This is a genomic window from Halobellus salinus (genome assembly GCF_014646875.1).
GTDB classification, from domain to species: domain Archaea; phylum Halobacteriota; class Halobacteria; order Halobacteriales; family Haloferacaceae; genus Haloquadratum; species Haloquadratum salinum.
On sequence record NZ_BMOC01000005.1, the window covers coordinates 1 to 115,343 of the forward strand.

The window sequence follows — 115,343 nt, forward strand, 5'->3', positions numbered from 1 at the left end:
CGCCCACCCACTCATACTCAGACGCTCACGAGACACCGCGTCTCGTGGGCGATTTTCATTTCGAACGCGCGCACAGGCGGCAGCATCACCATCAACCCTGACGCCCTGCCGTCCGCTTCCCGGACGCAGCCGGCCCCGTCATTCCGGCTCAGGAGCCGGGTCGCCGTCGACCCGATATCGGGCCAGTCGCTCGGTCGAGAGCCCCGAGCGCGTGGCGGCGGTCACAGGGTCAACATCGAACCGTCGGCACGCGGCGGCGGCGCCGGCGGCGACCAGCTCCGCGCGCGGGCCGTCGTTGCGACTGCCCGGGGACCACGCACTGGGGTGGAGGTCGGTGGCTCTCGTCGTCGCAAGCGCCTCAACGGCAACGGTACTGAGCAGGGCCGCCCCGAGTGCGTCAGTAGGGCGTCCCGACGGCTCCGGGTCCCGCCGATTCGTATCGTCGCAGTCGTGGTATGAAGCCCCGACACCGTCAGATCCGTCGGTAGACCGGCTACGTTCTAGTGCGCCCGCAAGCGCGAAGTGCTGACGGGCGTCGTCCGCGAGAAGCGCCCGCTCAAGCACGGCGTCGATCACGAGATCGAGCGCGTCGGTCACGACGCCACGACATCCGTCCGAAACGTCGCCTCCCGAACAGTGCCGTCCGGTGTGAGCGTGATCCGCCCGAGCGTCACCGTCTCACCGACCGCCGCGTCGGCTTCGATCCCGCGGAGCGTGGCCGACCGGTCAAGCCGGTCCCACACCGCCCGCTCGACAAGGCGTTGGAACTCCTCGGGATCCGTCCACCCGGAGTCGATGTCGGCGGGCACGTGGACGACAAACTGGAGTTCGGCGTCGGTGACGTGGATTCCGACACCGAACGTGTCCCCCCTAGCTGCGCCGTCAACGTCGTCGCTTCGCACGGCGTCGTCGTCCGCTCCGTCTCGCGTCGGGCTCTCGGTCCCGTTCGGTGCGCTCATACGTGAGCGTGGGCGCGCGCGATCAAAATATTCTCCGGTCAGAACGCTCGCCAGAACCCTCTTTGAGCGGGCCGCCGAACCGCCGGCCGTGACCGACGACGACACGCCGATCGCCGAGTTCCTCGACGCGATCGCCTCCGAGCAGGTGGCACCGGCGGGCGGCACCGCGGCCGCGATCACCGGCGCTACCGGTGCGGCGCTGTGTGAGATGGTGTGTGTGCACACGATCGCTGCCTCGGACGACGGCGCGGCCGACGAACTCTCGGAACTCCGGTCGGGGTTGCGGCGGCGCCGGGAGACGCTCCTCGCATTGGGGGCGCAGGACGCAGGGCTCGTCGACGACCTGTTCGGTGACGATGAGGAGGCGTCGATACGGCTCCAGCGCAGAGCCGCCGGGATTCCACTCGCGGTTTCGGAGGCCGCTGCGAGCGTGTTGACCGACGCCGAGACGGCTCACCGTCGCGGCCGATCGGGTGTGGCTGCGGACGCAAAGACGGGCGCGTACCTCGCCGACGCCGCGGTCCGGGCGTCGCTGGAGACGGTCCGGATCAACGCGGCCGCGCTTCCGGACCGGTCGTTTGCAGCAGACCTCGAATCGCGCGCGAGGGCGGTCAAGGAGGCGGTGAGGGACGCCCGGCCGCGGTTGTTCGGTGGCGACGGGTGAGACACGGCGTCGTATCACTGTACCGGCCGCCACGGGAGGAGTGGTGCCGGACAGCGCTCACTCCCACAGTTCGGATTCGACCAGATCGACCGCGTTCCGAACCGCACCGACGGAACTCAGGTGTCCGGCGCCGACCGCCGCCTTCATGGCTCGGGCCGGGCTGCCGGTCACAACTTCGGGGCCGAGTTGTGCCACCGTGCCGTCGCCGACCGTCACGATCCACCCGGGTACGTCGAATCGATAGGGGTCGAGTCGTGGGCGGAACCCCTCGCCCGTACCGCGGTCGTGGTCAACGAGCCGGCGAATGTTCGCCGCGACCGTCCGGGCCTCACGGATCGCGGCTGACGCCGACGCCGGGACGGGCTCGCCGTCGGCGTCAACGGCTCTAGCGGCGTCACCCACCACGAACGCGTGGTCGTCGAGGCGGAGGTCGTCGTAGACCAGCGGTCGGTCGCCGCCCATCGCGCCGGTTCCGGTAATCCCACCGGTCCAGACGAACACGTCCGCGCCGAACGTCTCCCGGTTGGTCTCGACCGCGTCGGCGGTAGCGCGTTCGACCGTCGTGTCCGTCGAGACCGTTACACCGGTGGACTCAAGCTCCTTGCGGGCCGCCCGCCGGAAGTTCTCCGGGAAGTTTGGCGCGACGTGGGGCAGCTGTTCGAGCAGCGTCACGTCGGCGTCAACGCCCTCCTCGCGCGCCAGCGCCACAAGTTCGCCCGCGGTCTGGACGCCGGAGAGCCCCGCGCCGCCGACAACGACGTCGACCGACCCCGGAGGCCCGGCGTCTCCAGTGGCTTCGCTGCCGGCTTCGTCGCCGACGCCGGCCGCCGACAGGAACTCGTGTCGGATCCCGAGGGCGTCGTCGACGGACGTGAGCGGCTGTCCGTGCTCTGCGACACCCGGGATCCCGTAGTCGGCGGTAACCGACCCCAGACAGACCGCGACGTAGTCATACGACAGGTCGTCGCCCGCAGCCAGGTGGACCGCGCGACCGTCCGGATCGAGCCCGGTCACCCGGTCGATCCGGACGGTCGCGCGGTCGAACAGCGCCGAGAGCGGGACCCGGATGGCGTCGGCGACCGCGGGCCGGCGGATGACGCGGTGGACCTCGTGTTTGACAAGGTGGGTTTCGGACGCCTCAACCACGACGAGGTCGACGTCGCCGGGCAGTGTCGATTCCAGCCGGCGCGCGAGGGTCACGCCGGCGTACCCGGCGCCGAGGATGGCGATTCGCATACCTGGTGTTGGGGGCGAAAGAACAAATGGCGAACGGCCGCGGCGGGGGAGGCATCCGTTCCGTCTGTGAGCGTCAGTTCGTCGGCGTCAGAACAGCGATTCGGCCTCGGGACGGACCTCCGCCGGCCCGCCGACCTCCCAGACGTCGGTGTCGACACCGACCGCGGAGACGGCGTCTTCGACGGCATCAATGTGATCTACGGTGGTGTTCACGTAGACGCTCGCCCCCGTGTCAGTCGAGAAGTACGCCGGGACTCCGTCGTCGCGGAGTTCCCGCACCGTGTTGAACACCGAGATGGTGGCGGGCTGCCAGTAGACCCACCCCGACGGGCCGGTCATCGTCGTCGCCGCAAGCGAGAGAGAATCGTGCTCCGCCAGCTCGAACGCCCGGTCGAAGTCGGCGTCGTAGAGCGCGTCCCGCGCGGCGTCAATCTGGTGGTGGATGTGTGCGAGCCGGGCCTGGAACATGTGGCTCTCGGCGGCCTCGCGGTGGGCTTCCTCGGTCTCCTTGTACGCGGGCACGTGGGCGGCGACAACTCGGAGGTCATCTTCGAGATCGGTCTCGATCCGCTCCGACCGGCAGTCCGCGTCGTTCATGCCGGAGAAGAGGTGCGAAAACGCCCCGGTAACCGCCCGCGCGGCCGACGCGGAGCCACGGCGGGCAATCGTCGAAACGTCGGGGCGGGAGAGCTCAAGCCCCGCGGCGGTCGACAGCGCCATCGCGGCCGCCGCGAATCCCGACGCCGACGACCCGAACCCGATGTTCGGCGGGAAAGAGTTCTCCGACTCCAGCCGGACCGGGTGGGTAACCCCCGCTCGGTCGCGGACGTGGTTGACGACTGAGTCGATGCGCTCGGCTCCGCGGCCTTCAACGCGGTCGCCGCCGATGACATACACGTCTGCGGCGGCGTCGGGCTGGAACTCAACCGTCGTGGTGGTGTGACTCGGGGCGGTACAGATGCTGATGCTGTCGTGGTACGGGAGCCGGAGCTCTTCGTCGTGCATCCCGTGATACTTGATCAGGCCTTGGATCGGGTGGGCCGTCGCGGTCGCCTTCATACCTCCACCGGCGCGTGGCGGCCGATTAAACGTCCCGGTCGCGACACGGTCACCAGGGGCGGTGGCACTGGTCGCTCCCGTCGCTTGTCGCCGAGCGCCGCGCCCGGTCGGTCGCATTGCGGCTCTACAACCCGGTGCCGGACGCGTCGGGTCACGCACCCTCCGGCCGCGCGAGAAACGCGACCCCGACCGGTCCGGCGTCCGACTGCAGTACCGGCGTGGAGACGGGTGGTACTGTCCCGTTGCGTGATCACTGGAAGAGGACACGCCGGTTCCCGGACATCGGTCACACCCGGTACCGCCGGGATACTCGGCTACGAAGCGGCTTACAACTCTGTAGCCGTTTTGAGTCTCGGTGGGATATTGACGATCGTAGCGCCCTCAAGCGGTGTATTAGACCCGGCCTGTTCGGAACGCACCAAAGAAACATCCCGGTAGTTTGTCGCGGTTTACAATGGCTTATGTACGGCCCGTGATTGTACTAACCATCCACCGATCCACCCGGCGGCCACCGCTCTCCGGTTGCTGCCGCGCCTCTCACCAATGAAACGCACGTTACTCGTCGTCGCTGTTGTCGCATCGCTTCTCGTGACCGCGGTTCCCGCCGTCGCACTCACCTCGAACCCGGACCTCCGGACGGTCACGGAGACCCCGAACCTCCAGCCCGGCGGGATCAACGAGGTGTCGTTCCAACTCCTGAACGACCCCGACGGGCCGGACGACGACACGCGCGCGGCCACGAACGTCCGGGTCAAGCCCCGCGACACCGGGCGCATCGACGTCGAGACCGGCGAACTCTACGTCCCCTCCCTGCCGGACGGCGACCCCGCGGACCTCTCTCTACGGCTGAACGTGCCTGCGGACCTCGCGAGCGGCACCTACCGGATCCCGCTCGATCTCACCTACGAGTACGATAACGGTGCGGGGTCGGCCACCGAACGGAAGGTAACCCGCCACGTCACTGTCCGGGTTGAATCCGGCCCGCGGTTTTCAGTCGTCGGCACCAACTCAACGGCCACGGTGGACGGCCAGGGGATCCTTGAGGTCACGATGCGGAACGTGGGCGACACCGCCGCCCACGACTCGACGCTGACGCTGTCGACGTCCAGCACAGACATATCGCTGGGCGCAAGCGACTCGAGTACCCGGTTCGTCTCCGAGTGGGAACAGGGTGAAAACCGCACGTTCGCGTTCGACGCCGTCTTGGGCGGCACCGCCGTGGCGGGCAACTACTCGCTGGACGCACAGGTCGACTTCGAAAAGCCCAGCGGAACGGTCGGATCCACCCCGGAGCTCACCGTCCCGCTGGAGGCGCACCCCGAGATGACGTTCCGTGTCTCCGACCTCCGGAGCACTCTTAGTATCGGCGGGAGCGACACGCTGTCGGGGACCATCACGAACACCGGTCCGATGACCGCACACAACGCGGTGGTTCGGTTCAACGCCACGTCGACTGCACAAGCCGTCGGCGGCGGCTACGCTGTCGGGTCGCTCGCACCCGGGGAGTCCGCGGAGTTCTCGTTCCGAGTGAGCGTCGACGAGACCGCCGACGCCGGCCCGCGGCAGTTCGGGATCCGGACCGCGTTCCGCAACGCCAACGGTGACAAACTCCGGAGCGACGTCGTCGACATCCGCGTTCCGGTCGACGCGAACGATCCCGGCTTTGAGGTCCAAGACGTCGAGAGTACCCTCCGGGTCGGCGAGGAGGGGACACTGGACGGGACGATCGTGAACACGCGCGAGGACCGCGTGACCAACGCCGTCGTCACGTTCGAGGATCCCGGGCCGACGGTCACACCGATCGAGGACAGCGTCGCGATCGGCGACCTCGGCCCCGGCGAAGCCGCGAACTTCTCGTTCGACGTCGAGGTGACAAGCAGCTCCGACGCCGGCCCGCGGCAGTTCGACCTCGCGGTCTCCTACCGCGACGAGGACAACGCCGCCAGAGCGTCAGGGGACATCCCGACCCGGGTCGGTGTCGGAGCGGGGACCGCCGAGTTCGACGTCGAACCCGTCGACGGGAGTCTGAGCGCTGGCTCCGGCGGGGAGTTCCGGGTGACCGTTACAAACACCCGCGAGTACGTTGTCTCGGACCTCTCGGCGAAGATCTACACCGATTCGCCGCTGTCGACGTCCGACGACGAGGCGTTCGTCGACGAGCTCGGACCCGGCGAATCGACGACGATCACCTTCCAACTGAGCGCGGACGGCGGCGCCACCGAGAAGACCTACCCGGTCAAGATGGATTTCCAGTACGACGACGAGGACAGCGACACGATAATCTCCGACACCTACCAGGTGCCGGTGGACGTCGCCGGAAGCTCCGGCGGGCTCCCGGTCACGCTGATCCTCGTCGCGGTGGTCCTGCTCGGCGGTGCGGCCGGCGGCGTGCTCTACTACCGGCGACGGGAGTAAACGGTGCGGGTCGACTACCAGCAGTTCGTCGACTGGGCCGACGACAACATCGTCAACCGTCCCGGGACGGTGATCGGCGTCTTCATCGTGGTGACGCTTCTGTTCACCGCTGGGTTGGGTGGCGTCTCAACGGAGTCTGGGACCCAGCAGTTCGCCGAGGACATCCCCGCGGCGAACGCGTTAGAACGCATCGAAAACGAGTTCCTGCCGGTGTTCAGCGACGATCCCGGGAGCACGCAACTGGTCCAGCGCGGCCGCAACGTGCTCTCGAAGGACTCGCTGCTCGCGATGCTGCGGGCCCAGCGGGCGTTGGAGGACCGCGACGACATGTACGTCACGGGCACGTCGTCGGCGGCCGGCACCGTCGCCCGGAGCATCGATCCGGAGGCGACGACTCTAGAGCAGCAGATCACGACGCTCGAACGGTCGACGCCGTCGACGGTACGGAGTGCAGTCCGGGAGAACGCCGACAATCCCGGGTTCACCGGAAGCGTGAGCAACGATTTCAACAAGCGGGACGCGTCGGCGTCGGCGACGATCGGCGCCGTCCAACATGACCTCCCCGGCGGCGCTGGCGGCGGGACCGCCGGCCAGTCGGGCGACAGCCCGCTCACGCCGATCCAGACGCAGGCCCAGCGCGTGATCGGGACCGAGATCGACGCGGATATCACTGTTTTCGGGAGCGGGATCATCGCCGACGAGTTCGGGACGGTCATCTCCGACTCGCTTCTGATTGTGACGCCCGCAGCGGTGCTCCTCATTTTCGGGTTTCTGATCGTCGCCTACCGCGACCTCATCGACTTGGTGTTGGGCGTGGTCTCGCTCGGGATGGCGTCGATCTGGACGTTCGGGTTCCTAGGGCTGGCCGGCATCCCGTTCAACCAGATCATGATATCGGTCCCGCCGCTTTTGCTCGCGGTCGGGATCGACTTCGGGATTCACGCGGTCAATCGATACCGGGAGGACCGGGCGACCGACCGCGACGTGGGCGACGCCATGCGGGTCGCAACTGACCAGCTGCTCGTGGCCTTTTTTATCGTGACCGGCACCACCGTGATCGGGTTCCTCTCGAACCTCGCGTCGGAGCTTCCGCCGATCCGTGACTTCGGGATCGTCGCCGCGGTGGGGATCGTGTTCACGTTCCTGATCTTCGGGATCTTCCTGCCTGCCGCGAAGGTGTGGGTCGATCGCCGGCGGGACTCGTGGCCGATCCCGACGTTCAGTCAGCGGCCGCTCGGCGAGGAGGGGTCGGCGCTGGGCGGGGCCCTCTCGGTCGGGGTGACAATCGCCAACCGAGCGCCGGTCGTACTGCTCGTGCTCACGCTCGTGTTCAGCGCCGGGGCTGCGGGGTACGCCACCGGCGTCGACACCAACTTCTCACAGGAGGACTTCCTGCCCCCGGAGGAGGTATCGCCGCTTCTGAAGGCGTTGCCCGAGCCGTTCGCGCCGAGCGACTACGACGCGGTCGGCACGATCAACTTCCTTGACGACAAGTTCACGTCCTCACAGGGGGGATCCGTGACCATCTACTTGGAGGGGCGCATGGAGAACGACGCCGCCTTAGAACGCATCTACCGCGCGGGCGAGGATCCGCCCGAGGAGTTCGTGACCGACGGCAACCGCCGTGTGGAGTCGACGAGTATCGTGACGATCATCCAGGACCGCGCGGAGCAGGACCCCGAGTTCGACGCCTTGATCCAGCGGAACGATCGTAACGACAACGGCGTCCCCGACGACAACCTCCCGACGATCTACCGGGAGCTCGAAGCGTCGCCCGCGGGCGACCGCGCCTCGGAATACCTGGCCGACGACCGGCGGAGCGCCAGGGTCGTCTACACCGCCTCCGCCGACGCCTCCGATCAAGAGGTAACCGCGGCGGGCCACGAGGTCGCCGACCGGTTCCGGACCGATGCGACCTCGACGGGCAACACGGTGGTTTTCCAGGCGGTGTCGGACCTGATATTCGAGTCCGCGATCACCAGCCTCGCGATCGCACTGAGTGCAACAGTGGTGTTTCTGGTGTTCATCTACTGGGTGCTCGAAGGGTTGCCCTCCCTGGGGATCGCCAACCTCGCGCCCATCGTCGTGGCGGTGGCGTCGGTCGCGGGCACGATGCGGCTGTTGGACGTGCCGTTCAACGCGTTCACCGCGACAATTCTCTCGCTCACGATCGGGTTGGGGATCGACTACTCGGTCCACGTCGTCCACCGGTTCATCGACGAGCGCCGCGAGCGGGCGCTGGTTCCGTCGCTCCAACGGACCGTGATCGGGACCGGCGGCGCGCTCCTGGGGAGCATGGCCACGACGGCCTCCGGAATCGGCGTTCTGACCCTCGCGGTCCTCTCGGTGCTGGGTCAGTTCGGGATCCTGACGGCGATCTCGATCGTCTACTCGTTTTTGGCGTCGCTGCTCGTGCTTCCCTCGGCGCTTGTGGTCTGGGACCGGTTCGTGAACGACGACCCCGGGGTGCCGATGGGGCCGCGAGACGACACCGGGACGGACGGCGTTGAGCCGGCCGATGGCGTCGCGGACGACGCCGCGGCCTGAATTCGGCCCTCGCAGCTACCACCTGACTTGGAACCCGGACTGCCCGGTCGGGTCCTCGTAGCTCACGCCGACATCGTCGACTGATGCCATCCGGCTTCCGGTGTGACACCACTCGATCATCGCCTCGACCGGCCCCTTCGGTCCCTCGAAGACCGCCTCGACTCGGCCGTCGTCGAGGTTCCGTACCCATCCCGCGACGCCGTGCTCCCTCGCGGCGTCCCGGGTCGACGCGCGGTACCGGACGCCCTGGACGGTCCCGCTGACGAACACGTGCGCGCGGATTCGGTCCTCGGTCATACCGTCGGCTACGAGGAGGAGTCACAAATAGCGTGTGCCGTTCGGAGTCACACAGATCAGGGAGGGCGACTCGCGAGTCGCCCGAAAAGAAGCGAGACGGCTGCCGTCTCGCCCCCTCGTGAAAATCTGTCCCGCCGAGCGGTGCGAAGCGGGGCTCGTGAGGCGCTCTGCGCTTCACGGTGGATAAAAAGGGCCGACTCGCACGGTCTACGGTCGATTCGGCGGAACTCAGCTAACGACAACGAACAGGAACTGCTCATACTGTCGGCTATAGTCGCGTGACGTATTTCGACACCCCGGGGTGTCGAAAATCTTCACGTAGTTATAGCCGACAGTATCAGTACAGACTAGACACTGACGAAACTGTTCGCTCAAATGCCGAGGCTATCTTTGATTGCCGAGTCGATTTTCACTATGTCTGATGACGGGACAGAGCCAATGTTCTTTTTTACACGTTCGTCGATGTCGACAACCCGGATCTGACTGAGGTCTGCCACTGAATCGTGGTCGAGGGCAGTATCCGAAGCCCGTACTTCCACCTCGAACGGGTACGTGTCTCCAGCCGTGTACTGCTTCGTAAATGGAGCGATGATGGTTGTCGGTGAGTACTGATTCCCAACATCGTTCTGGATGACAACACAGGGCCGGCTCGTTCCTTGCTGCTCACTCCCTCTCGTGGGATTCAGTTCGACGACGACAATGTCGCCGCGGCGTACCTGCACAATTGACTCCAGAGTTCACTCGCTCCAACCGGGCGCGTCACCGAGATGCCCGGTTGCTTCTGAGGATGCTTCTTCCAGCTCTTCAGCCAACTCACGAGACCGCTCGGCTCTCTTTCGATATCCTTCAGCAAGCCGGTCCTCATCCGTCGGCGGTTTGAGTACGATCTCGTCGTTCACTTCGACGAATTCAATTTCGTCACCGCCTTCGATGCCACGGCGGTCCCGCAGCTCCTTCGGAATCGTCACCTGCCCCCGATCTCCGACTTTCCGCTTGTGTTCGGACACACCTATTCATACTTTTTTCATACTGATATAGATGTCGGAGTCATGGTTGTTCGATTCAAACGGTTGTTCTACAGCCCGCCTCGTCGAAATGAAACGTGAAAACACATAGTCAGATAGTACAGCCTGCTGCTGTGTCGCGAGCGACCGGAGGGAGCGCAGCAAAAGGTCGGTGGTGTTTATGTCTCCGGGGAGGGGCAGGTGGAGTATGGAGCTGTTCGGGACCGCGGGGATCCGCGGGTCAGTACAGGAGCGGGTGACGCCGGACCTCGCGCTGGCGGTGGGGCGTGCGGTCAGTGCCGGCGTCGTCGACGACGCGGCGGCCGACACCGGATCGGACCGCCCGGAAGTCGTTGTCGCCCGCGACGGCCGCCCCACCGGCGAGGCGCTCGCGGCCGCAGCAGAAGCGGGGATCAACTCCGCCGGTGTCGACGTACGGCGGGCGGGTATACTCCCCACGCCGGCGCTTGCGTACGCCTCGCAGGGCCGATACGGGGTGATGCTCACCGCGTCGCACAACCCCCCGACCGACAACGGGATCAAGCTCTTCGTCGACGGTCAGGAGTACGACCGCGAGCGCGAGTCGGCGGTGGAGTCCCGCGTCGCCGACGGGGCTCCGCCGGCGGCGTGGGACGAGTGGGGCGGCTCCGAGACCGTGGCGCCGCTCGCGGGCTACCGGCGGGCGGTCGTCGAGTACGCCCGCGGGTACGGCGACCCCGCCGACGGGCTCGACATCGCGGTCGACTGCGGCACCGGCACCGGCGCGCTCGGCACCCCGCAGGTGCTCCGGGAACTCGGCGCACGGGTCGTCACGCTCAACGGCCAGATCGACGGCCACTTTCCGGGTCGGGAGTCGAAGCCGACCCCCGAGACCCTGGGTGACCTCCGGCGGGTTCTGTCCGACAGCGATTTCCACTTCGGGATCGCCCACGACGGCGACGCCGACCGGATCGTCGTCCTCGACAGCGAGGGCGGAATCGTCCACGAGGACACCGTGGTGGCGATCGTAGCGGAGCAGTTCGTCCGGGCTGCGACCGCGCCGGACCCCGTCGTGGTCACCACGCCCAACGCCTCCGGTCGGATCGACGAGCGGGTTGCCGCGGCGGGCGGCCGGGTTGAGCGCGTCCGGCTCGGAGCCCTCCACGAGGGGATCGCCGCGGCGCGCGCCGACGGGGGTGACGTCGTCTTCGCCGCGGAACCGTGGAAACACATCCACCCCGACCACGGTGGGTGGATCGACGGCGCGGCCTCCGCGGCGGTGTTGACCCGTCTCATCGCGGCTGAGGGGCTCGACGGCCTCCGCGATCCGGTGGCCGAACGCCCCTACCGGAAAGTCAGCGTCGAGTGCCCCGACGACCGGAAGACCGACGCGATGGCGCGCCTCGAATCTGCGCTCCCCGCGGCGTTCCCCGACGCCGACGCCGACACCGAGTACGGGGTTCGCGTTGAGTTCCCCGACGGGTCGTGGACGCTAGTCCGACCCTCGGGAACCGAGCCGTACGTCCGGGTCTACGCCGAGGCCGACGACGTCGACGCGCTGGTTGAGGGCGTGACCGACGTTGTGACCGGCGCCGTCGCCGACGCCGGCGGGTAGGGGCCGGTGTCCGGGGGTGTGGGCCGCACAGACCGTCCGAGAGCCGGATGTCCGTCCAGTTCTTTCCCTCGGAACCCTCGGAGGGGGAACCGGAAGCGACGAATTTATGCACACCTCGCTACCCATTGTTCTATAGGTGTTCACAGCTATGGATAGACGTGCGTTCGTGAAGGCGACCGGTGTGGCGGGGATTGCGGGGCTGGCCGGGTGTAGCGGCGGTCCATCCGACGGCTCCGGCGACACGGCGACTGAGTCCCCGACCGAGTCGGATGACTCCGACGATGGCGGGGAGGAGACCACCGCGGCCGAAACCACCGAGAGCGGTCCGGCGGCCAACGTCGGGATGGTCTACGCGACCGGCGGCCTCGGCGACGGGTCGTTCAACGACCAGGCACAGAGCGGGGTGATCCAAGCCGAGGAAGACTTCGGGATCGAGTACAACGAGGCTCAGCCCGACGAGGTGGCGCAGTTCAGCACCTTCCAGCAGCAGTTCGCCCAGTCGAGTGATCCCAACTACGACTTGGTCTGTTGTATCGGGTTCCTCCAGCTCGACTCCCTCACGGAGAACGCCGAATCGTACCCCGACCAGGACTTCATGATCGTCGACGAGGTGGTCGACGCGCCGAACGTCGCGAGCTACACGTTCATGGAACACGAGGGGTCGTACCTCGCAGGGCTGATGGGCAGCCTGCTCACGACACAGGAGTTCTCCGCAGGCGCCGGGTCGACGGTGCCCGACTCCGCGGCGCTCGGGTTCGTCGGCGGCGTGGAGTCCGGTCTGATCCAGCGGTTCCAGGCCGGGTTCGAGGCGGGTGCCGCCGCCGGCAACGGGGATACCGAGGTCCTCACCAACTACACTGGGAGCTTCAACGACCCTGCCGCGGGTCGAGAGGCCGCCTCAGCCATGTACAACGACGGCGCAGACATCGTGTTCCACGCCGCAGGGAACACCGGCACGGGCGTGTTCCAGGCCGCACAGGAGGCCGGGCGGTTCGCGATCGGGGTCGACCGCGCACAGTCGATCACGCGCGATTCGTACGCCGACGTCATCCTCGGAAGTATGATCAAGCGGGTCGACACGCCGGTGTACGGCGCCATCGAGTCGAAGGTCAACGGCGAGTTCCCCGGCGGCGAGGCCCTCTCGCTGGGGCTCGACGAGGACGGTGTCGACCTCGTCTACGGCGACTCGATCGGCTCGGATGTGCCCGAAGCGGTTGCCGACGAGGTCGCGACCGCGCGCGAAGACATCGTCAACGGCGACATCTCGGTCCCGATGTCGCCGGAGTAACACTGGAACGGCGCCGGCGCCGCAACCCACACCCAAACCTATTCGTTTATGCCACCGACACAGAGTAACAGACGTATGTCCAAGGCCGTCCGCCTCGAGGGGATCACCAAACGGTTTCCCGGCGTCGTGGCGAACGACGATGTTCACTTCGAGGTCGAACGGGGAACCGTCCACGCGCTGTTAGGGGAAAACGGCGCCGGGAAGACGACGCTCATGAACGTCCTCTACGGGCTATACGAGCCCACCTCCGGACGGGTCGAAGTCGACGGCGAGAAGCGGCGGTTCGACTCCCCCCGGGACGCCATTGACGCCGGCATCGGCATGATCCACCAGCACTTCATGCTCGTCGACCCGATGACCGTCACCGAGAACATCACACTTGGGAACGAGCCGCGGAAGTGGGGGGGACTGGCGGTCGACCGGACGGCGGCACGGGAGGAAGTGACTGCCCTCGCGGACCGGTACGGGTTCGACATCGACCCCGACGCCCGGATCGAGGACGTCTCGGTCGGCGAACAACAGCGTGTGGAGATCCTGAAGGCGCTGTACCGCGGGGCCGACACCCTGATTCTCGACGAACCCACGGCGGTGTTGACCCCCCAGGAGATCGACGACCTGTTCGGCGTGCTGGGGGAGTTGACCGCCCAGGGGAAGACGATCATCTTCATCACCCACAAACTGGGGGAGGCGATGGCGGCCGCCGACGAGATATCCGTCCTCCGGGACGGCCGGAAAGTCGGGACGGTCGACGCCGGCGACACCACCCGGGAGGGGCTCGCGGAGCTGATGGTCGGCCGCGAGGTCCTCCTCGACGTGGACCGCCCGCCCGCCGAGACCGGCGACGTGGTGGCCTCGCTCTCCGACATAACTGTCGACGACGACCGCGGGGTGCGGGCGGTCGACGGCGTCGACTTCGAGCTCCGAGGCGGGGAGGTTCTCGGGATCGCGGGCGTCGACGGCAACGGCCAGTCCGAACTCGTTGAGGCCCTCACCGGGCTCCGGACGCCCGATGCCGGCACGGTCGAGTTCTTGGGTGCGGACGTGACCGACGACTCCCGGCGCCGGCGGACCGAAGCCGGTATGGCGTACATCCCGGAGGACAGACAGGAGCGCGGGGTGGTGATGAACTTCGACCTCGTTGAGAACGCGCTCTTGGGCAGCCAACACTCCACGGAGTTCGGCCCGAACGGTCGGATCGACTGGCCGGAGACCAGAGCGCACGCCGAGACGGTGATCGACGAGTACGACGTGCGGACGCCCGGCGCCGACACCGCCGCGAAGTCGCTGTCGGGCGGGAACCAGCAGAAGTTCATCGTGGGTCGGGAGTTCGAGCGCGACCCCGAACTCGTGGTGGCGTCGCACCCGACCCGCGGGGTCGACGTGGGATCGATCGAGTTCATCCACGAGCGGCTGCTGGAGCTGCGTGAAGCGGGGGTTGCGGTTCTGTTGATCTCCTCGAAGCTCGAAGAGGTCCAGGGGCTCTCCGACCGGCTGGCGGTGATGTACGAGGGGGAGTTCGTCGACGTTGTCGACCCCACCACGACGACCGAGTCCGAACTCGGGTTGCTGATGGCCGGCCAGGATCCCGCAGAGAGCGACGACCCCGGGACCGCGGAGTCGACCGACCGCGACGATCCGGTCGATGCGCCTGCGGGCGGTGAGCGGGCGTGACCTCGGCCGACCGCGCCCGTCGGGTGCTGAAGCGGTTGGTGGCGGCGTCGGCGGCCGAGCGCATCCTGATCAGCTCCGCCGCGCTCGGGCTGTCGATTCTGCTCGGCGCGGTCCTGGTGTTGATCGCGGGACGGATGACCACGTGTACGGCGAGCGACGCGGTCTACTACTTCGGGACCGGATTCTGCTACGATCCAGTGTTGGTGTTCGACCGGCTGTTCCTCGGCGCGCTCGGCGAGCCGTTCAGCGGCGGGTGGTCGCCGGAGGGCCAGTTCTCGGTCACGCTGCGGGAGACCACGCTTCTGATGTTCACCGGGCTGTCGGTCGCGTTGGCGTTTCGAGCGGGGATCTTCAACATCGGGACCCAGGGCCAGATGGTGGTCGGCGGGCTCGCGACCGCGGTGTTGGTGCTGCGGGCCGCAGACCTGGTCTCGGGCGTGGTGGGCGCGGTCCTGCTGATCCCGTTCGGGGTCGTCGTCGGCGCGGTCTTCGGCGGGCTCTACGGGTCGATCCCAGGGTTTCTGAAGGCGTACGCCGACGCCAACGAGGTCATCACGACGATTATGCTCAATTTCATCGCGACCGGCGTGACGTTGTATCTCGTCAGCGGCGCGTTCAAAGACCCCGAGAGCGCGGCGAACCAGACGGTCCCGCTGCCGGAGTACGCCCAGTTCCCGACGGTACTGTTCGGCGGGCGGCAGGACTTCTCGCTGGTCGCGCTGGCGTTCGGCGTCCTGGCGATCGGCGGGCTCTACTACCTGCTGGAACACACGGCGTTCGGCTACGACATCCGAACAAGCGGGCTGCAGCCCGACGCCGCGGAGTACGGTGGCGTCGACGCCAAACGGACCATCGTCGCGAGCCTCACGCTGTCGGGTGCGTTCGGCGGCGTCGCCGGCGCGATGTACGTGATGATGGTGCTCGGAACGTTCCAGTCGGGGCTGCCCTCCTACGGGTTCGACGGCATCACCGTCTCGATCCTCGCGGGTAACAACCCGATCGGGGTCGGGTTCGCGGCGCTGCTGTTCGGCGTACTCAAAAGCGGCACCACGGTCGTGCAGTTCGCGACCGACGTTCCGCCGCAACTCGTCGGGGTCCTCCGCGGGCTGATCATCCTGTTCGTGGCGATGCCGGAGTTCTTCCGCATGGTGGGGCGGCGCGTGGTCGACCCCGGGTCGAAGCCAGTCGCGACCGACGGTGGACCGGCGAAGGGGTCGGCGGATGAGTGACGCGCCCGCGGAAGCCCCGGGAACGGACGCGGAGGCGGGGTCCGATCCCGACCCGGACTCGACTCCGAATGCCGGCCCCCTCGGGTCGCGGTCGAACCGCGAACTGATAGCGTGGGCGGCGATCGGCACCCTCGCGGCGCTGCTTCTCGGCGGGGCGGCGTTCCCGAACACGATCCTGGGCGTGCTCGCCGACGTCATCACGGATAAGGACACGCTGTCGGCGGCGCTCCGGCTATCGGTCCCGATCGCCTTCGCCGCCCTGGGCGGGATCTTCTCGGAGAAGTCGGGCGTGATCAACATCGGGCTCGAAGGGTTGCTCATCATTTCGGCGTTCACCGCGATCTACGTTACCGACGTCACCGGCGGGATCTGGATCGGGTTCGGCGGCGGCGTGGTTGCGAGCACGCTGCTCGCGTTGCTGTTTGCGGTTGTCACAATCGAGTTCCGCGCCGACCAGATCATCGCGGGGCTGGCGGTGTGGCTGATCGCTCTCGGGCTGGCACCGTTCGCCTCACAGGTCATCTACAACGGGCCGAATACCCCCACAGTGGGGACGACAGGCAGCATCTACGTTCCGGTGCTCGCGGAGATCCCGTTCTTCGGCGCGCTGTTTTCGGCGTCGCCGTCGGTGTACATGCTCTTCGTCGCGGTGGCGGCGTCGTGGTACGTCTTCGAGCGAACCGCGTTCGGGCGGTGGATCCGCGCCAGCGGCGAGAACCCGAAGGCCCTCGACACCGCGGGGGTGAACGTCTCACGCGTCCGATACGTCGGGATACTCGTCTCGGGCGTGCTCGCGGGGATGGGCGGGTCGGCGCTGTCGCTCGATCTCGGGCAGTTCACTGGCAACGGCCCGACGATGGTCAACGGCAAGGGGTTCATCGCCATTGTGGCGTACCTGTTCGGCAACTACAACCCGATTGGGGCGTTCCTGGCGACGATGCTGTTTGCGGGGCTGGACGCGATCCAGACGGTACTCCAACTCCAGGGGATCGGCCTGCCCCGACAGCTCATCCGGATCATCCCGTTCGTGGTCGTGATCGTCGTGCTCGCGTTGGTCGGCCGGACGCGGCTGCCGGAGGCCGCCGGCGACCACTACGAGTCCGGCGAGGAGTAGCGGGACGTTGGGGGCTCCGCCACCGGTCCGGCGCCTTACTCCGACAGGTCGAGGTAGCTCATCGACGCATCCAGGACGCGGTACGTGATCAGATCGCGTGGGAGCCCGGTTTCAGCGGCGCACTCCTCGACATCCTCGAGCGACACGTCACTCAGCGAGAGTGTGTCCGAGAGGATCTGCGGAACGTCGCCGTACTCCGGCCCGGACCTCGACTCGTACCTGCCGAGCGCGCCGTGGCCGACGAGCTCTTCGAGTTGCGCCTCGACCCACCGCTCGTCCGGCTCCGCCGGGACTCCCGAGTTCCCGAGGAGGTCGCCGTGTTGCTCCTCGAACTCCCTGGCCACCCTGTCGACGGACTTCTTCAGCCCGGTGTCCTCGACGAGGTCGTAGATGGCTCGCCGGTGATCGGAGACGTCGTCCGGGAGCCCGTACGGGGGCGTTTCCAGCCCCACCAGGTACGCGAACGCCCGAACGAGCCCGGGGTCCCTGCGCAACAGCTCCAGCAGCGGATCGGCCGTGTCGCCGTCGAGTTCGTCGACCGCCGCCGCCAGCGTCGCCGCGTCGAGTCCGCGGCCGGCCCCCGGCGATCCCCCGGCTGCAGTCCGGGCGGGGCTGTACCCGCACTCGACGCAGTCGTCGGCGTTGCTCGGGAGCGGCGACACACACTCCGGGCAGACGGCGTAGTCGAGTTCGGTTCCACACTCCGGGCAGACGGCGTAGTCGAGTTCGGTTCCACACTCCGGACAGAAGCCACTCGTGTCCGCGATGTCGGCGTCGCAGGACCCGCACGCGACACTCACCATACACTGATGACTGGCCCGTCCATCCGATAACTATTCGTGACCGTGTTCGGGCTCACAGTATCTTGAACGCCACTGACGACCCTCGCCACGTCCCACCGAGCGCAGTCGACGGGAGTGGCGCTCGACGGGAGTGGCGCTCGACGGGATACGGTGATGAACTCGGTCTCGGGTCCCAGTCGGCCCCGACCCGAACGGCCGGAGCCTCTGACCCCGGCGACGTCGGCCGTCGGAACCGCATCGCCCACCGCGTCCGCCATCGCGGCGATTCCCGCGTCGTCCGAGCCGAGACCGGTGTTTGAACTGTCACAGTTCGAGACATCTCCTCGCTCGCTCACAACGACGCTTCGGCCACCAAGCCTTGCCACGGGGTCGGTGGTCGACCGCCGGGGCCCCGCTCACTCCGCGTGGAGCGGGCCGGTGAAACTCACGTCCAAGACCCCCTCTCTGATCGCGTACTCCAGCCGGGCGTCCAGCGGCATCTCCCCCCAGTCGTCCGGTCGGTCGGACTCCGGAACCTCCCGAAGGCGGTCAACGAGTGTCCGGTTGAGAAACCGTCCGTTGTCCCCGCAGTCCGGGCAGGTCAGGACGATCAACCGGACCCGGTAGGGGCGGCCTTCCACGCGCTCGCAGTTCGGACACACGTACGAGTTGGTCACTACCGATCGGTACGGACCGGAGGAACTCGAAGGTAGCGGTTGGGCCACCGGCGTGCCCGCGTGACAACGCAATCCGAACTAAGAAGTGTCTTCCACCGCAGATTCACACGAATGAACCGTGGCGATCTCGTCGGGCCCGTGGTTGTTCACTCGGCCGGCACGATCACGTACGCCAATAGGGAGTTCTGTGAGCTTGTCGGCGTCGACGCGCCGGCAACCGTCGTCGGAACGCCGCTCGGACAGTTCGTCGCCGACGCCGACCGGGACCGACTCGCCGACCACTTCGACCGACTGGGCCGAAACGAGAAGCCGGCGTACGGGCTCGCGGTGGAACTCAAACCCGACGGAGGCGTCCGGACCCACGTGGTCACGGTTAGCTCGCACGTGGAGTGGGCGGGCGAAACCCGGATCCACACCTCGGTGATGGACCTCGGGGACACGAGTGGGCGCTTGGCGACCACGCCACGCGAGACTGCGGCCCACCGCTCCCCGATCGGCGTCACGATCGCCGACGCCACCGCCGACGACGAGCCGCTGGTGTACGTGAACGACACGTTCGTCGAACTCACGGGCTACACCCGCGAGGAGGCGATCGGACGCAACTGCCGGTTCCTCCAGGGGCCGGACACACGCGAGGAGCCGGTTGCGGAGATGCGGGCGGCCATCGACGCTGAGCGCTCGGTCACGGTGACCCTGCGGAACTACCGCACGGACGGTTCGATGTTCTGGAACCGAGTCACGATCTCGCCGGTCCGCGACGCGGCGGGGACCGTTACCCACCTCCTGGGGTTCCAAGAGGACGTCTCGGAAACGAAGCTCAACGAACACGAGAGAGCGCTGTTTCAGACACACACCGAGATGTCCGACCAGGTGATGTTCGTCACCGATGTCAACGGGGTGATCGAGTACGTCAACCCCGCTTTCGAGCGGGTCACCGGATACACCGCCGCCGAAGCCGTCGGGAAGACACCCCGTATCCTGCAGTCCGGACGACAGGACAAGGCGTTCTACGAGGAGATGTGGGAGACCATCACCGCGGGCGAGGTCTGGGAGGCGGAGCTCACGAACCGCACCAAATCCGGCGAGCTCTACCGGTCGAAGCAGAAGATCGTCCCGGTCACGGACGATTTGGGAGCGGTGACGCACTTCGTCGCGCTCGAACCCGACGTCACCGACGAGCGGCTCAGGACTCAGGCGCTCGACGTCCTCAACCGCATTCTCCGGCACAACGTCCGGACCTCGGTCAACGTGATCGAGGGTTACACCGAACTGCTCGAATCCGGCGTTGAGGGGGCCGAACGCCGTTCCGCCATCCGGACGATCCGCGAGCGGACGGCCGCGCTACAGGAGATCAGCGATCAGACCACCCGGCTCCGGGAACTCATCCAGGCCGAGACGGACCCGTCACCCCTCCCGGTCGGCGACATCGCGGGGCTCGTCGACGACCTCCAAGAGGCGTATCCTGACGCGACACTGTCGGCGACGATCGAGAGTGGCGGCGACCGAACGATCCAGAACGGCTCGATGTTCGCCTTCGCGCTCGAGGAACTCGTCGAAAACGCGGTGGTCCACGCTGACCGCGACCCGGCGCGCGCCGATGTCACTGTCACCGACTCCGTGGTCGACAACACCGTCACCGTCGAAGTCGCGGACAACGGCCCGGGGATTCCGGAGTCCGAGTGGGAGGTCATCAAAACAGGGACCGAAACGCCGTTGCAGCACACCAATAGCATCGGGCTCTGGGTGATCTACTGGTCGGTAACCACGTTTGGTGGCTCGATTGACCTGTCGGCCAACCAGCCCCGCGGGAGCGTCTTCACTGTACAGGTGCCGGTGGAGACCGCGCCGGCGGAGCGGTCCGAGTCACGGGGGCCCGCGGAGTAAGGGGTGGTGGACGCACCCGCTGTGCGTCTCGGCGACCGTCCTCGGAAGGCCGCGATTCCGAGATTCGGACCCGACGAGTCCGGGACTGTCGTCTGGCACCGCGAGCACCTCCGGGTGCGCGACCACCCCGCCGTTGCGGCGGCGGCCGCCGACGCCGACCACTTCCTCCCGGTGTTCGTCTTCGATCCGTCGTTCTACGGTGCAACCGGGGTGGCGTCCGACGCCCGGATCGGGTTCCTCCACGACTGCCTCGCCGACCTCTACGGCCAGTACCGAGCGGCCGCGGACGCGGGGCTCACGCTCGCCCACGGCGACCCGATCGAGGTGCTCGGGCGGTTCCGCGACGCCGGGTGGGATGTCGTCGCCGCGGCTTCGCTCACGGGACGATACGGCCTGGAACGCGACCGCAGAGCCCGCGCCGAGGTCGGGGTCTCGTTCGTTGACGGCGACGGTCTCGTCAGGGGGGTCGACCGGCCGCGGGACGGGTGGAGCGACCGCGTTGAGGCGTGGCTGACCGACGACCACGACACCTGGGACCCCGACTCGGTCAGTGTCCACGCGGCCGAAACAGGCGTCACAATCGACGGCGTCGACGCCGCCTACGGGATCGACCCCGAGAAGTCGAAGGTTCCGGACGGCGGCACCACGCCCGCGAGGCGGAAACTCGCGGCGTTCGTCGATCGGATCCGGGCGTATCCCGGAACCATCTCCGCGCCGGTTGACGCCCGCGGCGGCACCAGCGGGCTCTCGCCGCACCTCAAGTTCGGGTGTCTGTCGGTCAGGCAGGTCTACCAGTGCGTCGTCGCGAACGCGCCTGCGTGCCGGGGGACCGACATGTTCGTCTCCCGGCTGTTCTGGAACAAACACTACGAACAGAAACTCGAAGACTGGCCCGGGTGGCTCGACTCCGCCGTCAACCCCGTGCTGAAAGGATTCAACGCCGACCGTCGGGACGACGAGCTGATCGCGGCGTGGAAGGCGGGCGAGACCGGCTACCCGATGGTCGACGCGTCGATGCGGTGTCTCGCCGAGACCGGGTGGATAAACTCCCGGATGCGGGCGCTGTGTGCGTCGTTTTACAGGCTGTCGAGGCGAATGCCACGGGGCTTGACCCCGTGGATGAAGCCGACAACTCGTGAACCAACCGATTAAGCCAGAACATACCAATAACCGAGGGACAGCGATGTGGTACGACTACCGCTTCCGCGCTTATCTTGACCGAACAGGCGTGACTGCGGAAGCGGAACGTCACATCCACATCCACCGCCAAGCCTACAACCACACTCGGTACGAGTACAACGCCCTCAACACCGACGAAGACAACATCGGTTCGGCGTACCAACACCAGAAGCGAGTCACCGAGTGGAAAGACGGGTGGCCCGTGTTCTCCGACGTTCACGGAAACCGAGGAAACGCGCAACCTGCATATCCACGTCGTGGGTTCCCGCGTGGTCAAACGCGGGAGGATGTCAAGGTCTTCGAAGCCTGTCCCGGCCGACCCGCCAGCACGGTTTTGTCTGTCGGGCCCTCAGTTCGGGTATGGACGGCTACGACGCGGTGCTGATCTACGACGGCGAATGTCCGTACTGCTCGGTCGCGGCGCGGACGCTCGAGGCCCTCGATCGCGTGGGCGCGATCTCGTGGTACGACGACGACGCCCAGGCGTTTCTCGGCGCGCAGTTCGGGGAGGCGCCCTTCGCGATGTTCCTGGTTGACCGCCGCCGCGAGCGCGTCTACGCCGGCCGGTCGGCCGCCGAGGAACTGGCCGACCGCGCGGGGACGCCCGGAGTCGTCGGGGCCCTGGTCCGGGACAACTACGACCGGATCGCGACGGTCGTCGGCATCGCCAGCGGCCGCGGCCGCGCCCCCGACGACTACCACGACATCTACCGGCTCGACGACGAGGCGTCAGCGCTGTTCGATCGGCTCGCCGCCGCCGCCGCAGAACAGCCCGAATCCATCGCCTGACCCGTGCCGACTGACGCGGGCGGCGCCGCCGTCGTGCTCGATCCGGACACGATCGCCGACGGTACCGACACCCTTGGCGTCGGCACCGGCGACGCCCCGCCGGGGACCTACGTTCTGGTCTTCGGGGTCGACCCGGGTGCGACGATCGATGTTGGGGCGCTCGGGACCGCCGAGTTTCCGTCCGGCGCGTACGCCTACGTCGGGAGCGCGTTCGGCCCGAGCGGGCTCGGGCGCGTCGACCGCCACCGCCGGGTGGCCGCGGGCTCTCACGACGTGCGACACTGGCACGTCGACTACCTCGGGGGCCACGCCGCGGCGTCGCTGGATGCCGTCGTCGCCGCACCGGACGCCGACATCGAGTGCCGACTGGCGGCCGCACTCCGTGACGGAGTTGCCGGCGCTGACTCCGACGGTGACGCCCCGCTGCCGGGGTTCGGCGCCTCCGACTGCGACTGTCCGGCCCACCTCGTCGCCGGCGCGAACGCGGGCCACCTCCGGGGGGTCGCGGTCGATGCGGTGAAGAATGCCGCGCCGAGGCGTCGGTGACCCGACCGTCAGTCGAACATACCGGTCGACATGTACCGTTCGCCACCGTCCCAGTAAACCGTGATCACGAGCGGCAGGTCGTCACTCTCGGTCCGCAGGTCGCTGCCGACCGTTCCACCCGGCTCGTCGGGGAGAACGTAGCCGTCCGCGTCGGCCCCGTCGTCGACGGCGTCCGGATCCGCCAGCCGCTCGGCCACCCGCTTGGCCGCGAGGTTCGACGCCCCGGAGGATTGGCCCACCAAGATCCCCTCCTCGCGGGCGAGTCGACGGCACTCCGTTTCTGCGTCTTCGATAGTGACCGTTTCGACGTCGTCGAGCAGGTCCGTGTCCAGGTTCGGGGAGACGAACCCCGGACCCATCCCCTGAAAGTCGTGGGCCGCGGGGTCCCCGCCGGACAGGACGGGGGAGTTCGCGGGCTCGACCGCTACGACCTCCATGTCCGGGAACTCCTCGCTGAGCCGCCGCCCGATCCCCGTGACCGTGCCGCCGGTGCCCACACCCGCCACGAGGGCGTCGACGCTCCGATCACCGATCTGTTCCAGGATCTCGGGACCGGTCGTGAGGTAGTGCGCTCGCGGGTTCTCGGGGTTCTCAAACTGCCGGAGTTGGATCGCTCCGTCCTCGCGCTCGATCTCGTCAGCGCGGTCTTTCGCGTCGGAGATGTCGCCGGCGACGAGTTCGATGTCGGCGCCGTAGGCACGCATCACCTGGCGGCGCTCCGGCGACTGGGACTCGGGCATCACCACCGTGAGGTCGTACCCCTTCGCGGCCGCGACGACCGCGAGCCCGATCCCGGTGTTGCCGCTCGTGGGTTCGACGAGGTCGTCGCCGGGTGAGATCTGCCCGTCGCGCTCGGCGGCCTCGACCATCGCCAGCGCGGGGCGGTCCTTGGCCGACCCGCCGGGGTTCTTCGATTCGACCTTCGCGGCGACCGTGACCCCCGGCGGCGACTCCACCCGGACCAGCGGAGACCCGATCGTGTCGAGGATGGTGGCGTGCATCGTCTCCGGATTCGTCGGTGGCGCACAAGACGGTGACGGCGCCCGTCCGGGCGTGCCGGTATCGCTGACGGGTTCGATGGTCTCCGTCGTCCGCCGTCCGTCGACACCGCGGGGTTTAGGCCCTCGGCCGGTGTATCGGACGGTATGTCCGAAACAGACCCCGGGGCCGAAGCCACCGCCGAGCAACTCGAGACGATGCGGCCGAACCCCGCGTGGAGCGCCGACGCCTACGAGGATGTCGTCGACGCACTCTCCGAGGAGGGGCTTGTCTTTCGCGTGTGGGGCGGCGACTGGTGCGGCGACTGCCGGAGACAGCTTCCAGACTTCGGGGCCGCGCTCGACGCCGCGGACGTCCCGGACGACTGCGTCCACCACCACCCCGTGGAAAAAGACGATGACGGGAGCAAGGCCGGCCCCGAGGTCGAGGCGTACGGGATCGAACGCATCCCGACTGTCGTCGTCGAGCGCGACGGCGAGGCGGTCGCTCGGTTCGTTGAGGACGAAGGCGTTCCGATCGCGGTCTACCTCGCCGACGGGCTGTCCGGGTAGGCCGGCGTGCGGATCCGGGGCGGAAACGCCGTATCAGCGCCGCTTTCACTCAAACAGGCGTTTGAGCTTCCGGGCGGATTAACGCCGCAACTCCCGTGGGTAGCGGTACAATGTCTACCGTCGATCCGTTCGCGTCCACAAAATCCCTCCGCGGCGTCGGCCGGCAGTTCCTGGGCGCGCCGCTCCGCGCCCGGACGTACAGACACCTGTTGTACCTCGTGTTGGCGTTTCCGCTCGGCGTCGTGTACTTCGTCGGGTTCGTCACCGGGACCGCGGCCGGTCTCGGACTGCTTGTCACGTGGGTCGGGCTGCCGATCCTCCTCCTCACGCTCGTGGCCGCCGCGGCCGCCGCCGGAATCGAAGCCCGACTCGCGACCCGGCTCGTCGGCGTCGACGCCGCCGTACCCGTGTTCCTCCGGGAGTTCGACGTCAACGACGGCCTCGCCGTTCCCGGGGACGGGTTCGTCGACGCGGTCCGACGCCTCGTGACCACCCCCTCAACGTGGACGGCTGTCGTGCTCTTGGTGTACAAGTTCGTCTTCGGGACCGCGGCGTTCGTCGCCGTCACCACGGTCGGGTCGGTGTCCGCGGCGCTGCTCGCCGCGCCGTTCGTCTACGACGACCCGGCCGGGGTCGTGTCGAGTGCGGCGGCCGCCGGCCAGTACCGGGTCGGGTCGTGGACGGTGGGGAGCCTTCCGGAGGCGCTCGCGGTTGCCGCTGGCGGCGTCGTCGTTCTAGTCGTCGGGCTGAACCTCCTGAACGGGCTCGCGAGGTTCCACGCCCGCTCGGTCGCCGGGATCCTGCGGGTCGGAACGGGCGACTAGTCCGGGTCGAACGGGAGTCCGTCGGCGTCGCCGTCCCCGTCGCCCCCGACACCGTCGATCGCGTCCCCGTCGCCCCCCGCACTGCCGATGAAGCTCCCATCCCCGTCATCGAGCCACGACAACGCGTCCGCAACCGAGTGTGACGGCGGCGAGCACGCCCGGCCCTCGCAGACGTACACCGTCGGGTCGCCGTCGCGCTCGTTCCGCCCCCGCCAGATCGGCGGCGCCTCGTCGAGACCCAGGGTTTCGAGCCACGCGTCCAGCCCCGACTCCGTCGGCGGCCGCGGCGCGAGCACGGCACCCGGGAGAGACGTCGACGCAAGCGACGCCCGGATCGACTCCGGGAGTCCCACGCCAGCGGTCGCCGCACCGGCGTCGGTGCCGTCCCCCATCGTGACAACCACCTCCGTCGATCCGTGCGCCAGTGTGTGGGCCGCAAGCGCCAGCGACGTGTGTTCCAGCGGCCGCCCCCGAATCCGGTCGGCGTGGGTGTCGACGACCGCACCCGCGGCGTCGGAAAAGCCGGCCGACGGGGCGAACGCGTCCAGATCCGCCAGAAGCGACGCCGCGACCCCCGCGCTCGACGGCGTCGACTGGTCTTTGAGTTCCTGCGGTCGGGTGACGAGCGCCTCCCCGTCGGCGGGGGTCATGTACAGCGTCCGGGCGTCGGCGTCGTAGAACGATCCGACGATCACCTCGGCGAGGTCGACGGCGAACGCGAGGTGGTCGACGTCGCCGGTGGCGCCGTACAACTCAAACGCACCCCGGGCCAAGAACGCGTAGTCGTCGAGGTAGCCGGTCCCCTTCACGTCGCCGTCTTTGTACCGCCGCGAGAGCCGCGCGGCCTCCGCGTCCCAGAGGTGCTCCCGCACGAACGACAGCGCGTCCGCGGCGAGATTGACGTACTCGTCGTTGCCGACCACGAGCCCCGCACGCGCCAACCCCCTGATCGCGAGGCCGTTCCACGACGCGAGGACCTTCTCGTCGCGCGCTGGCCGAACCCGGTCGCTCCGCGCAGCGAACAGCGCCGCCCGAGCGTCGTCGAGCCGGTCGACGACCTCCGACTCCGGACAGTCGTAGGCGTCGGCCAGGTCCGGAATCGATGACGACGCCGTGAGCACCGTCTTCCCCTCGAAGTTACCGGCATCGGTCACGCCGAACCGGTCCTTGGCGATCGCAGCGGTGCGGTCGTCGTCGATGGCGGCGTCGACCGTCGCTGGCGTCCAGACGTAGAACGTGCCCTCCTCACCCTCGCTTTGGGCGTCGAGGGTGCTGAACAGGCCGCCGTCGTCGTGGCGGAGCTCTCCGCGGAGGAAGTCGGCGGTCTCGCGGACGATCCGGGCGTACCGGTCGCGGCCGGTCTGTTGATACGCCGCGGCGTAGAGCGCAAGCAGTTCGCCGTTGTCGTAGAGCATCTTCTCGAAGTGGGGGACCGTCCACTCGCGGTCGGTGGCGTACCGGTGAAAACCGCCGCCGAGGTGGTCGTAGACGCCGCCTGCGGCCATCGCGTCCAGCGACGCGGTCGCCGCCCGGAGCGCGTCGTCGTTCTCGACCGCGACCGACGCCCGGAGGAGTGCGTCGACCCGCCACGGCTGGGGGAACTTCGGACCGCCCGATCCGAACCCGCCGTACTCGTTGTCGGTCGCTCGGATAGCGGCGGTGGCGACGCTGTCGAGGCTGTCGGCGCCGACGCCATCCGAACCGTCCTCGCCCGCCTCCCCACCTTCGGTCGCCCCCGCCTCCCCACCTTCGGTCGCCCCGCCCCCACTCGCCGGGGTTGTCTCCAACCGATCCCGGAGCGCGTCGGTCCACTGGTCGGCGCGGTTCTCGATCTCTTCGCGATCGGCGTCCCACGACGACGCGAACGACCGGCAGATGTCGAGAAAGCCCGGGACGTTCCCGCGCCGCGGATCCTCCGTCTTCGGGAAGTAGGTACCGACGTAGAACGGCTCGCCGTCGGGCGTGAGCCACACCGACAGCGGCCACCCGCCCCCGCCGGTCACCAGCCCGCAGATGGTCTGGTAGATCCGGTCGAGGTCCGGCCGCTCCTCGCGGTCAACTTTGATCGGGACGAACGACTCGTTGAGCACTCCCGCGACCTCGTTGTCCTCGAAGCTCTCTTCTTCCATCACGTGACACCAGTGACACGCGGAGTAACCGACTGAGAGGAAGATCGGGCGGTCGGTCTCCCGGGCCCCCGACAGCGCGGCGTCGTCCCACGGCTGCCAGTTGACCGGATTGTCGGCGTGCTGACGGAGGTAGGGGCTCTCTTCGCTGTTCAGTCGGTTCCGCGAGAGTGGATCAGCCATACACTCGATACGGCGGGGACAGTAAAAAGCGGCCGGACGGGTGGGGTGTCAGGGTGTCCCCCAGCGCAGCGCCGGCCCGCGAACAGCAAGCTTTAGGCCGCTTTGCGTGCGCCTCCCGCGTATGACAACCACGGAGACGGCGGTGCTCGTCGGCGGCGGTGGACGGGAACACGCGATCGCCCGGGCGCTCGCGAGCGATCCGGCGTGTGACCTGTACGCGTGTGCGAGCAACCGCAACCCCGGCATTGCGGAACTCGCAGACGGGTTCGAGACGGTCGAGGAGACGGCCGTTGCGGCGGTGGTCGAGTACGCGGTCGGCGTCGGCGCCGACATCGCGGTGATCGGGCCCGAGGCTGCTCTTGAGGCCGGCGTCGCCGACGCGCTTGACGACGCCGGGGTGTACACATTCGGCCCCCCCAGCGAGGCCGCCCGCATCGAGACCGACAAGGCGTTCCAGCGGGAGTTCATGCGCTCGGAGTCGATTCCGGGGTGTCCCGACTTCGCGGTCTTCGACGACACCGAGGCCGCCTGCGAGCACATCGACGACTACGACGGCGACCTCGCGGTCAAGCCCGCGGGGCTCACCGGCGGGAAGGGTGTCCGGGTCGTCGGCGACCAGGTTACACCTGGAGAGGCGAAAGCGTACCTTCGCGACACCGACTACGACCGGGTCGTCTTAGAGGAGCGACTAGTCGGCGAGGAGTTCACCGTCCAGGCGTTCGTCGCGAACGGCGAGGTGCGGCCGACCCCCGCGGTCCAGGACCACAAACGCGCCTACGAAGGCGGCGAGGGACCCAACACCGGGGGGATGGGCAGTTACAGCGACGCGGCTCCCGAACTCCCGTTTATGACGACGGACGACTACGCCGACGCGGTCGAGATCCTCGGAGCCACCGTCGACGCCCTCCCCAATTACAAGGGGGTGCTCTACGGACAGTTTATGCTCACCGCCGACGGGCCGAAAGTCGTCGAGTTCAACGCCCGCTTCGGTGACCCCGAAGCGATGAACACCCTGCCCGTGCTGGAAACCCGGTTTCTCGATGTCGTGACCGCCGCCCGCGACGGCGACCCGCTTCCGCAACTCGAGTTCGGGGGCCACGCGACCGTCTGTAAGTACGCCGTCCCGGACGGGTACCCCACCGACCCTTCTTCGGGCGCGGCGGTCACCATTGACGAGGAGAGCGCGGGGGACGCACTGCTGTTCTACGCCAGCGTCGACGAGCGCGACGACGGGCTCTACACCACTACCTCGCGCTCGTTCGCGGTCGTCGGCGTCGCCGACTCGATCGCGGACGCGGAACAACAGGCCGAGGACGCGCTCGCGGCCGCCGGCGACGGGCTTCGGGTCCGCCACGATGTCGGCAAGCCCGACGTCGTCCAGCGGCGGATCGACCACATGGCGGAGTTGCGCGGGGAGTGACTGGAGTAGACACCGTTTTGTGTCCGTCGCGCCACCATCGCGTATGGTAGACGATTCCGACTTCGACCATCCCGACAACCCCGCGGTCACGCTGGAGACCACCAAAGGCGACATCACGCTGGAACTGTTCGAGCAGCGCGCCCCCCGCACTGTCGAGAACTTCCTGGGGCTGGCGACCGGGGACACCGAGTGGTCAGACCCCGAGACCGGCGAGACCCGGACGGACTCGCTGTACGAGGGCACCATCTTCCACCGCATCATCGGCGACTTCATGATCCAGGGTGGCGACCCCGAGGGAACCGGCCAGGGCGGCCCCGGCTACACCTTCGACGACGAGTTCCACGAGGACCTCAACCACGACGAGGCGGGGATCCTCTCCATGGCGAACCGCGGCCCCGACACCAACGGGTCGCAGTTCTTCATCACGCTCGGGGCCCAACCCCACCTCGACGGCAAGCACGCGGTCTTCGGCCACGTCGTCGACGGGATGGACGTCGTCGAGGAGATCGGCAACGTCCCGACCGACCGGAACGACAAGCCGATGAAGGACATCGAGATCGAATCGCTTGACATCGAGTAGTCGGGTCGCCGACGCCAGTGCGGAGACGGAACGGTGACGGCTTCCACTTCCACCGCGCTCCCCAACACTTCTTAACCGTTGGGGAGGTACGCCCCCCAGGGAATGACTTCGTTTCAGTCGACGCTCGATGACGACGGCGAGGACGGGGACAGCGAAGACGGGGACAGCGAAGACGACACCCAGGGTGATGCCGAGGACGACGCCGAGGACGACACCGATACCCGCGGTGAGGTCGCCGCTGACTTGGCGGAGAGCCAGCGCGCCATCTCCATCGCCGAGTTCTTCGACAAGAACAAGCAGATGCTCGGCTTCGACTCCGGGGCCCGGGGGCTGGTCACCGCGGTCAAGGAGGCGGTCGACAACGCGCTCGACGCCACCGAGGAGGCCGGGATCAAGCCTGACATCTCGGTGAAGATCACCGAATCCGGCGACTACTACAAACTCGTCGTCGAGGACAACGGCCCCGGGATCACCCGCGAGCAGATCCCGAAGGTCTTCGGGAAACTCCTGTATGGGTCTCGGTTCCACACCCGTGAGCAGTCGCTGACACCGGAGCAACAGCTCCTGGTTCGGCGGGACGGCGAGGTCGACTTCGTTCCGATCGGGGTGCTGTGTGACGCGTACCTCCCACAGGGAGGCTCGGGAACGGCTCCGGTCGCGGACGACATCGAGGTCCCATCGTTCGACCGCGAGACACACGAGATGACGTGGGAGGGGGTTACCCACGCGATCCGCCACGAGACCGACGAAGCGGTCTATCGGGTGACGACCGAACGTGGTCGCACGGTCGAGGTCACGGGGAACCACAGTCTCTTTTCGGTGTCCCCGGACGGCGACACTGCGGAAGTGAAAGCGGGGAACCTCTCCCCCGGTGACACGGTTCTGGCGCCGCAACGGCTTCCGGCGGCTGCGAAACAGACGACCGAGATCAACGTCCTCGAACACATCAGGCCGAGCCAACTGGATGGAAGACGAGTCTACGTCTACGGCTTCGACGAGGAGACGATAGCCGAACTCAGAAGCGAAGAGACAGTCCGCAAGAAGCCGTCGCCGGACAGCGACCGCAGGAGGTACTACTACCGCCACGACGGGGTCGAGATCCTCCGCGATAGCCTCGAAGGGAACTACATCGAAGAGGGATACCTGCCGGCCGAGACGGTGTTGGAACTCGGGTGGGAAGACCGCGCGGCCGACTGTGAACTGAAGACGTACCAGGTCGGCGGCGAGGAGACCACGGTCCCGGTCACGATACCGGTCGACGATTCGTTCGTCGAGCTGTTGGCGTACTACGTCTCGGAGGGGCACGCCGGACCACGCCAGGTTGGATTCACGTTCGGCTCACACGAGTCGGGGTTGATCGAGGCGACAGAGGAAGCCGTCACCGCGCTGACCGGGTCGACTACGACGGTCGAACGCGAACGGAACTCGACGCGCGTGAAGGCGTTCGGGTCCCCGCTCGCGATGTTCCTCGAATCCGTCTGCGGCGACGCTGCCGACACCAAGCGGATCCCGTCGTTCGTCTTCGACCTCGATCCCGGGTTACAGAAGCGGTTCATCGCCGCACTCTACCGGGGCGACGGCTCGGATCGATACCCGAACAACGAACTCTCGCACACGACCGCCAGCGAGACGCTCGCTCGGCAGCTCTCGGTACTGTGGAACATACAGGGGGTCGTCGCGAGTACGGAGTCGAGGGCGGACGCAAGCGGGTACAGCGACGGCGAAACCGAGATGTACCGGACGAAAGTGTACGGCGAGGACGCGGAGGTTCTGGACGTATTCGGGGCCGAAAACCCCGCTGAACAGCGGTACAAGCGCGTCCCGACATCGCTCCTCGAAGACGTTGCCGTGGGCAACGTCACCCACGATACTGTTCCGGACACGATCCCGGGACTGCTGATGGGCGCGGGCATCGGATCCAGCACCGAGCACGCCGCCGAATACCAGTCGCTTATCGAGGCCGCGATCGCGGGCGAGCAGGTCGACGCGCCCCGGTACGCGCACAACCTCACGGAGTACGGTCTCCTGAGCGAGGACGGACGGGCGACCGAGGAGCTCGCGGACCTCTGGGAGGCCGTCCGGGGGCTCCACGGTCTCACGGACACGGACGTGTGCCTCCTGTCCGTGAAATCGATCGAAGAAATCGAGCCTCCGGAGTACGTCTACGACATCTCCGTTCCCGGCGCGAGCGGACGAGACGAGAACTTCGTTGTCGCAAACGACGGCGCGTTGTGTGTCAAAAACAGCCGCGGACAACAAGGAATCGGCATATCAGCCGCTGTACTGTACGCTCAGAAGACTTCCGGGAAACCAGCGAAGATCACGTCCCGGACCCAAAACGCCGACCGCGCGCAGTATTTCGAGCTGATCATCGACACCGACACCAACGAGCCGGAGATCTCCGTCGAGGAGGAGCGCGCGCCCGGCGAGTCGGACCTCTCGCCGACCCACGGCACCCGGATCGAGTTGGAGATGGAGGCGAACATGCGGGCGCGCCAGCAGCTCCACGACTACACCCAACAGACCGCGGTCATAAACCCCCACGCGCGGTTGGTCCTTGACGAGCCCGGGTTCGACGAACCGAGGCGGTACGAACGCGTTGAGGGCGCGGACCTGCCCGCAGAGACCGAGGAGATCCGCCCGCACCCACACGGGGTCGAACTCGGGACGCTCATCACGATGCTCGAAGCGACCGAGTCATACTCGGTGTCGGGGTTCCTCCGGGGCGAGTTCACCCGCGTCGGATCGAAGACCGCGACCAAAGTGCTCGACAACCTCCGGGACCGCCACTTCGGCCGCGAGATGGGGTGGGCGGTCTCCTCCGGATCCGATGTCGACCTCGAAGCCGCGGTCGAGGACGCCGTCGCGAACAAGGGGGCGGAGGCGACGGCGGCGTTCGCGTCGAGGGTCGCCGACGCCCTCTCGAATCGGGAGCGGACCGCTCACTCGGCGCTCCGATCGGTCATCGACACCGTCGGCGAGGATATCGAAAGCGAGTTCGGGACGACCTTCGGGAGTACGGTTCGCGAGAACGCCGCCGACGCAGCCTGGACCGTGCTGACCACCGACATCGACTCCGAGCTGTACGCCATCGTCGACGAGGCCACGAGCACCCGGAAGGACGCCGCGACGGTCGAAGGCCTGACCGATCGCCTCGCTGATAAGTTCCGGGAGGCCGGCGGGTCACACCGTGCGACCCGGTCGGAGCTCGAAGCGTACGTCGACCGCTCGGCGAACCAGCTGGTTTCGGAGGACGTGTCGTTCGGGGAGACCGCCCGCGAGAACGTTGTTGAGGCGGTTTGGAGCGTGATGCGGACGGTTCCGGACGACGTCCCCAGAGTGAGCCGGGTCGCCGACGATCGTGATACGGCCTCGGAGTTGCTGGATGCGATGCGGGAGACCGACATCCTGGCGCCGCCGACGAACTGCCTCTCACCGATCACTGCGGAACTCGTCGAGGCCGGCCTCCGGAAGGAGTACGACGCCGACTTCTACGCGGCGGCCACTCGTGACGCCGAAGTCCACGGCGGTGACCCGTTCATTGTGGAGGCCGGGATCGCCCACGGCGGCGAGTTGGAGGACGGCACCGTCGGGCTGCTCCGGTTCGCCAACCGCGTCCCCCTGGTCTACCAGCGCGGGGCATGTGCAACCACGGATGTGGTCAAGCGGATCGGGTGGCGGAACTACGGCCTCGACCAGCCGGGCGGGTCGGGCATGCCGAGCGGCCCCGCGGTGGTGATGATCCACGTCGCTTCCACGAACGTCCCGTTCACGAGCGAGTCGAAAGACGCCATCGCGAACATCCCTGCGATCGAAGACGAGATCGAACTCGCGGTCCGGGAGGCGGCCCGCGAGCTGAAATCCTACCTCAAGAAGCGGCGGTCGATGCAGAAGCGCCGGGAGAAACAGGACGTCCTCGGCCGGATCCTCCCGGAGATGGCGGACAAGCTCTCGGAGGTGACAAGCAAAGAGCGGCCGACCATCGACGGTGCGCTCGCGCGGATCATGAACAACGTGAGCGTTGAGCGATCGATCGACGGCGACACCGTCTCTCTGACCGTCGAGAACCACTCCGACCGGGCGGAAGAGCCTGAGATCACCGAGATCGTGTCGGCCGAACCTGCGGACCTCCCCGACGACGGGAGCGTCGTCAACCTCGACGGCGAGTGGTTCATCACCTGGACGCCGTCGGTACCGGCCGGCGAGTCGGCGACGCTCACGTATACGACCGCCGCGGACGCGGCCTTCGACATCGACATCGACGGGATCGAGGCGGAGAAACTGACGATCGACGCGTAACACACGGGACACACCATGAGCACGACACAGGACGACGAACTCGCACAGGAGCGACTTATCGACCTCGCCGCGGAGTTCTACGACCAGTTCGCGGCGGGCGAGGTGCCGCGGATGGAGATCCCCACCCGGACGAAATCCAACATCGTCTTCGACGAGGACTCGAACGTGTGGGTCTACGGCGACCGCACCTCCACCAGATCGGCCAACAGCGTCCGCGGCGCGCGGAAGCTGTTGAAAGCCGCCTACGCAATCGAATTCCTGGTGAACCAACTCGAGGAGGGCCGCTCGTCGACGCTGCGTGAGCTGTACTACCTCTCGGAATCGTGGGACAACCAGGAGGCGCAGTTCTCCAGTCAGGACGAGTCGAACCAGCTGATCGAGGACCTGGAGATCGTCTCGAAGGTCACCCGCGAGGACTTCCACATGCGCCCCGAGGAGTCGGGGGCGACCCTGATGGGCCCACTGGAACTCCGCGAGCAGACCCGACGGGGCGAGCGGGAGATCCACTGCCAGAAGGACGTCGGCGAGGGCGGCTACCAGATCCCCAACAACCCGGACACGATCGACTTCCTCGACCACGACATCGACTTCGTGCTCTGCGTGGAGACCGGCGGGATGCGCGACCGGCTGGTGGAGAACGGCTTCGACGACGAGTACAACTGCCTCGTGGTCCACCTGAAGGGCCAGCCTGCGCGGGCGACCCGGAGGATCACGAAGCGGCTCCACGACGAACTCGACCTGCCGGTGGTGGTCTTCACCGACGGCGACCCGTGGTCCTACCGGATCTACGGGTCGGTGGCGTACGGATCGATCAAATCCGCACACCTCTCGGAGTACCTCGCGACGCCGCAGGCGCGGTTCGTGGGGATCCAGCCCGAGGACATCGTGGAGTACGACCTCCCCACCGATCCGCTGGCGGATTCGGACATCAACGCCCTGGAATCGGAGTTGGAAGACCCCCGATTCGAGACCGACTACTGGACCGAACAGATCGAACTCCAACTCGACATCGAAAAGAAGGCCGAACAGCAGTCGCTGGCGGCCCGCGGGCTGGACTTCGTCACCGAAACGTACCTGCCCGAGCGACTCAACGTAATGGGTGTGCTGTAGCTCCCGAGCGGCTGCCCGCAGCGGGATCGACTACTGCTCGTCGGCCAACCGCGCGACCCGCGTCACGGTGTCGGCGTCGGCAGGCGATTTGTCCGGTCGGACGCCCACGAACCGGGGGAACCGGAGCGCGTACCCCGACTCGTAGGTCGGCGACGGCTGGATCTCCTCGTAGCCCACCTCGAAGACGACCGCCGAGTCGATCGAGACCTCCTGGCCGTCCTCGTGGTCCACGTACGGCTCCAGCAGGTCGGTCAGCGACTGAAGCTTCTCGTCGGTGATCCCGGTCGCGACCTTCCCGATGGTCTCGTAGGACTCCCCGCCTTCGACCCGCGCCGACAGCAGGAACGTCCCGAAGAGGTTGGCGCGCCGCCCTTCGCCCCACTCCGCGCCGGTCACGACCAGATCCAGCGTCTCGACGTCGGGCTTCCGTTTCAGCCAGTTTCGGCCGCGCCTACCCGGTTCGTACGCCGACTCGGGGTCTTTCAGCATCACGCCCTCGTGGCCCGCGTCGAGCGCCGTCCGCTCGGCCGAGGCCACCTCGTCGGGGTCGGCCGTCCGGACGACCGACTCGACCGCGTCCGTGTCACCCAGCAGGTCGTCGAGTCGGTCGCGCCGGGCGGTCAGCGGCGCGTCGAGCAGGTCCACCCCGTCACTGTGGAGGCAGTCGAAGGCTCGGAGTTCGACGCGGACCTCCTCGCGCATCCGCTCGATGTCGTACTTTCGGCGGAACCGCCGCAGCACCGCCTGGAACGGCAACGGGTCGCCGTCTTCGTCCACCGCGACGACCTCGCCGTCAAGAACCGCGGGCACGTCGAGTTCGGCCGTCACGAACCCTACAACTTCCGGGAGCGGATCGGTGACGTCCTGCATATTTCGCGAGAAGACCCACGTCTCGTCGCCGTCGTGGTGGACCTGCACCCGCGCGCCGTCGAATTTGGTCTCGACCACCGCCTCGCCCCACGCGTCGATCCCGTCGGTCGCGGTGCCCGCCTGCGCGAGCATCGCCTGAACCGGGCGGCCGACCTCCAACCCCATCGCGTTGAGGCCCGCACGCCCTGTGTCGCGGGCGACAACAGCGACCCGCCCGTAGTCGTTCGAGACCTGGAGCGCGCGTTCGACCGCCGTAACGGCCTCGTCGGGGGGCGCGGTCGCCGGGTTGTCGCCATCCGCCGGATGGACACCCCGGTCGTCGGCCTCCGCTTCGTCGGCTGTCTCGGCCAGAAACGCCGCCGCAACCGCGTCACGAACGGTGCCTTCGCCGACGCCGATCCGCATCGTTCCGAGCACGAGCCGGGCGAGAAACCGGGCTTCATCGGAGCAAGCGCGGTTGAACTGCCCGAACAGGATTTCGACTCGGCGATCCTCACTCCCGTCGCCGTCAGCGGTCGCGACCTCGCGGAGCCGCTCGTCAACCTCGGTCACGGTGAGCGGCTCCCGGCTTCCGCTGCCGAAGGCCGAGAGTCCGCGTTGGCCGCCGAAGTCGTACGCCGCCGCGACGGCGCCGACCTCGCCGAGGTCTGCGAGTTCGTCCTCCACGTCGTCGGCGTCGACGTTGGGGCCCGCCGCCCGGGCGATCGCCTCGCGGAGGAGCGCGGGGCCGACATTGAGCGTCCGGCTGTCCCACGCGGGGAACACTCGCCCCTGGAGGAACCGGACCACTGTCGGAAGGTCGTCGCCCGCCTCGCCGAGGAGTCGGCGAACGCCCGCGACGGTGGCGTGATCGCCCGGTTCGGCCTCCAGTTCCGCGGCGCGTGCGGCGAAGTCGGCGAACTGCATCGATCCCGGCTACCGACTCGCGGGACAAGAGTCCGCCGACTCCGGCAGACGTCGGGGCGGGAGGGCGCGGCACACCACCCTCGGAAGCGCGGGATTCAAGCCCTTCGCCCGTCCACGCCTCGCTATGACTGAGGAGCTGGCGGCTGCTGTCCGGAACGCCCTCGACATAGATTCCGAGGAGTTCGAGGCGCAGGCGCGGACGGAAGCGGAGGTGGTCAAATCCGAACTCCGGGAGGGCACCTTCGACAACCACCAGTCGATCGTCGGCTTAGAGTATGAGTTCTACGCGGTCGCCGACGGTCGGTGGGAAGCCTCCAACGACACCGGGATCTACAGCTTGATGCGCGTGCCGCGCCGGCTGCTGGGGCTCATCGGCTTCGAGAAGGAACTCGGGCTCCACAACGCCGAGATGACCACCAGCCCGCAGCCGCTGAACGCCGACGGGCTCGGCGCCCAGGAGGCGGAGGTACGGGCGCGGCTGGCGGCCGCCCAGGAGTGTACCGCCGCCGAAGGCATCAGGCTGGTGAGCGACGGGATGTGGGCCATTCCGCCGGCCGGCGAGACCGCTCGCGAGTACCTCACCGACAGTGTTGAAGCCGAGCGCGTCAGGATCGCCACGAACATGAGCGGGTCGGTCCGGTACCACGCCATGGCCAACGGTCCGGCCGTCCCCGACGAGACAACGGTCGACGCGCCGAACGTGTGCCTCTCGGCGCGGACGGTTATGCCGGAATCGCTGATCACGTCGATCCAACCCCACTACCAGGTCGCCCACGCCGACGACCTTCCGATGCGGTTCAACTACGCGCTCAGGCTGGCGGGACCGCTCGTCGCCCTCGGGGTCAACTCCCCGTTTTTCCCGCCGGACCTCTACGACGATGTCGGCGCGGCGAAAATCCTCGCGGAGTCCCGGCTGGAAAACCGGATCGGGGTCTTCGAGTCGGTGCTCAACACGCCCGACGCCCGGAAGGTCGCGTTCCCCGAGGACCTCGACGCCATCGAGCAGGCGGTCGATCGGGTCGCCGCCGACCCGACGGTGGTTCCGATGCCGGTTCCCGAGGGCAACCGGTTCGACGACGAGTTCGCGACGTTCCGCCGGAAGCACGGCACCTACTGGCGGTGGGTCCGGCCGGTGTTCGACGGCGCGTCGCGGTCGGCCGCCAACGCCCGGATCGAGTTCCGGCCGATCCCGGCCCAGCCCACTGTCCGGGACTCCATGGCGTTCCAGGCCACGTTCGCGGGGTTGATGGAGAGCCTCCCGCGCCGGCAACACCCCGCAACCGACCAGCGGTGGTCAACCGCCCGGGAGAACTTCTACGCCGCGGCCAGGGAGGGCCTCGACAGCGGTCAGCGGTGGGTCTGCAACGACGGGGCCGAAACAATCGACACCGACGCGGTCTACGACGACATCTTCGCACACGCGGTTGACGGCCTCACCACCGCCGGGTGTTCGGAGTCGGAGGCCGAGCGGTACGTGGCGCCGCTCCGCGCGCGACTCGAGCACGGAACGACGCCCGCAGACTGGAAGGTGTCGCGGGTTCGGACGTATCTCGCCGAGGGTGACGAGTTCGCTGACGCCGTCGCCCGGATGCAACGCGACTACGTGCGGCGACAGGAGGAAACGCTGCTCGACGGCTCGTTCGCGGACTGGCTGTGACGGAAACCCCGGGCGGTGTGACGCCGACTACAGGACGTCGTCGAAGTCCTTGTGCTGTGTGATCTCGACGCCCTCGTCGGTGACTGTACAGACGTTGATGCCGTTGCCCGAGGCGAGGTCCCGCTCGACCGCGCTGTCGATGGCGCGGGCGGCGACGGACGTTGCCTCGTCCATGCTCAGTTCGTCCGTGTACTCCTGTTCGAGCACACCCAGCGCGTACTGGCTGCCCGATCCCGTGACGGTGTACTCCTCTTCAAGAATCGACCCCGCGGGGTCGATGCTGTAGATGTGCGGCCCGTCTTCGTCGACGCCGCCGAGGATGGGCTGGACGATGAAGAACGCGCCCGACCGGAGGAAGTTGCCGAGGAGCGTCGACAGCGCTTGCATGCTCATGTCCTCGCCGCGACGGGCCTCGTAGAGCCGGACCTCCGCGCGGATCGAAGAGATGAGCGACTGCGCTGCTGAGACCGACCCGGCGATGGTGAGCGCGCCGGTCGGGTGGATCTCTTCGACCTTCTGGACGTTCTTTGAGGAGACCATCCGACCGAGACTCGCGCGCATATCCGTCGCGAGGACGACACCGTCCTCGGTCTTGAGTCCCACCGTCGTGGTGCCGGTCTTCGTCTCTTTGTCGCCCATCTCTCCCGCGCGGCGCTCGGCCTCGGGGAACTCACCGATCTCGGGGGCGAACACGTCGTTGTGGTCGCCGTTCAGCGAATCAAGACCGGTTGAAAGATCGTCGCTCGTCGGTGTACGCATTACCTACGGTTGCGGCCCGCCGCTGATAAATGCCACCCTTCCCACCGCTGTTGCCCGTACCGACGGCCGCCGCACCAAGCGCGGTGAACGGACACGGACCTCCTGTGGTCATCGCTCCGTGCTCGCGTGCTGCGACCGGGGAGACGACCGCGGTGGTCGGCGAGTCGATTACACGCCGGAGAGGGCAAAAACCCGTCCAGCGACCGGATCAGTGCCGCCTGTTCAACGCGACCCGCTCCGGTATGCTCGCTCGGCCGACTCCACGAGCCGTCGGATCGGGAGCGTGAGCCCAAGGCGTTGCGCCCCCAGCGCGACCGGCATCGCCAGGATCCCGAAGGCGAGCGTAATCTGGTACAGCACGAACGCCGCGCCGCGTCGAAGGTCGTCCAGCATCATCTTGCCCGTTCTCCGCCAGCGGATGTATATAACCCTTCGCATCGATTCGGTCGGTTGGACCCGCCGCAGTAGTGCGGTTTTGTGAGCCGGGACGCGCGTCCGTCCGATCGGGGTCCGGCCGGCGGTCACCGCGTAATAGCACGATCGGCGGACTCGTTCGTCGGCATAACTTATGGGATGAATCGGGGTTCCGTACGCGCCCGCTGCAGGGATCGGCCGGCACCGGCGCCGCGACGAACCACAAGACACGAGACCCCGTGGGTCGTGAGGCCGAGTATGAGTAACTATCTCGTCGCGATGGAAGCCGCGTGGCTGGTTCGCGATGTCGACGACATCGACGACGCGATCGGCGTCGCAGTCAGCGAAGCCGGAAAGCGCCTCAACGACCAGAATAAAGAGTACGTCGAGGTGGAGGTGGGTGCGACGCCGTGTCCCGCCTGTGGGGAACCGTTCGATTCGGCGTTCATCGCGGCCAACACCGCCCTGGTCGGCCTACTCTTGGAGATCGACGTGTTCAACGCCGACAGCGAGGAACACGCCTCCCGCATTGCCAAAAGCGAGGTCGGCGGCGCACTCCGGGACGTCCCTCTCTCGGTGATCGAGGTCGTCGAGACCGGCGAGGGCGACGAGGACAACGCGGAGACGCAGGCTCACAACCACGGGTAGTCCGGACCGGCCCGGGGTCTCACACTGTCCCCCCGAAAGGCTTTCGTATAACTTCGGGTAATTAGGCGCATGGAGCTCCCGACCCCGGAGGATCTGCGACAGCGCCGGACGGAGTTGGACCTGACTCAGAGCAGCCTCGCGGACAAGGCGGGCGTCTCGCAGCCGCTCATCGCCCGGATCGAAGGTGGCGACGTCGACCCGCGGCTCTCGACGCTCCGCCGGATCGTGAACGCCCTGGAGGAAGCCGAAGGGAGTATCATCCGCGCCGCCGACCTGATGAACGGGACCGTGGTGAGCGTCGCGCCCGACGACTCTGTGCGTGCCGCCCGCGACGTGATGCTCGAGGAGGGGTTTTCCCAGCTGCCGGTCATCCGCGATGGCCGGCCCGTCGGGATCATCTCGAACAGCGACATTCGCCACGCACAGGAGGGCGAAGACGTGGGCACGCTTCCGGTGGCCGAGGTTATGCGCGAGTCGGTGATGGCGGTCGAACCCGCAGCCACCTTAGAAGAGATCGACACCGCTCTTGACCACCACGCCGCCGTTCTCGTGGTGGAAGGTGGGGAGACGGTCGGGATCGTGACCGAGGCCGACGTGGCCGCACACATATGAGCCGCGGTGGCCGGGTCGCCTCGGGGCAGGCCGGTGGCCGCGACCTGCTACCACCGCGGCGACTGCCGCCTCCGGACCCGCTTTCGCCGATCCAGGAAGACGAGGTCACGCTCATTTGCTGGATGGTTGTCATACTGTCGGCTATAACTACGTGAAGATTTTCAACACCCCGGGGTGTCGAAATACGTCACGCGACTATAGCCGACAGTATCAGTCCCGAAGAACACGAGAGTGAGGATGACTGACCGCGGCTGATGAGCCAGGTGGTGTCCGGAACGTAGACTCGGTGGAAGTGAAACGCACGTTTCTGAGAACCGAGAAAGGATGGACGTGAGAATGCTATTCGTTTTCGAGGGCGTCGTAAATATCGCGGTGTTCGTCCCGATCAGCCTTGGCGACGCGTAACACGAGCTCTCGACGAATGTCATCCATCACGTCGTCGAGTGGCGTTCGTTCGCCTGTCTTCTCTTCTGTCGCTATGTCTGGCTCTTGACCACGAATCCGGTTAATCGTTCGGGTCCGATGATCCGTCGGACAACTGCTCAAGTCCATACTCGACGAGGTCGCCTCGCCATCGCCTTACCACTTCGTTCAAATCAACTTCGGTCGTGTGTGCTCGGAGATATTCAAGCACCTCGTCCTCATCGACAGCCGTCGCATCGGTGCCAAACTTCGTCAGTATCTCTCTGATTTCGTCGTCGTACTCGAACTGGCGACCGTTGAGCAGATAGAACACTGTCGCCGTGTTGAGTGCAGTGCGCTTGTTTCCGTCCACGGACGGGTGATTGGCGACGAGGAGACGAAGCAAATGAAACGCCTTCTCGTGAATCGTCTCTGGAACCGATCTGAAACTCCCTTCGCTGACATACTCCAGTGCGAATTCGATATCTCCGCGACTTTGGACGCCTGAGCTGGTGTCTGGATACTCCGAGACATCTCCTCGTGGATGTCGAGGATGTCTTCAACCGACGGATACCAGATCGAGACAGTCACTATCTGGGATTCACACCCGACTAATCTATTGTTTTCGCTCCACGGATGAACAACTCTCGGCGGAACGTTGCACATCGGCGCAATCTATGACTGATACAATCGAAAGGATGTACGCCTGGAACACTACCGGGCGAGAATCTACTAGTAGGCTCAGTGAACGTGAAAAACGGACAGAACCCCAGTCCAGACGTTCAAGTATGATGGCGGCGTAAATTGTAGTATGAGCCAAGTGACGAGACGTATCGTACAGGAACTCCACGACGAGCCACATCTCGAAGGCCGGCGGATTACTGTTCAGTTCCTCAAAGAACAGGTCGAAGAGCGGGGGCTCTCCCCAAGAACGGTTGCCGATCGCCACGACCTCGACGTGGCTGATGTCTATCGGGCACTCACATACTACCACGACCATCCCAAAGAGATGCGTACGATCGAACGCCAGCGGCAATCTGCAATCGAGGAACACGACCACTTGACGACCGACCCCGACGATGTGCGTGACTAATGGGGTATCGTATCCTCGCTGACGAGAACGTCGAGCAGGCGACGATCAATTACCTACGGAAACTCGGTCACGATGTTGAATGGATCGGAGATGTCGAAGAACTCGGCCTTGGCGCTGGCGATGAATCGATCGCTACATACGGACGCGAGACGGATCGCCTCATTCTCACGCAGGATGACGACTTCTTCACCCAGATGGATGTCGAAGAAACCGCTTGAATCCTTTTCCAGAAGGATCAGACGCTTTCGGCTCAAGAGGTAGGAGACATCGTACACGAACTCTCCGAGTACATAGACCAGTCCGACGTAACCCTCGAATACGTAAGCAGAAACTGGCTATAGAGGCCTTTTTTAATCGAATATATGAAATGTACGCCCGGAACACTAACGGCCGGCCTCATCCCGAGGCGGCGTGCCGCGTCGGCCGGGAAACCCTCGTGTCGGGCGGTCCGTCTTTGGGGCGCGGACGATCCACAGTGTCGCACACCCGGGTTCGTCGTCGTGTCATCGCTCCCGTAGCGGGAGAACTCGGACGGGGACTGAGGGTGCGCAGACGGAGGTACGCGGCCCGTCCACAAGCCGGTTCCGGCTCGGACCGGCCCGCCGACAGCACGGTGCCGCCCCGCTGCTCACCCGATCACCCGTCGGTGGTACGCCCACCCCCACACGAACACCAGCGCCGAGATGAGCGTTGCCGACGCGATGGCCGGGAGCAGGTCCGGTGACACCCCGACCCCGAACCGTTCGATGGCCCGCTGGGCCGCGGTGTTCGTGTAGACGAGCAGTTCGCGGGTGCTCACGAACCGCTGCAGGATATCGTTGAGATACGACGTCGAGACCATCGCCACGAGCGCGGCGAGGACGTGTGACGCGCCTGTCTTGTGGGACATACACGAGTGTGCACCTGTCGGACTGATAGGAGTTTTGCGTCCGAGAGCGGTACTGGTTAGTTGGGGATGGAACCGCTTTGGACGGTGCGAAGACGGCCTCGGAAGCTCACGCGCTCTCGCTCAGCGAGACCGCGGCCCCTTCCAGTCCGGATGGACGCTTCGGGTCAACCGATGTCCCGCCCGTTCCACTCGCGGGACTCCCGCCCAGGGTCGGTTCCTTGATCACGCATCGCTTATCTGAACACTGCCGCGTCGGGAGACGCTAGTGTAAAGTACGTGGTAGCCAAACGTAGGCCGATAGATGAGTAACGCGCCGAGTGCCCTCGTGATCGGCGGCGGGTCCACCGGCTGCGGCATCGTGCGCGACCTCGCGATGCGCGGCCTTGACGTCACCCTCGTCGAGAAGGGGAACCTGACCCACGGGACGACCGGGCGGATGCACGGACTCCTCCACAGCGGCGGCCGCTACGCGGTCGCCGACCAGTCTTCGGCAACGGAGTGTATCGAGGAGAACCGCGTTCTCCGCCGGATCGCGACCCACTGCGTCGAGATGACCGGCGGGCTGTTCGTCCAGCGCCCCGAGGACGAAGACGAGTATTTCGAGAGGAAGCTTGAGGGGTGCCGCGAGTGTGGGATCCCCGCGGAGGTCCTCTCCCCCGAGGAGGCCCGCGAGATCGAACCCCACCTTGCGAGAGACATCGAGCGCGCGATCCGGGTGCCGGACGGCGCAATCGACCCGTTCCGGCTCTGCGTCGCGAACGCCGCCGCCGCAATCGACCACGGCGCGCGGGTCGAGACCCACGCTGAGGTCACGGACGTGCTGGTCGAGAACGGTGAGGCCGTCGGCGTTGAGATCGAACACGAGTCGGGTGAGGGATCGTTCGTCCACGGCGAGGCCGGCGAACGCGAGGAGATCTACGCCGACCACATCATCAACGCCACCGGGGCGTGGGCGGGCCAGATCGGCGATATGGCGGGCGTCGATGTCGCCGTACGCCCCTCGAAGGGCGTGATGACGATCATGAACGTCCGGCAGGTCGACACCGTGATCAACCGGTGCAAGCCCAAGGGCGACGCCGACATCGTCGTCCCCCACGAGACGACCTGCATCCTGGGGACGACCGACGAGGAGGTCGACGACCCCGAGGACTACCCCGAGGAGGGATGGGAGGTGGACATGATGATCGACACCCTCTCGAAGTTGGTGCCGATGCTCTCGGAGGCCCGCACCATCCGGTCGTTCTGGGGGGTTCGCCCGTTGTACGAACCGCCAGCGGTCGCAAGCGAGGACCCGACCGACATCACGCGGGACTTCTTCCTCCTCGACCACGACGACCGCGACGACCTCCCCGGGATGACGTCGATCGTCGGCGGGAAGCTCACGACCTACCGGCTGATGGCGGAGAAGATCGCCGACCACGTCTGCGATCGGCTCGACGTCGACGCCGAGTGCCGGACTGCCGAGGAACCGCTCCCTGGTTCGGAGGACTTCTCGGTGCTCCGCGACTGGATGGACGAGTTTGGGCTCCGGTCGCCGGTCGGCCGCCGGAGCGCCGAACGCCTCGGGTCGCGGATGGACGAGGTGATCGGCGAGTGGGACGGCCCCAACCCCACCGTGTGTGAGTGCGAGGCCGTCACCCGCGCGGAGATCCACGACGCGATCGAGGGCGCGGGGTCGGATCTCAACGCGGTGCGGCTCCGGACCCGCGCGTCGATGGGGAACTGCCAGGGAGCGTTCTGCTGTCACCGCATGGCGAACGAGCTGGTGCCGGAGTACGACGAGGTCGTCGCCCGCGACGCCTTCGAGGACCTCTACCAGGAACGCTGGAAGGGCGAGCGCCACGCGCTTTGGGGCCAACAGCTCTCGCAGGCGACGTTGAAACACATGCTCCACGCCACCACGATGAACCGCGATTCCGACCCGGCGGCCACCGAAGAGCCGGTCGATTTCGGGGCGTTCGACCCTGGTCCCGACGCGACCTCGGCCCCGGGCGCCGGAACGGAGTCCGCCGGCGGACCGGACGACGCCGTCGCCGACGGCGGGACCGGTATCGAGGCGGCCGGCGGCCCCGACCGCGACGGTTCCAATCCGGCCGGAGAAACCGATGCCGATTCGTGACGATGTGGTCGTGGTCGGCGGCGGGCTCGCGGGGTCGATGGCGGCGCTGTCGGCCGCCGAGTCCGGCGCGCAGGTCCGGTTGATCTCACACAAAAAGAGCACGCTCCGGCAGGCCAGTGGCCTCGTCGACGTGCTCGGCGCGGTCAACGGCGACGCGCCGGTCTCGGATCCCTTTGCCGCGGTTGACCAGTTGCCCGACAAGCACCCCTACCGCGTCGTCGGCGTCGGTGGGATCCGGGAGGGGCTGCGCCGGTTCGACGACGTGGTCGGCGACCGGTATCGCGGCGCTCACACCGACCGAAACGCCCTCGTCGTGACCCACGGCGGGACAGTAAAACCGACCGCGCGGTACCCCGTCTCGGTGGCACCCGGCCTCGCGAGCGCCGAGGAGGACACCCTGCTTGTCGGCTTTCGTGGGCTCACAGACTTCGACGCCGGGGCTGCCGCAGACCACCTCGAAGCCGCGGGGGTCCCGTTCGACGTTGACGGCTCGACCGTCGACTTCCCGATCCAGTTCCGCGACGACGCCCGGACCACCCGCTTTGCGAGGGCGCTCGACAAGGATCAAAAGGATGTCAGAGCCCGACTTGCCGACGCCGTCGTCGCGGAGCTTGACGCCCACGACCGGGTCGGGTTCCCCGCAATGTTGGGCGACGACCACGAGCCCGAGGTCCGCGAGTTCCTCGAAGGCCGGCTCAGTGCTACGGTCTTCCAGATCCCGACCGGTCCGCCGAGCCTGCTCGGGATGCAACTCGAAGACCTGCTGATCGACGCCTTAGAACGGGCTGAAGTCCGGCTCTCGACCGGGAACCCCGCGGTGGGGTACGAGACCGATGAGGGAGAACTCACCGCAGTGACCGTGGACCGCCGCGGCCGAGACGTTCCCTACTACGCCGACGAGTTTGTGCTGGCGACGGGCGGACTCGTGGGGAAGGGCATCGACTCCGACCGGGAGTCGGTGGTCGAGCCGCTGTTTGGGTGCCACGTTCCGCACCCAGCGGACCGCTACGAGTGGTCGGAGGCCGAGGCGTTCGGCGACCACGCGTTCGCGCGATTCGGGGTGGTCCCCGACGACGACCTCCGGCCGACCGACGCCGACGGCGACGTCCACTTTCGAAACCTCCGGGCCGCCGGCGGCGTTCTCGGCGGCGCCGACGTCGCCCGGGAGAAGTCCGCCGCCGGCGTCTCGATTTCGACCGGTACCTACGCCGGCCGCCGGGCCGGCGAGGAGACAGTACGATGAGCGACACAGAATTCTCTAACTCGACTGGACCGACAGCACAGGACGACTTCGAGCCGGTTTCGGTGTTCGAAGACGGCGAGATGGACCTCCGCCCGGGCGCGGACAACTGCTACAAGTGTTCGGTCTGTGACACCACCTGCCCGGTCGCGGAGGTCGACGACGACTTCCCCGGCCCGAAGTTCCAGGGTCCCGAGCAGTGGCGGCTCAAACGCAAAGAAGACGTCGAGATCGACGACTCGATCATGTCCTGCTCGAACTGTATGCGGTGTGACGACGCGTGCCCGTCGGGCGTCCCGCTGAGCCAGATGCACAACACTGCCCGCGGGGCGTACGTCGACGAGCAGATGACCAAGCTCTCCCGGGAGTACGTCCGCAACCGGATTCTGGCGAACTACGGCACGCTCGCCCGGCTGGGGAGCGCGGTCCCGCGGCTCACTAACTTCGTGATGGGCAATTCCCTCGTCCAGACGGTCAACGAGAAACTGCTCGGGATCACCGCCGAGCGCGACTTCCCAGAGTTCGCAACGGAGACGTTCCGGGAGTGGTGGGCCGAACGCGGCGGGCCGCGGGTCCGATCCGAGGACAAACGGGTCGCGTACTTCCACGGGTGTTATTCGAACTACAACACTCCCGAGGTCGGCAAGGCGATGGTCCGCGTCTTCGAGGCGTTCGGCTACGAGGTCGTAGTCCCCCGCCAGCGGTGTTCGGGGACGCCGATGTTCGCGAACGGGATGCTCGACGACGCCGAGCGCGCGGCGTCGGTGAACGTCTCCGAACTCTCGGATCTCCTGGAAGAGGGCTACGACGTCATCGCCTCTTGTACCTCGTGTTCGATGTCGCTCCGGCAGGAGTACCCCGAGCTGTTTCAGTTGTCGGGGATCGAGGAGGTCGCCGCAAACACCTACGAGTCCCTCGAGTATCTCCGGATCCACGAGGATCTGGATGGAGAACTCGCCGACGCCAGCGTGGACGAGCAGGCGTTTGCGTACCACGCGCCGTGTCACGCCAGAAACCAGGGGCTCGACCGCCAGGCGGTCGAACTGTTCCGCGAGGTCGACGGCGTCGAGATGGAGGACGTCGGTGACTCCTGCTCGGGGATCTCGGGGACCTACGGGTGGAAAGAAGAGAAGTACGAGACCTCGATGAAGATCGGCGAGGACATGTTCGAGCACATGGACGACGCCGCCGGCGAGGTCGGGATGACCGAGTGTCCGACCTGCTCGATGCAGATGGAACACGGCACGGGCTACGAGATCGAGCATCCGTTGCAGCTGTTGGATGACGCGCTCTGTTAGTTTTCGAGGTCTGGGTAGTCCGCGTTCAGGTCGTACCCGCACTCCCGGCGCTCAAACTGTTCTCCGTGGTGGGCAGTCTCGTGTGTGAACCCACAGGCGTCGAAACGCCTAGACGTGGCGCCGCCTCGCGTGTGGAAGCCGCTCGCGAATGTCGCTCAAGACCGCAAACGCGATCACGTCGCAGTCGTGTTCGACGGCTTCCGAGACGAGTTCGTTGGCGATTGCGTGGACGTACTGTTCACTGTTCGACACACGCTTTGACAGCCTCAACAGCGCGTTTGATAGCAGTTTGTACACGTTGAGCCTGTGGATCTGTCTCCTCGCGACGTTCGGCGTAGAGCGCGTCACGGACCTCTCGCGTGGTGGTTTTGCACTCGGTGGCGGAGGTGTTGGACCGACAGTAGTCGGTGGTTCGGTTCGCGCAGTACAGGTATTGCTCGGCGGTTCGGTGGAGTGCGTCGCGTTACTCGTCGGAAACAGCGAGTGTCACGACGGCGGCTCAACGCACATCCATAGTTTCAGAGACTACTTGACGGTACTTTTCGACTTGGGAGTCGGTCGCAGTGTGGCGGTTGTGTCATCAGATATCGGTTTCGTCCCCGACCTACTCGCTCACTCCGTTCGCTGCTCGAGGTCGGGGGTTCCACCTCGAAAGTGCTGAGAGAGTCGGTTCTCTCTCCGTTTGGCCGGTAACCGATCCCACCCCACTTCGCTCGGTCCGATGATCTCGCTCGTAGAGGGTGGGGTTTTGATTCGGTCCTCGCCGTCAAGTGGTGCGACGGGGCGTTTCGTGTGCTCCGCCTCCCGAACGCACTTCGGGGTCGACGGACACACCAGTTGGGGCCGGGCTACTGCGGCCCGTACTGCACGGCGCCTGTGGCCGCACAGCGCTACGCGACAGCACGGACTGGGCTGTGAAAACGGCTGCGTCCAGCTTCGTAACGCGCTCCGCTCTTCCCTACGCCCTCGCTTCGCTCGGGCGTTGAGGAAGGGACTCCGCGCTACCGACTAGCTGAACGGTCACGGCTGACGTTCCACTGCCGGCTGAGGACCGTTCAGCGAGTATCCGCCGGGTTCCTCGCTGGTCTCTTCGCTCCCGTCGTCGCTTCCGCCGTTGTCGTCGTCCGGACTCCCGCATCCGGCGAGCGTGGCCGCGGCCCCGGCTGCACACGCGGCAATAAGCTGTCTTCGGTACACACAATAGCGTCTCAGCACTCGTATATAGTTGTGCTGGCCGCCGTAAGCGGGGCGTTGTGTCGTTTCCGTGCCGAGGCGAATCCCGCCGGCCGGGATCGATGTCTGGTGTCCTACTTGTGTCGATCCAAGAACGTGTCGTAGACGCGGTCCCACTCGTGGTCGTCATCGAAGTACCGCTCCGCAAGCGGTTCCTCGGGCATCTCGCCGATCGCGCGCTTCTCCTGTCCGTAGGAGGGACGCTCCTCATCGACGTAGTAGCGGCCGGTGAGCACCGTGCCCTCGTGGAGGACGGTCTCGGTCTCGTACATCATCTCGGAGGCTTCCGCGCGGTTGGTCCTGTCGAACTCGTAGTCCTCGGAGTCGTTGATGTCGATGTACGGGACGTACTGCTTGGCGTCCTTGTTCCAGGTGGGACACTGCGTGAGGAAGTCGATGTGGGAGAACCCGTCGTGCTCGATCGCCTCGACGATGATGTCCTTCGCCTGGTTGGGGTTGACCGCAGCCGTGCGGGCGATGTAGGAGGCGCCGGCGGTCAACGATTGGGACAGCGGCCGGATGGGGTCCTTCGCCGACCCGTGAGGCTGGGTCTTCGATTTGTGGCCCTTCGGCGACGTGGGCGACGTCTGCCCCTTCGTCAACCCGAAGATCTCGTTGTTGAACACGATGTAGGTCATGTCGTGGTTCTCCCGGGCCGAGTGCGAGAAGTGGTTGCCGCCGATCCCGTAGCCGTCGCCGTCGCCGCCGGCGGCGACGACGGTGAGCCCGGGGTTCGCGAGCTTTGCGGCCCGCGCGATCGGGAGCGACCGACCGTGGATGGTGTGGAAGCCGTAGCTCTCGAAGTAGCTGTTCAGCTTCCCGGAGCAGCCGATGCCGGTACAGACCAGCATCTCCTCGGGCGAGAGCCCCAGTTCGGCCGCGGCGCCTTTCAGGGCCTTCAGAACCCCGAAGTCACCACAGCCCGGACACCACGTCGGTTGCGGCTCAACGCCGGGCGTGTACTCGTTGCGGTCGTGTTCGATGTCCTCACTGATTGCACTGAATGCGCTCATTGTTAATCACCTGCTGCGGGGACGAACTTGGTCTCGTGGCCGGGAAGCCTCCCGTCCTCGACGATGCTCGTGACGAATCCTTCGACGATCTCGGCGGGCTCGAAGGGGTTGCCGTTGTACTTCAGGAGGCTCGAGAGCTTGTCGCCGAAGCGGCCGAGCTCCTTTTGCGTTAGGCCGCGGAACTGCGCGGAGGCGTTCATCTCCACGACTAACACCTCGTTGACGCTCTCGATGAACCCGGTGACTTCCTCGACGGGGTACGGCGCGAGCTCGGAGACGCCGAGCAGCTTCACCGACTCGCCCTCGTCGTTCAGCCGGTCGACCGCCTCAACGGCGGTGCCCTGCTGGGAGCCGAACGTCAAGATTCCGTAGTCCGCGTCGGCGGGCCCGTGGTGGAAGTTCCGCTGGCCGCCGTCGGCGTCAAGCTCCGCTCGGATGGTCTCCATCTTGGACATCCGGCGGTTCACCTGGTTCACGCGGTTGTCCGGGCTCTCGGAGATGTGACCGGCGGGCATGTGTTCGTTGCCGGTCGCGAGGTACCGACCGCCCTCTTGACCCGGGATCGACCGGGGGCTGACGTTGTCCTCGACGCCGTGTTGGAACCGGTTGTACTTTCCGGAGGGGTCGTGGGGAGCGTCTGCCAACTCCGCCTCGGTGATGACCGACCCGAGGTCGGGGTTGGGCGCCTCGTCGAAGACGCTGGCGGGAACGTTCTGGAGTTCGCCGCCGTTTTTCTGGTCGTAGAGGACGATCGACGGAATCTGGTACTCGTAGGCGATCTGGAACGCCCGCCGGGTCTGTCGGTACGCCTCCTCGGCGTCAGCGGGCGCGAACACCACTCGGTGGGAGTCGCCCTGGGAGGTGTAGAGGACGTGTTCGAGATCGCCCTGCTCGGTCTTCGTCGGCATCCCCGTGGAGGGGCCCGCGCGCATCGCCTCGATGAGCACGACCGGTGTCTCGGTCATCTCCGCGAGTCCGAGCGGCTCCGACATCAGCGCGAAGCCGCCGCCCGAGGAGCCGGACATCGCCTTCACGCCGGCGTGGGAGGCGCCGATCGCAAGCGCCGCCGCAGCGATCTCGTCTTCGACCTGTTCGGAGATCCCGCCGACTTCCGGAAGGTTCTGAGACATGATCGTGAACACCTCGGTCCACGGCGTCATCGGGTACCCAGCGATGAACCGACACCCCTCGTCAAGGGCACCGTACGCGATGGCGTCTGACCCCGAGATGAGGACCTGCTCTTCGTCGTGGGAACCCGATGGAATCGAGATGTCGGGGGCGTCGGCGTCGTACTCCTCGGTGACGACGCCGTAGGCGTCGTCGAAGACCGACATGTTCGGCTCGAACACCTTCTCCGGCATCGTGTCGTCCATGAGGCTCTTGATAACCTCGGGTTCGATTCCGGCGATGGCGCAGGTGACCGCGACACCCGCGGTGTTCCGCATCACCTCGCGGCCGTGCTCTCTGGCGATGGTCCGGAGGTCGATGTCGTAGACGTGCCACCCGTGTTCTTCGACCCGCTGATCGAAGTCGGGGATGTCGTCGGTGTCGAGCAGCCCCGAGTCGTAGACGATGACCCCGCCGTCGTCGAGGTCATCGAGGTTCTCCGAGAGGGGCTTGACCTCCTCGTTGCCGTAGTAAGCGTTCTCCTGTGGGTTCCGCGCGAAGGAGTCACCCAGTGCAAGCAGGAAGTTGTACCCGTCGCCCCGGGACCGGATCGGGTCGGCGGAGACGCGTACCTCGGTGTACGTGTGGCCGCCGCGGATGCGCGACGGATAATGCCGGTGCGTGAATACGTCCAGCCCCGATCGCATCAGGGCCTTCGCGAAGTTCTGGCTGGTGGAGGCGATCCCGTCGCCGGACCCGCCTGCGATCCGCCAGATGAGTTCGTCGGTGGTCATAGTTGAGCTCACGGCCCGTAGGGGCCACTACCAAACACTATCGCTACGAGTCGATTAAAGCCTTTGCTATAAGTTACCAAGGAAAGATAATGATAATCCTAATATGTGTGTGGAACACCCATTATTCGCACCAACACCCACAGATTCGTTCACTAAACAGAGTAATCACTGGCGGTATTTCGTGTTATACTCGATTTGCCGACCGGGTGGGCACAATCACCGCGCCCGTTCCGGCCGGGATCCACCCGGTTCCGGGTCCGATCCCTACTCGTTGTCGGGGCTCGACGGGTGGTAGTCGGTGTCGTACTCGCCCGGCTGATCGTCCAGGCGGTCGGGGTTGAGCCGCCCGCCGAGAAGCATGAAGTCGACGATGGTCAGGTTCAGCATCGCTTCGACGACCGGGACCGCCCGCGGCGGCAACACGGGGTCGTGGCGGCCGACCACCTGGATCTCCTTTTCCTCGCCGGTCTCCCAATCGGCTGTCTTCTGGGTCTTCGGGATCGACGTGGGGGCGTGCCAGGTGGCCTCGCCATAGATCGGCTGTCCGGTGGTGATCCCACCCTGGAGGCCGCCGTGGGTGTTGCCTTCGGGGGCGGGGTCGCCGTCGGCGTCAAACTCCCAGTCCTCGTTTCTGTCCGACCCGGTCCACCCCCGGGCCTCACTGCCCAAGCCGAACTCGAAGCCGGTGGTTGCTGGGATCGCCATCATCGCCTGTCCCAACCGTGCGGGAAACGAGTCGAACCGGGGCGCACCCAGTCCGCGCGGGACACCGCGGGCCTCGAAGTAGATCGACCCACCGATGGAGTCGCCGGCTTTCTGGTACTCGTCGATCCGCTCACGCATCTCGTCTGCCGTTTGGGGGTGGCCACACCGCACTTCGTTGTTCTCGGTGTGTTCGAGCATCTCCTCGAAAGTCACCGGCGGGGCCTCGATGTCGCCGATCTGGTTCACGTGCGCCTTCACTCGGATGCCGTCCTGCTCTAGGATCTTCTTCGCGACCGCGCCCGCTGCGACCCAGTTTAGTGTCTCTCTGGCCGATGACCGGCCGCCGCCACCCCAGTTACGGGTGCCGAACTTCGCGGAGTAGGTGAAGTCGCCGTGGCTGGGGCGCGGCGCGGTCACGAACGGTTCGTACTTCCCGGAACGCGCGTCCTTGTTCTCGATGACCATCCCAATGGGGGTACCCGTGGTGTACCCGTCTTGGGTTCCCGAGTTGATGACGACCGCGTCGGGTTCCCCGCGGGAGGTAGTGATCATGGACTGACCCGGCTTCCGCCGGTCGAGTTCGGCCTGGACGTCGGACTCGTCGAGTTCGAGACCGGCAGGGCATCCCGAAACGGTCACGCCCATGGCGTCGCCGTGGCTCTCGCCGTAGGTCGTGACCTGGAACAACCGCCCGAATCGGTTCCCGTTCATTACGCCGTGGTCGGGGTTCCGGGGTTAAATACGTTCAGAAAATGGGAGTCATTTCGTGGTCCGGGGCGCCCCTGGTGTGTGCTCTCCCGACGCCTACCCGCTCGTCGAGACGGTGACCCCGAGCGACCCCAGAGTGTCGAAGAAGTCGGGGAACGACACGTCGACGTGCTCGCCGCCCGCAATGGTCGTCTCGCCGTCGGCGACCAACCCGGCGACCGCAAGCGACATAACGATCCGGTGGTCGTGCCGGCCGTCGACCCGTGCGCCCTCCAGGTCGCTCTCGCTGCCGTGGACCGTGAGCCGATCCTGTTTTTCCGTGACCGACGCACCGAGGTTTGCCAACTCCTCGGCCATTGCTGCCACGCGGTCGGTCTCTTTGTACCGGACATGCTCGCAGTTTTCGATCACGGTGTCGCCGTCGGCGACCGCGCCGAGGGCCGCGATCGTCGGAAGCAGGTCGGGGGTGTCGCCCACGTCGACGACGGTCCCCGACAGCGACGCCCGAGGGACCGTGATCTCGCCCGCCGTGCGATCCCACTCGACCGACGCACCCATCGAATCGATGATGTCGACGATCGCGCTGTCGCCCTGTGCGCTGGGGCGCGCGCCCTCGACGACCACGCTGTCGCCGTCGGCTGCCGCGACGGCGCCCGCTGCGAGCAGGTACGACATCGACGAGAAGTCGCCCGGGACGGCGTACTCGCCGCCCGCCGGGTGGTAGGACTGCCCACCCGGGACCGAGAACCCGTCCGCCGTCCGCTCGACCACGACCCCGAAGCCATCGAGGACTTCGATGGTGATGTCGACGTACGGCGCGGATTTCAGTTCGGTCTCCAACTCGATCTCGATTCCCTCGTCGGTGACCGCACCGGCCATCAGCAGCGCGGTGATATACTGCGACGACACGTCGCCGGGGATCGACACCGTCCCGCCCCCGATCCCGCCGCCGACCACGAGCGGCGCCTGGCCGTTACCCCGCGTCGACTCCGCACGCCCGCTCAACTGGTCGATCGCGTCGAGCAGCGGGCCCTGGGGACGCGACCGGAGCGACTCGTCGCCGGTGAACACGCAGAGCCCGTCCGCCAGCGCGCCGCAGGCGGTCACGAGCCTCGTGGTCGTCCCGGAGTTCGCACAGTCGATCACGTCGCCCGGGACGTCGGGCCGGCCGTCGAAGCCCGACACCGAGAGTCGGTCGTCCCCGCGGTCGACGCTGCCGCCGAACGCCGCGACCGCGCGCATCGTCGCCCGGGTGTCAGCGCTCACCAGTGGATCCGTGATCGTCGCTTCGTCGCCGTATCCGGCCGCCAGGATCGCGCGATGGGTGTAGCTCTTCGAGGGCGGCGCGCGTACGCGGCCAGCGACGCGTGACTCCGGGATCGTGACGTCCATACCCGTTGGTGGCGTGGGGCGGGGTTTCATCCTTACTGTCGCGGCTCGGTGGATCGCCGGCGACGTGGTTGCGGGCGCGGGGTGAGCCTCGGAGTACTGGCGCGAGCGCTACTGCTCGATCCCGTACACGTCGCCGGTCCACTCCCGCGCCGGGAAGTCGTACACCGGCTGGTCGCGGTCGCAGCCGTCGAGCCGGCGGCGATCCTCCTCGTCCAGCGAGACGTCGAGGTCGGCGTTGGCCCGGACGTGCTCGGGCGAGGACGACCGCGGCAGCGGCACGACGTCGCGGTCAACGGCCCACCCGAGGACGATCTGGGCAGGGCTTCGGTCGTGCTTCTCGGCGAGTTCCTGCACGACCGCGTCGTCCAGGACGTCCGTCCGGGCCAGCGGCGCCGCCGCCTCAACGACGGTGTCGGTCTCGTGGCAGTAGTCGACCAGATCGGGGCGCTGGAACCACGGGTGGAACTCGATCTGGTTGACCGCGATGGGGACCTCGGAGATGTGGTGGGCACAGCTCAACTGGTAGGCGCTGAAGTTCGAGACGCCGACGTTCCGGACCAGCCCGCGGTCGTGGAGCCGTGCCATCGCCCGCAACGTCTCCCGGAGCGAGATCGCGGGGTTTGGCCAGTGGATCAGATAGAGGTCGAGGTAGTCGGTACCGAGGCGGTCGAGCGACGCCTCACACGACGCGATCACCGACTCGTAGTCGAGGTGTTTCGGCAGTACCTTCGAGGTGAGAAAAAGATCGTCGCGGTCGTACGCCGCGAGCACGTCGCCGATGGCCACCTCGTTGTGGTATCCCTCCGCGGTATCGATGTGGGCGTACCCGGCCTCGAGCGCGGTGCGGACGCTCTCTGTGGTCTGTTCGTCGTCGAGGTCGTACGTCCCGAACCCGAGTGCGGGGAGTTCGTCGCCGCTCGGGAGCGTGTGTGTCGGAATACCCATACGCCACGCGTTCGTCGGACCGCCGATTGAAACTACCGCTTCCGAGCGACCGATCGGGCGGTCCCGTCCCGGTCACGAAGGTTTATATCCGGATCCGGGACCACCGCCCCCGTGACGTGAGGTCGATCCCACGTCGGGCAGCGGGTGTCCGGCACGACGGCGTGGGGTGCGGTGTGCCGGCTGTTCGCCACAGAGGGCTGCCAGGCTGTCGACGGTCAGCGACGCCTCGCTAGCAGCACGGCGAGTGCCGCGACTGCGGCGACAGAAACCAGGGGTCCGAACCCGGGCGTCCCGGTAGCGGTCGTCGACGGCGACTCGGGCGTGGGGGTCGCCGTCGCCGCCGTCTCCGATGGGGCGGTGGTGGGCGCAGACTCGGTGGTCACGGTCGACTCGCCCTCCGCGCCGGCCTGCCGCTCGCGGTACTTGTCGTACGCTTCGGGGTGGACCGACTGCATAACCGTCTCCGCGGCGATCACAGCCCGTGGAGCGGGTTGCTGGAGGTAGCTCGTGTTCACGACAACGACGTTGCCCTCCTGGACCGCAGTCGTACTGTTGTACGCCGGCGTCGCGGGCACGGGACTGTGCTCCGGGACGACGATCCACTCGGGGTTCAGCTCGACCACCTGTTCGTCGTTGATCTGCCGGAATCCGGAGACGTTGACCTCGGCGGCTCCGTTCCGCACTCCGGCGGTCTCCATCACGTCGCTGATAAACGTGTTCGAGCCCGACGTGTACCCGAAGAAGACGTTCAGCCCGACCGGGTGCTCGCTGTCGCCGAGCGCTTGCTCCATCAGCGCGATCGACCGCCGCATCTCGGCGGCGCGCTCGGTTCCGGCCTCGCAGTTACCGGTCAGCCGTCCGGTCACCTCGGTCTTGTTCGCGACGAACGCCAGAGACGTCCCCTGCCCGAACACGAACACCGGGATCCCCTGATCACGGAGTTGCTGTGTTCGCTCCTTGGCCGCGCCGTAGGAACTACTCGGCACCAAGACGAGGTCCGGGTTCGCGTCGATGACTCTCTCGACGCTCGGACCGCTGGGTCCGGAGACGTTCGCCTTCTCGCTGGCACCGTCGAGGTACGACGCGTACTGCGAGACGCCGACAACCTCGTCTCGGGCGCCGATCTCCCACATCGTCTGTGCGGCACTGGGATTCAGCGTGACGATCCGCTCGGGGTCGGCCTCGATCGTCACCTCGGCCCCAGTGGCGTCGGTAGCGGTATACGGGAATGCACACGCGTCAGACTGGGCGTTTCGGACGGCTGGCCGCCGGTCCGACACAACGGCGTGGGACACTCCGGAGTCGCTCTGGACGGCGATATCGGCGCTCGTGTGCGTGGGCGAGGCCGCGACGATGCCGCCGGCACCCGGGCCGACAGCGGCGACGACAACCAGAACCGAGACCAGATACGCGTGGCGTTGCATACACCCACGTGCGAGATATTGCAACAAGTACTTGGCTAATCCAACTACACTTGTTGACGTATCGTGACCCTACGGACTCGGACGCTCGCGTGGTCGACGGGCCTGACGGGCCTTCTTGCGGTCGTTCTGGTGATCAGCGCCGGTACGGGGCCGGTTTCGATCCCGCCAGCGACGGTCGCGAAGGTTCTCCTCTCTGCGGACCCGATCCCGCTCGGGTTCGAGGCGCCCCGGACGAGCCGGGTCATCGTCCTCAACGTGCGCCTCCCACGGATCGTGTTGGCGGCGTTCGTCGGCGTCGCGTTGGCGACTGCCGGCACCGTGATGCAGGGGTTCTTCCGGAATCCGATGGCCGACCCCTCGATCATCGGCGTCTCTTCGGGGGCTGCCGTGGGGGCGGTCGCGACCATCGTGCTCCCCTTCGCGCTCCCGTTCGGGCTAGAGCTTCAGGCCGCAGCGTTTCTCGCGGCGGTGCTCGCCGCGTTCGGCGTCTACCTCATCGCGACACAGGGCGGGCACACGCCGACCGCGACCCTCCTGCTGGCTGGAGTCGCCGTCCAGACGTTCTTGGGCGCGATTATCTCGCTTCTGCTGCTCCACAGCGGGCAAAGCCTCCGACGGGTGGTCTACTGGCTCATGGGCCACCTCGGCGGAACGACCTGGGACGAGGTCCAGGTCATCGCGGTCGCGCTTCCACCGCTGTTTCTCGTCCTCCTGTTCTACGCTCGCGATCTGAACGTCCTTCTGCTCGGCGAGGAGCAAGCTCGCGGTCTCGGCGTTGAGGTCGAACGCACGAAGCGGATCCTGCTCGCGGTGTCGAGCGTCGCGACTGCCGCCGCGGTCGCGGTGACCGGGGTGATCGGGTTCGTCGGTCTCATCGTGCCGCACGGGATGCGTCTGCTCGTCGGCCCCGACCACCGGATCCTGCTTCCTTCCAGCGCGCTGGCGGGAGCGTCGTTCCTCGTCGCGACCGACACGCTGGCTCGATCCGGCCCCGCCGAAATCCCGGTCGGGATCGTGACTGCAGCGCTCGGCGCACCCTTCTTTCTGTATCTGCTCCGTTCCCGAGAGGTGACGGAGCTGTGAGCACCGACCGCGCGGTCTCGGCGGAACCGCTGCTCACGATCGACGGCCTCCGAGTTCGGCTCGGCGGAGCGACTGTTCTCAACGGCGTCGACACGGAGACTGACCGCGGACGGTTCGTCGGTGTCGTCGGCCCCAACGGCGCGGGGAAGACAACGCTGCTCCGGACGGTCGCGGGCGCGATCCCGCCGGACGCCGGTCACGTCGCCGTTGACGGGCAGCGGATCCACGGCCTCTCCTCGAAGGCGACGAGCCGACTCGTCGCGAGCGTGCCTCAGGACACGACGGTCGCATTCGAGTTCGACGTTCGGACGCTCGTCGAGATGGGCCGAAACCCGCACCGGTCGCGGTTCGGCAGGTGGACCGACGCCGACGCCGCGGCGGTCGAGCGCGCGCTCGACCGGACAGACACCCACCAGTTCGCCGACCGAGGGGTCACTACCCTCTCCGGCGGGGAACGCCAGCGGGTGCTCCTCGCGCGGGCGCTCGCACAGGACGCCCCGTTGTTGCTGTTGGACGAACCGACCGGCAGCCTCGACATCAACCACCAGGTGCGGACGCTCGACCTCGTGTCCGACCTCGCCGCGGAGGGCCGAACCGCCCTCGCCGCGATCCACGACCTCGACCTCGCGGCCCGGTACTGCGACGAACTCTTGTTGATCTCGGACGGCCGTGTCGTCGCCGCTGGCCCGCCGGCAACGGTGCTCACCGAGTCGGCGATCCGGGACGCGTTCGACGCCACCGCGGTCGTCTCGGAGAACCCAGTCACGGGCACGGTGTCGGTCACGGCACTCGGTGACGACGAGGCACCGTCGGGTGATCGATCCGACTCCGTCGCTCCGCGGCCGGCCGGGAGCGGTTCCGACGGCTCCGAGCCGTGAGCCGGCGCGGCGTTGCGACTCCAAACGTCCGGATCGAACATTATGTTCGTGTACGGCCAACAGATTTTTTACGCGAGCCAAACAATAGTTTAGTGAGAGCGAGGCGATGGTTCGGTTCTCATCGACCTCCGGTGACACAAAATGAGTGATGCCCTTCACGCGCGCACGCGAGACGACGAACGAGAGTGGCGAGACCACGACAGCGACCCCGGGAACGCGACACAGACCGAGACCGCGGAACGCTCCGACGAGTCAGAGGCGGAACTCCAGTGTCCGGAGTGTGGTTCGACGGACCTGGTGACCGACAGCGAGCGCGGCGAGACGGTGTGTGACGACTGCGGACTGGTCGTCGACGAGGACTCGATCGACCGCGGGCCGGAGTGGCGCGCTTTCGACAGCGCAGAGCGCGACCAGAAATCCCGCGTGGGCGCGCCGACGACCAACCTCATGCACGACAAGGGGCTCTCGACCAACATCGGGTGGCAGAACAAAGACGCCTACGGCAACTCCCTGTCGTCGAACCAGCGCCAGAAGATGCAGCGGCTCCGGACGTGGAACGAGCGGTTCCGCACCCGCGACTCGAAAGAGCGCAACCTCAAGCAGGCGCTCGGCGAGATCGATCGCATGGCGTCCGCGCTCGGACTCCCCGAAAACGTCCGCGAGACCGCGTCGGTCATCTACCGCCGCGCGCTCGATGAGGACCTTCTGCCCGGTCGCTCCATCGAGGGGATCGCGACCGCGTCGCTGCACGCCGCCGCCCGGATGGCCCAAGTTCCGCGGAGCATCGACGAGGTTGCGCGCGTCTCCCGGGTAGAGGAAGACGAGTTCGAGCGGGCCTACCGCTACGTCGTCCGGGAGCTCTCCTTGGAGATCCAACCGGCGGACCCCGAGGAGTACGTCCCCCGCTTCGCGTCCGATCTGGAGGTCCCAAAAGAGACCGAGCGGACCGCACGGGAGCTACTCGAGAACGCAAAGCGGGAGAACGTCCACTCCGGGAAATCACCGGTGGGGCTCGCCGCAGCCGCGCTGTACGCCTCGGCGCAGTTAACGAACGAGGACCTCACACAGGCAGACGTGAGCAAGGCGACCGACATCTCCGAGGTCACGATCCGGAACCGGTACCAGGAACTCCTGGAGGCGTGGGACCTCGACTCCCCACACGGCGGCCGGAGCCGGCGCGCCCAGACCTGATACTCGCGACGTTATTCCACGACGACGACGCCTTTCATACCCATCGTCCGGTGGGGCGCGCAGTAGTACTCACGACGCCGGCAGAACGGTCGAAACGCTGCTGGTTGGCAACTACTGCGACGCCGCGTTCCTCGTGGAGCACGCCCGCGACTGGTTCGGCGGGGACCGCGCGTCCGCCGTCCGCCGGTATCTCGAGGTCAACGGCGGCGACCCGGCGGGCGAGCGGATCGCGGACGTCGACTACCAGGGGAACGTCCACCCCACGCAGTTCTGGCAGGGCTACAGCCTCGGCAACGTCCGCGACCGCCCGTTCGGCGCGATCTGGGAGGACGACTCGAACCCGCTTCTGGCCGGCCTCCGGAACCGCGAGGAACACCTGACCGGGCGGTGTGCGACGTGTCGCCACCGAGGCGTCTGCCGGGGCGGCTCCCGGCTCCGGGCGTTCGCGGCGGAAGGTGACGTGTTCGCGCCCGATCCGCAGTGTTACCTGACCCGCGAGGAGCGGTTGGGACCGGCGGCCGGCGTGGGCGGGTCGGTCGCGGACTGAGACGGTTGTGGGGGTGCGCCCGGACGCTCGTAGTGCATCCACGGGATGGTGCATCCGCGGGTCTCGGTGGTGCGCTCGCGGCATGGTGCATCCGCGGGTCTCGGTGGTGCGTTCGCGGCAGTATTTTACGCGCCCGCGACGTGCGGCCGGTATGCTCGTCTCCGACGACGACGGACTCAGCCGGATCCTTGACCACCACACGGTCGCGGTAGTCGGCTGCTCAACCACGCCCGGCAAGGCGGCCCACGACATCCCGGCGTACCTACAGCGCCACGGCTACCGGATCGTCCCGGTGAACCCTTTCGCCGACGAGATCTTGGACGAGACCGCGTCCGACACCCTCGCGGAGATTCCGGAATCGATCGACGTCGACGTGGTGAACGTGTTCCGCCCCAGCGAGGAGGTGGGCGGGATCGTCGACAGCGCGACCGAGCGGGCTGAACGGCTGGACGACGTGTCGGCGGTGTGGCTCCAACTGGACATCGTCGACGACGACGCGGGGCAGCGGGCCGCCGACGCCGGGCTGGATTTCGTCCAGGACGCGTGTATGAAGGTCGAACACCGACGACTGGTCGGGTAAGCCTCGATACGGGCGACGGACCGAACGGCGTCCGGGCGGCGAGTCAACCAACCCCGCCTGAGCGGGTCAGGTGCTGTCGGCGGCGTCGGATGCCTCGGTGCTGTCGGCGGCGTCGGATGCCTCGGTGCTGTCGTCCGTCTGCGCGTCGGCTTCGACTTCTGCTTCGGCTTCGGCTTCGGCGATGTGTGCTTCGGCGGTCACCCGCTCGATATCGATATCCTCCGCGTCGGCGAGCGCTTCCACCAGCGCCCGCACCTCCGCGGTTTCCCGTTCCAAGCGGTCGACCCGGTCGCTGGTCTCCCGGGTGGTCTCGCGCATCTCTACGATCTGCTCACGGAGGTCGTTCAGCCGGGTGTAGACGTCCTCCGCCATGTCCGTCACTTTCTGGAGCTTCCGTGCCGTGCCTCCAAGTCCCATGTGTCCTGTTCGGCGGTCCGGGTTTGTGTGCGTTCCGGCTTCCAGCAGGGACAGTCGGGACGGCCGGACCGCCCGAGCGGGGAATCGGTCGGGGGCGGGCGTCCGACCGGGAACACTGCGAACGTCCGGCGGGGGCCGTGAGACCGCGACCCTCGGAAGGGTTATCCCTCCACTCGTAGTACGTTCGTTCGCAATGGCAAACGGAAAGGTTGATTTCTTCAACGACACAGGCGGCTACGGTTTCATTTCGACTGACGACGGCGACCTCGACGACGACGAAGACGTGTTCTTCCACATGGAGGACGTCGGCGGCGAAGACCTCACCGAGGGGACCGAGGTCGAGTTCGACATCGAGTCCTCTCCCAAGGGGCCTCGCGCGTCGAACGTCGTCCGGCAGTAACACCAACACACCCGTCGCACACGGCGGCGGACCGAGATCCGATTTTTTCACCACACACAACGGGCGTAGTGGCAGCCGTCTGCCTCGTGCGACGGCGAGAGCGAGCCGGACCACACGACATCTACCCGGATCAGAGCGCGTCGGCGTCGACGCGGTCGACGAGCCGGTGGAGCCCGAGGTAGACCGCGATCGCGAGCAGGGCCACACTCGCGACTGCGAGGAAGTCGGCGGTGGCGGGGCTGCCGATGCCGAGCCGGGCGGCGGCGGTGACCGGCCCGTGCGGCAGGAGTGTGGTCCCGCCGATCACGAACAGGACCGCGATGGAGTAGAGGAACTGCGCGGCGCGTCGGTCGGGCGAGACCAGCGCGACCGCCGCCCCGAGCCCGCAGACGAGTAGCGCGAGGCCGGCAACGAGCGTGACGAGCGCCATCGCGTTGGCGACGCTGGTCCCGTTGAGTTCGAGCAGCACGATCCAGGCCCCGGCCTGGATCGGCGCGAGGCCCGCCGCGGCCGCGAGTTTCCCGTCAACGACGTCGTGGAGGGTGACAGGCGCGACCCGGAGGAGTTCGAGCGTGCCGCGGTCGATCTCCTCGGTGACGGAGTCCACCGTGATCGACCCGGAAATGAACACCGGCAACACCAGAAGCAGCGGTAACAGGATGGTGTAGGTGAACCCGAAGTACGGGCTGGAGTCGGTCTCCGGCGGGAGTTCGAGCGGCGTCGACGACAGGAACGCCGCTCGGTCGGTCCGCTCGGCGCGCTCGAAGGCGCGGAGCACGTCGCGCAGTTGCACCACAACGACCGTGGTCTGGACGTTGGAGTCGGGCGCGACCGCCCTGACGAACACCCGCTCGTCGCGGGTTTCGGCCACGACCACGGCGTCGATGCCGGTCGCGCGGTACTCCTGGAACGCCCGCATCGCTGCCTCCTCGGTGCGGTATGGCTGTGCGTCGACCCCGCGAACCTCCTGCGAGGCGCTGATCAGGTCCTCAGCCGCGTCGCCGGTGACCGCGACGTCGACCTCAGCGCCGCCGACCTGGCCCGGGTCGTACAGCGACACGAGCCCGACAACTAGGAACGACGAGAACGCCGCGATGAGCAGCTGGAGCGCGAGCGCTAGTACGATGGTCTTCTCCTTCCGAAGGCTCCCCAGCTCTCGGCGGGCGATGGTGACACGCGAGTCGGTGCGGTCACGCAAGCCGGGTCACCACCGTGAGGTTGTACGCGGCGTGCACCGCGATGCTCCCGACCAACGCGGCGGCGTACCACCGGAGGTTCCGGCGCGCGCCCGACGCGGCGATGGCGGTGGTGACGACGTGGAGCGCGAGCGGCGCGAGAAACAGCGCGACTCCGGTCGAGACCCCGATCCCCGAGGGCGCGAACGCCGCCTGCCCCAACACCAGTTCGGGGAGCCCCACAACCTGAACAACCGCGGTGAACTTCTCGCCGACGAAGAAGCCGAGCCCCGCCAGCCCGCCGAGCACGAGCGCGGTCCGCCGGGTCCGCGAGAACCGGTCGGCCTCGAACGCCGCGAGGAGGTGAAGGCTCTTTGCGACCTCCTCAACGACCGCGACCGCGACCAGGACGACCGGAACCGTCACCGACACCGGCAGCGCGAACAGGGTCGCGACCACGAGCAACTCCGCGACGAACACGAACGGCACCGACAGCCCCGCGAGGACGGCGGCGTCCCGCGGCCGGGTGACCCGCACCGCGAGCGCGTCCAGCAACTTCAGCGGGACGGGACGCTGGGTGAAGAGGTCCTCCTCGCGGTAGATGCCGGTGCCGAGCAGGAACAGCACGCCGGCACACAGGGCGAATGGAAGCGTTGCGAACGCGAACTCCGCGGGAGCGACCGACTGCAGCGGCTGGAGGTCCCGGACCACCACGGTGAGCGGGGAGATCAGCGCGATCGGCGTGACGTTCGCGAAGATCGCCGGCACGAACGTATAAGAGGTCAGGAACACCGAGACGGTCACGGTCACGAAGGTGAGTTCCTTGAACGACCGCGCGAACATCGCGCCCGCAAACGTTGCCGAAAGGAAGAGCAGCGCGATCGGCAGCGCCGCCGCAACCGCGACGATGCTGCCGCCGACCGCGACCGCAACGAGCGTGGTAAGGCCGACCAGCAGCCCCAGATACGGCAGCGTTTTCCCCGCCACGATGTCGCCGGGCGAGACCGGGGCCACGAGCAGGAGTTCCCCGCGGCGGTTGATTCGTTCGTTGAGTATGGTCGACCCGTACGCCTGGATCACGAAGTTCATCGGCACCAGAAAGGCGAACGCCAACACCAACGACCCGAACGGGAACGGCGGCTGGATCTCCGCTGGCGACCCCGACCCGCCGCCGCTCAGGGGGTTGAGACCGTCGAGTGCCGGGACGCCGAGCGGGCCACCCGCCCCGCCGCCACCGTCACCCTCGCCAGCGCCGCCGCCCTCGCCACCGCCAGCGCCGCCGCCACCGCTAGCGCCGCCGCCCTCGCCACCGCCAGCGCCGTCCCCGCCGTCACCACTACCACTGATCCCGCGACCGTCACCCTCGTCGGCGGTGACGGAGTCCGGGAGCGCCGCCGACCGGGAGGCGTACTCCACCACAACCACGACTGGGAACGCCGAAGAGCCGTTTTCCTCGGCGCGCATCAGCCCCACGTTGTGGGCGCGCACCGCCGACCGGAACGCCCCGGCCGCGGCCCGCCCCTTCTGGGAGTTTGCCACCACCACGTCGCCGTCCCGGACCAACACTTCGACGCGGCCCGCGCGGAACGCGTCGGGATCTGGTGGCTGAGCGTCGAGCGCGACGCTGCTTTCGACGGGCGCGCGGTAGGGGCTGTCGGGTGCGACGCCGACCCGGTAGATGTCGCGGTCGAGTGCGACCCCGCCCCCGGCGGCGCCCGCAGCGACGACACCGCCCGCGAGGAGGAGCGCGATCACGCCCAGGGCAGCGGTCCGGCGGTCCACCACGCCCGCCGAGCGTTCGACCTCCCACCGGGCGATTCGGAGGACGGCGCGCAGGTGGTCGCGCGGCGACCGTCTCACCGTCGGTCGCCCCCGGGGCCGTCGGGCGCGTCGCGCCCCGCGGATCCGGGCGTTGACGGCGCCGGCGGGTCGTCGGGATTGCGTGTCGCGGATCCGTTATCGCCCGCACCCGCCGGTTCGCGGCCGCGGTCGGTCCCCGTGTCGGGCGTCCCGCGGGCGAGGTCGAGAAAGATGTCCTCTAAGCTCTGTTCTCGGGTCCGGATGTCGACCACGCGCCCGCCCGCCGTTGCGGCGTCGTCTCTGAGCGCGTCGACGGCGTCCATGTTCGGGACGGTCGTGCGGTGGCGTTCGGCCTCGCTTCCCGCCACCGGCTCGCTGGCTTCGAGGGGCACACTCGTGAACACGTGGTAGGTGGTCTCCCCGTAGGTCTCGCGGATCCGAGGAACAGTCCCGCGGGCGATGATCTCCCCGCGATTCAGGATCACGATCCGGTCGCAGACGCTTTCGACGTGGTAGAGGTTGTGGGCGCTGAACACCACCGTCTTCCCCCGGTCAGCCAGTTCGCGGGTGAACTCGAGGACGTAGTTCGTCGTCAGCGGGTCGAGTCCGGATGCGGGCTCGTCGTAGATCAGGAGGTCCGGGTCGTTGACTAGGGATCTCGCGATCGCGACCTTCCGCTTCATCCCCTTGGACATGTCCCCCAGCCGGCGTTCGCGGTGTTCCAGCTCCAGCCGGTCCAGCGTCGACTCAGTGCGCGTTCTGGCTTCCGCCCGCGGTACGTCATACAGGTCCGCGAAGAACTCCAGGTACGACCGGGGAGTCATGTCCTCGTAGAGGGGCGACTCCTCCGGCAGAAACCCCAGGTTTCGGTGGGTCTCGGTGTCGTCGGCGGCGCGGCCAGCGACTGTCGCGGTCCCTTCGGTGGGTTCGACCAACCCCGCGAGCATCTTCAGCGTCGTGGTCTTGCCGGCCCCGTTCGGCCCGACGATCCCGAAGATCTCCCCGGTTTCGACCGTGAAGTCGCTGCCCACCACGGCGGGGAAGTCGCCGTACGTCTTCCGGAGCCCTTCGACGCGTATCATCGCCATTACGCCTCGTCACGGAGCCCTCCGGATAAAACCCGTCGCCGCAGTATCGCTTCTGACTGTCCTCGTCCGGCGGCGGACGGATGCGGGCCGGTGTTGAGGCGTCGGGCCGGCGTTGAGGCGTCGGGCCGGTGTTGAGGCGTCGGGCCGGTGTTGAGGCGTCGGGCCGGCGTTGAGGCGTCGGGCCGGCCCCTACGCAACGCTGTTCGACCCGCGGCTCCGGTCCAACAAAGAGTTTATTCGGTCGGTCGACGCACGTCCGGGTGACGATCCCCTGCCGGAGCCACCCACCAATGAGCGACCCCGACACCACCGACCCGTCCGACCCCGAATCGATCACCGCGACCGTCGATGCCGTCGTCGACGTCGTCGCGCGTACGGCCCCGGAGGTCCGCGAGGGTCTCCCGGGTCGCCGTGTCGCCGCCGAAGGGCAGAACCCCTCGGGCGAGACCCAGATGGCCGCCGACGTGTTCGCCGACGACCTCCTGTGTGACCGACTCGGGGCGGTTTCGGGGGTCGGCACGTACGCCAGCGAGGAGCGGGAGGCGACGGTCGATGTCGGGTCGGGGGTGTCGGTCTGTGTCGATCCCCTCGACGGGTCGTCGAACCTCGAACCCAACGCCGCGATGGGGACGATTGTCGCGGTCTACGAAGGCCCGTTGCCGGCCACCGGCCACGACATCCGCGCGGCGGCGTACGTTCTCTACGGGCCGATCACCACGATGGTCGTCGCGAGAGGGGACAGCGTTACCGAGTACGTGATCCGCGACGGTGGCGACTACGACGTGCTCACGCGGGACGTACGACTCCCAGACGACCCGACGGTGTACGGGTTCGGCGGACGCGTCCCGAACTGGGTCGAGCCCTTCAAGGAGTTTGCCGCCGACGTGGAGTCGGATCCCTCCATGAAGCTCCGATACGGCGGGGCGATGATCGGCGACGTCAATCAGGTACTCACCTACGGTGGGATCTTCGCGTATCCGACGCTTTCGCACGCGCCGGAGAGCAAACTCCGGACCCAGTTCGAGGGGTACCCCGTCGGGTTCATCGTCGAGGCAGCTGGAGGGGCGTCCTCGGACGGCCACCAGTCGCTGTTGGACGTCGACCCCGGGGATCTCCACGCCCGGACGCCGGTGTACGTCGGTAACCAGCGACTGATCGACGACCTGGAGTCGCGGTTCGAGAAGTGACTGATACTGTCGGCTATAGTCGCGTGACGTATTTCGACACCCCGGGGTGTCGAAAACCTTCACGTAGTTATAGCCGACAGTATGAGGGGGAAGCCACCCCGGGGTCTGCGCGCGGGCGGTCGGGTGCTCCTCGGAGTCGAGCCTACGCGCGAGCGTCGGCACGGCGTCGGCGTCACCCAACTCTGTGCTCTGTGGCCGCGATGCCGATGTCACTGCAGACGTCGGCCGCGAGAGCACGGATTCCTCCGTCCCGGTCTGCGGGCGCCTGCTGGGCGTTGGTGACTCTGCCGGGGGCCCCTGTTCGGCCAGCGTGGCGACGCTGTCCACCGCGCGCCGCCTGACGTTCGGGTCGTCGATCGTCAAAAGCGGCGGCACCGAGCCGATCTGCTCGGCCGGGATGTCCAGTTTGCCGGCGACGGTGCCGCTGCCGGCCCGGTCGGCCGACACACAAATATATAGTTCAGTTCAGAAAACGAGATTTAATCGAGTATCGGCTTCCAAGGTCTCAGTCGAGTTTGTTTTACAACGTATTATGGTGGATTCTATATAGCTGTGAACACGCACACATGACGCGTCCGTTTGCGTCGTGTCGTAGTGTGTCCGGAACGCGGAGGGCGTGGCGCCCGAGGATCCGGTCGCGGGCCCCCGCGTCGGATCGGGGCTCGCCCCGGGAGGCCCGCCGACCGGTTCCGTCGGCGTCGACGTCGACGTCGCGAACCGGGAGCCGGTCGGTGTCGGCTCCGCGTGGCACGGTCCCGTCGGTGGTGTGACCGGCGGCGCAAGCCCGTGCGTATCGCGTGGGTCTCCCGGCGGCGTCGCCGCCAGCGGCGAGTATAAGTGTGCCGTTCACGCAATGGGAGGCATATGCCCGACCGCGACACCGACACGGTTCCGGACGGCGGCGTGGTGCGCTCGCCCGCCACCGACGGTCGCTCGGACTACCAGTACACCTCCGACGACGTCGAACGTCCGGAGATGGTTGCGGCGCTCAACGCCGCAGTCGACGGCGAGGTTCGCTTCGACACCTACACCAGACAGCTCTACGCGACCGACGCGAGCGCGTACGAAGTGACGCCGATCGGGGTGGTCTTCCCGACCTCGACCGCCGACGTCGCGAGCGTGGTGTCGTACTGCGCCGACGAGGGGATCCCGGTGTTGCCGCGCGGTGGGGGGACGAGTCTGGCTGGCCAGACGGTGAACGAGGCGGTCGTCCTCGACTTCACGCGGCACATGGATTCGATTCGCGCGGTCGACCCCGACGCTCGCGAGGCGCGAGTCCAACCCGGAACCGTCCTCTCGGAGCTCAACAACCGGGTCGCCGAACACGGGCTCACGTTCGGCCCCGATCCCGCGGCGGGCGACCGGAGCGCGATCGGCGGCGCGATCGGCAACAACTCCACGGGTGCGCACTCGCTGGTCTACGAGAAGACCGACCACTACGTCGCGGAGGCGGAGGTGGTCCTCGCCGACGGGACCGTGACCACGTTCGGCGAGGTTGCGGTCGCGGAACTCCGAGAACGCGCCGACCCCGACGGCGGCGCCGAAGCGCGGCTCGCCGCGGGCGTTGTTGCGGTGCTGGACGACCACGCCGACGAGATCCGCGACCGCTACCCGGAGATGAAGCGGAACGTCTCGGGGTACAACCTCGATCGGCTGCTCGCGGAGGCCGACGGCGAGTACGGCGAGGCGGGCGTGGTCAACCTCGCCCGGCTCCTGGCGGGCAGCGAGGGTACGCTCGCTGTCGTGACGGAGGCGACCGTCGGGCTGGCGCCGCTCCCGGAGACGAAGTCGGTCGCGCTCCTGACCTACGACAGCGTCCTCGACGCTGTCAGCGACGTGGTCCACGTGCTGGAGCACGACCCCGCGGCGGTGGAACTCATCGACGACACGCTGATCGAACTCGCTTCCGAGACCACGGCGTTCCGTGAGGTCGTGACGAAACTCCCTGAGGGGACCGACGCGGCGCTTCTGGTCGAGTTCTACGCCGCCGACGACCCGGCGGGCCGGGCGATGGTCAACGAACTGCTCGCAGGTCGGGTCCGCGGTCGCGGTGCGGAGGGTGACAGCGGCGTCGGCGGCAACGGAACCGACGACGGCGCCGGCCGCTACGCCTTCGACGCCTTGGAGGCCCACGACGAGGACGACCGAGCGGAGCTCTGGAAACTCCGGAAGGCGGGCAACCCGATCCTCTTGGGGCGGACGAGCGACGCGAAACACATCAGCTTCCTCGAAGACTGTGCCGTCCCGCCGGAGCACCTCCCGAGGTTCGTCTCGGAGTTCCAGTCCGTCCTCGCGGAGCACGGCACCTTCGCGGCGTTTTATGCCCACGCCGGCCCTGGCGTGCTTCACGTCCGGCCGCTGGTCGACACCAAATCCGGGGTCGAAGTGGAGTCGATGGAGGCCATCGCCGACGCGGTGACGGACCTGGTGGTCGAACTCGGCGGGTCCGTCTCCGGAGAGCACGGCGACGGCCACGCCCGGACCCAGTGGAACCGGAAGCTCTACGGCGACCAACTCTGGAACGCCTTCCGCGATCTCAAGACCGCGTTCGATCCCGACTGGCTGCTGAACCCCGGCCAGGTCTGCGGCGACGTCGAACTCACCGACGACCTCCGGTTCGACCCCGACTACGACTTCGAGGCGGGCTTCGAGTCGAACCTGGAGTGGGATACTGAAAACGGAATGCAGGGGATGGTGGAGCTGTGTCACGGCTGCGGCGGGTGCCGCACCCAGCAGTCGGAGGGCGGGGTGATGTGTCCCACCTTCCGCGCGGCCGACGAGGAGATCACAAGCACCCGCGGCCGGGCGAACATGCTCCGGCAGGCGATGAGCGGCGACCTCCCGGACGACCCCACCGACGACGCGTTCGTGACAGAGGTGATGGACCTCTGTATCGGGTGTAAGGGGTGTGCGAACGACTGCCCCAGCGAGGTCGATATGGCGAAGTTGAAAGCGGAGGTGACCCACGCACACCACCAGGAACACGGCTCGTCGGTCCGGTCGAGGCTGTTCGCCAACGTCGACACCCTCGCGAGGATCGGGAGCGCGCTCGCGCCGGTGTCGAACTGGGCGGCGAAGCTCCCCGGCGCCCGGACCGTGCTCGAAGAGACTGTGGGGATCGCGGGCGAACGGACGCTGCCGACCTTCCGTCGGGAGACGCTCCGGGACTGGTTCGACGCGCGCGGGGGGTCCCGCGTTCCGCAGGCCGACGCCGACAGGCGAGCGGTCCTCTTGCCGGACACCTACACCAACTACAGCCATCCGGCGGTCGGCAAGGCCGCGGTCCGCGTGCTCGAAGCCGCGGGCGTCCACGTGGCCCTCGCAGACACCACCGACAGCGGCCGGCCCGCGTTCTCGAAAGGCTTTCTCGACGCCGCGCGGGGGTCTGCACACAACGTGGTTGACGAACTCGCGCCGCGGATCGACGCGGGGTGGGACGTCGTGGTCGCGGAGCCCTCCGACGCGGTGATGCTCCAATCCGACTACGGCGACCTGCTCTCGGGCCCTGACGTGGATGGAGTCCGCGCAAACAGTTACGGTGTGTGTGAGTACGTCGACGCCTTTCGGTTGGATGGGGAGATCGAGTTCGACGCTCCCGACTCGTCGCTGGCGTACCACGGCCACTGCCACCAGAAGGCCACGAAGAAAGACCACCACGCGGTCGGCGTGCTCCGGCGCGCGGGCTACCGTGTCGACCCCCTGGATTCGGGGTGTTGTGGGATGGCCGGAAGCTTCGGCTACGAGGCCGAACACCACGGCATGAGTGTGACGATCGGGGAGGAACTCGGATCCCAGGTCGACGACAGCCACGCGGAGTCGGTGGTCGCGCCCGGTGCGTCGTGCCGGACACAGCTCGCGGATCTGGGTGCGGGGGTCGACCCCGCGCTCCTCCCCGACGCCGGTGCCGACCGGGTGGAGCCGCCGACCCCGATCGAGGCGCTCGCCGCGGCGCTCACAGGATAACACCCGCCCTCGGTCGTGCGTTGACTCCGGCGTTACGCGTCCGCGACCGGCGCAGTGCCGCGGTAGAACAGAACGCCGCCGAGCAACGTCGCACCGCCCAGCACCACGAGCGGCACCGTGTATCCGCCCGACGCCGACCGGAGGAGGCTCAACACGACCGGCGCGGAGAACGCGCTCGCCGCCTGGCCGATGGTGAACGCTCCGACGATCGCAGTGGCGTTCGCGGGCCCGAACCGCGAGATGATGATGGGCGAAAACAGCGGCGCCACCGCCTCGAGCCCCGCGCCGAACGCCACAAGCAGGCGTACATCGGGAGCGAGGAACCGATCCACGGCAGGCCCACCAGCCCGGCGGCTGCCACGACGACCCCGCCGGTGAGCGTCGCGCACAGCCCGACCCGGTCCGCGAACTCCCCGCTCACGAGCCGACCGACCACGCTGACACCGCCGACGATTCCGAACGCGGTCGCCGCGACCGCTCGCGGGATCCCGTTGCCGGTCAGGATTCCGACCAGGTCAGCCGAGAGCACGAAATACCACGTCCACAGAAGCGAGAACCCCGCGACCGCGGCCAGAAACCGTGTGTCGAAGAAGTTCGCCCGGATCCAGTCGGTGCCGACCGCCGACGCCCTGCCACCCACCGGCCCGGACGGCCGCCGGTAGATCGTAGCGGTCCCGAGAATCGAAAGCGCCGTCGCGCCGCCGATGACCGCGAACGCGCCCCTGATCCTGGTCCGTCCGAGCAACCACACCCACACCGGCGGTAACACCGAGATTCCGAGCCCGTTGCCGGTGAACGTGATCCCCACCGCCCGGCCCTCGTACTCGTCAAACCACTGCGGGACCAGGGAGATGACCACAACGAAGGCCGTGCCGCCGGCGGTCCCGAAGGTCCCGAACGCCAGGAGCACACCGGGGTACGACGTCGTGACCTGAAGCAGCCCGACAGCCGCGGCGATGGCCGCCCCGGCGGCCGCGACGACCGGCCTGAGCGCCGCCCGCGCTGCGAGCACCCCGGCCACACCGCCCGCGACGTAGAACGCCGCGGTAGTGATCGAGAACACGGTCGATGTTCGGAGTTCGGAGAGCCCGAACGCCGTCGACAACGCCTCGGAGTAGTCCGTGAACGTGAAGATCGTGCCCCACACAAGCAGGAGGACGACCACGCCGGTCGCGACGACCAGCCACCCCGTCAGCGAGTCGAGTTTCGGGTCGCGCGTCCCGTTCACGGTCCCGTGGTGTTTTGCACACCCACTGGGAACGTGCGACTACAACCCTGTTTGGACATACAACTCCGTCCACTCGGCGGTGCGATTTATATATTTTCGTCCGGAGCCGGGAGCCCCCGGATCGGCCGGGCCGGCGGTCACGGGACGGACCGCGTCGTGGGTTCGATCGTGGCGGACAGGTATCACCGGTGTGACCCGGTCGGGGCCACAGAACCAGGAACTCCACCAAACGTTCATTACTGATTCGCGCTACGTACGGGGTATGGCACTCGAAGGCCACTCACAGTACAGTATCGACGCCGACTGGAACAGCCTCTACATCGACGGCGAGTGGCGCGACGCGGCGGGCGGCGAGACCGTCGTCGTCGAGGATCCCTCGACCCGCGAACCCGTTACAGAGGTACCGCGGGGAACCGAAGCGGACGTCGACGCCGCCTACGAGGCGGCCCAGAGCGCACAATCCGAGTGGGCGTCGACACCGCCGGCGGCCCGTGAGGAACTGATCCACGGGCTCCAGCAGGCGATCGCGGAACACGAGTCGGAGATCCTGGAGCTGTACACCACCGAAGCCGGTGCGATCCACGGGGTCAGCGAGACCGGGCTCGAGCTCACCCAGGACCAGGTCGCGGAGGCGGCGACGCTGCCCCGTCGCACGAAAGGCGAACACGCCGCGTCCAACATCCACAACAAGGAACACGTCGTCGAACGCGAGCCGCAGGGCGTCGTCACGGTGATCTCGCCGTGGAACTTCCCGTTCAACCTCTCGGCGCGCGCGGTGGTGCCGGCGGTCGCTGCGGGCAACACGGTCGTGCTCAAGCCCGCGTCCGACACCCCAGTGGTCGGCGGGCTCCTGTTCGCCCGGCTGTTCGAGGAGGCGGGGTTCCCCGGCGGCGTCCTGAACGTCGTCACTGGTCCCGGGTCCGAGATCGGCGACCGGGTGGCGAGTCACCCGGCCAGCGACGTGGTCTCGTTCACCGGTTCCACGGAAGTCGGGCGGCACGTGGCGAAGTTGGCGGGCGAGAACCTCGCGGTGCCGGCGATGGAACTCGGCGGGAACAACGCTCACATCGTGACCGACGACGCCGACCTCGGCGCCGCGGTCGATGCGGGCGTGTTCGGGTCGTTCGTCCACCAGGGACAGGTGTGCATCTCCATCAACCGCCACATCGTCCACGAGGACGTCTACGACGAGTACGTCGCTCAGTTGACCGAGCGGGCCGCGAACCTGCCGGCGGGCAGCGCCCACGGCCAGGTGGCCGTCGGGCCGATTATCAACGAGGCACAGCGGGACCAGATGCTGGAGTTCGTCGAGCGGACCGTTGAGGCTGGGGCGACGCTCGAAACCGGCGGCGGGATCGTCGACGTCGACGGAGTCGACGACTCCCTCGTCGTCGAGCCGACCGTGCTCTCGGGCGTCACCAACCAGATGGCCGCAGCGTGCAACGAGCACTTCGGCCCGATCGCGCCGGTGATCCCGGTGTCGGACGTCGACGAGGCGGTCGCGGTCGCAAACGACACCGAGTACGGGCTCTCCGGGTCGGTCCACGCCGGCGACGTCGGCGCGGGGCGGCGGATCGCACAGCGGATGGACACCGGTATGGTCCACGTCAACGACCAGCCGGTCAACGACGAGGCCCACGTCCCGTTCAGCGGCACCAACGCTTCGGGCGTCGGCGGGTACAACACCACCGACTTCCTCGACGAGGTGACCGAGAAGAAGTGGATCTCGCTCCAGCACGAACCGCGTGAGTTCCCGTTCTGATCTGGACGGAGAGTCACCTGTAGCCTGTCGCCGCGGCTCGTGGCCGGGTGTCGATGCCGCGACGTAGGCGGCACACGCGGCCACCGTGCCGAACGTCGTCCCGGCGTTCACGCCGAAAGGCATCTTTTATCACTGATTCCGCCGTCGGTGGGTGTATGCGATTCGTCCGTTACGACGACAATCAGCTCGGACTACTCACAGACGACGGCACCGGCGTGATCGACCTCACCGACCGGCTCGGTCTCGAAAGCCAGGAGCCGCTCGTCGAGTATATCCAGGGCGACTACGACGCCGCCGAGTACGAGGACGCGGACCCGGATCACGACGTCGACGACGTCCACGTTGGCTCGCCCGTCGGCCGCCCCGGGAAGGTCGTCGCCGCGCCGCTCAACTACGAGAACCACATCGAGGAGGCCATCGCGGACAAGGACATCACCACCGAGGAGTGGTTCTCGATCAAAGACAAGGGCTACTTCCTGAAAGCGCCCTCCAGCGTGGTCGGCCCGGATCACGGTATCGAACTCCCGTTCGCCGACCGCCGAACCGACCACGAGGTCGAACTCGCGTTCGTGATGGGCGAGGAGACCAAGGACGTGACCGCCGAGGAGGCGTGGGACAAGATCTTCGGGTACACCATCCTGCTCGACATCTCGCTGCGGGGCGACCAGGACCGCTCGAACCGGAAGTCCTACGACACATTCTGCGTGATCGGGCCCTGCGTCGTCACCGCCGACGAGGTCGACGACCCGCAGGACCTCCGGATGCAACTCGACCTCAACGGGAAGCGCCGACAGGACGAGAACACCGGCGATATGGTGTACACCTGCGCCGACATCGTCCAGTACGCGTCGCTCGGTGCGACCCTGGAGGTCGGCGACGTGCTCACCACGGGCACGCCCGAGGGTGTGAGCGAACTTCACGGCGGCGATACCATCGACGCCAAGATCGAGGACGTGGGGTCGATGACGGTCGACGTGACCGAGCGTGAGGTCTCCTACGCCGACGCAGACGTCACGAAGGGCGGCCAGGAGTAGCAGGTCGTACCGACCGTCCGGGTTCCAGGAGTTCTACGACGACGGCGTGGCTTCCGCGTAGAGGTTGATCGACTCGAACACCGGCCGGTCGGTCATCGCGAGCAGTTTCGCCTCCCCGTCGGGTTCGTGGTGGTGGATCTCGTCCGGCGGGACCACGAAAACGTCCCACTGGCTCCACTCCAAGGCGTCGTCGCCGACGTGGGTCGCGCCTTCGCCGTCGATGACGAAGAAGACCTCGGTGGCGTTGTGGAAGTGCGGATCGGTCTCCTCGAAGAGGAGCTGTGCACGGAACGACATCGTGGGGAACAGCGGCGGCTCCCCGGACGCGGGGTTGACGTACGACAGGCTGTAGCCGTCGTGGGGGTCGGGGTCGTCGTTGTCGGCCCGCTGGCGGAGCGACTCGATCATCTCCGCCCACTCGAAGCGGTACGGCGGCGTCGGCTCCTCGGTACCCTCGAAGGGGCCGGGGATGCTGCCGTCCGTCACGTCCTCTTGGGAACGGCCGCGGCCGTACTGGGAGGCCCAGTAGCCCTGGGTCTTCGTCACCGGTTGGCGGTCGAGTTCGTGGTACTCGAAGGTGTTTTTGGCGTTCACCGAGTCCAACACCAAGGGCAGATCGAGGACGTCGAGCCACGCCGCAGTCTCATCGCTCTCGTTGACGTGGTCGTGCCACTCCCACTGCGGGGTGGTGATCAGGTCGTTGTCCTTCATCGGGAACGCCTCGCCCGCGACGACGGTCTTCATATCCTCGGCGCCGTCGATGGTGAACCGAAGGGCGTTGGCGCCGTGGCGGTGCGCGGGCGCGGTCTCGCCGGGCGACACCGTCTGGATCCCGACGTAGATCGTGTTCGAGATCGCGTTCGCGGTGTTGATCGGGACTGCGACCCGGCGCTGGAACCCCGGCGGGAGGTCCGCGATCGGAACGTCGCGCTCGATGGCGTCGATCGACTCCTGGATGTCCTCCCACTTCCAGATCTCGGCCTCCGGATCCGCCATCACGGTCCCGAACCGGTCTTCGACCTCCCAGAGCGGCTCGAGGCTGTGTTCCTCGAGGATGGTCCGCGTCTCGGGACTCATCTCGAGGAGGTCCTCTGGCTCTTGCTGTGCCATAGCAAAAGCTTGGTGAAACTTGATCATAAATTTGTTGGGGATGCAGCGTCCCGGCGGCGCGAACGAGGGGCGGGGACCGCAGCCGGGGCGACCGCGTTCCCCCTCAGTTGGCCTGTGCTTCGAATATCTCGGTGGTTTTGAAAAGCGCCCGGCAGTCCTCACACACCATCCGGCGCTGGATCCCGTACTCCCAGAGTTTGCCCCCGCACTCCAGGCAGTCGAAGTGGGCTTCGACGAACGGGTCCTCTGTCGCGTAGGGGTTCTTGAACTCGGCCATACGGGGTGTAGCCGCGTTCGGAGTAAAAACGTACCGAACGGGTGGAAATCAGACGTCTCCATCCGCGTGGGCGACGAATTCCGCCCGGAGGTCGGCCGGGATCTCGATCGCCCCGCCGCCCTTCTCGGCGCACACCCGTTGTTCGTACCCCGAAAACAGTAGGGTGTCATCGACGTACGCCTCGTAGTCGAAGCGGACGCTCCGCGTGCCGGGGTCCGGCGTGAGCGTCACCCGAACGTCGTCGCCGGCCTCGACGGGCTCTTCGAACTCGAACGACATCTCGACCAGCGGCAGCCCGAAGCCGTGGTCGGTTGCGAGGTCCCAGAACGGGTAGCCGATCTCCTCCAGGAACATGTCCGAGGTTTCGTGGAGCGCGTCGACGATGCGCGGGTAGTGAGCAATAGCGAACGGGTCGGTGTCGGAGAACCGAACGGTCCAGGTGCGTTCAAACATCTTATGACTCCAGTACGACCAGTGCGTCGAGCGCTATCACTCCGTCGGCCGTCGCCAGAAGCGGGTTGACGTCGAGTTCCGCGATCGGTCGGTCGGCCACCAGCTCCCCGACCGCGACGACCACCGCCGCCAGCGCGTCGACGTCGGCGGGGTCACTCCCGCGGTGGCCGTGGAGGAGTTCCACTGCGTGCAACTCCTCGATCGCCGACCGGGCCTCGGCGTGGTCGATCGGCGCGATCCGGTGGGTGGTGTCCTCGAAGATCTCGGTGAAGACGCCGCCGAGCCCCGTGAGCACGACCGGCCCGAACGACGGGTCGCGGACGCCGCCGACGATCACCTCGGTCCCGCGGTCAAGATCCACGGCTGTCTCAACGAGCACGTCGGCGTCGACCCCGCGCTCCCCGGCTGCGGCGAGGACCCCAGCCGCGGCGTCCCGAACCGCCTCGGGGGAATCGAGCCCGACGGCGACGCCGATCCCGCCGGCCCAGTCGGTCTTGTGGGTCACCGCGGGCGAGGAGACCTTCACCACAACCGGGTAGCCGACCGCGTCGGCGGCCTCAACCGCGGCGTCGGCGGTCTCGCACACCCGGAAGTCGGTCGTTTCGACCCCGGCAGACGCGAGCAGCCGCTTGCCCTCTGCCTCGGTCAGCGTTGTCCGGCCGTCCTCCCGCGCGGCCGCGATCGGGGCTGGATCACTCATCGCGGGGTCCCTTCCAGTCGGCGGCTGCGGACCCACCCGGTCGCGGCCACCCGCCGTCGGCCGCGGCCGCTCCTGGCGGCTCCTCGGCGTGTAACCGCGCGTACCGGGCGAGTGCGCCCGCGGCGTCGGCCGCCCGTTCGGGTGTCTCGAAGGTCGGGACTCCCGCGGCCTCGACGGCGTCGCGTTCGGATTCGAGGTCCGCGTCGATCCCCTCGGTCGCGAACAGCACCGGCTTGTCGACCTCCTCGGCCAACCCCTCCAGTGTGTCGACCGGGAATCCCAGCGCTTCCTCGAACAGCTCATAGACGAGCACGATGTCGATCAGATCGTCTTCGGCGACCGCGGCGACGACCTCGCCGAACTCCGGCATCGGTCGGCCGGTGTCGACCGGGTTGTCGTCGTAGGTGACCCCCGGGAGGATCTCGTCGACGCGCGCTTTCGTCCCGGCGGTGAGTTCGGGGAGCCGACCGCCGGCGCGTTGGATCCGGTCGGAGATGATGATCCCCGGCCCCGCTTGCGCGGTGACGACACCGACGTTTGGGCCCGACGGCAACGGTGCGGTCCCGAGCGCCGCCGCGGCGTCGAGCAGGTCGTCGGTGGCGTCGACGGTCGGCACGCCGTACTGCGCAAACCCCGCGGTGTAGAGTTCGTGGTCGCCGGTCAGCGCGCCGGTGTGCGACGCCGCGAACTCCCCCACGTCCGACTGGCCGGCTTTGTACGCGATCACGGGTGTGTCGCTGGCGCGGCAGGCATCGAGCAGCCGGCGGCCGTCGTCGGTTCCCTCGATGTGGAGCGCGATTGCGTCGGTCCGGTCGTCACCGTCGAAGTACGCGATGGCCTCAGCGAACCCCACGTTCGCACGGTTTCCGAGCCCCACCATCGCGGAGACGCCGCGTCGCTGCCGGCGGGACTGGAACGCGAGCACGTGGGCGACGCCGCCGCTTTGGGCGATGACCGCGGTGTTGCCCGTGGGGATCGCCTCAACGCCGCTGGCGAACGAACACCGGAGGTCGGTCGCGGGCACCAGGAAGCCGCTTGTGTTCGGCCCCAACAGGGAGATGTCGTGCTCGTCGGCGACCTCGACGATCTCCCGCTGGAGCGTCTCCCCCTCGCCGCCGGCCTCCGCGAACCCGCTTGCGTAGATCACGGCCGCCCCGGTCCCCGCGTCGCCGCACTCCGCCAGGACGTCGGGCACCGCCGGACCGGGGACACAACAGAGCGCCAGGTCGACGGGTCCGTCGGTATCGGTCACCGACGGGACAAACGCCGAACCGAACAGCTCTCCCGACTCCGAGGGGTTCACCGGATACACCGGCCCCTCGAAGTTCGTCGCGTTCGCCATCGCCACATACCCAATCTTCCCCTCGGCCCGTGACGCACCGACGACCGCGACCCCCGAGGGTTCGAAAAGCTGTGTCAGACTCACGTCTCACGCTTTGTCGAACGGTGACAAAGCGTTTTCCCACCGCTGCCCCGTGGGTCGGCACTGGTGTCGCCGGTCACCGCGTCCGCGGGGGCGAACCGGCGCGTCGGGGTGTGCTGGCTGCCCGCACGCCCGCCCTCCCGACGACGGACGCATCGATACGCACATACGAGTCCGTCGAGACACGCCGGATATCCCCCACGCATGACCGATGAACTCTCCGGCCGCGCTGCTGCGGTTCTGCCGGTCGCCCCGGGGTGGCTCTCGGTGCCCGCGGGCGTGATCGCGGCCGGGACCGTGCTCCGCTACGCCCCGATCAATCCCGACGCTGCGCGGATGTTGTCGATCACGCTGTTCTGTATCGCGCTCTGGATCGGGACGCCAGTCGATCCGTGGTTCACGGCGCTCATCGGGATCGGGCTGATCGGCGTCGGCTTCTCGGCCGAACTCGCGCTGTTTGGCTTCCGGTCGCCCGCGACGTGGCTGGTCGTGGTTGGGTTGCTCATCGGCGAAGCGGCGACCGCAAGCGGGCTCGGGGGGCTCATCGAGCGGCTCGCCGTGACGCGGATGCCCGACCGGATCGCGACCGACGCGGTCTCTGTGTACCGCTACCTCCTCGTTGTGCTCTCGGTCGGCAGCCTCGCGCTCGCGGTTCTCGTGCCGTCCTCGCTCGTTCGGGTGTTGATCCTCGCGCCGATCCTCCGGTCGGTGGGAGAGCTGTTCGGCGACCGGCAGGCCAAGATCGGGCTCTTCCTCGGCCCGCTGTTTGCGACCTACTACGGGGCAGCCGGCGTCCTGACAGGGTCGCTCGCGAACATCATCGTGGCCGGTCTGGTGGACTCCAGCGGCGGCCCCGCGATCACGTGGACGGCGTGGGCGCTGTGGATGGGACCGGTGATGGGGATCGGCCGGACAGCCCTGGTCGTCGCCGTCACCTACCTGCTCTACCGCCCGTCGGACCGGGACGGCATCACGATCCCCGACACGACCGGGTCGGTGACGCCGTCGCCACGGGAAACGCGGATGCTCGCGTTCCTCCTGGTCGGGGTGGGAATCTGGGCCACCGACTTCGTCCACGGACTGCATCCGCTGTTTGGTGGTGTCGTCGTCGCACTGCTCGCCTTTGCGCCGCGGATCGGCGTGATCGATCACGGGGCGATCGGGGATACCGACTTCTCGATCATCTTCTTTTTGGGGGCGATCTTCGCGATCGCGGAGGGGCTCCAACGCACGGCGTTCACCGACCTCGCGGCGAATACGCTGCTGTCGTCTCTCCCCGCGGACCCGTCGCTCCCGCTGGTGTTGGTCTTCGTCACGTTCGTCTCGATAGCGCTGACGTTCGTGATGGAGGGGCTCGCGGTCGCGAGTGTCGTCACGCCGGTGTTCGTGTCGTTCGCGACCACCGCCGGCGTTCCGCTGGTTCCGGTGGCGATGATCGAGGGTGCCGCACTGAGCAGCTACTTTTTTCCGTATCAGTCGGCGGTCCTCGTCGCGATCCTCGGACTCGACGTTGTCGACTCCGTGGAGTTGAGTCGGATGGCGAGCGCGTGTACGGTCGCGACCCTCCTCGTGCTCCTCCCGGTCCAGATCGGCGTGTTCGTGCTGGTGTTCTGACGGGGGCTGCAGCGGGGCGCGGCTACGAGACGTGGGTCTCAACCAGCTGCTCACGCAGGACGGTCCCGGTGTCGCTTCGCGGGAGCGGCTCGTCGGTGAGGGCGTACACCCGTGGCCGCTTGAACTCCGCCAGCCCGTCGTGCTGGCGGCAGTAGTCGTCGAGGTCGTCGTCGGTGAGTTCGGCCCCGGGTTCGGTGACCACCACCGCGGTGACGACCTGCCCCCACTCCTCGTCGTCGCACCCGAAGACGCACGTCTCCGCCACGTCGGGGTGGGTGCCGAGCACCCGCTCGACCGACGCGGGGTAGATGTTCTCGCCGCCGCTCACGATCATGTTGTCCACCCGATCCACGATGTAGAGGAACCCGTCGTCGTCGGTCTCGGCGATGTCTCGGGTCCGAAGCCACCCGTCGAAGTAACTCTTCTTTTCGGCCTCGTCGTTGTCGATGTATCCGTCCGACATCCCCGGACCGCGGGCGATGATCTCGCCGCGCTCGCCCGCGTTGACCGTGGCCTCGGGGTCCGGTGTCTGCGAGAGGCCGGGCGATTCAACCACCCGGAGCTCCCAAGCGAACGCCTCTTTCCCGATGGTCCCCGGGTGCTCGTCCTGGGCGCTCGGGTGTGCGAACGTGAGGTCCGCCCCGGCTTCTGTCATCCCGTAGGTGTTGTAGACCTGGTCGCAGAGGTACTCGTTGGTCTCCTCGATCAGATCCTCGGTCACGATCGCCCCACCGGTTCGGATGTACTGGAGCGAGTCGGTGTCGTACGGCGTCTCCGCCGCCTTCTGCACGCCGTTGAGCGCCCTCAGCTGCGTTGGGACGGCGAGGACACCGGTCACGTCGTGTCTCTCGACCAGTTCCAGGGCCTCCTCGGGATCGAACGTCGGGTGGAGGACGACCGTCGCGCCGGCGACGAAGTGGGGGTAGAGCCACGCGTCGGTAGTCACCATGTGATACCACGGCGAAGTGCACAGCGCGATGTCGGTCTCGTCGGTCCCGTGTTCCATAATCCCCTGGATCGCGCCGTACCACAGCTCCTCTTGGTCGAACGGGACCGCTTTCGGGACGCTCGTGGTACCGCTGGTGTACAGCACCGCACACTCGTCGTCCGCCGGCAGCGTCGGTTCGAGTTCCGGGTCGGCGCCGTCGAGGACAGCCGCGTAAGACTCCACCCCGTGGCGGTCGATCTCCCGGTCGCCCGCGTGGATCGCGACCTCGAAGACGTCGCGGTCGAGGAGTTTGAGTGCGGCGTCGGCGTTCCGGTCGTCGAAGACGATCGCGGTCGCGCCCGCCGTTTCGGCCATCCGAACCAACTCCTCGACCGTCGCCCGGTACGACAGTTGGACGGTCGCGGCCCCGCGTTTGTTCCCGGCGAGCATCGATTCGATGGCCGCCACGGTGTTGACAGAGAGGGTCGCACACCTGTCCGTGCCGACCCGTTCGGCCAGCGCGTTCGCCAGTCGGGTTGCCCGGCGATCCAGTTCCGCGTAGGTGAACGACCGCCCGTCGTCGGTGACGAGGGCGGGCTGATCGGGGTAACACCGCACCGTCCGGTCGAGCGCATCTTTGAGCTTCATACGGGTCCGATAGCGGGTATCAGGAAAACCCGGTAATTAATATTTTTGATCCCTCGGCGGGTACCGCTCAGTCAGGCACGGTGGTGCTGAGCACGGCGGGAAGACGACCGCGGTCCCTCTCAGTCCCGCTCGTTGGCGTTTTTCCGCCAGCCATCGCGTAACTACACCGCACCCTCGGAACAATCGCGGAGGTATAAGTGAGTGGCACAGCGATACCGCGGTATGGTCCGAATACTGCTCGCGCTCGACGACGAACTCGCACAAGCACGCGCACAGACGAATGCGATCGCGGATATCGTCGCAGTCACCGACACCGCGGAGGTACACGTGCTCCACGTCTTCGGCGATAACCCCGAGGGCGCCTCGGTTCACCAGATCGAAGCCGTCAGAGAAGCCTCGGACCGCCTCACCGAACTCGGAGTCGAGGTCAATCTGCTGGAAGGCAGCGGCAACCCCGGTGACGGGATCCTGCGGTACGCCGAGGAGTACGATGTCGACCAGATCTGCGTCGGCGGCCGGAAGCGCTCACCCACGGGGAAGGCCCTGTTCGGAAGCGTCACACAGGACGTGATCCTCGGAACCCACCGGCCGGTGCTCGTGTGCGGAAGCGCGGCAGACGGCGGGTGACGCCCGCGCCACCGGCCCTGCAGTGCGCCGCTTTGCCGTCGGGTTGCGGGATGGTCCGGACGTCCGATTCCCTGACCGCCTCGCCGGTCCGCGCGACCGTCTCCGCGAGCGTCCCGGCTTTGTTCTCGGTCCCGGTGGCCTCGTGGACGGGGCGGCCGAGGGCGTCGATACCGGCGAACCGCTCCTGCTCGCGGTTCCAGTGGGTCAGCCGCCCCTCGCCGTCGGCGACGATGCCCGCGTCGGGGAACTGTGTGGCGAGTTGGTCGAACATGTGCCGCCGGTGGTCCCGTTCCGCGCGGAGGCGTTCCGTCTCGCTCGTGTCCGTGGGGACGTCCGGCGCGAGCAACGCGTCCGTGGTGGCCCGAGACCGCTGTGCCATGACCGCCGCATCTCGGGTAGTGGCGCATCGTTCGCCCGCCCCCGTTCAGCAGCGATCGCTGTACCCCGGCGGTGGAGGCGGCTGGCGGGACGCACGGCGCCGTGTCGCCGGATCCCACCTGGGCCCGTCGATGGCACCCCGCCGGACTCAACCGGGACGACTGCGGGAAACCCGCGAAAACGGATCACAAAACATTACATAAGAGCGGTCGAAGGCGTCAGTATGGCAGACGACACAAACCTCAGGAAGGCGGCCGAAACCGCCGACGACCTTCCCGACCCCCACAGCGTCGTCGGGAAACACGAGGAGGTTCCGCTCACCGAGGTGTTCGACGGGGCGTTCGTCCGGGAGCACACCGAGTTCGACACTTTCGACGAGATGGTTGCTTTCAGTCCCTCCGAAGCGGCCACCGCCGACGAACTCGGGACCGTCGGCGACGGCGAGTGGGACGCGTTCGTCGCCGAGACAACGGTCTTCGAAGACGAGGAGGCGTTCGTCTTCGCCGCCCGGGACCACTGGGTTGCGGTCCGACTCGGTCTCGAGTGAGCGGCGCGCCGGGTAGCCGGCGAGGGGTGTCGACGCCGGCGTTGCCGCAACGGTTATTACTCGCATATACCAATTCGGGTCACGATGAGTGAGACTGCATCAGAGCACCCAGTGTTGGTCGCCGGCGCCGGGCCGACCGGACTGACGGCCGCCCTCGCGCTTCGGGCGCGCGGCGTGCCGGCGGCGATTCTGGAGCGAGACCCCGAGGATCGGGACCGCGACGGCAGCCGCGCGATCTATGTCCACGGGTCGACGCTCAAGACGCTCGAACGCAACTACCCGGGGCTCGGACAGGACCTCGTTGACGAAGGCCTCGTCTGGCCAACTCGGCACACCAAGTGGCGCGGGAAGACCGTCTTCCGACGAACCTACGACAACCCCGGCGGTGGCGGTGAGTTCCCCCATTTCAGCAGCGTTCCGCAGGTCGTCACCGAGCGGTATATGCACGACGCACTCGACGACCTCGGGGTCGACATCCACTGGGATGCCGGCGTCGACACCGTTGACTCAACCGCCGAGGGCGTCCACGTCACAACCGAGGACGGCCGCGAGTGGGAGACGCCGTACGTCGTCGGCGCCGACGGCGGCGGCTCCCAGGTTCGAACGGAGATCGGTGTCGACTTCGATGGCGAACAGTCCGAGAACTCCTTTATCATCGCGGACGTCGCCACCCTCGACGGCAACACGATCGCCGAAGAGCCGATCCCGTTCGAGCGGTTGTTCCACTACGACGACCCCGCCGCCGGCGGCCGGAACGTGATGCTCGTGCCGTTCACCGGCGGGTGGCGGCTCGACATCCAGTGTCTCGGCGACGACGACCCCGACGAGGTCGCGAGCGAAACCTCGATGCGGGAGTTCGTCACCCGGATCATGGGCGAGGCGTACGCGGACAACGTTGAGTGGACCTCAACGTACAACTTCCTCCAGGTGATGGCCGACAGGTTCGTCGACGACCACCGTCGGGTCCTGCTCGCCGGCGAGGCCGCACACCTGCTCGCGCCGTTCGGCGCCCGGGGGATGAACTCGTGCATCGCTGACGCCGACGAAGCCGCCTCCGCGATCGCGGTCGCACGACAGGCGAACGACGCGGTCGCGCGCAACGAGATCGAACTCTACGCCGCGCGCCGCGAGCGCGCCGCGGAGTACAACCTCGACGCCGCCGGGCAGGCCCTCGACTATCTTCAGGGCGATACCCCGGTCACCGTGCTCCAGAAGGAGGTCGCGGCGTCGCTCGCAGACCACTTCGAGCCCGCGGGCGAGTATCTCGACGACGCGCCGTACGGGCCACACGAGGCACCGCCGATCGCCGCGACCGGGAACTACTGAACCGATCCGACAGCCGGACCACCGACCACGGCGCCTTCGGTTTGCTACCGGGCGACGAACTCGACAGCCTGGCCCTGCCCGAACCCTACACACTCGGTTGCGAGCCCCAGGTCGCTGCCGCGGCGCCGCATCTCGTGGAGCAGCGTGACCGGGAGGCGGGCGCCGGTCGCGCCGAGGGGGTGACCGAGCGCGATCGCTCCGCCGTTGACGTTGAAGCGGTCGTCGTCGACCCCGAGTTCCCGCTTACAGTAGACACACTGGGACGCGAACGCCTCGTTGAGTTCGACGAGGTCGTAGTCGCCCGGGGCGCGACCGGTTCGTTCACACAGCCGCCGGACCGCCGGGACCGGTCCGATCCCCATCACGGTCGGGTCGACGCCGGCGACTTCGTGGGCGCCGACCGCAGCCAAAACGCTGAGCCCATGGTCGGCGGCGAACGCCCGACTGGTCACCACCACGCCCGCGGCGCCGTCGGAGATCTGTGACGCGTTGCCCGCGGTCACGGTGCCTTCGTCCGCGAACGCCGGCGGCAGGTCCGCGAGCGCTTCGAGGCTCGTGTCCCGCCGGATCCCCTCGTCCCTTGTCACCACTCCCTCGTCGGTCTCGACCGGCACGATCTCGTCGTCGAAGCGCCCCTCGTCGGTCGCGTCGGCCGCGCGGCGGTGGCTTCGAAGCGCGTACTCGTCTTGCGCTGTGCGGCGCACGGCGTACTCCTCGGCAACCGTCTCCGCGGTGGTGCCCATCCGGAGCCGGTCGACGCCGTAGCGGTCGTCGATCGCGGGGTGGACACTGGAGAGATTCACCACGGTCCCGACGCGGGTCATGTTCTCGACGCCGCCGGCGACGACACACGTACGCTGCCCGGCCGCGACGGCGTCGGCGGCGCGGGTGATGGCCGCCGCCGACGACGCACACCACCGGTTGATCGTGACCGCCGGGACCGACTCCCCCAGCGCCGAGAGGAGCGCGATGACGCGTGCGAGGTTGTTCCCCTGCTCGTCGGTCTGCTGTGCGCACCCCCACGTGAGGTCGTCGACGTCACCCGGCCCGAGGCCGGTGCGCGCGAGGAGGTCGTCGATCACCGCGACCGAGAGGTCCTCGCTTCGGAGGGTCGAAAAGACGCCGCCCCGAGTTCCCTGCGCCGTCCGAGCCGCCGCGACGATCACCGGCGTGGTATCCGCGGTCATACCCGGCCTCTGGACACCAGCGTACAAAACACCCCGGATGGAGACAGTTCCGATCGGGTGCCGCCGACAGTGTCGCCGCCCAGCGAGGCTCCAGGCGCGGTCACGGCGAGTACTGGTAGTTGACCGAAACGACGTTTGCGGACTGTTGGACCGTCGCGACCAGCTCCGCCCGGTAGGCGTCGTCGCGGAGCTTGTCGGCGGGACACACCAGGCCGATCGACCCGAGAACCCGGCCGTCAACCCTGATCGGCGCCGCAACGACACCCATTCCCACCACCTGTTCGTTCCGATCGACGGCGTACCCGTGGTCGGCGATGGCGTCCAGTTCCGCGTCGAGGTCCTCGCGGGTCGTAACCGTGTACTCCGTCCGCGCGGGGAGGCCGTGGCGGTCGACGATCCGGTCGACCCGGTCGGTGTCGAACGCCGCCAGCAGCACTTTGCCGGCGGCGTGCGTGTGAAGTGGGATCCTGAGTCCCGGATAGATGCCGAGCCGCAACGCGTTCTCACCGAACGCCGTGTGGAGCACGACGAACTCCCCCCGTTCCTCGACGTTGAGACTCACCACCTCGCCGGTGGTCTCGGCCGCCCGCTCTAGCTCCGGTCGTGCCACCTGGAACAGCCGGTTCCGGTGTTTCGTCTGACCACCGAGTTCGAGCAGCCGCAGCCCCAACCGGTAGGTGCCGGCGTCGTTGACGACATACCCCAACTCCCGGAGCGTCCGGAGGTAGTCGTGGACCGTGCTCTTCGGGAGTTCGAGTCGGTCGGCCATCTCCGACACGCCGAGCGTACCGCGGTCCCTGAGGAGGTGGAGGACCTCGAACGCGCGCCGGACAGTCCGTAGGGGAGAGACATCCCGTGTCATTTGTGAACGACCGAACGAGTGATACCATAATAAAACTGCGGATATATCGAACAACATCGGCGATCGGGCCCGAACGGCCGAGCGTCCGAGTCGAACTGCGCGGCGATCCGTGGGTGGCTTGGGCACACGTCCGGTCGAAACGGCCGAAACCGGCTATGAGAGCCGGTTACGGCTACCGGTGCGGCAACAGATCCCACCGGCGTTGGTGACCACACGGCGAAATGATCTATGCGCTGTCACGATCTCGAAAAATCGTTCGAAATATAGGGAGACAACTCCACGACCGGAAGGCGTGCCGCAGAACTGCCACGGACCAAAAATAACAAAAGTACAGGTGTTACGCAGCGACCGGATCTGAACCCCGGAGCGAACCGAACCGACTCCGGGAACACATCACCAGTTCGAATTGTTGGTTTGTTCCGTGCGATGAATCCGCCACCGAGCGCGCGTAGCCCCGCAAACGGGGCCGTAGTCAGCGCCAACTAATATATTTGGATATTGCTGATTTCGCGCGAACCGAACGCATAAAGCATATATATTTGAGGGTAGTCGTGCGTCGTATGGCAACATCCGAACAGTTGGCTGACTCCGTCCACTTTTCTGTCGAGAACATCGGCGGCATCGACCGGACGGAGGTGGACATTCCCCCGGGCGTAACCGTTCTGACGGGCAAAAACGCCACCAACCGGACCTCGTTCCTGCGGGCGATCATGTGTGTGATGGGAAGCGAGCGCGTCTCGCTCAAGGGAGATGCCAACGAAGGGAGCGTCGAACTGAGCCTCAACGGAGAGACGTACGAACGGCGCCTCTCCCGCGCAGGCGAGGGCGTTACCTTCGAGGGCGAGTCCTACTTGCGTGATCCGGCGGTCGCGGACCTGTTCGCGTTCCTATTGGAGACGAACGACGCCCGGCAGGCCGCTGCCCGCGATGCGGAACTCCGGGACGTGATTATGCGCCCGGTGGATATCGACGCCATCCGGACCGAAATCCGTCAGCTCGAGTCGGAGAAAGGAGAGCTCAACGACGAGCTGGCGCGAATCGAGTCCCGCAAGCGTGACCTGCCGGAGTTAGAGCGGAGCCGAACCGGCCTCCGTGAGGAGATCGAAGAGAAACGCGAGGAGCTGGCGGGCCTCGAAGGCCGGATCGACGACAGCAGCCGAAACGTCGAGGAGGGTCGGCAGGAACAGGCCGAGCTCGAATCGCGGCTCCAGGACCTCCGTGAGACGCGGTCGGACCTGGAGTCGATCCGCCGGAAGATCGAGCGCCAAGAGGAGAGCATCTCCTCGCTGAAGCGCGAGCGGGCGGAACTGGTGGAGGACCTGGAGGCGTTGCCGGAGACGTCGACGGGGGGCCACCGCGATCTGGAGGCGGACATCGACCGGCTCCGGACGCGGCGCCAGGAGCTGAACACCGAGATCAACGAGCTCCGGAGCCTGATCCAGTACAACGAGGAGCGGCTCGAAGCCGAAGACTACGAGCTTCTCGAAGGCGACGACGGAGGCTCGGACGCTCGCGCGGAAGCGGTGACAGACCAGCTTGTCGGTGACGACGCTGAGACGGTCGTCTGTTGGACGTGCGGGTCGTCGGTTGACAGAGGCCAGATCGAATCCACCATCGAGCGGCTGAAGACGCTGCGATCGGAGAAGGTTGAGGAGTTGAATCAGGTCAAGACCCGACTCGACGACCGGAAGGCCGAACAGCGCGAGGCCGAACGGAAGCAGAAACGCCGCGAGGAGCTCGAGCGGAAGATCGACGAGGTTGACGGGGAACTGGACCGTCGGGACGGCCGGGTCGACGCACTGCGGTCGAACCGGGAGTCGCTGACCGACGACGTCGAGCAACTCGAAGCCGAGGTCGACAACCTGGAATCGGCGGAGTTCGACGAGATCCTCTCGTTACACAAAGAGGCCAACCAACTCGAATTCGAGATCGACAGTCTAGAGTCGGACCTAGCGGACGTGACCGAGGCGATCGAGGAGATCGAAGCCGAGGTCGACCGCGCGGACGGCCTCCGCGAGACCCGGTCGGAGCTGGTCGACCAACTCACCGACCAGCGGACGAAGATCGACCAGATCGAGGCCGAAGCGGTAGACTCGTTCAACGGCCACATGGAGTCGATCCTGGAGTTGCTGGGGTACGAGAACATCGAGCGCATCTGGATCGAGCGGATCGAGACGCCCGCAGCCGATAACGCACAGACCCGGTTCGAGCTCCACATCGTCCGGACCACCGATAACGGCGCAGCCTACGAGGACACCATCGACCACCTCTCGGAGAGCGAGCGGGAGGTGACCGGGCTGATATTCGCGCTTGCGGGCTACCTCGTCCACGACCTCCACGAGACCGTCCCGTTCATGTTGCTCGACTCCCTGGAGGCGATCGACTCGAATCGGATCGCTGCCCTGGTCGAGTACTTCGCGGACTACGCCGACTTCCTCGTGGTCGCGCTGCTGCCCGAGGACGCCCAGGCGCTTGATGACGCGTTCACCCGGGTCCGCTCCATCTGACCGGCCCCAATAGGTTTTTTATCCTGTTCGCCGAATCGCTGGCAATGCCAGACACGACCGACAGCCGACCGTCGAGCAAGGTGGCGAGGCTGATCTCCGAGTACGGCCTCGACGGGTTGGGAGACGAGTTGGAGGCCCGGTGGACCGGCGACGGGGTCGAACGGACCAGTCTCCGCGACCTCGCCGGCGACTTCAACGAGCGCCTCGTTGAGCGCGCGCTCGTCGACGCCGGGATGGCCGCGCTAGACAGCGACGTCGACACAGTGTACCGGAATCTGACTGACGACGAGGTGAGCACTGGGGTCCGGACCGACGCCCGCAACCGGCTCGAGTCCAACGGGATCGACGTCGACGGTCTCGAATCGGATTTCGTCAGCTACCAGGCCATCCGGTCGTACCTGACCGAGTATCGCGACGCCGAGTACCGCCGGCTCTCAGACGACGAAAAGGTCGAGAAGGATCTACAGAGCATCCAGCGGCTGATGACGCGGACGCTGTCGGTGACCGAAGAGCGGATCGAGAAACTCACACAGACCGAGCGGATCGACGCCGACGAGTTCGAGGTCCTCCTTGATCTGCAGGTGCTGTGTGAATCCTGCGGGACGCAGTACCCGGTCGCGGAGTTCCTCGATGCGCGCGGATGCGACTGCCAGCGCGAGTCGGATCCCTCCCACGGCTAAACAGTGGTTGCTGATGTGGCGTCGTACGTCTGGACAGCCAGGCGGGATCGGGACTTGGATTGGCGTGCACCCGGTGCACGAGACGTAGGACTCGTGAGAGAAGCTCACGACGTGGCTTATCAAGACGTATGACGCCGTGTTTGTGGAGGATTTGAACGTCGCCGGAATGCTCGAAAGCGACGGAAACGCTCGGAACAAGCAGGACGCCGCGTGGCGGGGGTTCATTGAGATGCTGGAGTACAAGGGCGACCTGTATGGAACGCAGGTCGTCCAAGTGAATCCGCGTGGCACGACGAAAGAGTGCGCCGAGTGCGGTGTTGAGACGGAGAAGCCGTTGTGGGTGCGGGAACATAGTTGTCCGAGTTGTGGGTTTGAGGCGGACAGGGACGAGAATGCGTCATATAACGTTCTTTCTCGCGGTCTTCAGGAGTTAGGTCTGGGACAGGCCGAAGTGACGCCCGGGGAGACTGCGACCGCTGTGGAAACCGATGGAGGTCAGTCTTCGTCGGTTCCTGCAAGTCGCGTCGTTGAAACGGGAAGCCTCGGGGTCGTACGGAAATCGCAGATTTCCGTGATGACGAGAGACTCCGTCTCTCGAACCACTTGACCCCGAGGCGGTTCACCATCATCGAACACGAGGTGGGTCTCGAACCGGGGAGCCTCTCGATGTCGGTGATCGTCGAGAGCGGTGAGGCGGAACTCGCACTCGGCGACCTCCGAACGGAGATGGGGAAGCCCTCCAACAACCTCGAACGCCTCTTCCTGTTGGTCGACGGCGAGGTCGACTACACGAAGGACATACGCGCTATGACGCCGACCGGCGAGCTCCCGGCGTGGCCCGAACTCCGTCACAACACCTCCCGGGGGCGTCGGCGGCCGGGTTGGTCGCGGTCGACGGCCCGTACGACGACATCCGAGACGTGGAGGGGTACCACGAGCGGATGACTGATACTGTCGGCTATAGTCGCGTGACGTATTTCGACACCCCGGGGTGTCGAAAATCTTCACGTAGTTATAGCCGACAGTATGAGAACCGCGCAAAGGGGATGACCGGGATCTGGTCGCTCACGTCCGGGCAGGTGGTTGAAGCGAACAAGGCTCCGCTCCCGCCGAAGGCCGGGCGCTGGCTCGTCGAGGCCGGCGGCCGCGACGTCGAACTCCGCGCGGAGGACGGCAAACAGGTGTACGAGGGCTCCGACCTGGAACTGGAGGTGACGGGCGACCGGGAGTACCACTTCCGCGTCGGCGACGACGAGCACGTCCTCGACGAGTCTGAGCTCCAGGAGAAACTGCTGGATCTGACCTCGTATGTCCCCAGCCTGAACGACATCGTCGACTCGATGGAGGAGTTCGAGGCCGCCAAGAAGGCCGGGCGCGGCGCGATCGCAATGTCGCGGTCGGCCACCCTGGTCATCGACGGCGTCGAGGTCGAGATCAGCGCGGATCGGATGTGGGGCGAAGCCACCTACCAGGCCGCACAGACCCCGATCACGCTGTTCCAGGACGTCTACGAGCACCGCCCCGACCAACACGAGGAACTGGCGGAGATCCACGGCCGCGACGTGATCGACCGCGCGGTTGCGGTCGGGAACTGACGGGGGTGGGGGCCGGATACCCCGGCACCGTTGTGCCCGACCGAACCGCGCCGTTGCCGTCGCTGTGCGATCAGACCGCTCCGCCACAGAGGACCGCTGTCACTCGCCTGCTGTCTCGACGACCCGGCTTCGAAGGGTTCCGACCCCGTCGTAGGTGATCTCGATCTCGTCACCGGGGTCGATCGTCCCGGGGTTTGCGGGGCTGCCGAACGCGATCACGTCCCCAGGGCGGAGCGTGAACCGCCGCGAGAGAAAGGAGACAACCTCCGACGGCGAGAACAACATCAGCTCCGTGTTCGAGTCCTGTCTGGTTTCGCCGTTTATCTTCGTCTGCATCCCGACTCCCTCGGGATCCAGATCGGTCTCGATCCACGGTCCCAGCGGTCCCGACCCGTCGAAGGCCTTCCGGGCGGTCCGGCCCTGCTGGTCGAGCGCGTCGACGTCGTTCAAGATCGTGTACCCCCTGATCACGTTCGGCGCGTCCTCGAGCGACACGTCCCGGCACCGCCGGCCGACAACCGCGGCGAGTTCCCCGGCGTAGGTGAGTTCGTCCGTCCACCCCGGGTACCGGATCGGGTCGCCGTGGCCCGACAGCGACGCGGGCGGTTTGATGAAGAAGTCGGGCTCCGAGGGGCGCTCGTAGTCCATCTGTTCGAGGGTCTCGGCGTAGTTGCGGCCAACACAATAAATAGCCGACGGCGAACACGGATACGTGAGCGCCCCGTCGCGGCCGACCACGTACTCGCCGTCCTCGGCGACGACCCGCCCGCCGGCGTAGCGCCCTGCAACCATCCCATCGTCGGTTCGGAGCCGTGCGTGTCGCATACGTCCCACACCGGTGTGGACGTACAAATATGGTGGTACTGCCTGGGCGGCACACGGTGGACGAAACAACACACTGGTTATGTGTATATATGCTTTCACTTCAAAAGATGTATTCGATAGAATGAAATATACGCACGGTGTATCGGGGTCGGGCTCGCGCCGGCACTGTCCGTTGTCTGTCGCTTGGCCTTTTGTATCCACTGGTGGCCGCAGTTCGATGACGCCCGACCCAAAATATAATTTTTAGAATATACATATAATCCTTACTTTATCCGAAGCGGACACACAGCGCCAGCCTCGGTACGTTCAGCCGCTTCAACCTCTGTGACAGCGCGACCGTTCGCCACCAGTCTTATATCCCGTATCGCTGAAATCCATCATACATGTCAGAGGTCAACCCGTTCGAGACCCTGCAGGAGCAGATCGACGACGCCGCGGCGTACCTCGATGTCGGCGACGGCGTGATCGAGCGGCTGAAACACCCCGAACGGGTGGTGGAGTCGAACCTCACCGTCGAGATGGACGACGGATCGCTCCGCCAGTTCACCGCGTTCCGGTCGCAGTTCAACGGCGACCGCGGCCCGTACAAAGGTGGCATCAGGTATCACCCGGGCGTCTCTCGGGACGAGGTGAAGGCGCTGTCGGGATGGATGACGTACAAATGCGCGGTCGTCGACATTCCCTACGGCGGCGGAAAGGGTGGCATCGTCGTCGACCCCCGCAAACTCTCGGCGGCCGAGGCCGAGCGGCTCACGCGGTCGTTCGCGACGGAGCTCCGGCCGTTCGTCGGCCCGGACCGCGACATCCCCGCACCCGACGTCAACACCGGCCAGCGGGAGATGAACTGGTTCAAGGACACCTACGAAACCCTCGAGAACACGGTGGCACCGGGTGTTATCACCGGAAAAGCGGTCTCCGCCGGCGGCAGTCAAGGGCGGGTTGAGGCCACGGGCCGCTCCACAATGTTCGCCGCCCGGGAGGCGTTCGACTACCTGGGACGCGACCTGGCGGGGGCGACAGTGGCGGTCCAGGGGTACGGTAACGCCGGGTCGGTCGCAGCCGGGTTGCTCGAAAAACAGGGTGCGAGAGTTGTCGCCGTCTCCGACTCATCGGGTTCGGTCTACGACCCCGACGGCCTCGATACAGCCGAAGTCAGCCGGTTTAAAACCGAAACCGGGTCGGTGAGCGGGTTCGGCACGTCGGAGGATCGCACAAACGAGGAACTGCTGACACTCGATGTCGACCTCCTTGTGCCGGCGGCACTGGAGAACGCAGTCGACGCTGAGATCGCCCGAGACGTCGGGGCCGACGTCGTTGTCGAAACCGCCAACGGGCCGTTGACACCCGACGCCGACGACATCCTCGGTGACCGCGACGTCTTCATCGTCCCGGACATCCTGGCAAACGCCGGCGGTGTCACCGTCTCGTACTTTGAGTGGGTCCAAAATCGACAGCGGTTCTCGTGGACCGAAGAGCGGGTCAACGACGAACTGGAACGGGTCATCACGGAAGCGTTCGACGACCTCGTCTCCGCCTACGAATCACGGGACCTCCCGAGTCTCCGGACCGCGGCGTACGTGGTTGCGATCCGGCGGGTCGTCGACGCCTACACCGACAGCGGAACGTGGCCGTAGGCGGGCGTGTTAGGCTGATGACGGTGCCGGGCGCGGACAACTGGTTGCTCATTGGATCCCACGATCGCGTGCGAGCAAGTGAGCACAGACTCGCAAACGCTACGATAGTACACCGCCCACCTCGTCCGTTGAGACGACGGTCGCGAACTCGCCCGCGAGGTGTGCGAGTGCGGTACGGTGGACGACAGACGCATCGAACTGTTCGTCGCCCAGGGTGCGGTTGAACGTGGCTGTCGCGTCCGCAACGACGTACACCTCGAATCCGCGGTTCTCGGCCATTCTGGCGGTTGTCGAAACGCAGTGGTCGGTGGTTAGCCCACACACGACGAGTGTGTCGTACCCGCGCTCACGGAGCCATCGGTCTAATCCGGTGTCGACGAACGCTCCGTTGACTCGCTTCACCACCTCGTGTTCGCCCGACTCGGGCTGGAGCGTCGGTTTGTATCGGAATCCAGACGTAGAGTCCCTGAGCGGCGAGTTCGGCTCTGTCGAGTTGTGGCGGACGTGAACGACCGGCAGACCACGTTCCCGCCAGACCGAGAGTAGTTGTGCGGTGTTCGCCTCCGCGTCGGGGTTGTTGCGAGTCCCCCACCGCGGCCGGTCGAACCCCTGCTGGAAATCGATCAGGACGAGAACCGGGGCGGGAGACGACATTGGCTACGCCGACGGTATCGGAGTGTCGTGGTCGGCCACCAGTCGTTCCGATTTCGGGTGTTCACGTGTGACGTTGATCGGGCACTCGTCGGGGGCCTGCGCGTCGTCGCTGGAGAGCAGATACTGTGTCCACTCGCGGTCCCCGTCGACGCCCCAATCACCGAGATCGGCGTGGGGGCAGACGCCGTCGTACTCCTCGAGGCGGTCTTGGATGACAGCTCTGGCCTGTTGACCCGCGGCGGTGTCGGCGGTCACGCCCAGGTCCTCGAACAGGGCCCGTGGCTGGAACGTGATTTCGAGTCCTACGGGACAGTAACGGCTCTTTCGGGTGTCGTAGAACGGGGCCCGGCACGTCGGAAACATCGGTTCGCCGCCGAACGCGAACTCCCAGAAGGGGTCGTCGGGGTCGGTCGGGATGTCCTCGGGCCAGGGGGCCGGGTCATGGACGTGCAGAAACTGGAGGATATGCCACAACGTATCGTGGTACTCGGGTTCCGACAGGTCACGCTCGGGCGGCTTGAAGAACGCGACCAGCGACGCACGCTCGCTGTGATCCCGATACACGTCGAGGTAGGTGAGCAGCGTCCGACCAAGGTCCAACAGCGCGTCCTTGTCGGTGGTCGACGGCACAGCGGTGTACAGCGGGTCGCCGTTCGCAACCGATTCGGCGCCGAAAAAGCAGGGAAACGGGGCATCATTTCGCTCGCCGACGAGCCCGTCGTGGAAGGTGTTCCAGTGGGCAGCGACCCAGTCCGGCGCCTCGCCCGACGCCACGCGTTCTTCGAGGGTCGCTTGATCTTGGAGCCGCCCGACCAATCGGTCTGTCATACGAAAGCGTAGGCGCTCCGGCCGATTATGGCTTACTGCTCCCGACCGCGGGTTCGATTGTTTCGATCCCGTCTCCGACGCGGATGCGTCCCCCATCGAGGATCCGACAACGCAACCCACCGCGGTGGACCAGGGCGTCGCGGACACCGTTCGATTCGAGGTGGCGCTCGAGGTACGAGCAGGGTTCACAGAGTTCGGTCCCCGTACACACCGCTTCGCCGATCCTGAACTCCGTGTCGACGAGGTGGTTGAGCGAGACCGCTTCGGTCGTGATATTTCGACGGTGCATCCCGGGGTCGAGGTCGATCCCGTAGTCGCGCTCGACCGCGGCGAGGGCCTCTGTCTCGATCAGCGTCAACTCGTTGCCCTCCCGGTCGGCGAACGTCCCCGCCTGCTCGAAATACCGATCACCACGCAACCCGGCGCCCGCAACGGCCTGAACCGCTTGCACCGACTCGGGTTCCGCCCCCCGTTCGGGGGCACAGTGGATGTATCGAACTGCTCCGTTCATACGCGTGCATACCGGCTGCTGGGTCTTGACGCTTCCCTGTGGACGCGTGTATCGCGCCGCCGTCGAGCCGATTGCTGGCGCGGCAACACGGGACACCGCAGCCGGTTCCGGTGGATGGGTCGGGCACGGCACACCCACAGCACCACCCCGGTGTGGCGCGCCGGCGGTACCGACAGGGTCCGGCCGGTGGCTGCCGGCCGGCGCCCCGAGGCCCCCTGCTGACGTCGGCGGGCGCCGCGGCGTAACCCGAGCGATTCAAGTCCGTGCCGCGCGCGAACGCACACAATGCGCCAGGACCACCTCATCTCCGCGACGCAGCTCTCGCGGGCGGACATCGAGGCTGTGCTCAACCGCGCGGCGGAGATCGACGCGGATCCCGCGGCGTGGCACGGTCGGCACTCGGGGTCGATCCTCGGGCTCTGTTTCTTCGAGCCGAGCACCCGAACACGGATGAGCTTCGACACCGCGATGAAACGCCTCGGCGGGCGGACGATCGACATGGGCGCCGTCGAATCGTCGTCGGTCAAGAAGGGCGAGACCCTGGCCGACACGATGCGGGTCCTCGAAGGCTACGCCGATGCCCTGGTGTTGCGCCACCCTTCGGAGGGCGCAGCCACGATGGCGGCGGAGTTCGTTGACGTCCCCCTGGTGAACGCCGGCGACGGCGCGGGCCAGCACCCGACACAGACGCTGCTCGACCTCTATACGATCCGCGAGAACGCCGGGTTGGACGACATCACGGTCGGAATTATGGGCGACCTCAAGTACGGGCGGACCGTCCACTCGCTCTCGGCGGCACTGACGAACTTCGACGTGCGGCAACACTTCATCAGCCCCGAGAGCCTCCAAATCCCGCGGAGCGTCCGGTACGACCTCCACGAGTCCGGTGCGCAGGTTCGGGAACACACCCATCTCGACGACGTGTTGGCCGAGTTGGACGTGCTCTACGTCACCCGAATCCAGCGCGAGCGGTTCCCCGACGAGAACGAGTACCGCAAGGTCGCCGGCGAGTACCGCATCGACGCCGCGGACCTCGAGCGCGCAAAAGACTCTCTGACAGTCCTCCACCCGCTGCCGCGCGTCGACGAGATCGCCCCGGAGGTCGACGACACCGACGCCGCGAACTACTTCGAGCAGGCACACAACGGCGTCCCGATCAGGATGGCGCTCCTAGACGGGATGCTGGACGCCGACACGGAGGCCGGACGATGACCGACGCGGACCAGGAACTCCGGGTCTCGAAAATCCGGAACGGGACGGTGATCGACCACCTCGCCGCCGGCCAGGCGCTGAACGTGCTCGCCCTGTTGGGAATCGACGGCTCGGGTGGCGAGGGCGTCTCGGTCGGGATGAACGTCCCCTCGGACACGCTCGCGACCAAGGACATCGTGAAAGTCGAAGACCGCGAACTGAGCCAGTCGGAAGTCGACGTGTTGGCGGTGATCTCGCCGGAGGCGACGATCAATATCATCCGGGAGTACGACGTGATCGAGAAACAGCGGATCGACCGGCCCGAATCGGTCGACGGCGTGCTCTCGTGTCCGAACCGCAACTGCATCACGACCGGCGACGAACCCATTCGAACGCGTTTTGCCGTCCTCGAGGAGGGGCTCCGGTGTCACTACTGCGGCGAGATAATCAGGGAATCGGAGATCACCGCCCACCTCACCGTGACGTAGTCCGGCGCCCGTTCGACGCCGGGGTCCGCCCGCGTGGAGCCCGGAGGGCAACGGTTTTGTACCGAGACCAAATATTCCAGGATATGTCCGGCAAAGCGAAGTTCATCCTGGCACTGGCGCTCGTGGCGGTCATCTACTTCCTCGTCTCCGGCGACGAGGACCCCATCGAGGTCGACGTCGACGGCGACGAGTAACCCCGCCAGACAGCCCGCGTATCACACGACAGCGACGGCCGCGTATCACACGACAGCGACGGCCGCGTATCACACGACAGCGACGGCCGCGTATCACACGACAGCGACGGCCGCGTACCACACGACAGCGACGGCCGCGTACCACACGACAGCGACGGCCGCGACAACATCCGGTCGGCGCCGACGTCGCCGCGCGCCACCGTTTCTGCAGCCCCACTATCCGCCTGAACGGCCCTCCGACGGACTGATACGGGTCCGCGGCGAACTGCAGGTATGTACGGCGTCGTCACCCGGAACGCCGAGGAAGTCGAGTGGTCGGAGTTCGGGGTCGGGTTTTACGAGGTAAAAGACGTGACCGGCCGGGCTGCCGAACCCCTCCCGAACGCGACGAATATGGTGTCGTGTTTCGGCGACACCGCAGCCGCGGACGCCGACCCGGAACTGGTTCCGGTCGACGATGAGGGGACGCCCGCGACCCGCGAGCAGCGGTACTTCGATTGGTCGTACGTCTGTCCGACCCACGAGGAGTACCGCGCGGGCCTCTTCGAGATCGTTGAGGACTGCGTGGCCGCGAACCCGGATGTCAGGCTCGACGACATCGGATTTCCCCGGTCGGAGTACTGCCGGTGTGACAGGTGCGACCGTCTGTTCGCTGAGAGTGGCCACGACGACCGGTTCGCGTGGCGGGCCGCGGAGGTCACCGGCTTCGTCGCCGACGCCGTGGCACAGGTTCCGGGGAGGGCGTACCTCACCTTGTACCCCGATCCGTACCCCGAGCACCTCTACCGACGGTCCGGAGTCGACGTGACGGCACTGGCCGAGCACGTTGATGAGTTCGTGATCCCACTGTACGACATCCACTACGCGACGACCTACTGGGTGGAGACCATCGCGAAAGGGTTCGAGAGCCTGCTTTCTTCGACTGGTACGCCGTTTTCGATCGAACTCTACGCCGTCGACGTCGACTTAGACGACCTGGTCCACGCGGCTGAAGTGGCTGGAACCTACGCCGAGAACGTCTACTTCGGGTACGACGCGTCGAACGCCGCCGCGGCGATCCGGCGGAAGGACGCCGACGCGAGAGGCGGCGTGACACACCACCCCGACGGCGACGCCGAGTCCGGGTGAGACCGTCGGGCGAGGCGTGCGGTCAGAGCACGCCCGAGACGAACGCGACCACGACGATCCCGCCGACGAACACGGCCGCAGCGAAGACGAAGAGCCCCGTGAGGAGCCGGCGCTGTTTCGGGGACGGTTCAGCCATACCCCTAGTAGGAACCCTTCGCTAATATACTCGCTGGCACATCGGCGGCGAACCGGCACCGCCCCTGTCGGTTGGTTCGGCCCCTTACCGGAGCGGATCGAACGACCCGGCGAGCCCCGGACCGGCGGGGACCGCCATCCGGCCGGTATCGACCGGAGCCGGGTCGGAAGCGAGGTCCGACGCGAGCCGACCGCCGGTTGCCAACCCGCAGGCGCGGACGTCGGAGAGTGCGGCGGCGACGTGGAGCGCCCCGGTCCGGGCGACGACACCGTCGATCGTCGTGGTCACGACGGTATCCACACCCCGGGCTGACGCTCTGCGGGCGAGCTCACAGGTTCGGACCGGCCCACCGAGCGCCATCGGCTTGCAGACGACGACGTCGGCGGCGTCGGCGGCAAGTGTCGCATCGACCCCCGCAGTCGCAACCGACTCGTCAACGGCGATGTCGACTCCGCGGCCGCGCACGGCTGCGTTACCCGCGAGGTCGGACGCAGGACGGGGCTGTTCGACGTACGCGAACCCCAGGTCGGCAGCGAGGTCGATCAGCCGTTCGGCCGTTGGGCGATCCCACGCGCCGTTTGCGTCGGCGCGGAGCGCGACGCCGTCGCCAGCGGCGTCTCTAGCCGCGCGCAACCGGGCCGCATCCGCGTCCGGCTCCCGTGCACCGACCTTCAGTTTCACCGCCTCGTATCCGGCTTCGACGGCCGCACGGGTCGCTTCCGCGGTCGCCTCAACGGTCGCGTCGCCGACGGTCGCGTTGACCGGGACGGACTCCGCAGGCGATCCGTCCGCGAGCCACGCGGCGAGCGACTTGCCGGCCGCTTGAGCCCGGGCGTCGGCCCAGGCGAGTTCGACGCCGTGTCGCGCTGCAGGTGTTGTGCCGTCGATCCGGTCGATCGGGTCCGTGATTGCTGAGTTGCCGACGCCACTCCCGCCGGCCGCGCCCGAGAGAGCGGCCTCGCAGTCGTCGTACGACTCCGTCCATCCCGGAAGCGGCGCGGCCTCGCCGACCCCTCGGTGGCCGTCGGACTCCACGCGGACGACGAACCCGCGACGCTCCTCGATCCGCCCGGCAGCAGTTCCGAGCGGCGAGGACAGCCGGAGCGAGAAGGCGTCATACCGGATCATAGCGGGAGGTTCGTGGGGGCGAGCCCGACAGCGAACAGGACCGCATACCCGGCGAGCAGCCGGCCGGTCCGCTCTAAGGCCGGGTTCAGCACTTCGCCCGCGGTCTCGGTCAGCATCGTCCGCGTGACCGCGACCGCGTAGGGCAGCGTCAGGTACGGCAGGGAGACGGCAACGGAGTATCCGGAACGGAGCAGGAACCACACCGGGACCGCGTACGCGAGAACGAGCAGTGCGACGAACTGCGCGCGCGCGAACCTGTACCCGAACCGGACCGCCAGCGTGCGCTTGCCGGTCGTGGCGTCTTCCTCTTTGTCGCGGACGTTGTTCACGACCAGGATGTCGGTCGACAGCGCCGCGATCGGGAGTGCGGCGACGACCGCCGCGACCGGCACCGTTTCGGGCGGGATCCCGACCGGAAACGGGCCCGCGAGCACGGCCGCGGCCTGGACGTAGTAGGTCCCGGCGACGGCGACGAGTCCGAAGAACACGAACACGAACAGGTCGCCGAGGCCGTGGTACCCGAGCGGGTACGGGCCCCCGGTGTAGGCGATCCCCGAGGCGACCGACAGGAGCCCGATAATCACGATCGGAACCCCGCCGACGGAGACCAGATACGTCCCCAACAGGATCGCGGCCGCGAACGTGAGGTACATCGCGCGTTTGACCGTCTCGGGCGCGATGAGGCCGCCGGCGGTGACGCGCGTGAACCCCTCGCGGTCCTCGGTGTCGGCACCCTGCACCGCGTCGTAGTAGTCGTTGGCGAAGTTGGTGCCGATCTGGATCAGCCCCGCGCCGACGAGCGCCGCAATCGCGGGGAAGATGGCAAAAACACCGTCGTGGACCGCGAGCCCCGTGCCGACGACCACCGGTGAGGCGGCCGCCGGAAGCGTCTGGGGACGAGCGGCGATCACCCACGCTTTCCGTTGGGTGATGTCCTGCGTGGTCATTGTGAGCGTGTGGGGACGGGGAGGGTGTGAAAGTTCGGATCCGTTCTTATGCGATGAGTGAAAGGCAGTGTCGGATTCATCCCCGCGCTAAGGCACTGTCTCTTACCCATAAGTCCACCAAGTTCCAAACAGACGTTTCAGACGCTGTCGACCCCAATCTACACTCAGAAGATCGAGGTAAGGAGTGAGTCGGGCGGTGATCTCGGCAGTCGGGGGTTACTGAACACGGGTAACCAAGATCGCCAAAACCGGTCCATAACGGTATAACGCCCGCAGATATCGATATTTTGCCCGAAGTAATCGACCTCGGCAACAACTCGATTTGTGGGTAAGAGACAGCGCTAAAGCACGGGGCTTTCTCCTCGATTCTCCGTAAGCTAAGGTATGTTGATACCCGGGAGTGTCGGTCGCCGTCACATAGTATAGTCAACAGAATAAGTAGGGGCCTCTAACGCGGCGTGTATCGATCCGCTTCCTCCGTGATTGATTATGCGTCTGCGGAGCATCCGCCGCCGACGAGCGGCCGGAGGCCGCGACGTCGGCGGAGTTTTTTGGTCCAGATTTTTTGTGCGGAGGGTTCCCGCAGCGAGCGAAGCGAGCGAGGAAACCCTCCGTATCAAAAAAGGTGGGTTCTAGTAGTGCCACGGATACTCGGAGAAGTCGGGGTCCCGCCCCTCCAGGAACGCGTCTCGCCCCTCCTGTGCCTCCGCGGTCATGTACGCGAGCCGGGTGGCCTCACCCGAAAACACCTGTTGACCGACCAGCCCGTCGTCGGTCATATTGAACGCGTACTTCAGCATTCGTATCGCGGTTGGGGATTTATCGGTCATCTCCGCGGCCCACTCGAGGGCGACATCCTCGAGGTCCGCGTGGGCGATCGCCTCGTTTGCCATCCCCATCTCCACCGCCTCCTCGGCGGAGTAGGTCTTCCCGCGGAAGAAGATCTCTCGAGCCTTCTTTTGGCCCACCTGCTTCGCGAGATACGCCGACCCGAACCCGCCGTCGAACGACGCCACGTCCGGGTCGGTCTGGAGGAACTTCGCGTGGTCCGCCGACGCCAGCGTGAGGTCGCAGATCACGTGCAGCGAGTGGCCGCCGCCGACCGCCCACCCCGGGACGACTGCGACGACGGGTTTGGGCATAAACCGGATCAGCCGCTGCACCTCCAAGATGTGGAGTCGGCCGGCCTTCGCTTCCTGTACGAGGGGGTCGTCGCCCTCGGCAGCCTCGTCGTCGTCGCGGTACTCGTACCCCGACTCCCCGCGGACCGACTGGTCGCCGCCGGCACAGAACGCCCACCCGCCGTCCTTCGGTGAGGGGCCGTTGCCGGTGAGCAGCACGCAACCGATATCGGCCTGCTTTCTGGCGTGATCCAAGGCGGCGTAGAGTTCGTCGACCGTTCCGGGGCGGAAGGCGTTGCGCTTCTCGGGGCGGTCGAACGCGATCCGCACCACGGGAACGCCAACCGCGCGGTGGTAGGTGATGTCGTCGAACGCGTCGGCGCCGTCAACGGCCTCCCACCGGTCGGCGTCGAAGATCTCCGAGACCATACTCAGTGGCCGGACGGTGGCCGCAAAAAGATTCGTTTCGGGGGCGGCGCACCCTTGAGCCCTCACGTTGTCGCGTTGAGCACTCGATCGACCGCCCGCTCGCGGAGCCGTTCGCGAACCTGGTGGCTCGCCCCCGCGTCGGTCCGAACCTCGATGACGTGAGACCCCTCCGACGCCGTCGCCTCCGTGTACGCCTCGCGAAACGCGTCCCGGTCCTCACCCTCGATTCGGGCGAACGAGAGGTCATAGAGGTCGGCTGACGGCTGAAAATCCAGGCCGTGGGGCGTCACGAACTGCGAGGTGAAGGGGGGGTCGTACGACTCGATCGGGAGCATGTGGAAGATCCCACCGCCGTCGTTGTTGAGCAAGACGATCGTGGCGTCGACGTCGCACCGCTGCAGCGCCACCAACCCGTTCATGTCGTGGTAGTACGCCAGGTCCCCAATGACGAGCGTGAGGTCGTCGGTCGTCGCCGACCCCGCGCCGAGCGCGGTGGAGGTGATGCCGTCGATCCCCGACGCGCCGCGGTTTCCGAGGGCTGTGAGGGACGCGGTCGTCGGCGCGCCGAACCGGTCGAGGTCCCGGACTGGCATCGAGTTCGAGACGAACAGCGTCGACGGGTCGGGCGCGAGATCGACGACATCTGCCAGGATCCGACCCTCACAGAACGACTCGGACTCCTCTACGACGCCGGCGTGCGCTGCGTCCGCACCGACCCACCGCTCGCGCCACGCGTCGCTACCCGGACCGGCCAGGAGCCGCGACAGCCGGCCGAACAGCCGGGTGGGGTCGGCGACGACCAGGTCGGTCGCGGTGAACTCCGCTTCGCGCCACCCCGCAGCGGGATCAACCACGTACTGGTCGGCGTCGACCGCGCCGAGGTAGTTCCGGAGGGGCTTCGATGTCGGCGACGCCCCGGCGCGGACGACGACATCGGGGTCGGGCCACGCGTCCCGAACCCGGTCGCCGAGGTAGCCGTCGTACCCGCCGATCACGGGCGTCGTTCGGACGATCCCACCGTAGCGGACGCCGGAGAGCGGGTCAGCCACCACCGGGAAGCCGCTGGCGTGGGCGAACGCGGCCACCGCCTCGGGGTTGAGACCCGGCGAGTCGTCAGGGCCGACTACAATCAGTCCGCGCGACTCCGACACCGACGACGCCAGGGCCCGGAGCCGGTCGTCGTCGAGCCCGGGGACGCCCCCAATCGCGTCGACGAAGGCGCCATCTCGCCCCGCAACCGCGGGTTCCGGGAGGTCCGACGGAACGTCACCCGATACGGGCGTCGGCTCAAGCGGCTTCCGGAACGGGAGGTTCAGGTGGACTGGTCCGGCGGGGGTGCCCGTCGCGCGGGTCACAGCGCGGGCCGCGGTCGTCCGGAGCGACCGGAGCCTCCGGGGCGTCGCTTCGGGGTCGGCGACGTCGCGGTACCACCGGACGGCGTCGCCGTAGAGCTTCTCCTGATCGATCGTCTGGTTCGCTCCCGAGTCCCGGATCTCCGGGGGGCGGTCGGCGGTCAAAACGAGCAGAGGCACCCGCGATTGTGACGCCTCGATCACCGCCGGGTGGTAGTTTGCGGCGGCGGTCCCGGAGGTACAGACGAGCGGCGTGACCTCGCCGGTCCGGCGGGCCCGGCCGAGCGCGAAATACGCCGACGAACGCTCATCGAGGTGCGAGAGGATCCGAATGTCGTCGTGTCGGTGAAACGCGACGGTCAGCGGCGTTGACCGGCTTCCGGGAGAGACACACACCGTATCGATCCCCGAAGCCGCGAGTTCGTCGGCCAGCACACGCCCCCAGAGGGTGTTCCGGTTCGGATCGGTCACGGGGGTCGGCCCCCCTGGGCGGCCGCAACGCGGTCGAGCCCCCCTCTCACCGTCCGTGTGCCTCCCGTTCGAGTTCATCGAGGATCGGCCGATACTTGAGCTGGACCTCATCCCACTCCCGGTCGGGGTCGGAGTCGGAGACGATGCCGACACCCGCAAACAGCGTCGCTGTGTCGCCGCGAGCCACGGCAGACCGGAGCGCGACCGCGAACGTGCCGTACCCCGCGGCGTCGATCCACCCGACCGGGGCGGCGTACCATCCGCGGTCGAACGGCTCGGTCTCCCGGATGGTTTCGAGCGCCCGCTCCGGCGGCAGCCCGCCGACTGCGGGCGTCGGATGCAGCGCTTCGACGAGGGACAGCACGTGTTCGGCGGTGTCGAGCGTCGCGGTGATTGGGGTCCGGAGGTGCTGGACGGTGGCGAGCCGCCGGATCCGTCGCGGGCCGGCGCTCACCGACGCCGCAAAGGGCGCGAGTTGTGCTTTGATCGTGTCCGCAACGAGTTGGTGTTCGTGGACGTTCTTGTCGTCCGCGGCGAGTTCAGCCGCCAACCACTCGTCCTCCTCGGCGGTCTCCCCGCGGCCGGTCGTGCCGGCGAGCGCGTCGGTTTCGACCGTCCGACCCCTGACCGACACCAGTCGCTCGGGTGTCGCCCCGAACAGCGACGCCCGCGTTCTCCCCGACCCGGGGTCGGGTTCGACGAGGAACCGGTAACAGTCGGGGTACCGCTCGCCCAACCGGGAGAGCACATCCGGCAGGGAGAGGTCGCCGTCGAGGTCGACGTCGAGCGCCTGCGCGAGCACGACTTTCCGCAGATTGCCCGAATCGATCCGGTCAACCGCGGCCGCAACGCCGCTCCGCCAGTCGTCCCGTGCGGTCGTCCGGCGCCGACCGCGCACACCCGGCGGGTCCGCGGGGTCGCCGGCGTCCGGCAGCGACTCGATCCGGTCGCGCTCCGTTTCGAGGCGTGACTCCACCGACTCGGGGGTCACGTCCGGCCCCACTGCGTTGACGGTCAGCCACGCGTCGTCGCCGACCCAGGTGACCTGTACGCGCGGAAACACGAAGCGTGCGCCGGGGAAGTCCTCCCACGGAGCGCTGTCGGTGCTGTCGGGGTGAAACCCGAACGCCCCGAACAGCCTGGGTCTGGCGGCCTCGGTGCCGGCGTGGACGTCGCCAGACGCGAACAACGCCTCGGCGGCCTCCCGGATGGTGTCGAATCGACCCGCCCCGTCGGTGGTCAGCGTTGCTGCGGCGCCCTCTCCCGCCACGGTCGCCTCCTCGGGAGCACTCCAGACTGTCCGCGGAGCGTCGGCGGCGGAGAGCACGGACCGGAACGACGGCGGCGTGACGGGGACCGATCGACTGACGAGGTGCGTACCCGCCGCGTCGGTCCGCAACGGTTCCATTGTCGAGTTTCGGAACGCCACTGACTTTTATTTGACTATCCCGCCGACGTTTTGCCGCGCTCGGTCACTTCGTCGCCGGGTTTCGCCCGGTTGCTAGCGGGACCCCCGGTCCCGCCCCGTTCCTCCGCTGGCAAAAGCTCGGCCAAAATCTCTGTGTCACCCCCTCAGTCGCGGCTTCGCCGCTCCGTCGAGGGTTCCTCATACTGTCGGCTATAGTCGCGTGACGTATTTCGACACCCCGGGGTGTCGAAAATCTTCACGTAGTTATAGCCGACAGTATCAGCCCGCTCGCTCCTTCCGGTCGCTCGCGGTACGTGGCTCGTCTGTACTGAGCGACCTGGGTTGGTTGTTTCGACTGCATTTCGCCGGAGTACTCGGTAGAGTATGCGTTCGGGTGGAGCATCCGCGAGCGGGGCGAGACGGCGAGTTGTCTCGCTTCTTCGCGGGCGACCCGGAGTCGCCCGTCAAAAGCGGTGCGCCGCAGGCGCACCCGACGCAGTAAAACAGTGGGCTGTACCGAGCGAACTGATCGAACCCGGTACGTGTCTGAACTGTGGGATGGGACCCGCTGTACCGCCAGCTACCCGTATCGTTCCTCGTTCCAGGGGTTCGCGGTGGCGGAGTAGCCGCGCTGTTCCCAGTAGCCGCGTTTCTCCTCGGTCAGGAACTCAACGCCGTCGACCCATTTCGCGCCCTTGTACGCGTACTTGTGCGGGGTGACCACCCGGAGCGGCCCGCCGTGGTCCGCGGCCAGTTCGTCGCCGCCGTGGCCGTACGCGAAGAGAACACCCTCGTTGAGGCACTCCGAGAGCGGGAGGTCCGTGGTGTAGCCGTCGAGCGCGTGGAACAGAACGTGGACGGCGTCGTCGTGGACGTCTGCCCGGTCTGCGACTGTCGGAAACGGGACGCCGGTGAACACACGCCCCAGAGCACTCCACCCGGTGACGCAGTGAAAGTCCTGCCGCTGTGTCGTCGCCGGCAGGTCCAGGAACTCGTCGTAGGAGAGCGCGAGGTCGGTGTCGACGGCACCCCACACGTCGAACGACCACGTCTCCCGGTTCCACGACGGCGTCTCACCCTTCGACAGCACCGGGAACTCGTCGGTCTCGCGCTGTCCGGGGGGGACTCGCGAGTCGCCGAACGCCCGGTAGAGGTCGGTGAGGTCTTCGGCCATACCACCACTTCGGCCACAGACACATATACCACCGGCATCGGGGTGACCCGGGTGAACGGAACCGAGTGGTTACACAGATCACTAATAGTTTTATTATGATCAAAACCAGAGACATCAATATCGAAACAACAGTTTCGTAAACCCGGAAACCACGACACAGGAATTAAATACCCCGAATCCAAACCCCCTCACGATCAGATGCCCAAGGTGAACATCAACGTCCCCGAACACCTCGAGATGCAGATTGCGCAACTCGTCGACCAAGGCGAGTTCGTCAACCGGGAGGAAGCCATCGAGGAACTCCTCTCAACGGGCCTCCGCGCGTTTAAGACGAGCGGTCCGATCGACGAGGACCGCCTCGAAGACGACGGGATGATGGGTCACGACGACGAGTACGTCTTCTGAGACCGGCTGACGCCCGACTCTCCGAACTGCGCGGGTGTACCGTGGGAGCACCCACCAACAACCCTTAACCCGGTCTCCCGCGTATGCGCCGGTATGCACAAAGACGAACTCCTGGAACTCCACGAGCAGATGGTGATAATCAAGGACAACTTCGCCGCGCGGGAGACCGTCGACGGGACCCTCTTCGAAAAGTACGAGAGCCTCGACGTCGACCCATCGCACGTTCATAAATCGAAGAGCGAGCACAAACACGCCGTGTTCGTCCTCGGTAACGCCCTCGCGTCGGCCATGACCGACGACGAGTTCTCAAACGCCGGGCGCGTGGGCAAACGGATGGAGGAGTTGGCCGACGACGCCGAGAGCAAACTGTAGCGCTGGCTGACGGGAGGAGTTCGGCGGGTGGGCCGTCGGACAACCGGCCCGGCCGGCAGCGGACTGCGTAGCTTCTTAATGGGTCGGGAACTCACAACGCACGATGGATTCTCTTCCGGTGGATCTTCTTTTACGGGGTGCGGTTGTGGGCGCACTCGGTGTGTCACTCGTTGTTGCGCTCTCGGTCGATCGGCCCTCAGCACTCGGTGGCCGCCTCCGAGCGCGCTTCGTTCTCGGCGTTCCGTGGGGAACGCTCCTGTCGGCCGGCTTCGTACTCGGCGTGTACCTCTTGATCCAGGGCGGGCTCCGGAACTGGTATTCGCCGGTCACGATCCCGTTCCGAGCGTGGTCGTATTTTTACCCGCTGGGGATGCTCACCGCGGCCTTCTCGCACAACGGCGCGGGACACCTGATCGGCAACCTCGTCGGGACGCTCACGCTCGCCCCGCTGGCCGAGTACGCGTGGGGTCACTTCCCGAGACAGCAGGGGTCACAGACCTTCTCGTCGCTCCGAACGGACCCGTACGTTCGCGCGTTCGTCGCGTTCCCCGCGGCAGTGATCGTGGTGGGGTTACTCACGTCGGTGTTCGCGGTCGGGCCGATCATCGGCTTCTCCGGGGTCGTGTTCGCCTTCGCGGGCGTCGCGCTGGTGAACTACCCGCTCGGGACCGTGATTGCGCTGGTCGGCGGGGGGGCGGTCAGGCTGGTGTACACCGCGCTCCGGGTCCCGACACTCACCGCGAGCGGCCGCCCGGCGTACATCTCGCCGTGGTGGGCCGATATCGCGATCCAGGGCCACGCACTCGGACTCCTGATCGGTGTCCTCGTTGGACTCTGGATCGTTCGGCGGCGACCGGACAGTCGGCCGAGCGCGCGACGACTCTGGCTCGGCGGCCTCCTGGTCGCGGTCGAACAGTCGCTGTGGGCGGTCTACTGGTTCCGCGGCGGGGAGACATACGTGCTCTACCGCGCCGCGGGCGTGGTCTTGGTGGTGGCGCTCGCCACGCTCGTCGCGCTCGCGGTCGTCGCCAGCGACGACCCGCTCTTCGAGTGGGACCTCGGGGTCGACACTGGCGTGGTTCGGAACTGGCAGGTCGCGGCGGGTGCGCTGTTGCTCGTGACCGCCGCCGTCGCCGGTCCGGCGGTCCCCACGAACCTCTTCACCGCCCAGACGGGCGATCTCCCTGGCGAGGAACGGACGGTCCGCGACTACGAGGTCACGTACGCCGAGAACGTGCAGAACGGGCTGGTCTCTGCTGTCGATGTCGACGCGTTCGGGGAGACAACAGCCGTCAACACCTCCGGCGTCGTCGTCCGGAGCGCCGAGCGCGGCATCTGGACCACTGCGGTCCCGAAGGGGCGGCTGGCGTTCGACGGCCGCACCGCCGTCCGGCTCGGCGGCGTCGGGTGGCGTGAGACGGTCTATGCACAGCGCGACGGGTGGCAGGTACTCGGCGCGGGCACCGCCTACCGCGTCGGACTCGACAACGGCGACTCAGGGCGGGTGGTGTACACCTCCGACCCCGTCACCGCGGGGCCCACACTCGCTGGCCGGAACGTGACCGTGGTCCCGACCCGGGAGACCTACCGGCTGCGAGTCACACGTCCGAACGGGTCGGTGAACGAGACGGCACGGCTCCCGGCGGAAAACCAGTCCGTGACTCTCGACGGACTCCGGTTCGATCGCACCGCCTCGCGGGTGACCGTCTCGTACAACGGCACGCGGCTCCGGCTCCTGACCCAGGAGACCTACGAGTGAGAGGCGCGTCGCTGGCGGTCCGGGCGCGGTCGCGGGCGACCGATCAAGCGAGAGGGAGATCGATCGCGACCGTGGCTCCGTCGGCGTCGGCGGCGACGAGTTCGAGGTCGCCGCCGTGTCTGTCTGTGACCCACGTTGCGAGCCACGGCCCCTGGCCCGAGGCGTGCTGCAACTGCGTGATCTCGCGATCACCCGCGACGATCGACCACTCCGCGTCGGGGATGCCGGGGCCGTCGTCGTCGATCGCGATGCGGACGCCGCCGTCGAGCCGGTCGGAGACGGTGATGTCGACCGCCGCGTCGCTCCCTACGCCGACTCGCCACGGTCGCCGCGCTTCTGCCGACGCCGGTTGGAGACGCCGGTGGTCGGACCCCGCTACTGTTCCAGCTCACCGGCCGCCTTGTACGCCCGCCGGTTTTCGCGGTAGTGGTCGGCTGTCTCCTCAATCACCGCCGCCTGTTCGGGGGTGAGTTCCCTGGTTTCGGCCGGGACACCGTACGCCAGGTGGCCCGCAGGGACGACGGTGTCTTCGGTGACCAGCGATCCGGCGGCCACGAGCGAGTTCGACTCCACGGTGGCGCCGTACTGGACGGTACTCGACATCCCGACAAGGACGTCGTCGCCGATATCGGCGTAGTCGATGACGACGTTGTGGCCGACGGTGACGCGGTCGCCGACGTGTGCCCCGTGGAGCATCGAGAACTCCTGGACGTTCGTCTCCCTGCCCACGGTTGTGGCCCGGCCGTCCCCGCGGAGACACACGAACGGCCAGAGGCTCGCGTCCGGTCGCACGTCGACGTCGCCGACGAGGTAGGCCATCTCCGAGACGAACGCGGAGTCGGCCACCGACGGCGACTCCCCCAGAACGTCACGTTCCATACTGGGGCCTCGGCGACCGGAATCATAAGCCCCCGGGACCGGGGTGGAGTGGTGTCGCCCGGCGGGCGATGTACTGTATACCGCGATACAAAATGCCGAATGTGGCCGGAATCGACCGACTCCCGGCGGCTCAAGTCCGTATCACGGTCGCGGTCGACGGTGTCACCCTCAACGGGGTCCGGAACCCCGAAGCACCGTCGAGTGGCGCGGGATCGTCGGAGAATTGTCGATCTGACTACCGGTTCAGGGTGTGGATCGCCTGCTGCATCGCGTTCTCGGCGGCCTCCATCGTCGCCTCCGACAGCGTCGGGTGGGTGTGAATGGTGTCTGCGACCTCGTCGATCGTCGCGCCGAGTTCGATCGCCAGCCCCGCTTCCGCGATCAACTCGGAGGCTTCGGGCGCGACCATCTGCGCGCCAACCAGCCGCCCCGTCTCCCCGTCGCCGACGAGCCGGACGAACCCTTCCGACTCGTTCATCGTGAGCGCCCGGCCGCTGGCGCGCATCGGCATCTCCCCGACGACGGGGTCGACCCCCGCCTCGACCGCTTCGGACTCGGTCAGTCCGACCGTGCCGATCTCGGGGTCGGTGAACACCGCGGCGGGGATGGCCCGGTGATCGAGCGCGACGGACTCGCCCGCGATGGTCTCGGCGGCGACGATCCCCTCGGCGCTGGCTTTGTGCGCGAGCATCGGTTCGCCGGCCACGTCGCCGACGGCGTAGACGTGATCAAGCGCCGTCCGGGCGTGGTCGTCGATCGCGAGAAAGCCGGTATCGTCGGGTTCCAGCCCGATCGCGTCGAGTTCCAGCGTGTCGGTGACGGGCTCGCGCCCGACCGCGACGAGCACCTTGTCGGCGCCGTAGGTCGCCGTCTCGCCGTCCTCGGCCTCGGTGACCACCTCGATCCCCCTGCCCGATTCCCGCCACTCGCTGGCGCCCTCGCCGAACCGGAAGTCGACGCCGAGGTCCGCCGCGCGCGAACGGACGACCCGCGTGATGTCGTCGTCGTAGGCGGGGAGTGCGGAGTCGAGCATTTCCACGACCGTCACGTCGGTGCCGAGTTTCGCAAACATCGTCGAGAGTTCTATACCGATGTAGCCGGCACCGACGACCACGAGTTCGTCCGGTCGTTCCTCGGCCGCGAGCGCGTCCCGCGACGCCCACACGTCCTCGTCGGCGAAGGAGAAGCCGGGGATCTCGATCGGCCGCGACCCCGTGGCGACGATGCAGTCCTCGAACTCGACGGTCGCCGTCTCCCCGTCGTCACCGCTGTGGGCGACCCGCGCGGCGTGGTCGTCTGCGAACGTCGCGGTCCCCTCGAGCAGCGTGACCTGGTTGGCCTTACACAGCTTTTCAACGCCGCCTGTCAGTCGGTCTACGACGTCATTCTTCCAGTCGGCCAACGCCGCCATGTCAACCGTCGGGTCGGCGTGGATCCCCATCACGGCCGCGTTTTCGGCGTCGTGGGCGATGTCGGCCGCGGTGATGAACGCCTTCGATGGGATACAGCCGTGGTTGAGACAGGTACCTCCGTAGGCGTCCTTCTCGACGAGCGTCACGTCACGGTCTCGCTGTGCGGCGCGGATGGCGGCCACGTAGCCGCCCGGTCCGCCGCCGATAACTAGTACGTCGGTGCGGGTCGAACCGTCTCGGGGCGTCATTGCTACGAGTACCGTGTGCGGTCGGGGTCGTGAAACTACTGTTCTTTCGCTCCGAGGGGGTTCGGCGGCGACGTGCTGTTTCAGAGTCGATCACAAACCTGGTTGGACACGACGAACACGACCTCGTGTCCGGCCCCCTCAGGCGGCACCTCCGCCACCCCGTGGAGGTGGTTGGCCGCTCCGGTTTCCGGCGTCGAGTGCCCGCACTCGGCCGGCGACCGCACCCATCACGAACCCGGCGACGTGGGCGGCGACGGCGACACCCGGGCCGGCGGTCGGAAGCCTCACCGCGATCGCACCGACGAGCAACAGCGCAACCGACCCACGCCGACCGACCGCGGCCCGGGAGCGGATGCCGTCGGCTACCTGGTTGGCCGCAAGAACGTAGCCGACGCCCGCGAGGACCGCCCCGCTGGCGCCGAGGGCCGCGACCGGGACCTGCTGAAAGGCGAAGACCGCCAGGAAAACGACGAGGAGGTCGACCATCGGCCGTTGCGGGCGACGCATACCGAACCTATCGGCGGCGCAAGCAAAGTTCCGCCGGCGCAGGAACCGGCTTGAGGTGACTCACTCAGCCGCGTCGACCGCCCGCGCGTCGTCGATCTGTGCGTCCCACAACGCGGCGTACTCGCCGGATTTCGCCACCAGCCGCTCGTGGGGCCCCGACTCGACGATCTCGCCGTCGTCGAGCACGACGACCCGGTCGGCGTCCCGGATGGTCGACAGCCGGTGGGCGATCACGAACGCGGTCCGGTTCTCGATCAGCCGGTCAATGCTGGCTTTGATCTCCTCCTCGGTCTCGGTGTCGACGTCGCTGGTCGCCTCGTCGAAGATGATGATCGCGGGGTCGTTGAGCAGCGCCCGCGCGATCGCGATCCGTTGACGCTGGCCGCCGGAGAGCTTCACGCCGCGCTCGCCGATCTGGGTGTCGTACCCGTCGGGTAGCTCCGAGACGAACTCGTCGGCCGCCGCGGCGTCCGCAGCCGCGGTCACCCGATCGCGCGCCGCGTCGGCGTCGCCGTCACCCCGCTCGGCGGCCAACACCTCGCTGTCGCCGTACGCGACGTTCTCGGCGACGGTTCCCGAAAAGAGGTAGGGGTTCTGTTCGACCACCGCAATCTCCTCGCGGAGCGCCTGGAGGTCATACTCCCGGACGTCGCGGTCGTCGACGGTCACCCGGCCCTCGTCGGTGTCGTGCAGGCGGGGAACGAGTTTCACCAACGTCGACTTGCCCGCGCCCGTCGCGCCCGCGAGGCCGATGGTCGCGCCGGCGGGCACGTCCAGCGACACCGAGTGCAACACCGGCTCCCGGTCGTCGTAGCCGAACCACACGTCCTCGAACGTCACGTCGCCGTTGATCCCGTCCGGGACGTGTGGGTCCTCGGGTTCGGTGACCGTCGGCTCCCGGCCCAGCAGCCCGAACACCCGCTCGGCGCTGGATTTCGCGAGTTGGTATTTATTGGCCGACCGGCCGATCCGACGCATCGGCGAGTAGAGCCGGCGGAGATAGAGGAAGAAGGCCGCAAACGCCCCGGTTGAGATCAGCGCCGCCTCGCCGGGCGGCGTGGTGATGATGGCCCGCCCGCCCACGAGGAGGACGAGTACGAACACGACGCCCGTGAGCAGCCGGAGCGTCGCGAAAAAGCCCCGACGGATCCGCAGCGCCGCCACCTTCTCGTCGTGGTACGCCTCGCTCCGCTCTGCGACCCGGTCACGCTCGAAGGCGTACCGGTTGAACGCCTTCACGACGGCGACGCCGCCGAGGTTGTTCTCCAGCCGAGTGTTGAGCCGGGCGACCGTCTCCCGGAGGGATTTGTACCGCGGCTCGATCCACCGGAGGAACGCCGCGCTCGCCAGCCCGATGATCGGAACGGGCGCCAGTGCGATGATCGCGAGCGTGGGCGCGTAGTACCACAGGACCGCCGCGATCCCGCCGACGGTGGCGACCACCCGAATGAGCTGTCGGAACTCCGTGTTCAGAAACTGCTCTAACCGGTTGATGTCGCTGTTGAGGATCGACATCATCCCCCCGGTCTGGTGGTTCGCGAAGAAATCCATCGAGAGGTGCTGGAGGTGGTCGTACGTGTCGTTGCGGAGGTCGCGTTGGACTTTCTGGGCCGACGACTGGAGCAGATACCGCGACCCGAACCGGGTGGCCGACCGGAGCAGATACGCCAGCGCCGCGATGACCACCAGTCGT

100 protein-coding genes and 3 pseudogenes (1 of these 103 running past the window's edge) are annotated in these 115,343 nt (G+C 67.1%); 51 read left to right on the forward strand and 52 right to left on the reverse strand.

Annotated elements, in window-relative coordinates:
- Positions 1–138: 138 nt before the first annotated feature.
- Together IEX72_RS05440 and IEX72_RS05445 are read right to left on the reverse strand one after the other, a co-directional pair.
- Positions 139–597, reverse strand: a complete 459-nt coding sequence (locus IEX72_RS05440) for a hypothetical protein (RefSeq protein WP_188786374.1) — start codon at positions 595–597, stop codon at positions 139–141.
- Entirely contained in the window at positions 594–959 is a 366-nt protein-coding gene (locus IEX72_RS05445; RefSeq protein ID WP_326838259.1) for a hypothetical protein, read from the reverse strand. The genes IEX72_RS05440 and IEX72_RS05445 overlap by 4 nt, the downstream gene beginning before the upstream one ends.
- 88 nt (positions 960–1,047) lie before the next feature.
- On the opposite strand from IEX72_RS05445, the gene IEX72_RS05450 reads away from it, so the two are divergent.
- The gene (locus IEX72_RS05450) at positions 1,048–1,623 is read left to right on the forward strand and encodes a cyclodeaminase/cyclohydrolase family protein (protein WP_188786375.1); all 576 of its coding nucleotides are present in this window, start codon (positions 1,048–1,050) and stop codon (positions 1,621–1,623) included.
- A 57-nt stretch (positions 1,624–1,680) separates the two neighbouring features.
- On the opposite strand, the gene IEX72_RS05455 is transcribed toward IEX72_RS05450, so the two are convergent.
- Positions 1,681–2,859, reverse strand: coding sequence for an NAD(P)/FAD-dependent oxidoreductase (locus IEX72_RS05455; protein ID WP_188786376.1), 1,179 nt, complete (start codon positions 2,857–2,859; stop codon positions 1,681–1,683).
- An 87-nt stretch (positions 2,860–2,946) separates the two neighbouring features.
- The gene (gene mvaD / locus IEX72_RS05460; protein WP_188786377.1) at positions 2,947–3,918 is read right to left on the reverse strand and encodes a phosphomevalonate decarboxylase MvaD; all 972 of its coding nucleotides are present in this window, start codon (positions 3,916–3,918) and stop codon (positions 2,947–2,949) included.
- A gap of 543 nt (positions 3,919–4,461) precedes the next feature.
- Here mvaD and IEX72_RS05465 point away from each other — a divergent pair.
- Both IEX72_RS05465 and IEX72_RS05470 read left to right on the forward strand, forming a co-directional pair.
- Positions 4,462–6,333 carry a COG1361 S-layer family protein gene (locus tag IEX72_RS05465; RefSeq protein ID WP_188786378.1) on the forward strand — a complete coding sequence of 624 codons (1,872 nt, stop codon included), beginning with the start codon at positions 4,462–4,464 and terminating at the stop codon, positions 6,331–6,333.
- 3 nt (positions 6,334–6,336) lie between these two features.
- Entirely contained in the window at positions 6,337–8,880 is a 2,544-nt protein-coding gene (locus tag IEX72_RS05470) for an efflux RND transporter permease subunit (protein ID WP_188786379.1), read from the forward strand.
- 15 nt (positions 8,881–8,895) lie between these two features.
- On the opposite strand, the gene IEX72_RS05475 is transcribed toward IEX72_RS05470, so the two are convergent.
- The 3 genes from IEX72_RS05475 to IEX72_RS05485 form a co-directional block, all read right to left on the reverse strand.
- Entirely contained in the window at positions 8,896–9,177 is a 282-nt protein-coding gene (locus IEX72_RS05475; RefSeq protein WP_188786380.1) for an acylphosphatase, read from the reverse strand.
- Between the two features lie 371 nt (positions 9,178–9,548).
- Entirely contained in the window at positions 9,549–9,899 is a 351-nt protein-coding gene (locus tag IEX72_RS05480; RefSeq protein WP_188786381.1) for a type II toxin-antitoxin system PemK/MazF family toxin, read from the reverse strand.
- A 15-nt stretch (positions 9,900–9,914) separates the two neighbouring features.
- Positions 9,915–10,184: an AbrB/MazE/SpoVT family DNA-binding domain-containing protein gene (locus IEX72_RS05485; RefSeq protein ID WP_188786382.1), complete on the reverse strand. Its 270-nt coding sequence runs from the start codon at positions 10,182–10,184 to the stop codon at positions 9,915–9,917.
- A 205-nt stretch (positions 10,185–10,389) separates the two neighbouring features.
- Between IEX72_RS05485 and IEX72_RS05490 the strand changes: the two genes are divergently transcribed.
- The 5 genes from IEX72_RS05490 to IEX72_RS05510 all read left to right on the forward strand — a co-directional run bounded on the left by IEX72_RS05490 (position 10,390) and on the right by IEX72_RS05510 (position 17,077).
- A complete protein-coding gene (locus tag IEX72_RS05490) occupies positions 10,390–11,775 on the forward strand; it encodes a phosphohexomutase domain-containing protein (RefSeq protein ID WP_188786383.1) in 1,386 nt (461 codons plus the stop codon).
- A gap of 148 nt (positions 11,776–11,923) precedes the next feature.
- Positions 11,924–13,063 (forward strand): BMP family lipoprotein, encoded by a 1,140-nt coding sequence (locus IEX72_RS05495; RefSeq protein ID WP_188786384.1) that lies wholly within the window; start codon positions 11,924–11,926, stop codon positions 13,061–13,063.
- Positions 13,064–13,138: 75 nt separating this feature from the next.
- Positions 13,139–14,734 carry an ABC transporter ATP-binding protein gene (locus IEX72_RS05500; protein ID WP_188786385.1) on the forward strand — a complete coding sequence of 532 codons (1,596 nt, stop codon included), beginning with the start codon at positions 13,139–13,141 and terminating at the stop codon, positions 14,732–14,734.
- A complete protein-coding gene (locus tag IEX72_RS05505) occupies positions 14,731–15,963 on the forward strand; it encodes an ABC transporter permease (RefSeq protein WP_188786386.1) in 1,233 nt (410 codons plus the stop codon). Before IEX72_RS05500 ends, IEX72_RS05505 begins: the two co-directional genes overlap by 4 nt.
- The gene (locus tag IEX72_RS05510; protein WP_188786387.1) at positions 15,956–17,077 is read left to right on the forward strand and encodes an ABC transporter permease; all 1,122 of its coding nucleotides are present in this window, start codon (positions 15,956–15,958) and stop codon (positions 17,075–17,077) included. The genes IEX72_RS05505 and IEX72_RS05510 overlap by 8 nt, the downstream gene beginning before the upstream one ends.
- A gap of 35 nt (positions 17,078–17,112) precedes the next feature.
- On the opposite strand, the gene IEX72_RS05515 is transcribed toward IEX72_RS05510, so the two are convergent.
- Entirely contained in the window at positions 17,113–17,880 is a 768-nt protein-coding gene (locus tag IEX72_RS05515) for a zinc ribbon domain-containing protein (protein WP_188786388.1), read from the reverse strand.
- Positions 17,881–18,275: 395 nt separating this feature from the next.
- Entirely contained in the window at positions 18,276–18,536 is a 261-nt protein-coding gene (locus IEX72_RS05520) for a hypothetical protein (protein ID WP_188786389.1), read from the reverse strand.
- A 111-nt stretch (positions 18,537–18,647) separates the two neighbouring features.
- Here IEX72_RS05520 and IEX72_RS05525 point away from each other — a divergent pair, with 111 nt between their 5' ends.
- The 4 genes and pseudogenes from IEX72_RS05525 to IEX72_RS05540 all read left to right on the forward strand — a co-directional run bounded on the left by IEX72_RS05525 (position 18,648) and on the right by IEX72_RS05540 (position 22,934).
- Positions 18,648–20,420 (forward strand): PAS domain S-box protein, encoded by a 1,773-nt coding sequence (locus tag IEX72_RS05525; protein WP_188786390.1) that lies wholly within the window; start codon positions 18,648–18,650, stop codon positions 20,418–20,420.
- Positions 20,421–20,441: 21 nt separating this feature from the next.
- Positions 20,442–21,500 (forward strand): annotated as a pseudogene (locus tag IEX72_RS05530) (FAD-binding domain-containing protein); the annotation flags it as partial.
- Positions 21,501–21,959: 459 nt separating this feature from the next.
- Complete coding sequence (locus IEX72_RS05535; protein WP_188786392.1) at positions 21,960–22,388, forward strand: DCC1-like thiol-disulfide oxidoreductase family protein; 429 nt, start codon at positions 21,960–21,962, stop codon at positions 22,386–22,388.
- Positions 22,389–22,391: 3 nt separating this feature from the next.
- On the forward strand, positions 22,392–22,934 hold the full coding sequence (locus tag IEX72_RS05540; RefSeq protein ID WP_188786393.1) for a GIY-YIG nuclease family protein: 543 nt from the start codon (positions 22,392–22,394) through the stop codon (positions 22,932–22,934).
- Positions 22,935–22,942: 8 nt separating this feature from the next.
- Here IEX72_RS05540 and IEX72_RS05545 read toward each other — a convergent pair whose 3' ends face one another.
- Entirely contained in the window at positions 22,943–23,935 is a 993-nt protein-coding gene (locus tag IEX72_RS05545; RefSeq protein ID WP_188786394.1) for a PLP-dependent cysteine synthase family protein, read from the reverse strand.
- 144 nt (positions 23,936–24,079) lie between these two features.
- Here IEX72_RS05545 and IEX72_RS05550 point away from each other — a divergent pair, with 144 nt between their 5' ends.
- Entirely contained in the window at positions 24,080–24,484 is a 405-nt protein-coding gene (locus IEX72_RS05550; RefSeq protein WP_188786395.1) for a YbbN family protein, read from the forward strand.
- A gap of 110 nt (positions 24,485–24,594) precedes the next feature.
- Complete coding sequence (locus IEX72_RS05555) at positions 24,595–25,308, forward strand: sensor domain-containing protein (RefSeq protein WP_188786396.1); 714 nt, start codon at positions 24,595–24,597, stop codon at positions 25,306–25,308.
- On the opposite strand, the gene IEX72_RS05560 is transcribed toward IEX72_RS05555, so the two are convergent.
- Positions 25,305–27,617, reverse strand: coding sequence for a thioredoxin domain-containing protein (locus tag IEX72_RS05560; protein WP_188786397.1), 2,313 nt, complete (start codon positions 27,615–27,617; stop codon positions 25,305–25,307). The genes IEX72_RS05555 and IEX72_RS05560 overlap by 4 nt on opposite strands.
- A 121-nt stretch (positions 27,618–27,738) precedes the next feature.
- Here IEX72_RS05560 and purD point away from each other — a divergent pair, with 121 nt between their 5' ends.
- From purD to IEX72_RS05580, 4 genes are all read left to right on the forward strand, one after another.
- Positions 27,739–29,037, forward strand: a complete 1,299-nt coding sequence (gene purD, locus IEX72_RS05565; RefSeq protein ID WP_188786398.1) for a phosphoribosylamine--glycine ligase — start codon at positions 27,739–27,741, stop codon at positions 29,035–29,037.
- A 43-nt stretch (positions 29,038–29,080) separates the two neighbouring features.
- The gene (locus IEX72_RS05570; RefSeq protein ID WP_188786399.1) at positions 29,081–29,617 is read left to right on the forward strand and encodes a peptidylprolyl isomerase; all 537 of its coding nucleotides are present in this window, start codon (positions 29,081–29,083) and stop codon (positions 29,615–29,617) included.
- Between the two features lie 243 nt (positions 29,618–29,860).
- A complete protein-coding gene (locus IEX72_RS05575) occupies positions 29,861–33,916 on the forward strand; it encodes an ATP-binding protein (RefSeq protein ID WP_394354595.1) in 4,056 nt (1,351 codons plus the stop codon).
- 15 nt (positions 33,917–33,931) lie between these two features.
- The gene (locus IEX72_RS05580) at positions 33,932–35,026 is read left to right on the forward strand and encodes a DNA topoisomerase IV subunit A (protein ID WP_188786401.1); all 1,095 of its coding nucleotides are present in this window, start codon (positions 33,932–33,934) and stop codon (positions 35,024–35,026) included.
- Positions 35,027–35,056: 30 nt separating this feature from the next.
- Here IEX72_RS05580 and ligA read toward each other — a convergent pair whose 3' ends face one another.
- A complete protein-coding gene (gene ligA, locus IEX72_RS05585) occupies positions 35,057–36,802 on the reverse strand; it encodes an ATP-dependent DNA ligase LigA (RefSeq protein WP_188786402.1) in 1,746 nt (581 codons plus the stop codon).
- Positions 36,803–36,926: 124 nt separating this feature from the next.
- On the opposite strand from ligA, the gene IEX72_RS05590 reads away from it, so the two are divergent.
- Positions 36,927–38,459, forward strand: a complete 1,533-nt coding sequence (locus IEX72_RS05590; RefSeq protein ID WP_188786403.1) for a hypothetical protein — start codon at positions 36,927–36,929, stop codon at positions 38,457–38,459.
- Positions 38,460–38,486: 27 nt separating this feature from the next.
- On the opposite strand, the gene psmB is transcribed toward IEX72_RS05590, so the two are convergent.
- Positions 38,487–39,218 carry an archaeal proteasome endopeptidase complex subunit beta gene (gene psmB, locus IEX72_RS05595; RefSeq protein WP_188786404.1) on the reverse strand — a complete coding sequence of 244 codons (732 nt, stop codon included), beginning with the start codon at positions 39,216–39,218 and terminating at the stop codon, positions 38,487–38,489.
- Positions 39,219–39,440: 222 nt separating this feature from the next.
- The gene (locus tag IEX72_RS05600; RefSeq protein WP_188786511.1) at positions 39,441–39,614 is read right to left on the reverse strand and encodes a hypothetical protein; all 174 of its coding nucleotides are present in this window, start codon (positions 39,612–39,614) and stop codon (positions 39,441–39,443) included.
- A gap of 276 nt (positions 39,615–39,890) precedes the next feature.
- Here IEX72_RS05600 and IEX72_RS05605 point away from each other — a divergent pair, with 276 nt between their 5' ends.
- Together IEX72_RS05605 and IEX72_RS05610 are read left to right on the forward strand one after the other, a co-directional pair.
- On the forward strand, positions 39,891–40,280 hold the full coding sequence (locus IEX72_RS05605; protein ID WP_188786405.1) for a DUF555 domain-containing protein: 390 nt from the start codon (positions 39,891–39,893) through the stop codon (positions 40,278–40,280).
- 69 nt (positions 40,281–40,349) lie between these two features.
- A complete protein-coding gene (locus IEX72_RS05610) occupies positions 40,350–40,892 on the forward strand; it encodes a CBS domain-containing protein (protein ID WP_188786406.1) in 543 nt (180 codons plus the stop codon).
- Positions 40,893–41,397: 505 nt separating this feature from the next.
- Here the strand turns inward: IEX72_RS05610 and IEX72_RS05615 are convergent.
- On the reverse strand, positions 41,398–41,778 hold the full coding sequence (locus tag IEX72_RS05615) for a type II toxin-antitoxin system death-on-curing family toxin (protein WP_326838260.1): 381 nt from the start codon (positions 41,776–41,778) through the stop codon (positions 41,398–41,400).
- Between the two features lie 327 nt (positions 41,779–42,105).
- Here IEX72_RS05615 and IEX72_RS05620 point away from each other — a divergent pair, with 327 nt between their 5' ends.
- Entirely contained in the window at positions 42,106–42,387 is a 282-nt protein-coding gene (locus IEX72_RS05620; RefSeq protein ID WP_188786407.1) for a DUF433 domain-containing protein, read from the forward strand.
- Entirely contained in the window at positions 42,387–42,605 is a 219-nt protein-coding gene (locus tag IEX72_RS15180) for a DUF5615 family PIN-like protein (RefSeq protein WP_229663755.1), read from the forward strand. Before IEX72_RS05620 ends, IEX72_RS15180 begins: the two co-directional genes overlap by 1 nt.
- 410 nt (positions 42,606–43,015) lie before the next feature.
- Here the strand turns inward: IEX72_RS15180 and IEX72_RS05630 are convergent, their stop codons facing one another.
- The gene (locus IEX72_RS05630; protein ID WP_188786408.1) at positions 43,016–43,276 is read right to left on the reverse strand and encodes a hypothetical protein; all 261 of its coding nucleotides are present in this window, start codon (positions 43,274–43,276) and stop codon (positions 43,016–43,018) included.
- Between the two features lie 301 nt (positions 43,277–43,577).
- Between IEX72_RS05630 and glpA the strand changes: the two genes are divergently transcribed.
- Genes glpA through IEX72_RS05645 form a run of 3 tightly spaced genes read left to right on the forward strand, consistent with a single transcriptional unit; the run spans position 43,578 to position 47,933 of the window.
- Positions 43,578–45,395: an anaerobic glycerol-3-phosphate dehydrogenase subunit GlpA gene (gene glpA, locus IEX72_RS05635; RefSeq protein WP_188786409.1), complete on the forward strand. Its 1,818-nt coding sequence runs from the start codon at positions 43,578–43,580 to the stop codon at positions 45,393–45,395.
- Positions 45,382–46,638 (forward strand): glycerol-3-phosphate dehydrogenase subunit GlpB, encoded by a 1,257-nt coding sequence (gene glpB / locus IEX72_RS05640; protein WP_188786410.1) that lies wholly within the window; start codon positions 45,382–45,384, stop codon positions 46,636–46,638. Before glpA ends, glpB begins: the two co-directional genes overlap by 14 nt.
- The gene (locus IEX72_RS05645) at positions 46,635–47,933 is read left to right on the forward strand and encodes an anaerobic glycerol-3-phosphate dehydrogenase subunit C (protein ID WP_188786411.1); all 1,299 of its coding nucleotides are present in this window, start codon (positions 46,635–46,637) and stop codon (positions 47,931–47,933) included. Before glpB ends, IEX72_RS05645 begins: the two co-directional genes overlap by 4 nt.
- Positions 47,934–48,041: 108 nt before the next feature.
- Here the strand turns inward: IEX72_RS05645 and IEX72_RS15525 are convergent, their stop codons facing one another.
- The 7 genes from IEX72_RS15525 to IEX72_RS05680 form a co-directional block, all read right to left on the reverse strand.
- The gene (locus IEX72_RS15525; RefSeq protein ID WP_229663756.1) at positions 48,042–48,185 is read right to left on the reverse strand and encodes a hypothetical protein; all 144 of its coding nucleotides are present in this window, start codon (positions 48,183–48,185) and stop codon (positions 48,042–48,044) included.
- 1,055 nt (positions 48,186–49,240) lie between these two features.
- A complete protein-coding gene (locus IEX72_RS05655) occupies positions 49,241–50,179 on the reverse strand; it encodes a thiamine pyrophosphate-dependent enzyme (RefSeq protein ID WP_188786412.1) in 939 nt (312 codons plus the stop codon).
- Positions 50,180–50,181: 2 nt separating this feature from the next.
- Positions 50,182–52,080: a 2-oxoacid:acceptor oxidoreductase subunit alpha gene (locus IEX72_RS05660; protein WP_188786413.1), complete on the reverse strand. Its 1,899-nt coding sequence runs from the start codon at positions 52,078–52,080 to the stop codon at positions 50,182–50,184.
- A 264-nt stretch (positions 52,081–52,344) separates the two neighbouring features.
- Positions 52,345–53,496, reverse strand: coding sequence for a chorismate synthase (gene aroC, locus IEX72_RS05665; protein ID WP_188786414.1), 1,152 nt, complete (start codon positions 53,494–53,496; stop codon positions 52,345–52,347).
- A gap of 93 nt (positions 53,497–53,589) precedes the next feature.
- Positions 53,590–54,885, reverse strand: coding sequence for a 3-phosphoshikimate 1-carboxyvinyltransferase (gene aroA / locus IEX72_RS05670; RefSeq protein ID WP_188786415.1), 1,296 nt, complete (start codon positions 54,883–54,885; stop codon positions 53,590–53,592).
- Positions 54,886–54,993: 108 nt separating this feature from the next.
- Positions 54,994–55,830, reverse strand: coding sequence for an aldo/keto reductase (locus IEX72_RS05675; RefSeq protein ID WP_188786416.1), 837 nt, complete (start codon positions 55,828–55,830; stop codon positions 54,994–54,996).
- A gap of 215 nt (positions 55,831–56,045) precedes the next feature.
- Positions 56,046–57,254, reverse strand: a complete 1,209-nt coding sequence (locus IEX72_RS05680; RefSeq protein WP_188786417.1) for a PGF-CTERM-anchored ABC transporter substrate-binding protein — start codon at positions 57,252–57,254, stop codon at positions 56,046–56,048.
- A 63-nt stretch (positions 57,255–57,317) separates the two neighbouring features.
- Between IEX72_RS05680 and btuC the strand changes: the two genes are divergently transcribed.
- The 5 genes from btuC to IEX72_RS05705 all read left to right on the forward strand — a co-directional run bounded on the left by btuC (position 57,318) and on the right by IEX72_RS05705 (position 61,533).
- Positions 57,318–58,337 carry a vitamin B12 ABC transporter permease BtuC gene (gene btuC / locus IEX72_RS05685; protein WP_188786418.1) on the forward strand — a complete coding sequence of 340 codons (1,020 nt, stop codon included), beginning with the start codon at positions 57,318–57,320 and terminating at the stop codon, positions 58,335–58,337.
- On the forward strand, positions 58,334–59,215 hold the full coding sequence (locus tag IEX72_RS05690) for an ABC transporter ATP-binding protein (protein ID WP_188786419.1): 882 nt from the start codon (positions 58,334–58,336) through the stop codon (positions 59,213–59,215). Before btuC ends, IEX72_RS05690 begins: the two co-directional genes overlap by 4 nt.
- 141 nt (positions 59,216–59,356) lie before the next feature.
- Positions 59,357–60,406 carry a transcription initiation factor IIB gene (locus IEX72_RS05695; protein ID WP_188786420.1) on the forward strand — a complete coding sequence of 350 codons (1,050 nt, stop codon included), beginning with the start codon at positions 59,357–59,359 and terminating at the stop codon, positions 60,404–60,406.
- A gap of 133 nt (positions 60,407–60,539) precedes the next feature.
- The gene (locus IEX72_RS05700; RefSeq protein ID WP_345782304.1) at positions 60,540–60,953 is read left to right on the forward strand and encodes an SPASM domain-containing protein; all 414 of its coding nucleotides are present in this window, start codon (positions 60,540–60,542) and stop codon (positions 60,951–60,953) included.
- A gap of 151 nt (positions 60,954–61,104) precedes the next feature.
- Positions 61,105–61,533, forward strand: a complete 429-nt coding sequence (locus tag IEX72_RS05705; RefSeq protein WP_188786421.1) for a CoA-binding protein — start codon at positions 61,105–61,107, stop codon at positions 61,531–61,533.
- 66 nt (positions 61,534–61,599) lie between these two features.
- On the opposite strand, the gene IEX72_RS05710 is transcribed toward IEX72_RS05705, so the two are convergent.
- Positions 61,600–61,950 (reverse strand): DUF5798 family protein, encoded by a 351-nt coding sequence (locus tag IEX72_RS05710; RefSeq protein WP_188786422.1) that lies wholly within the window; start codon positions 61,948–61,950, stop codon positions 61,600–61,602.
- Between the two features lie 193 nt (positions 61,951–62,143).
- On the opposite strand from IEX72_RS05710, the gene IEX72_RS05715 reads away from it, so the two are divergent.
- Positions 62,144–62,350, forward strand: coding sequence for a cold-shock protein (locus tag IEX72_RS05715; RefSeq protein ID WP_121822023.1), 207 nt, complete (start codon positions 62,144–62,146; stop codon positions 62,348–62,350).
- A 130-nt stretch (positions 62,351–62,480) separates the two neighbouring features.
- Here IEX72_RS05715 and IEX72_RS05720 read toward each other — a convergent pair whose 3' ends face one another.
- The 3 genes from IEX72_RS05720 to IEX72_RS05730 are packed head-to-tail and all read right to left on the reverse strand — an operon-like array spanning position 62,481 to position 66,407.
- Positions 62,481–63,548: an ABC transporter permease gene (locus IEX72_RS05720; protein ID WP_188786423.1), complete on the reverse strand. Its 1,068-nt coding sequence runs from the start codon at positions 63,546–63,548 to the stop codon at positions 62,481–62,483.
- Entirely contained in the window at positions 63,541–65,385 is a 1,845-nt protein-coding gene (locus IEX72_RS05725; RefSeq protein ID WP_188786424.1) for an ABC transporter permease, read from the reverse strand. The genes IEX72_RS05720 and IEX72_RS05725 overlap by 8 nt, the downstream gene beginning before the upstream one ends.
- Complete coding sequence (locus tag IEX72_RS05730; protein WP_188786508.1) at positions 65,382–66,407, reverse strand: ABC transporter ATP-binding protein; 1,026 nt, start codon at positions 66,405–66,407, stop codon at positions 65,382–65,384. The genes IEX72_RS05725 and IEX72_RS05730 overlap by 4 nt, the downstream gene beginning before the upstream one ends.
- 296 nt (positions 66,408–66,703) lie before the next feature.
- Here IEX72_RS05730 and IEX72_RS05735 point away from each other — a divergent pair, with 296 nt between their 5' ends.
- Together IEX72_RS05735 and IEX72_RS05740 are read left to right on the forward strand one after the other, a co-directional pair.
- On the forward strand, positions 66,704–67,600 hold the full coding sequence (locus tag IEX72_RS05735; RefSeq protein WP_188786425.1) for a class 1 fructose-bisphosphatase: 897 nt from the start codon (positions 66,704–66,706) through the stop codon (positions 67,598–67,600).
- Positions 67,601–68,464: 864 nt separating this feature from the next.
- Positions 68,465–71,563 (forward strand): FAD-binding and (Fe-S)-binding domain-containing protein, encoded by a 3,099-nt coding sequence (locus tag IEX72_RS05740; RefSeq protein ID WP_188786426.1) that lies wholly within the window; start codon positions 68,465–68,467, stop codon positions 71,561–71,563.
- Positions 71,564–71,711: 148 nt separating this feature from the next.
- On the opposite strand, the gene IEX72_RS05745 is transcribed toward IEX72_RS05740, so the two are convergent.
- The gene (locus IEX72_RS05745; protein ID WP_188786427.1) at positions 71,712–72,791 is read right to left on the reverse strand and encodes an MFS transporter; all 1,080 of its coding nucleotides are present in this window, start codon (positions 72,789–72,791) and stop codon (positions 71,712–71,714) included.
- 262 nt (positions 72,792–73,053) lie between these two features.
- Between IEX72_RS05745 and IEX72_RS05750 the strand changes: the two genes are divergently transcribed.
- Together IEX72_RS05750 and IEX72_RS05755 are read left to right on the forward strand one after the other, a co-directional pair.
- Complete coding sequence (locus IEX72_RS05750) at positions 73,054–74,553, forward strand: aldehyde dehydrogenase family protein (RefSeq protein ID WP_188786428.1); 1,500 nt, start codon at positions 73,054–73,056, stop codon at positions 74,551–74,553.
- A gap of 155 nt (positions 74,554–74,708) precedes the next feature.
- A complete protein-coding gene (locus tag IEX72_RS05755) occupies positions 74,709–75,587 on the forward strand; it encodes a fumarylacetoacetate hydrolase family protein (RefSeq protein WP_188786429.1) in 879 nt (292 codons plus the stop codon).
- Positions 75,588–75,620: 33 nt separating this feature from the next.
- Here the strand turns inward: IEX72_RS05755 and IEX72_RS05760 are convergent, their stop codons facing one another.
- The 5 genes from IEX72_RS05760 to IEX72_RS05780 all read right to left on the reverse strand — a co-directional run bounded on the left by IEX72_RS05760 (position 75,621) and on the right by IEX72_RS05780 (position 79,553).
- Complete coding sequence (locus tag IEX72_RS05760) at positions 75,621–76,697, reverse strand: cupin domain-containing protein (RefSeq protein WP_188786430.1); 1,077 nt, start codon at positions 76,695–76,697, stop codon at positions 75,621–75,623.
- Positions 76,698–76,800: 103 nt separating this feature from the next.
- Positions 76,801–76,974, reverse strand: a complete 174-nt coding sequence (locus tag IEX72_RS05765; RefSeq protein WP_188786431.1) for a hypothetical protein — start codon at positions 76,972–76,974, stop codon at positions 76,801–76,803.
- 48 nt (positions 76,975–77,022) lie between these two features.
- A complete protein-coding gene (locus tag IEX72_RS05770) occupies positions 77,023–77,427 on the reverse strand; it encodes an acyl-CoA thioesterase (protein WP_188786432.1) in 405 nt (134 codons plus the stop codon).
- Position 77,428: 1 nt separating this feature from the next.
- Positions 77,429–78,127 (reverse strand): acetate--CoA ligase family protein, encoded by a 699-nt coding sequence (locus IEX72_RS05775; protein ID WP_188786433.1) that lies wholly within the window; start codon positions 78,125–78,127, stop codon positions 77,429–77,431.
- Entirely contained in the window at positions 78,120–79,553 is a 1,434-nt protein-coding gene (locus IEX72_RS05780) for a CoA-binding protein (protein ID WP_188786434.1), read from the reverse strand. Before IEX72_RS05780 ends, IEX72_RS05775 begins: the two co-directional genes overlap by 8 nt.
- 201 nt (positions 79,554–79,754) lie before the next feature.
- Here IEX72_RS05780 and IEX72_RS05785 point away from each other — a divergent pair, with 201 nt between their 5' ends.
- A complete protein-coding gene (locus IEX72_RS05785; protein WP_188786435.1) occupies positions 79,755–81,164 on the forward strand; it encodes an SLC13 family permease in 1,410 nt (469 codons plus the stop codon).
- A gap of 22 nt (positions 81,165–81,186) precedes the next feature.
- On the opposite strand, the gene IEX72_RS05790 is transcribed toward IEX72_RS05785, so the two are convergent.
- Positions 81,187–82,740, reverse strand: a complete 1,554-nt coding sequence (locus IEX72_RS05790) for a class I adenylate-forming enzyme family protein (protein WP_188786436.1) — start codon at positions 82,738–82,740, stop codon at positions 81,187–81,189.
- Between the two features lie 222 nt (positions 82,741–82,962).
- Here IEX72_RS05790 and IEX72_RS05795 point away from each other — a divergent pair, with 222 nt between their 5' ends.
- Positions 82,963–83,367, forward strand: a complete 405-nt coding sequence (locus tag IEX72_RS05795) for a universal stress protein (protein WP_188786437.1) — start codon at positions 82,963–82,965, stop codon at positions 83,365–83,367.
- Here IEX72_RS05795 and IEX72_RS05800 read toward each other — a convergent pair.
- Complete coding sequence (locus IEX72_RS05800; RefSeq protein ID WP_188786438.1) at positions 83,297–83,746, reverse strand: PAS domain S-box protein; 450 nt, start codon at positions 83,744–83,746, stop codon at positions 83,297–83,299. The two genes, IEX72_RS05795 and IEX72_RS05800, sit on opposite strands and share 71 nt — an antisense overlap.
- A gap of 222 nt (positions 83,747–83,968) precedes the next feature.
- On the opposite strand from IEX72_RS05800, the gene IEX72_RS05805 reads away from it, so the two are divergent.
- Positions 83,969–84,292, forward strand: a complete 324-nt coding sequence (locus IEX72_RS05805; protein ID WP_188786439.1) for a hypothetical protein — start codon at positions 83,969–83,971, stop codon at positions 84,290–84,292.
- 84 nt (positions 84,293–84,376) lie between these two features.
- Positions 84,377–85,618, forward strand: coding sequence for an FAD-dependent monooxygenase (locus tag IEX72_RS05810; RefSeq protein WP_188786440.1), 1,242 nt, complete (start codon positions 84,377–84,379; stop codon positions 85,616–85,618).
- Between the two features lie 44 nt (positions 85,619–85,662).
- Here IEX72_RS05810 and IEX72_RS05815 read toward each other — a convergent pair whose 3' ends face one another.
- A complete protein-coding gene (locus IEX72_RS05815; RefSeq protein ID WP_188786441.1) occupies positions 85,663–86,805 on the reverse strand; it encodes a thiolase family protein in 1,143 nt (380 codons plus the stop codon).
- Between the two features lie 100 nt (positions 86,806–86,905).
- Positions 86,906–87,667 (reverse strand): IclR family transcriptional regulator, encoded by a 762-nt coding sequence (locus tag IEX72_RS05820; protein ID WP_188786442.1) that lies wholly within the window; start codon positions 87,665–87,667, stop codon positions 86,906–86,908.
- A gap of 560 nt (positions 87,668–88,227) precedes the next feature.
- On the opposite strand from IEX72_RS05820, the gene IEX72_RS05825 reads away from it, so the two are divergent.
- From IEX72_RS05825 to IEX72_RS05840, 4 genes and pseudogenes are all read left to right on the forward strand, one after another.
- Entirely contained in the window at positions 88,228–90,174 is a 1,947-nt protein-coding gene (locus IEX72_RS05825) for an archaea-specific SMC-related protein (protein WP_188786443.1), read from the forward strand.
- A 44-nt stretch (positions 90,175–90,218) separates the two neighbouring features.
- The gene (gene rdfA, locus IEX72_RS05830; RefSeq protein WP_188786444.1) at positions 90,219–90,854 is read left to right on the forward strand and encodes a rod-determining factor RdfA; all 636 of its coding nucleotides are present in this window, start codon (positions 90,219–90,221) and stop codon (positions 90,852–90,854) included.
- Between the two features lie 100 nt (positions 90,855–90,954).
- A pseudogene (locus tag IEX72_RS05835) lies at positions 90,955–91,461 on the forward strand (RNA-guided endonuclease InsQ/TnpB family protein); the annotation flags it as partial.
- A gap of 11 nt (positions 91,462–91,472) precedes the next feature.
- Positions 91,473–92,449, forward strand: a pseudogene (locus IEX72_RS05840) (malate synthase); the annotation flags it as partial.
- A gap of 99 nt (positions 92,450–92,548) precedes the next feature.
- Here the strand turns inward: IEX72_RS05840 and IEX72_RS05845 are convergent.
- Entirely contained in the window at positions 92,549–93,274 is a 726-nt protein-coding gene (locus IEX72_RS05845; protein WP_188786445.1) for a fumarylacetoacetate hydrolase family protein, read from the reverse strand.
- A gap of 383 nt (positions 93,275–93,657) precedes the next feature.
- Between IEX72_RS05845 and IEX72_RS05850 the strand changes: the two genes are divergently transcribed.
- Entirely contained in the window at positions 93,658–94,908 is a 1,251-nt protein-coding gene (locus IEX72_RS05850; RefSeq protein ID WP_188786446.1) for a Glu/Leu/Phe/Val family dehydrogenase, read from the forward strand.
- Between the two features lie 99 nt (positions 94,909–95,007).
- Here the strand turns inward: IEX72_RS05850 and IEX72_RS05855 are convergent, their stop codons facing one another.
- The 3 genes from IEX72_RS05855 to IEX72_RS05865 are packed head-to-tail and all read right to left on the reverse strand — an operon-like array spanning position 95,008 to position 96,901.
- Positions 95,008–95,562, reverse strand: coding sequence for a cysteine hydrolase family protein (locus IEX72_RS05855; protein ID WP_188786447.1), 555 nt, complete (start codon positions 95,560–95,562; stop codon positions 95,008–95,010).
- A 3-nt stretch (positions 95,563–95,565) separates the two neighbouring features.
- On the reverse strand, positions 95,566–96,390 hold the full coding sequence (locus IEX72_RS05860; protein WP_188786448.1) for a YqcI/YcgG family protein: 825 nt from the start codon (positions 96,388–96,390) through the stop codon (positions 95,566–95,568).
- Between the two features lie 25 nt (positions 96,391–96,415).
- Complete coding sequence (locus IEX72_RS05865; RefSeq protein WP_188786449.1) at positions 96,416–96,901, reverse strand: MOSC domain-containing protein; 486 nt, start codon at positions 96,899–96,901, stop codon at positions 96,416–96,418.
- A 285-nt stretch (positions 96,902–97,186) separates the two neighbouring features.
- Between IEX72_RS05865 and pyrB the strand changes: the two genes are divergently transcribed.
- From pyrB to IEX72_RS05880, 3 genes are all read left to right on the forward strand, one after another.
- Complete coding sequence (pyrB, locus tag IEX72_RS05870; protein WP_188786450.1) at positions 97,187–98,113, forward strand: aspartate carbamoyltransferase; 927 nt, start codon at positions 97,187–97,189, stop codon at positions 98,111–98,113.
- Positions 98,110–98,580, forward strand: coding sequence for an aspartate carbamoyltransferase regulatory subunit (gene pyrI / locus IEX72_RS05875; RefSeq protein ID WP_188786451.1), 471 nt, complete (start codon positions 98,110–98,112; stop codon positions 98,578–98,580). Before pyrB ends, pyrI begins: the two co-directional genes overlap by 4 nt.
- A gap of 467 nt (positions 98,581–99,047) precedes the next feature.
- Positions 99,048–99,902, forward strand: coding sequence for a hypothetical protein (locus IEX72_RS05880; RefSeq protein WP_188786452.1), 855 nt, complete (start codon positions 99,048–99,050; stop codon positions 99,900–99,902).
- A 220-nt stretch (positions 99,903–100,122) separates the two neighbouring features.
- On the opposite strand, the gene IEX72_RS05885 is transcribed toward IEX72_RS05880, so the two are convergent.
- From IEX72_RS05885 to IEX72_RS05910, 6 genes are all read right to left on the reverse strand, one after another.
- A complete protein-coding gene (locus tag IEX72_RS05885; protein ID WP_188786453.1) occupies positions 100,123–101,166 on the reverse strand; it encodes a mandelate racemase/muconate lactonizing enzyme family protein in 1,044 nt (347 codons plus the stop codon).
- A complete protein-coding gene (locus IEX72_RS05890; RefSeq protein ID WP_188786454.1) occupies positions 101,163–102,113 on the reverse strand; it encodes a 1,4-dihydroxy-2-naphthoate polyprenyltransferase in 951 nt (316 codons plus the stop codon). Before IEX72_RS05890 ends, IEX72_RS05885 begins: the two co-directional genes overlap by 4 nt.
- Positions 102,114–102,745: 632 nt before the next feature.
- Positions 102,746–103,663 carry a 1,4-dihydroxy-2-naphthoyl-CoA synthase gene (locus IEX72_RS05895; protein ID WP_188786455.1) on the reverse strand — a complete coding sequence of 306 codons (918 nt, stop codon included), beginning with the start codon at positions 103,661–103,663 and terminating at the stop codon, positions 102,746–102,748.
- A gap of 62 nt (positions 103,664–103,725) precedes the next feature.
- A complete protein-coding gene (gene menD, locus IEX72_RS05900) occupies positions 103,726–105,486 on the reverse strand; it encodes a 2-succinyl-5-enolpyruvyl-6-hydroxy-3-cyclohexene-1-carboxylic-acid synthase (protein ID WP_188786456.1) in 1,761 nt (586 codons plus the stop codon).
- A 46-nt stretch (positions 105,487–105,532) separates the two neighbouring features.
- The gene (locus tag IEX72_RS05905) at positions 105,533–106,894 is read right to left on the reverse strand and encodes an isochorismate synthase (protein ID WP_188786457.1); all 1,362 of its coding nucleotides are present in this window, start codon (positions 106,892–106,894) and stop codon (positions 105,533–105,535) included.
- A gap of 580 nt (positions 106,895–107,474) precedes the next feature.
- Complete coding sequence (locus IEX72_RS05910; protein WP_188786458.1) at positions 107,475–108,068, reverse strand: molybdopterin-dependent oxidoreductase; 594 nt, start codon at positions 108,066–108,068, stop codon at positions 107,475–107,477.
- A gap of 198 nt (positions 108,069–108,266) precedes the next feature.
- On the opposite strand from IEX72_RS05910, the gene IEX72_RS05915 reads away from it, so the two are divergent.
- From IEX72_RS05915 to IEX72_RS05925, 3 genes are all read left to right on the forward strand, one after another.
- Complete coding sequence (locus IEX72_RS05915; protein WP_188786459.1) at positions 108,267–108,473, forward strand: ribbon-helix-helix domain-containing protein; 207 nt, start codon at positions 108,267–108,269, stop codon at positions 108,471–108,473.
- 93 nt (positions 108,474–108,566) lie between these two features.
- Entirely contained in the window at positions 108,567–108,845 is a 279-nt protein-coding gene (locus IEX72_RS05920) for a UPF0058 family protein (RefSeq protein ID WP_188786460.1), read from the forward strand.
- 103 nt (positions 108,846–108,948) lie between these two features.
- A complete protein-coding gene (locus IEX72_RS05925; RefSeq protein ID WP_188786461.1) occupies positions 108,949–110,604 on the forward strand; it encodes a rhomboid family intramembrane serine protease in 1,656 nt (551 codons plus the stop codon).
- A 43-nt stretch (positions 110,605–110,647) separates the two neighbouring features.
- Here IEX72_RS05925 and IEX72_RS15455 read toward each other — a convergent pair whose 3' ends face one another.
- From IEX72_RS15455 to IEX72_RS05945, 5 genes are all read right to left on the reverse strand, one after another.
- Positions 110,648–110,890, reverse strand: coding sequence for an ATP-binding protein (locus tag IEX72_RS15455; RefSeq protein ID WP_326838261.1), 243 nt, complete (start codon positions 110,888–110,890; stop codon positions 110,648–110,650).
- 89 nt (positions 110,891–110,979) lie between these two features.
- A complete protein-coding gene (locus IEX72_RS05930) occupies positions 110,980–111,483 on the reverse strand; it encodes a gamma carbonic anhydrase family protein (protein WP_188786462.1) in 504 nt (167 codons plus the stop codon).
- Between the two features lie 235 nt (positions 111,484–111,718).
- Positions 111,719–113,143 carry a dihydrolipoyl dehydrogenase gene (lpdA, locus tag IEX72_RS05935; RefSeq protein ID WP_188786463.1) on the reverse strand — a complete coding sequence of 475 codons (1,425 nt, stop codon included), beginning with the start codon at positions 113,141–113,143 and terminating at the stop codon, positions 111,719–111,721.
- Positions 113,144–113,281: 138 nt separating this feature from the next.
- Complete coding sequence (locus IEX72_RS05940) at positions 113,282–113,650, reverse strand: rhomboid family intramembrane serine protease (protein WP_188786464.1); 369 nt, start codon at positions 113,648–113,650, stop codon at positions 113,282–113,284.
- Between the two features lie 60 nt (positions 113,651–113,710).
- Positions 113,711–115,343: the 3' portion of an ABC transporter ATP-binding protein gene (locus IEX72_RS05945; RefSeq protein WP_188786465.1), read on the reverse strand. The gene runs 281 nt beyond the window's last position; the window shows 1,633 of its 1,914 coding nt (coding positions 282–1,914); the start codon falls outside the window, past its right edge — the gene reads right to left on this strand; it ends in the stop codon at positions 113,711–113,713.

Coding starts and splice junctions, on each gene's coding strand:
- IEX72_RS05825 (WP_188786443.1), top strand. CDS start 88,228: ATGGCAACATCCGAACAGTTGGCTGACTCCGTCCACTTTTCTGTCGAG.
- IEX72_RS05660 (WP_188786413.1), bottom strand. CDS start 52,080: ATGACCACCGACGAACTCATCTGGCGGATCGCAGGCGGGTCCGGCGAC.
- IEX72_RS05610 (WP_188786406.1), top strand. CDS start 40,350: ATGGAGCTCCCGACCCCGGAGGATCTGCGACAGCGCCGGACGGAGTTG.
- mvaD (WP_188786377.1), bottom strand. CDS start 3,918: ATGAAGGCGACCGCGACGGCCCACCCGATCCAAGGCCTGATCAAGTAT.
- IEX72_RS05790 (WP_188786436.1), bottom strand. CDS start 82,740: ATGAAGCTCAAAGATGCGCTCGACCGGACGGTGCGGTGTTACCCCGAT.
- IEX72_RS05770 (WP_188786432.1), bottom strand. CDS start 77,427: ATGTTTGAACGCACCTGGACCGTTCGGTTCTCCGACACCGACCCGTTC.
- IEX72_RS05820 (WP_188786442.1), bottom strand. CDS start 87,667: ATGACACGGGATGTCTCTCCCCTACGGACTGTCCGGCGCGCGTTCGAG.
- IEX72_RS05590 (WP_188786403.1), top strand. CDS start 36,927: ATGACTGAGGAGCTGGCGGCTGCTGTCCGGAACGCCCTCGACATAGAT.
- pyrB (WP_188786450.1), top strand. CDS start 97,187: ATGCGCCAGGACCACCTCATCTCCGCGACGCAGCTCTCGCGGGCGGAC.
- IEX72_RS05760 (WP_188786430.1), bottom strand. CDS start 76,697: ATGGCACAGCAAGAGCCAGAGGACCTCCTCGAGATGAGTCCCGAGACG.
- psmB (WP_188786404.1), bottom strand. CDS start 39,218: ATGCGTACACCGACGAGCGACGATCTTTCAACCGGTCTTGATTCGCTG.
- IEX72_RS05930 (WP_188786462.1), bottom strand. CDS start 111,483: ATGGAACGTGACGTTCTGGGGGAGTCGCCGTCGGTGGCCGACTCCGCG.
- IEX72_RS05735 (WP_188786425.1), top strand. CDS start 66,704: ATGAGCGACCCCGACACCACCGACCCGTCCGACCCCGAATCGATCACC.
- IEX72_RS05860 (WP_188786448.1), bottom strand. CDS start 96,390: ATGACAGACCGATTGGTCGGGCGGCTCCAAGATCAAGCGACCCTCGAA.
- IEX72_RS05800 (WP_188786438.1), bottom strand. CDS start 83,746: ATGGCACAGCGGTCTCGGGCCACCACGGACGCGTTGCTCGCGCCGGAC.
- IEX72_RS05755 (WP_188786429.1), top strand. CDS start 74,709: ATGCGATTCGTCCGTTACGACGACAATCAGCTCGGACTACTCACAGAC.
- aroA (WP_188786415.1), bottom strand. CDS start 54,885: ATGGACGTCACGATCCCGGAGTCACGCGTCGCTGGCCGCGTACGCGCG.
- IEX72_RS05910 (WP_188786458.1), bottom strand. CDS start 108,068: ATGGCCGAAGACCTCACCGACCTCTACCGGGCGTTCGGCGACTCGCGA.
- IEX72_RS05555 (WP_188786396.1), top strand. CDS start 24,595: ATGTCTACCGTCGATCCGTTCGCGTCCACAAAATCCCTCCGCGGCGTC.
- IEX72_RS05560 (WP_188786397.1), bottom strand. CDS start 27,617: ATGGCTGATCCACTCTCGCGGAACCGACTGAACAGCGAAGAGAGCCCC.
- IEX72_RS05740 (WP_188786426.1), top strand. CDS start 68,465: ATGCCCGACCGCGACACCGACACGGTTCCGGACGGCGGCGTGGTGCGC.
- IEX72_RS05675 (WP_188786416.1), bottom strand. CDS start 55,830: ATGGGTATTCCGACACACACGCTCCCGAGCGGCGACGAACTCCCCGCA.
- ligA (WP_188786402.1), bottom strand. CDS start 36,802: ATGCAGTTCGCCGACTTCGCCGCACGCGCCGCGGAACTGGAGGCCGAA.
- IEX72_RS05535 (WP_188786392.1), top strand. CDS start 21,960: ATGGACGGCTACGACGCGGTGCTGATCTACGACGGCGAATGTCCGTAC.
- IEX72_RS05455 (WP_188786376.1), bottom strand. CDS start 2,859: ATGCGAATCGCCATCCTCGGCGCCGGGTACGCCGGCGTGACCCTCGCG.
- IEX72_RS05715 (WP_121822023.1), top strand. CDS start 62,144: ATGGCAAACGGAAAGGTTGATTTCTTCAACGACACAGGCGGCTACGGT.
- IEX72_RS05705 (WP_188786421.1), top strand. CDS start 61,105: ATGCTCGTCTCCGACGACGACGGACTCAGCCGGATCCTTGACCACCAC.
- IEX72_RS05865 (WP_188786449.1), bottom strand. CDS start 96,901: ATGAACGGAGCAGTTCGATACATCCACTGTGCCCCCGAACGGGGGGCG.
- IEX72_RS05895 (WP_188786455.1), bottom strand. CDS start 103,663: ATGGTCTCGGAGATCTTCGACGCCGACCGGTGGGAGGCCGTTGACGGC.
- IEX72_RS05445 (WP_326838259.1), bottom strand. CDS start 959: ATGAGCGCACCGAACGGGACCGAGAGCCCGACGCGAGACGGAGCGGAC.
- IEX72_RS05845 (WP_188786445.1), bottom strand. CDS start 93,274: ATGCGACACGCACGGCTCCGAACCGACGATGGGATGGTTGCAGGGCGC.
- IEX72_RS05515 (WP_188786388.1), bottom strand. CDS start 17,880: ATGGTGAGTGTCGCGTGCGGGTCCTGCGACGCCGACATCGCGGACACG.
- IEX72_RS05890 (WP_188786454.1), bottom strand. CDS start 102,113: ATGACCACGCAGGACATCACCCAACGGAAAGCGTGGGTGATCGCCGCT.
- IEX72_RS05730 (WP_188786508.1), bottom strand. CDS start 66,407: ATGATACGCGTCGAAGGGCTCCGGAAGACGTACGGCGACTTCCCCGCC.
- IEX72_RS05605 (WP_188786405.1), top strand. CDS start 39,891: ATGAGTAACTATCTCGTCGCGATGGAAGCCGCGTGGCTGGTTCGCGAT.
- IEX72_RS05795 (WP_188786437.1), top strand. CDS start 82,963: ATGGTCCGAATACTGCTCGCGCTCGACGACGAACTCGCACAAGCACGC.
- IEX72_RS05620 (WP_188786407.1), top strand. CDS start 42,106: ATGAGCCAAGTGACGAGACGTATCGTACAGGAACTCCACGACGAGCCA.
- IEX72_RS05925 (WP_188786461.1), top strand. CDS start 108,949: ATGGATTCTCTTCCGGTGGATCTTCTTTTACGGGGTGCGGTTGTGGGC.
- IEX72_RS05855 (WP_188786447.1), bottom strand. CDS start 95,562: ATGTCGTCTCCCGCCCCGGTTCTCGTCCTGATCGATTTCCAGCAGGGG.
- IEX72_RS05545 (WP_188786394.1), bottom strand. CDS start 23,935: ATGCACGCCACCATCCTCGACACGATCGGGTCTCCGCTGGTCCGGGTG.
- IEX72_RS05810 (WP_188786440.1), top strand. CDS start 84,377: ATGAGTGAGACTGCATCAGAGCACCCAGTGTTGGTCGCCGGCGCCGGG.
- IEX72_RS05550 (WP_188786395.1), top strand. CDS start 24,080: ATGTCCGAAACAGACCCCGGGGCCGAAGCCACCGCCGAGCAACTCGAG.
- IEX72_RS05885 (WP_188786453.1), bottom strand. CDS start 101,166: ATGATCCGGTATGACGCCTTCTCGCTCCGGCTGTCCTCGCCGCTCGGA.
- rdfA (WP_188786444.1), top strand. CDS start 90,219: ATGCCAGACACGACCGACAGCCGACCGTCGAGCAAGGTGGCGAGGCTG.
- IEX72_RS05695 (WP_188786420.1), top strand. CDS start 59,357: ATGAGTGATGCCCTTCACGCGCGCACGCGAGACGACGAACGAGAGTGG.
- IEX72_RS05495 (WP_188786384.1), top strand. CDS start 11,924: ATGGATAGACGTGCGTTCGTGAAGGCGACCGGTGTGGCGGGGATTGCG.
- IEX72_RS05775 (WP_188786433.1), bottom strand. CDS start 78,127: ATGAGTGATCCAGCCCCGATCGCGGCCGCGCGGGAGGACGGCCGGACA.
- IEX72_RS05500 (WP_188786385.1), top strand. CDS start 13,139: ATGTCCAAGGCCGTCCGCCTCGAGGGGATCACCAAACGGTTTCCCGGC.
- IEX72_RS05655 (WP_188786412.1), bottom strand. CDS start 50,179: ATGAGCGCATTCAGTGCAATCAGTGAGGACATCGAACACGACCGCAAC.
- IEX72_RS05880 (WP_188786452.1), top strand. CDS start 99,048: ATGTACGGCGTCGTCACCCGGAACGCCGAGGAAGTCGAGTGGTCGGAG.
- IEX72_RS05850 (WP_188786446.1), top strand. CDS start 93,658: ATGTCAGAGGTCAACCCGTTCGAGACCCTGCAGGAGCAGATCGACGAC.
- IEX72_RS05750 (WP_188786428.1), top strand. CDS start 73,054: ATGGCACTCGAAGGCCACTCACAGTACAGTATCGACGCCGACTGGAAC.
- glpA (WP_188786409.1), top strand. CDS start 43,578: ATGAGTAACGCGCCGAGTGCCCTCGTGATCGGCGGCGGGTCCACCGGC.
- IEX72_RS05940 (WP_188786464.1), bottom strand. CDS start 113,650: ATGCGTCGCCCGCAACGGCCGATGGTCGACCTCCTCGTCGTTTTCCTG.
- IEX72_RS05915 (WP_188786459.1), top strand. CDS start 108,267: ATGCCCAAGGTGAACATCAACGTCCCCGAACACCTCGAGATGCAGATT.
- IEX72_RS05490 (WP_188786383.1), top strand. CDS start 10,390: ATGGAGCTGTTCGGGACCGCGGGGATCCGCGGGTCAGTACAGGAGCGG.
- IEX72_RS05920 (WP_188786460.1), top strand. CDS start 108,567: ATGCACAAAGACGAACTCCTGGAACTCCACGAGCAGATGGTGATAATC.
- IEX72_RS05475 (WP_188786380.1), bottom strand. CDS start 9,177: ATGACCGAGGACCGAATCCGCGCGCACGTGTTCGTCAGCGGGACCGTC.
- IEX72_RS05630 (WP_188786408.1), bottom strand. CDS start 43,276: ATGTCCCACAAGACAGGCGCGTCACACGTCCTCGCCGCGCTCGTGGCG.
- IEX72_RS05510 (WP_188786387.1), top strand. CDS start 15,956: ATGAGTGACGCGCCCGCGGAAGCCCCGGGAACGGACGCGGAGGCGGGG.
- IEX72_RS05580 (WP_188786401.1), top strand. CDS start 33,932: ATGAGCACGACACAGGACGACGAACTCGCACAGGAGCGACTTATCGAC.
- glpB (WP_188786410.1), top strand. CDS start 45,382: ATGCCGATTCGTGACGATGTGGTCGTGGTCGGCGGCGGGCTCGCGGGG.
- IEX72_RS05765 (WP_188786431.1), bottom strand. CDS start 76,974: ATGGCCGAGTTCAAGAACCCCTACGCGACAGAGGACCCGTTCGTCGAA.
- IEX72_RS05905 (WP_188786457.1), bottom strand. CDS start 106,894: ATGGAACCGTTGCGGACCGACGCGGCGGGTACGCACCTCGTCAGTCGA.
- IEX72_RS05710 (WP_188786422.1), bottom strand. CDS start 61,950: ATGGGACTTGGAGGCACGGCACGGAAGCTCCAGAAAGTGACGGACATG.
- IEX72_RS05570 (WP_188786399.1), top strand. CDS start 29,081: ATGGTAGACGATTCCGACTTCGACCATCCCGACAACCCCGCGGTCACG.
- IEX72_RS05600 (WP_188786511.1), bottom strand. CDS start 39,614: ATGATGCTGGACGACCTTCGACGCGGCGCGGCGTTCGTGCTGTACCAG.
- aroC (WP_188786414.1), bottom strand. CDS start 53,496: ATGAACGGGAACCGATTCGGGCGGTTGTTCCAGGTCACGACCTACGGC.
- purD (WP_188786398.1), top strand. CDS start 27,739: ATGACAACCACGGAGACGGCGGTGCTCGTCGGCGGCGGTGGACGGGAA.
- IEX72_RS05805 (WP_188786439.1), top strand. CDS start 83,969: ATGGCAGACGACACAAACCTCAGGAAGGCGGCCGAAACCGCCGACGAC.
- IEX72_RS05645 (WP_188786411.1), top strand. CDS start 46,635: ATGAGCGACACAGAATTCTCTAACTCGACTGGACCGACAGCACAGGAC.
- IEX72_RS05785 (WP_188786435.1), top strand. CDS start 79,755: ATGACCGATGAACTCTCCGGCCGCGCTGCTGCGGTTCTGCCGGTCGCC.
- IEX72_RS15180 (WP_229663755.1), top strand. CDS start 42,387: ATGGGGTATCGTATCCTCGCTGACGAGAACGTCGAGCAGGCGACGATC.
- IEX72_RS05815 (WP_188786441.1), bottom strand. CDS start 86,805: ATGACCGCGGATACCACGCCGGTGATCGTCGCGGCGGCTCGGACGGCG.
- pyrI (WP_188786451.1), top strand. CDS start 98,110: ATGACCGACGCGGACCAGGAACTCCGGGTCTCGAAAATCCGGAACGGG.
- IEX72_RS05525 (WP_188786390.1), top strand. CDS start 18,648: ATGAACCGTGGCGATCTCGTCGGGCCCGTGGTTGTTCACTCGGCCGGC.
- lpdA (WP_188786463.1), bottom strand. CDS start 113,143: ATGACGCCCCGAGACGGTTCGACCCGCACCGACGTACTAGTTATCGGC.
- IEX72_RS05465 (WP_188786378.1), top strand. CDS start 4,462: ATGAAACGCACGTTACTCGTCGTCGCTGTTGTCGCATCGCTTCTCGTG.
- IEX72_RS05680 (WP_188786417.1), bottom strand. CDS start 57,254: ATGCAACGCCACGCGTATCTGGTCTCGGTTCTGGTTGTCGTCGCCGCT.